This is a genomic window from Psychrobacter sp. 1176_08, from assembly GCF_052850615.1.
Window position 1 is genome coordinate 115,344 of the sequence record NZ_VXCU01000003.1, and the last position, 115,343, is coordinate 230,686.

General features: G+C 42.3%; 101 protein-coding genes, 3 tRNA genes and 1 other RNA gene (2 of these 105 cut by a window edge). 49 read left to right on the plus strand and 56 right to left on the minus strand.

The features are described 5' to 3' along the window. The 5 genes from FW759_RS04835 to adk all read left to right on the plus strand — a co-directional run. On the plus strand, nt 1-1,679 hold the 3' portion of the coding sequence (locus FW759_RS04835) for a heme lyase CcmF/NrfE family subunit (RefSeq protein ID WP_062845075.1). 352 nt of this gene lie to the left of the window's left edge; 1,679 of the gene's 2,031 nt are visible here — the last part of the coding sequence; its start codon lies off the left edge, out of view; it ends in the stop codon at nt 1,677-1,679. A gap of 1 nt (nt 1,680) precedes the next feature. Further along, the gene (locus FW759_RS04840; RefSeq protein ID WP_446442355.1) at nt 1,681-2,340 is read left to right on the plus strand and encodes a DsbE family thiol:disulfide interchange protein; all 660 of its coding nucleotides are present in this window, start codon (nt 1,681-1,683) and stop codon (nt 2,338-2,340) included. Further along, nucleotides 2,337-2,897 carry a cytochrome c-type biogenesis protein gene (locus FW759_RS04845; RefSeq protein ID WP_084387324.1) on the plus strand — a complete coding sequence of 187 codons (561 nt, stop codon included), beginning with the start codon at nt 2,337-2,339 and terminating at the stop codon, nt 2,895-2,897. The genes FW759_RS04840 and FW759_RS04845 overlap by 4 nt, the downstream gene beginning before the upstream one ends. Further along, on the plus strand, nt 2,894-4,174 hold the full coding sequence (ccmI, locus tag FW759_RS04850; RefSeq protein ID WP_062845073.1) for a c-type cytochrome biogenesis protein CcmI: 1,281 nt from the start codon (nt 2,894-2,896) through the stop codon (nt 4,172-4,174). Before FW759_RS04845 ends, ccmI begins: the two co-directional genes overlap by 4 nt. Nucleotides 4,175-4,386: 212 nt before the next feature. Then, nucleotides 4,387-5,043, plus strand: coding sequence for an adenylate kinase (gene adk, locus FW759_RS04855; protein ID WP_095570184.1), 657 nt, complete (start codon nt 4,387-4,389; stop codon nt 5,041-5,043). A 198-nt stretch (nt 5,044-5,241) separates the two neighbouring features. Here the strand turns inward: adk and secB are convergent, their stop codons facing one another. From secB to rsgA, 4 genes are all read right to left on the minus strand, one after another. Next, nucleotides 5,242-5,688, minus strand: coding sequence for a protein-export chaperone SecB (secB, locus tag FW759_RS04860; RefSeq protein WP_062845071.1), 447 nt, complete (start codon nt 5,686-5,688; stop codon nt 5,242-5,244). A gap of 167 nt (nt 5,689-5,855) precedes the next feature. Next, nucleotides 5,856-6,119 (minus strand): glutaredoxin 3, encoded by a 264-nt coding sequence (grxC, locus tag FW759_RS04865; RefSeq protein WP_062845070.1) that lies wholly within the window; start codon nt 6,117-6,119, stop codon nt 5,856-5,858. A gap of 324 nt (nt 6,120-6,443) precedes the next feature. Continuing rightward, complete coding sequence (locus FW759_RS04870; RefSeq protein WP_062845069.1) at nt 6,444-6,899, minus strand: rhodanese-like domain-containing protein; 456 nt, start codon at nt 6,897-6,899, stop codon at nt 6,444-6,446. Nucleotides 6,900-7,041: 142 nt separating this feature from the next. Continuing rightward, entirely contained in the window at nt 7,042-8,145 is a 1,104-nt protein-coding gene (rsgA, locus tag FW759_RS04875; RefSeq protein WP_446442356.1) for a ribosome small subunit-dependent GTPase A, read from the minus strand. Nucleotides 8,146-8,310: 165 nt separating this feature from the next. Between rsgA and orn the strand changes: the two genes are divergently transcribed. Beyond that, nucleotides 8,311-8,898, plus strand: a complete 588-nt coding sequence (orn, locus tag FW759_RS04880; RefSeq protein ID WP_446442357.1) for an oligoribonuclease — start codon at nt 8,311-8,313, stop codon at nt 8,896-8,898. A 280-nt stretch (nt 8,899-9,178) separates the two neighbouring features. On the opposite strand, the gene FW759_RS04885 is transcribed toward orn, so the two are convergent. Both FW759_RS04885 and FW759_RS04890 read right to left on the minus strand, forming a co-directional pair. Beyond that, nucleotides 9,179-10,036, minus strand: coding sequence for a UDP-2,3-diacylglucosamine diphosphatase (locus FW759_RS04885; protein WP_443571382.1), 858 nt, complete (start codon nt 10,034-10,036; stop codon nt 9,179-9,181). Between the two features lie 106 nt (nt 10,037-10,142). Next, nucleotides 10,143-10,658, minus strand: coding sequence for a peptidylprolyl isomerase (locus FW759_RS04890; protein ID WP_062845065.1), 516 nt, complete (start codon nt 10,656-10,658; stop codon nt 10,143-10,145). Nucleotides 10,659-10,998: 340 nt separating this feature from the next. Between FW759_RS04890 and FW759_RS04895 the strand changes: the two genes are divergently transcribed. From FW759_RS04895 to FW759_RS04915, 5 genes are all read left to right on the plus strand, one after another. After that, entirely contained in the window at nt 10,999-12,738 is a 1,740-nt protein-coding gene (locus FW759_RS04895) for a glutamine--tRNA ligase/YqeY domain fusion protein (protein ID WP_443571383.1), read from the plus strand. A gap of 141 nt (nt 12,739-12,879) precedes the next feature. Continuing rightward, a complete protein-coding gene (locus tag FW759_RS04900) occupies nt 12,880-13,632 on the plus strand; it encodes a phospholipase D family protein (RefSeq protein WP_443571384.1) in 753 nt (250 codons plus the stop codon). Nucleotides 13,633-13,859: 227 nt separating this feature from the next. Beyond that, nucleotides 13,860-14,498: a peroxiredoxin gene (locus tag FW759_RS04905; protein ID WP_443571385.1), complete on the plus strand. Its 639-nt coding sequence runs from the start codon at nt 13,860-13,862 to the stop codon at nt 14,496-14,498. 303 nt (nt 14,499-14,801) lie between these two features. Next, complete coding sequence (locus FW759_RS04910; protein ID WP_446442358.1) at nt 14,802-15,464, plus strand: glutathione S-transferase family protein; 663 nt, start codon at nt 14,802-14,804, stop codon at nt 15,462-15,464. A 278-nt stretch (nt 15,465-15,742) separates the two neighbouring features. Beyond that, the gene (locus FW759_RS04915; RefSeq protein ID WP_443571387.1) at nt 15,743-16,687 is read left to right on the plus strand and encodes an META domain-containing protein; all 945 of its coding nucleotides are present in this window, start codon (nt 15,743-15,745) and stop codon (nt 16,685-16,687) included. 91 nt (nt 16,688-16,778) lie between these two features. On the opposite strand, the gene ruvC is transcribed toward FW759_RS04915, so the two are convergent. Further along, nucleotides 16,779-17,363 carry a crossover junction endodeoxyribonuclease RuvC gene (gene ruvC / locus FW759_RS04920; protein WP_062845059.1) on the minus strand — a complete coding sequence of 195 codons (585 nt, stop codon included), beginning with the start codon at nt 17,361-17,363 and terminating at the stop codon, nt 16,779-16,781. Between the two features lie 153 nt (nt 17,364-17,516). Between ruvC and FW759_RS04925 the strand changes: the two genes are divergently transcribed. Beyond that, a complete protein-coding gene (locus tag FW759_RS04925) occupies nt 17,517-18,137 on the plus strand; it encodes an FxsA family protein (RefSeq protein ID WP_443567839.1) in 621 nt (206 codons plus the stop codon). A gap of 140 nt (nt 18,138-18,277) precedes the next feature. Here FW759_RS04925 and ssrS read toward each other — a convergent pair. Then, nucleotides 18,278-18,473: non-coding RNA, 6S RNA (gene ssrS / locus FW759_RS04930), on the minus strand. Between the two features lie 272 nt (nt 18,474-18,745). Between ssrS and gpmI the strand changes: the two genes are divergently transcribed. Both gpmI and FW759_RS04940 read left to right on the plus strand, forming a co-directional pair. Continuing rightward, nucleotides 18,746-20,404 (plus strand): 2,3-bisphosphoglycerate-independent phosphoglycerate mutase, encoded by a 1,659-nt coding sequence (gene gpmI, locus FW759_RS04935; protein ID WP_446442359.1) that lies wholly within the window; start codon nt 18,746-18,748, stop codon nt 20,402-20,404. 379 nt (nt 20,405-20,783) lie between these two features. Next, on the plus strand, nt 20,784-22,226 hold the full coding sequence (locus FW759_RS04940) for a S41 family peptidase (RefSeq protein WP_446442360.1): 1,443 nt from the start codon (nt 20,784-20,786) through the stop codon (nt 22,224-22,226). Between the two features lie 50 nt (nt 22,227-22,276). Here the strand turns inward: FW759_RS04940 and FW759_RS04945 are convergent, their stop codons facing one another. From FW759_RS04945 to FW759_RS04955, 3 genes are all read right to left on the minus strand, one after another. Then, nucleotides 22,277-23,983, minus strand: coding sequence for a sigma-54-dependent transcriptional regulator (locus tag FW759_RS04945; RefSeq protein WP_446442361.1), 1,707 nt, complete (start codon nt 23,981-23,983; stop codon nt 22,277-22,279). Nucleotides 23,984-24,108: 125 nt separating this feature from the next. After that, nucleotides 24,109-25,857 carry an ATP-binding protein gene (locus tag FW759_RS04950; RefSeq protein WP_131398111.1) on the minus strand — a complete coding sequence of 583 codons (1,749 nt, stop codon included), beginning with the start codon at nt 25,855-25,857 and terminating at the stop codon, nt 24,109-24,111. A 45-nt stretch (nt 25,858-25,902) separates the two neighbouring features. After that, a complete protein-coding gene (locus FW759_RS04955; RefSeq protein ID WP_062845054.1) occupies nt 25,903-26,538 on the minus strand; it encodes a response regulator in 636 nt (211 codons plus the stop codon). A 416-nt stretch (nt 26,539-26,954) separates the two neighbouring features. On the opposite strand from FW759_RS04955, the gene FW759_RS04960 reads away from it, so the two are divergent. Then, nucleotides 26,955-28,031 (plus strand): serine hydrolase, encoded by a 1,077-nt coding sequence (locus FW759_RS04960; protein ID WP_443505685.1) that lies wholly within the window; start codon nt 26,955-26,957, stop codon nt 28,029-28,031. Nucleotides 28,032-28,113: 82 nt separating this feature from the next. Next, nucleotides 28,114-28,782 (plus strand): thiamine phosphate synthase, encoded by a 669-nt coding sequence (locus tag FW759_RS04965; protein WP_446442362.1) that lies wholly within the window; start codon nt 28,114-28,116, stop codon nt 28,780-28,782. A gap of 10 nt (nt 28,783-28,792) precedes the next feature. On the opposite strand, the gene FW759_RS04970 is transcribed toward FW759_RS04965, so the two are convergent. Next, nucleotides 28,793-29,122, minus strand: a complete 330-nt coding sequence (locus FW759_RS04970) for a TraR/DksA family transcriptional regulator (RefSeq protein ID WP_353670131.1) — start codon at nt 29,120-29,122, stop codon at nt 28,793-28,795. 462 nt (nt 29,123-29,584) lie between these two features. On the opposite strand from FW759_RS04970, the gene FW759_RS04975 reads away from it, so the two are divergent. From FW759_RS04975 to ruvB, 5 genes are all read left to right on the plus strand, one after another. Next, the gene (locus FW759_RS04975) at nt 29,585-30,799 is read left to right on the plus strand and encodes a phosphoglycerate kinase (RefSeq protein WP_446442363.1); all 1,215 of its coding nucleotides are present in this window, start codon (nt 29,585-29,587) and stop codon (nt 30,797-30,799) included. A 259-nt stretch (nt 30,800-31,058) separates the two neighbouring features. Then, entirely contained in the window at nt 31,059-31,445 is a 387-nt protein-coding gene (locus tag FW759_RS04980; protein WP_446442364.1) for a hypothetical protein, read from the plus strand. A 442-nt stretch (nt 31,446-31,887) separates the two neighbouring features. Next, nucleotides 31,888-32,925, plus strand: coding sequence for a class II fructose-bisphosphate aldolase (fba, locus tag FW759_RS04985; protein WP_446442365.1), 1,038 nt, complete (start codon nt 31,888-31,890; stop codon nt 32,923-32,925). Nucleotides 32,926-32,998: 73 nt separating this feature from the next. Continuing rightward, the gene (gene ruvA / locus FW759_RS04990; RefSeq protein ID WP_446442366.1) at nt 32,999-33,619 is read left to right on the plus strand and encodes a Holliday junction branch migration protein RuvA; all 621 of its coding nucleotides are present in this window, start codon (nt 32,999-33,001) and stop codon (nt 33,617-33,619) included. Between the two features lie 178 nt (nt 33,620-33,797). Then, nucleotides 33,798-34,778 (plus strand): Holliday junction branch migration DNA helicase RuvB, encoded by a 981-nt coding sequence (gene ruvB, locus FW759_RS04995; RefSeq protein WP_062845046.1) that lies wholly within the window; start codon nt 33,798-33,800, stop codon nt 34,776-34,778. Between the two features lie 127 nt (nt 34,779-34,905). Here ruvB and FW759_RS05000 read toward each other — a convergent pair whose 3' ends face one another. The 5 genes from FW759_RS05000 to FW759_RS05020 all read right to left on the minus strand — a co-directional run bounded on the left by FW759_RS05000 (nt 34,906) and on the right by FW759_RS05020 (nt 41,081). Beyond that, the gene (locus FW759_RS05000; RefSeq protein ID WP_446442367.1) at nt 34,906-36,336 is read right to left on the minus strand and encodes an FAD-binding oxidoreductase; all 1,431 of its coding nucleotides are present in this window, start codon (nt 36,334-36,336) and stop codon (nt 34,906-34,908) included. A gap of 232 nt (nt 36,337-36,568) precedes the next feature. Beyond that, nucleotides 36,569-38,227 (minus strand): ABC1 kinase family protein, encoded by a 1,659-nt coding sequence (locus FW759_RS05005; protein ID WP_446442368.1) that lies wholly within the window; start codon nt 38,225-38,227, stop codon nt 36,569-36,571. An 81-nt stretch (nt 38,228-38,308) separates the two neighbouring features. After that, on the minus strand, nt 38,309-39,004 hold the full coding sequence (locus FW759_RS05010) for a ubiquinone biosynthesis accessory factor UbiJ (RefSeq protein WP_353670128.1): 696 nt from the start codon (nt 39,002-39,004) through the stop codon (nt 38,309-38,311). 110 nt (nt 39,005-39,114) lie between these two features. Continuing rightward, nucleotides 39,115-40,002 (minus strand): bifunctional demethylmenaquinone methyltransferase/2-methoxy-6-polyprenyl-1,4-benzoquinol methylase UbiE, encoded by an 888-nt coding sequence (gene ubiE / locus FW759_RS05015; protein WP_095570402.1) that lies wholly within the window; start codon nt 40,000-40,002, stop codon nt 39,115-39,117. 365 nt (nt 40,003-40,367) lie between these two features. Continuing rightward, entirely contained in the window at nt 40,368-41,081 is a 714-nt protein-coding gene (locus FW759_RS05020; protein ID WP_131398097.1) for an FFLEELY motif protein, read from the minus strand. Between the two features lie 229 nt (nt 41,082-41,310). Between FW759_RS05020 and FW759_RS05025 the strand changes: the two genes are divergently transcribed. The 3 genes from FW759_RS05025 (at nt 41,311) to FW759_RS05035 (ending at nt 45,152) form a co-directional block, all read left to right on the plus strand. Continuing rightward, a complete protein-coding gene (locus FW759_RS05025) occupies nt 41,311-42,981 on the plus strand; it encodes an ATPase (protein WP_443505692.1) in 1,671 nt (556 codons plus the stop codon). Nucleotides 42,982-43,183: 202 nt separating this feature from the next. Beyond that, a complete protein-coding gene (locus FW759_RS05030) occupies nt 43,184-43,312 on the plus strand; it encodes a hypothetical protein (RefSeq protein WP_446442369.1) in 129 nt (42 codons plus the stop codon). 232 nt (nt 43,313-43,544) lie between these two features. After that, entirely contained in the window at nt 43,545-45,152 is a 1,608-nt protein-coding gene (locus FW759_RS05035; RefSeq protein WP_062845040.1) for an inorganic phosphate transporter, read from the plus strand. 115 nt (nt 45,153-45,267) lie between these two features. Here the strand turns inward: FW759_RS05035 and FW759_RS05040 are convergent, their stop codons facing one another. Continuing rightward, on the minus strand, nt 45,268-46,917 hold the full coding sequence (locus tag FW759_RS05040; RefSeq protein ID WP_446442370.1) for an aminotransferase class I/II-fold pyridoxal phosphate-dependent enzyme: 1,650 nt from the start codon (nt 46,915-46,917) through the stop codon (nt 45,268-45,270). Nucleotides 46,918-47,370: 453 nt separating this feature from the next. On the opposite strand from FW759_RS05040, the gene msrB reads away from it, so the two are divergent. The 7 genes from msrB to copM all read left to right on the plus strand — a co-directional run bounded on the left by msrB (nt 47,371) and on the right by copM (nt 51,010). Further along, a complete protein-coding gene (msrB, locus tag FW759_RS05045; RefSeq protein WP_062845038.1) occupies nt 47,371-47,796 on the plus strand; it encodes a peptide-methionine (R)-S-oxide reductase MsrB in 426 nt (141 codons plus the stop codon). 171 nt (nt 47,797-47,967) lie between these two features. Further along, complete coding sequence (locus FW759_RS05050) at nt 47,968-48,453, plus strand: glutathione peroxidase (RefSeq protein WP_062845037.1); 486 nt, start codon at nt 47,968-47,970, stop codon at nt 48,451-48,453. Nucleotides 48,454-48,747: 294 nt separating this feature from the next. Next, nucleotides 48,748-48,823 (plus strand) — tRNA-Val (locus FW759_RS05055). 38 nt (nt 48,824-48,861) lie between these two features. Further along, nucleotides 48,862-48,938: transfer RNA gene (locus tag FW759_RS05060), tRNA-Asp, on the plus strand. Between the two features lie 348 nt (nt 48,939-49,286). Beyond that, nucleotides 49,287-49,568 carry a YrhK family protein gene (locus tag FW759_RS05065; protein ID WP_353670126.1) on the plus strand — a complete coding sequence of 94 codons (282 nt, stop codon included), beginning with the start codon at nt 49,287-49,289 and terminating at the stop codon, nt 49,566-49,568. Between the two features lie 104 nt (nt 49,569-49,672). Further along, nucleotides 49,673-50,140 carry a DUF305 domain-containing protein gene (locus FW759_RS05070; protein ID WP_353670125.1) on the plus strand — a complete coding sequence of 156 codons (468 nt, stop codon included), beginning with the start codon at nt 49,673-49,675 and terminating at the stop codon, nt 50,138-50,140. Nucleotides 50,141-50,275: 135 nt separating this feature from the next. Further along, nucleotides 50,276-51,010 (plus strand): CopM family metallochaperone, encoded by a 735-nt coding sequence (copM, locus tag FW759_RS05075; protein ID WP_353670124.1) that lies wholly within the window; start codon nt 50,276-50,278, stop codon nt 51,008-51,010. A gap of 224 nt (nt 51,011-51,234) precedes the next feature. Here the strand turns inward: copM and FW759_RS05080 are convergent. Beyond that, nucleotides 51,235-51,310 (minus strand) — tRNA-Asn (locus tag FW759_RS05080). Between the two features lie 258 nt (nt 51,311-51,568). Beyond that, entirely contained in the window at nt 51,569-52,771 is a 1,203-nt protein-coding gene (locus FW759_RS05085) for a pyridoxal phosphate-dependent aminotransferase (protein ID WP_446442371.1), read from the minus strand. A 464-nt stretch (nt 52,772-53,235) separates the two neighbouring features. Between FW759_RS05085 and FW759_RS05090 the strand changes: the two genes are divergently transcribed. The 7 genes from FW759_RS05090 to FW759_RS05120 all read left to right on the plus strand — a co-directional run bounded on the left by FW759_RS05090 (nt 53,236) and on the right by FW759_RS05120 (nt 60,808). Beyond that, nucleotides 53,236-53,973 (plus strand): SDR family NAD(P)-dependent oxidoreductase, encoded by a 738-nt coding sequence (locus tag FW759_RS05090; protein ID WP_353670123.1) that lies wholly within the window; start codon nt 53,236-53,238, stop codon nt 53,971-53,973. A 70-nt stretch (nt 53,974-54,043) separates the two neighbouring features. Beyond that, nucleotides 54,044-55,765: an NAD(P)/FAD-dependent oxidoreductase gene (locus FW759_RS05095; RefSeq protein ID WP_446442372.1), complete on the plus strand. Its 1,722-nt coding sequence runs from the start codon at nt 54,044-54,046 to the stop codon at nt 55,763-55,765. 60 nt (nt 55,766-55,825) lie between these two features. Beyond that, nucleotides 55,826-56,866, plus strand: coding sequence for a DUF1365 domain-containing protein (locus tag FW759_RS05100; protein ID WP_446442373.1), 1,041 nt, complete (start codon nt 55,826-55,828; stop codon nt 56,864-56,866). 99 nt (nt 56,867-56,965) lie between these two features. Then, nucleotides 56,966-58,360 carry a class I SAM-dependent methyltransferase gene (locus FW759_RS05105; protein ID WP_446442374.1) on the plus strand — a complete coding sequence of 465 codons (1,395 nt, stop codon included), beginning with the start codon at nt 56,966-56,968 and terminating at the stop codon, nt 58,358-58,360. Nucleotides 58,361-58,468: 108 nt separating this feature from the next. Continuing rightward, nucleotides 58,469-58,879, plus strand: a complete 411-nt coding sequence (locus tag FW759_RS05110) for a DUF2177 family protein (protein WP_062845029.1) — start codon at nt 58,469-58,471, stop codon at nt 58,877-58,879. Between the two features lie 135 nt (nt 58,880-59,014). Next, complete coding sequence (locus tag FW759_RS05115; protein ID WP_062845028.1) at nt 59,015-59,569, plus strand: acyl-CoA thioesterase; 555 nt, start codon at nt 59,015-59,017, stop codon at nt 59,567-59,569. Between the two features lie 174 nt (nt 59,570-59,743). After that, nucleotides 59,744-60,808, plus strand: coding sequence for a cation diffusion facilitator family transporter (locus tag FW759_RS05120; RefSeq protein ID WP_095570222.1), 1,065 nt, complete (start codon nt 59,744-59,746; stop codon nt 60,806-60,808). Between the two features lie 164 nt (nt 60,809-60,972). Here FW759_RS05120 and dps read toward each other — a convergent pair whose 3' ends face one another. Next, entirely contained in the window at nt 60,973-61,455 is a 483-nt protein-coding gene (gene dps / locus FW759_RS05125) for a DNA starvation/stationary phase protection protein Dps (protein WP_062845026.1), read from the minus strand. 392 nt (nt 61,456-61,847) lie between these two features. Here dps and uvrB point away from each other — a divergent pair, with 392 nt between their 5' ends. Further along, entirely contained in the window at nt 61,848-63,959 is a 2,112-nt protein-coding gene (uvrB, locus tag FW759_RS05130) for an excinuclease ABC subunit UvrB (protein WP_446442375.1), read from the plus strand. Between the two features lie 337 nt (nt 63,960-64,296). Beyond that, on the plus strand, nt 64,297-64,665 hold the full coding sequence (locus tag FW759_RS05135) for a hypothetical protein (protein WP_062845024.1): 369 nt from the start codon (nt 64,297-64,299) through the stop codon (nt 64,663-64,665). Nucleotides 64,666-64,787: 122 nt separating this feature from the next. Here FW759_RS05135 and FW759_RS05140 read toward each other — a convergent pair whose 3' ends face one another. Both FW759_RS05140 and FW759_RS05145 read right to left on the minus strand, forming a co-directional pair. Next, complete coding sequence (locus FW759_RS05140) at nt 64,788-65,177, minus strand: hypothetical protein (protein ID WP_443505702.1); 390 nt, start codon at nt 65,175-65,177, stop codon at nt 64,788-64,790. A gap of 246 nt (nt 65,178-65,423) precedes the next feature. Next, nucleotides 65,424-65,939, minus strand: a complete 516-nt coding sequence (locus FW759_RS05145) for a DUF697 domain-containing protein (protein WP_062845022.1) — start codon at nt 65,937-65,939, stop codon at nt 65,424-65,426. Nucleotides 65,940-66,243: 304 nt separating this feature from the next. Between FW759_RS05145 and recJ the strand changes: the two genes are divergently transcribed. Continuing rightward, nucleotides 66,244-68,079, plus strand: coding sequence for a single-stranded-DNA-specific exonuclease RecJ (gene recJ / locus FW759_RS05150; protein WP_446442376.1), 1,836 nt, complete (start codon nt 66,244-66,246; stop codon nt 68,077-68,079). A 29-nt stretch (nt 68,080-68,108) separates the two neighbouring features. Here the strand turns inward: recJ and FW759_RS05155 are convergent, their stop codons facing one another. The 6 genes from FW759_RS05155 to FW759_RS05180 all read right to left on the minus strand — a co-directional run bounded on the left by FW759_RS05155 (nt 68,109) and on the right by FW759_RS05180 (nt 73,834). Next, nucleotides 68,109-68,774 (minus strand): trimeric intracellular cation channel family protein, encoded by a 666-nt coding sequence (locus FW759_RS05155; RefSeq protein ID WP_062845020.1) that lies wholly within the window; start codon nt 68,772-68,774, stop codon nt 68,109-68,111. A gap of 129 nt (nt 68,775-68,903) precedes the next feature. Further along, entirely contained in the window at nt 68,904-69,539 is a 636-nt protein-coding gene (locus FW759_RS05160; protein ID WP_062845019.1) for a trimeric intracellular cation channel family protein, read from the minus strand. Between the two features lie 100 nt (nt 69,540-69,639). Next, complete coding sequence (locus FW759_RS05165; RefSeq protein ID WP_446442377.1) at nt 69,640-70,788, minus strand: multidrug resistance efflux transporter family protein; 1,149 nt, start codon at nt 70,786-70,788, stop codon at nt 69,640-69,642. 54 nt (nt 70,789-70,842) lie between these two features. Beyond that, on the minus strand, nt 70,843-71,568 hold the full coding sequence (gene queE, locus FW759_RS05170) for a 7-carboxy-7-deazaguanine synthase QueE (RefSeq protein WP_062845017.1): 726 nt from the start codon (nt 71,566-71,568) through the stop codon (nt 70,843-70,845). Between the two features lie 326 nt (nt 71,569-71,894). Next, nucleotides 71,895-72,716, minus strand: a complete 822-nt coding sequence (dapD, locus tag FW759_RS05175; protein ID WP_446442378.1) for a 2,3,4,5-tetrahydropyridine-2,6-dicarboxylate N-succinyltransferase — start codon at nt 72,714-72,716, stop codon at nt 71,895-71,897. Between the two features lie 161 nt (nt 72,717-72,877). Beyond that, nucleotides 72,878-73,834, minus strand: a complete 957-nt coding sequence (locus tag FW759_RS05180) for an alpha/beta fold hydrolase (protein ID WP_095570230.1) — start codon at nt 73,832-73,834, stop codon at nt 72,878-72,880. A gap of 690 nt (nt 73,835-74,524) precedes the next feature. Here FW759_RS05180 and FW759_RS05185 point away from each other — a divergent pair. The 3 genes from FW759_RS05185 to FW759_RS05195 are packed head-to-tail and all read left to right on the plus strand — an operon-like array spanning nt 74,525 to nt 78,090. Then, complete coding sequence (locus FW759_RS05185) at nt 74,525-75,538, plus strand: TAXI family TRAP transporter solute-binding subunit (protein ID WP_062845014.1); 1,014 nt, start codon at nt 74,525-74,527, stop codon at nt 75,536-75,538. Continuing rightward, on the plus strand, nt 75,516-76,061 hold the full coding sequence (locus FW759_RS05190; RefSeq protein WP_095570232.1) for a DUF1850 domain-containing protein: 546 nt from the start codon (nt 75,516-75,518) through the stop codon (nt 76,059-76,061). The genes FW759_RS05185 and FW759_RS05190 overlap by 23 nt, the downstream gene beginning before the upstream one ends. After that, complete coding sequence (locus FW759_RS05195) at nt 76,033-78,090, plus strand: TRAP transporter permease (protein WP_218830330.1); 2,058 nt, start codon at nt 76,033-76,035, stop codon at nt 78,088-78,090. The genes FW759_RS05190 and FW759_RS05195 overlap by 29 nt, the downstream gene beginning before the upstream one ends. A 108-nt stretch (nt 78,091-78,198) precedes the next feature. On the opposite strand, the gene lipA is transcribed toward FW759_RS05195, so the two are convergent. After that, nucleotides 78,199-79,242, minus strand: a complete 1,044-nt coding sequence (gene lipA, locus FW759_RS05200; RefSeq protein ID WP_057760861.1) for a lipoyl synthase — start codon at nt 79,240-79,242, stop codon at nt 78,199-78,201. Nucleotides 79,243-79,490: 248 nt separating this feature from the next. Continuing rightward, nucleotides 79,491-79,922 carry a carboxymuconolactone decarboxylase family protein gene (locus tag FW759_RS05205; protein ID WP_095570233.1) on the minus strand — a complete coding sequence of 144 codons (432 nt, stop codon included), beginning with the start codon at nt 79,920-79,922 and terminating at the stop codon, nt 79,491-79,493. Nucleotides 79,923-80,315: 393 nt separating this feature from the next. On the opposite strand from FW759_RS05205, the gene acnB reads away from it, so the two are divergent. Further along, nucleotides 80,316-82,919, plus strand: coding sequence for a bifunctional aconitate hydratase 2/2-methylisocitrate dehydratase (gene acnB, locus FW759_RS05210; RefSeq protein WP_446442379.1), 2,604 nt, complete (start codon nt 80,316-80,318; stop codon nt 82,917-82,919). A 243-nt stretch (nt 82,920-83,162) separates the two neighbouring features. Then, complete coding sequence (locus tag FW759_RS05215) at nt 83,163-83,606, plus strand: PACE efflux transporter (RefSeq protein ID WP_446442380.1); 444 nt, start codon at nt 83,163-83,165, stop codon at nt 83,604-83,606. A 93-nt stretch (nt 83,607-83,699) separates the two neighbouring features. On the opposite strand, the gene FW759_RS05220 is transcribed toward FW759_RS05215, so the two are convergent. The 6 genes from FW759_RS05220 to FW759_RS05245 all read right to left on the minus strand — a co-directional run bounded on the left by FW759_RS05220 (nt 83,700) and on the right by FW759_RS05245 (nt 90,771). Then, nucleotides 83,700-84,497, minus strand: a complete 798-nt coding sequence (locus FW759_RS05220; RefSeq protein ID WP_095570235.1) for an enoyl-CoA hydratase/isomerase family protein — start codon at nt 84,495-84,497, stop codon at nt 83,700-83,702. 393 nt (nt 84,498-84,890) lie between these two features. Then, on the minus strand, nt 84,891-85,967 hold the full coding sequence (locus tag FW759_RS05225; protein ID WP_095570236.1) for an HpcH/HpaI aldolase/citrate lyase family protein: 1,077 nt from the start codon (nt 85,965-85,967) through the stop codon (nt 84,891-84,893). Between the two features lie 99 nt (nt 85,968-86,066). Further along, the gene (locus FW759_RS05230; protein ID WP_446442381.1) at nt 86,067-87,248 is read right to left on the minus strand and encodes a cysteine protease StiP domain-containing protein; all 1,182 of its coding nucleotides are present in this window, start codon (nt 87,246-87,248) and stop codon (nt 86,067-86,069) included. A gap of 61 nt (nt 87,249-87,309) precedes the next feature. Beyond that, entirely contained in the window at nt 87,310-88,140 is an 831-nt protein-coding gene (locus FW759_RS05235; RefSeq protein WP_353670107.1) for an HAD hydrolase family protein, read from the minus strand. Between the two features lie 88 nt (nt 88,141-88,228). Beyond that, nucleotides 88,229-89,545 carry a phosphoribosyltransferase domain-containing protein gene (locus FW759_RS05240; RefSeq protein ID WP_446442382.1) on the minus strand — a complete coding sequence of 439 codons (1,317 nt, stop codon included), beginning with the start codon at nt 89,543-89,545 and terminating at the stop codon, nt 88,229-88,231. An 83-nt stretch (nt 89,546-89,628) separates the two neighbouring features. Then, nucleotides 89,629-90,771 carry an ATP-grasp domain-containing protein gene (locus FW759_RS05245; protein WP_446442383.1) on the minus strand — a complete coding sequence of 381 codons (1,143 nt, stop codon included), beginning with the start codon at nt 90,769-90,771 and terminating at the stop codon, nt 89,629-89,631. Between the two features lie 364 nt (nt 90,772-91,135). Here FW759_RS05245 and FW759_RS05250 point away from each other — a divergent pair, with 364 nt between their 5' ends. Further along, nucleotides 91,136-92,416, plus strand: a complete 1,281-nt coding sequence (locus FW759_RS05250) for a TerD family protein (RefSeq protein ID WP_446442384.1) — start codon at nt 91,136-91,138, stop codon at nt 92,414-92,416. Between the two features lie 93 nt (nt 92,417-92,509). Here the strand turns inward: FW759_RS05250 and FW759_RS05255 are convergent, their stop codons facing one another. The 12 genes from FW759_RS05255 to queC form a co-directional block, all read right to left on the minus strand. Then, nucleotides 92,510-93,118 carry a TerD family protein gene (locus FW759_RS05255; RefSeq protein ID WP_095570242.1) on the minus strand — a complete coding sequence of 203 codons (609 nt, stop codon included), beginning with the start codon at nt 93,116-93,118 and terminating at the stop codon, nt 92,510-92,512. A gap of 98 nt (nt 93,119-93,216) precedes the next feature. Next, nucleotides 93,217-93,969 carry a TIGR00266 family protein gene (locus tag FW759_RS05260; RefSeq protein WP_062845002.1) on the minus strand — a complete coding sequence of 251 codons (753 nt, stop codon included), beginning with the start codon at nt 93,967-93,969 and terminating at the stop codon, nt 93,217-93,219. 179 nt (nt 93,970-94,148) lie between these two features. Next, complete coding sequence (locus FW759_RS05265) at nt 94,149-94,724, minus strand: TerD family protein (RefSeq protein ID WP_062845001.1); 576 nt, start codon at nt 94,722-94,724, stop codon at nt 94,149-94,151. A 309-nt stretch (nt 94,725-95,033) separates the two neighbouring features. After that, complete coding sequence (locus FW759_RS05270; protein WP_062845000.1) at nt 95,034-95,954, minus strand: glutaminase; 921 nt, start codon at nt 95,952-95,954, stop codon at nt 95,034-95,036. A gap of 247 nt (nt 95,955-96,201) precedes the next feature. Continuing rightward, entirely contained in the window at nt 96,202-97,275 is a 1,074-nt protein-coding gene (locus FW759_RS05275; protein WP_095570243.1) for a DUF475 domain-containing protein, read from the minus strand. A gap of 191 nt (nt 97,276-97,466) precedes the next feature. Further along, nucleotides 97,467-98,042: a TerD family protein gene (locus FW759_RS05280; protein ID WP_062844998.1), complete on the minus strand. Its 576-nt coding sequence runs from the start codon at nt 98,040-98,042 to the stop codon at nt 97,467-97,469. 275 nt (nt 98,043-98,317) lie between these two features. After that, nucleotides 98,318-100,624: a bifunctional 23S rRNA (guanine(2069)-N(7))-methyltransferase RlmK/23S rRNA (guanine(2445)-N(2))-methyltransferase RlmL gene (rlmKL, locus tag FW759_RS05285; RefSeq protein WP_446442385.1), complete on the minus strand. Its 2,307-nt coding sequence runs from the start codon at nt 100,622-100,624 to the stop codon at nt 98,318-98,320. A 168-nt stretch (nt 100,625-100,792) separates the two neighbouring features. Beyond that, nucleotides 100,793-101,980, minus strand: coding sequence for a mechanosensitive ion channel family protein (locus tag FW759_RS05290; protein WP_062844996.1), 1,188 nt, complete (start codon nt 101,978-101,980; stop codon nt 100,793-100,795). A gap of 119 nt (nt 101,981-102,099) precedes the next feature. Beyond that, nucleotides 102,100-103,593 (minus strand): dihydrolipoyl dehydrogenase, encoded by a 1,494-nt coding sequence (locus tag FW759_RS05295; protein WP_446442386.1) that lies wholly within the window; start codon nt 103,591-103,593, stop codon nt 102,100-102,102. 113 nt (nt 103,594-103,706) lie between these two features. Further along, nucleotides 103,707-104,216, minus strand: a complete 510-nt coding sequence (locus FW759_RS05300; RefSeq protein ID WP_446442387.1) for a peroxiredoxin — start codon at nt 104,214-104,216, stop codon at nt 103,707-103,709. Between the two features lie 165 nt (nt 104,217-104,381). Then, nucleotides 104,382-104,711, minus strand: a complete 330-nt coding sequence (locus FW759_RS05305; protein WP_062844993.1) for a hypothetical protein — start codon at nt 104,709-104,711, stop codon at nt 104,382-104,384. Nucleotides 104,712-104,945: 234 nt separating this feature from the next. Next, nucleotides 104,946-105,725 (minus strand): 7-cyano-7-deazaguanine synthase QueC, encoded by a 780-nt coding sequence (gene queC, locus FW759_RS05310; RefSeq protein ID WP_446442388.1) that lies wholly within the window; start codon nt 105,723-105,725, stop codon nt 104,946-104,948. Nucleotides 105,726-106,109: 384 nt separating this feature from the next. On the opposite strand from queC, the gene ttcA reads away from it, so the two are divergent. Further along, nucleotides 106,110-107,264: a tRNA 2-thiocytidine(32) synthetase TtcA gene (ttcA, locus tag FW759_RS05315; protein WP_062844991.1), complete on the plus strand. Its 1,155-nt coding sequence runs from the start codon at nt 106,110-106,112 to the stop codon at nt 107,262-107,264. A 101-nt stretch (nt 107,265-107,365) separates the two neighbouring features. On the opposite strand, the gene FW759_RS05320 is transcribed toward ttcA, so the two are convergent. The 6 genes from FW759_RS05320 to ccoN all read right to left on the minus strand — a co-directional run bounded on the left by FW759_RS05320 (nt 107,366) and on the right by ccoN (nt 113,401). After that, on the minus strand, nt 107,366-107,947 hold the full coding sequence (locus FW759_RS05320) for a FixH family protein (protein WP_443505717.1): 582 nt from the start codon (nt 107,945-107,947) through the stop codon (nt 107,366-107,368). A gap of 129 nt (nt 107,948-108,076) precedes the next feature. Further along, nucleotides 108,077-109,486 (minus strand): cytochrome c oxidase accessory protein CcoG, encoded by a 1,410-nt coding sequence (gene ccoG, locus FW759_RS05325; protein ID WP_446442389.1) that lies wholly within the window; start codon nt 109,484-109,486, stop codon nt 108,077-108,079. A 434-nt stretch (nt 109,487-109,920) separates the two neighbouring features. Continuing rightward, nucleotides 109,921-111,090, minus strand: coding sequence for a cytochrome-c oxidase, cbb3-type subunit III (gene ccoP / locus FW759_RS05330; RefSeq protein WP_062844988.1), 1,170 nt, complete (start codon nt 111,088-111,090; stop codon nt 109,921-109,923). Beyond that, nucleotides 111,087-111,269 carry a CcoQ/FixQ family Cbb3-type cytochrome c oxidase assembly chaperone gene (locus FW759_RS05335; protein ID WP_062844987.1) on the minus strand — a complete coding sequence of 61 codons (183 nt, stop codon included), beginning with the start codon at nt 111,267-111,269 and terminating at the stop codon, nt 111,087-111,089. The genes ccoP and FW759_RS05335 overlap by 4 nt, the downstream gene beginning before the upstream one ends. Further along, nucleotides 111,269-111,907 carry a cytochrome-c oxidase, cbb3-type subunit II gene (gene ccoO, locus FW759_RS05340; protein ID WP_062844986.1) on the minus strand — a complete coding sequence of 213 codons (639 nt, stop codon included), beginning with the start codon at nt 111,905-111,907 and terminating at the stop codon, nt 111,269-111,271. The genes FW759_RS05335 and ccoO overlap by 1 nt, the downstream gene beginning before the upstream one ends. 9 nt (nt 111,908-111,916) lie before the next feature. Next, entirely contained in the window at nt 111,917-113,401 is a 1,485-nt protein-coding gene (gene ccoN, locus FW759_RS05345; protein ID WP_062844985.1) for a cytochrome-c oxidase, cbb3-type subunit I, read from the minus strand. An 841-nt stretch (nt 113,402-114,242) separates the two neighbouring features. Between ccoN and FW759_RS05350 the strand changes: the two genes are divergently transcribed. Beyond that, nucleotides 114,243-114,632, plus strand: coding sequence for an SCP2 sterol-binding domain-containing protein (locus tag FW759_RS05350; protein ID WP_062844984.1), 390 nt, complete (start codon nt 114,243-114,245; stop codon nt 114,630-114,632). Between the two features lie 102 nt (nt 114,633-114,734). Here the strand turns inward: FW759_RS05350 and FW759_RS05355 are convergent, their stop codons facing one another. After that, on the minus strand, nt 114,735-115,343 hold the 3' portion of the coding sequence (locus FW759_RS05355; protein ID WP_446442390.1) for a hypothetical protein. Its footprint extends 366 nt past the window's final position; only the last 609 of its 975 coding nucleotides appear in the window; its start codon lies beyond the right edge, outside the window; the stop codon is at nt 114,735-114,737.

Sequence of the window (115,343 nt, forward strand, 5' to 3'; positions counted from 1 at the left end):
TACCGTTATCCATGCGTGCACGAGTATTGGTTATTTTAGCTGGCGTGCAGGCAATGATGCTTGCGATGCTTATTTTTACGTCTTCGCCATTTGAGCGCACATTGCCCAATTTGCCTGTCGATGGCGCAGACTTAAACCCTGTATTGCAAGATTTCGGTTTAATCATTCATCCGCCCATGCTTTATATGGGTTATGTGGGCTTAGTTGTGCCATTTGCTTTTTGTATGGCGGCATTATGGGAAGGGCGTTTGGATGCAGTCTGGACTCGCTGGTCGCGTCCATGGGCATTGGCTGCTTGGGGCTTTTTGACCGTTGGTATCGCGCTTGGTTCGTGGTGGGCTTATTATGAGCTTGGCTGGGGCGGTTGGTGGTTCTGGGATCCAGTAGAAAATGCTTCTTTGATGCCATGGCTGGCAGGTACGGCGTTGCTACATTCGCTGGCAGTCACTGAAAAGCGTGGTGTATTTAAAGCATGGACAATCATGCTAGCGATTTTTGCTTTTGCACTGAGTTTGCTTGGTACTTTCTTAGTACGCTCAGGAGTCATTACCTCCGTACACTCATTCGCTGCTGACCCAACGCGTGGTCTTGTCATCTTAGTGATCCTTGGTGTGATCATCGGGGGCGGCCTATTGATGTTTGCCATACGTGGCTGGCGTTTGACGGTTGAAAGTCAATATCAGCTGATTTCACGTGAGTCATTTTTAGTCATTAATAATGTCATTCTTCTGATTGCGACCTTGGTTGTTTTACTTGGTACGCTATATCCCATTATCGCTGACTCTTTTAATTTGGGTCAGGTATCAGTTGGTCCTCCTTACTTTAATGCACTATTTGTGCCTCTTACTTGGTTGCTATTGATAGCGATGGGCATGGGGTCTAATATTCGCTGGAAAAAAGACAGTCGCCCGCTTTTGGGTGCTGGCATGATCATCGCAGTAAGCAGTCTAGTATTAGCAGCGATTATTGCCTATTTTGTCAGTCCATCAGAGATGCTCAATATTGGCGTGACCTTAGCGATCAGTTTTTGGGTACTGCTATGGATGGTCGTCGATCTTAAAGACAAGACCAAAAATGCATCCAGTCGTTTGACAGGTTTGCGTCAACTACGTCTGAGCTATTGGGGTCAACAGATAGCGCATATCGGTGTGATTATTGCTGTTATTGGTGTGGCCTTTACAACTACGTTGAGCATTGAGCGTGATGTGGCATTGGCACCAAATGATAGTGTCCATGTTCAGGGCTATGATTTTGTCGTAAAAGGTTTCCGTGAAGTCAAAGGCAGTAACTTTGATGCCACACAAGCGGAGGTGGCCATTAGCAAAGATGGTCAAGAGGTGACTACCTTATATCCTGAAAAACGTAACTTTATTATCAGTATGATGCCGATGACAGAAGCTGCGATTGACGCCACTCTTTTGCGTGATGTATATGTGGCGCTTGGTGAGCCTATCGCCGAAAACAGCAATGAATGGGCGTTCCGTATTTACGTCAAACCGCTGATTCGTTGGATATGGCTGGGTGCGCTGATTATGGCGTTCGGTGCCTTGCTAAGTATTATTGACAATCGTTATCGTATTAAGAAAACCAAGACACCGATGCAAATCATGCCTGAAAAGTCTGGCGCTCGTCCCGTCACTGAGTCTGAAATACCCGTGACAAAGATGGGAGGCAATTAAGATGAGCACGTCAAACAATTCTTCTGATCAAAAAGCTGGGCACCATGAGGTAAATAACCCTAAAACCATGAATAAAAAGCAGCTTAGATTGTGGTTTTTGATTCCATTGATCGTCTTCATTGGTTTGATTGTCATGTTATATATGCGGCTAGGACAACCGACTGATATTGTGACCAATACGGCGCTTGAGCGTCCAGTACCAGCGTTTGAGCTTCCTTTATTATCCGATACCAGCCGTATCATGACCAATGAGAACTTGCCTGACAAACCTTTCTTGATGAATATATGGGGCTCTTGGTGTCCCACTTGTGTGATTGAACATCCTTTTTTGATGCAGCTAGAAGAACGTGGTGTCAACCTGGTGGGCATCAACTATAAAGATGAGATTGGTGATGCCTTGGGATATCTAAACCGAGGTGGGGATCCGTTTTCAATGTCGATTCAGGATTTATCAGGGCAGTTTGCCTTAGATTTAGGCTTGACAGGTGCACCTGAAACGTTCGTTGTCGATGGTGAAGGGATTATTCGTCAACATATTATTGGTGAGATTAATGAGAGCAACTGGCAAAGTCGAATCGCGCCTTGCCTGATGATACTCAATGATGCCAATAATAATAACGTCAGCCCAGATACGAAGCAGATTGGGGAGGTGTGTAAGTGAAAGCCAATGTGAAGCCTATTATCTTACAGCTGGCAAGCTTAATTATAGCGTGCCTGCTGAGTGCCACAACTTATGCTGCAATTGATGTCTACGATTTTGACTCTGAACAACAAGAGGCTCAGTATCGTGGTCTTATCGAAGAGCTGCGCTGCCCAAAATGCCAAAATCAAAACCTTGCAGGTTCTGATGCACCAATTGCCCAAGACTTAAAGCAAAAGACCTACGATATGGTAAAAGATGGTCGTAGTGATGGTGAAATTCGTTCTTATATGCAGGAGCGTTATGGTGATTTTATCAGCTATAAGCCACCTGTACGCCCATCAACATGGGTCTTGTGGTTTTTCCCACCATTGTTGCTCATCGTTTTGTTGATAGGATGGTTTTGGCAAAGCAAACGGCGTCAGCTTGTTGCCAGTGGAGAGAACGGAGTAAAGGTAGAAAGTACCGCTGCTGCTCTGTCTGTTGCCGAAAGAGCTCAACTTGACCGCCTCTTATCACGTACTGATAGTGGTAAAGAAGATGATCACGATACCACAAGCCTTGAGGACAAAAAATGACCCTATTCTCTACTGTCGGCTTATTCATTGCTTTAAGCTTACTTATCGCTCTAGTATTTGCGGTAATTGCCATTATACCGTGGCTAAGAGCCTCACGTGCGCAACAAAATCCTGTGGACAATCAATTATTAGATATCAATGTTGCTGTGTTTCGCGAGCGTCTTGCAGAACTCAAAACAGATAAAGACAGTGGTGTCATTGATGACAACCACTATCAAAACCAAAAACTCGAGCTTGAGCGCCAGCTTTTGGACGCTCAGCGTGAAGTCACGCCCATGGTGGCACCTGGTATAAAAAGCCGGTTAATTATCATAGTTTGGGTGCCCGTATTGACAGCTATGGCCTATCTAATGGTCAGCGATCGTACGCCCGTATTTGAACTTTGGGCAAGCGAGGACAAAGTTGGTCAAGTTGCCGATGATTTATTGACGGGTAAAATTGATCAGCCACCAGCTTGGGCAATTGAAGATGGCACACAATTGATCAGTGCCATGCAGACCAATGTCTATCGCCATGCTGATGACCCCAATCGCTGGATGCGCTTGTCAGAGCTATTTCTGTCATTAGAAGCAACTGATTCAGCGATAGAGTCTTTATCGCGCGCGTATCGTTTATCGCCAGACAATGAAGAGATTGCCACTACTTATGCTCAGATCAGCTTCTTTGCCAATAAAGGCCAATTAGACGATAGTAGCCGCCGCGTGCTGCAAGATGTATTGGCTAAAAACCCAGACCATGAAGGGGCACAAATGCTAATGGCAATGGGAGAGGCACGTAGTAATAACTTTGAGCAAGCACAAGGCTGGATTAAGCGTCTGCGTGGTAATATTGCAGCCAAACCAGGCGACCATTCTCAAGCGCTACAAAGTTTAGATGAATTAAGCGCCAACGTGAGCGCGCAGCAACAGCAAGCCTCTGAAGGTGTTGAGGTGACAGTGAGAGTTAATGCAAGCTTGCTGCCACTGGTAAAAGGTGATGATGTATTGTTTGTTGCGATACGTGATGTAAAAGGTGGGCCACCATTTGCTGCTAAGCGTCTACCTATCAGTGTGATCAAACAAGGTGAAGCAGTTATTAGCTTAAGTGATCTTGATGCCATGATGCCAGAACGTACCTTGCAATCTGCCAGATCTGATAAAGTGCAGCTAGCCGTTATCGCTCGTATTAGTCATAGTGGTACAGCAAGCGCAGAATCAGGAGATCTATCGGGTAACCCGGTTGTGATTAGTGCTGATCAAGACCAAGTCAATGTGGAAATTAATCAGCAAATACCATAAGATGTCTGCTGTTAATGCACATTGCGAATGCCTTGTTGCACGTTAAACGAGCGTGCAACAACGTTATATGAACAGATAAGTCATAGCAACTTATCACAGCAATCGTGAAAATACTTGAGGTTTGTAGAGTCACAAGGTAAGGTGGTTCTGCAATCAACCAATCCCAAAGTTTTATCAATCCCAAAATCCTATCTATTAAGGAGAGTCGCATAATGATGCGTATTATTTTGCTAGGTCCACCAGGCGCTGGTAAAGGCACTCAAGCCCAGTTTATTTCTAAAGAATTTGATATCCCACAAATCTCAACTGGCGATATGCTGCGTGCAGCGATCAAAGAAGGCAGTGAGCTTGGCAAACAAGCCAAAGATATCATGAATGCTGGCGGTTTGGTTTCTGATGACCTTATTATTAACCTAGTGAAAGAACGTATCGCTAAGCCTGACTGTGTCAACGGTTGTATCTTTGATGGTTTCCCGCGTACTATTCCGCAAGCCCAAGCGCTTGCAGATGCAGATGTCGCGATTAACCATGTGGTTGAAATCAGTGTTCCTGATGATGAGATTGTGAACCGTTTGTCTGGTCGTCGCCAGCATCCAAATTCAGGTCGTGTTTATCATATTCATCACAATCCACCTAAGCAAGAAGGAATTGACGATGTGACTGGTGAAGCCTTGATTCAGCGTGAAGACGATAAAGAGTCGACGATTCGTGATCGCTTGGCTACTTATCATGAGCAAACGTCAGCCTTGGTTGGTTTTTATCAAGAAAAAGCTGAAGAGGGCGATGACGCGCCTAAATACAATAAGTTTGATGGTACACAAGGTATTGATGACGTTAAGCAGCAGATTTTGTCTGCATTAAAAGGCTAATATCCTACGATATACCAGCTGTCATAAAAATGAGACCTCGACTTTATACAGTCGGGGTTTTTTTATTGAAAGCTCATTGACAGTTTTTTTCAAATTTAATGTCAAAACATAACTAAAAAAAAGCCGCCTACCCAAATAGGTAGGCGGCTTTTTGTCAAATGTATCACTGCTACAGTCAATACATTCTCACATCAATAATTAAGCATTGCCTTCAGCATCTACTTGAGCTTGCTGTTGGCTTTGTGCGTATGCTTGATCGAAGTTTACTGGTGCAAGCAATAGTTGCGGGAAACTACCACGTGTCACGATATCACTGATGACTTCACGAGCATATGGGAATAAAACGTTAGGGCAGTATGCACCCAAAATTTGACCAATTTGATCTTCAGGAATATCTTTTAATAAGAAAATCCCTGCTTGATGGACTTCGGCAATAAATGCAGCTTCATCAGCATTTTTAGCCGTAACGCTTACTGTCAAAATGATTTGATAATGATCGTCATCAAGTTTTTCAGCATTGCTTGAAAGGTTGATATCAAGCTCTGGGTTCCACTCTTTGGTGAATACTTCAGCGCCTGGTACTTCAAGTGACATATCTTTTACGTAAATGCGTTCTAATGCCAATTGTGGTTGTGCGTCAGCCATGATAATTCCTCTAAAGTTAAATCAAATAATGGATCAAACGGTCGTTTTATAAAATAACATTGTAATATAAATCGAGAGTGTATCTCGACATTTTTTAGCATTGCCTTCTATTCATAATCTGTCCATCTTTACCTAGATGAAGACAGACAGTCAAGAAGAATGATCAATTAACCCGCTAGTAGTTCGTCAAGCTTGCCTTGCTGGTTCATTTGATTCAGCTCATCAAAGCCACCAACAAAAGTCTCACCAACAAAGATTTGAGGAACCGTACGATAGTTATTGGTTTTTTTCATCAAAGCTTGGCGCTCTTCACTGCTCATGTCGTGCATACCAATCTCTTCGTAGTTAACACCTTTAGATTGTAGCAATTGCTTAGCGTTTGAGCAGTATGGGCAGATAGGGGTCGTATAGACTTTAACAGATACAGTCATGATAAATCCTTATTTATAAGTTTATGAGGTAACCCTGTTGTTATAAACAATCATTGGATAAAAATTATTATAAGCCGTTACCGTCAGTTAGGTTTGTTGATACTCAGTATTAAAGTGGGGATAAGCCTTATAAATTCAAGTTAAGCGTATGTAAAAGGTTGAACAGTAGCATAAATGCCACATAAAAAAAGACACCTCTTAGTAAGGTGTCTTTTTTACGCGCCTATTAATTAACTCATTAACGATCAACTCTCAAATAGCCGCTAGACAAATAACTACCAGTTAATAAACCATCAAAAAGTACGTATTCGGTGCTTTGTCTAATCATTTATGCAAACTTGGTTTGGCTTTGCCTTTATTTTTAGACGATACATCCTTTGGACCAACCAATGGCATACCAGCACCTTGCCAGCCACCAACGCCACCGTCTAAGCGGTAAACATTTTCTTTACCAATCATCTGAATCGCAGCGCCTGCTTGCACACCCATATCACAAATAATAATCACAGGCTGCTCAATTGCGCGAATCTCACTGACACGATCTTTTAGCTCAGAAAAAGGTATGTTGCGACTGCCTTGAATATATCCTGTGGCAAACTTCTTTTTGTCGCGAATATCAATGATCTGCGCGTTTTGAGAGTTAACCATCATACCAAGAGTGTTGGGCGATATTTTTCTGCCGCTACGTTTGTTCTCAATGGCAAAAAACAGTATAGCAAGCACGGCTAATATACCAAATAAAAACGGGTGGTTGCCCACAAATTCCAGCGCACGATCCAAACCATACCTCCAAAAAAATAAGTGTTCTATTAAGCTGAGAAGACAGCCTAACGAATTGAACAAGGCGCTATTATACCGATAAGGTCGTCTATAGTAAACGTGTGATGACCACCCTTGCGTTTAACCCTTAATAAAGCAATGCTTAGTAAGGTTTGGTATCCGCTTCTTCTCTGAGCGTAACCAAGTTTTCAACGCGGCGTTGCAAGACTGTACCATCAGCCACTGCTTGCCAAAGGGCGCAGCCTTTACTGTTATGGGTATGGCGACAGTCACGGAATTGGCAATCGCCAGCCAGTGGCGCAAGCTCAACGAAGCCTGAAATGATGTCATCAGGGGTCAAATGCCAAATACCATATTCACGAATACCGGGCGTATCAACGATACCGCCTTGGGTTAAATCGTCTGGATTGAATGGTAGCAAGCGGCTAGTCGTCGTCGTATGTTGTCCAAGTTGAGAGTTTTCAGAGATGACATTGACGCTTTGACCTGAGTCAGGCAATAGCGCATTGATCAAACTGCTCTTACCAACGCCCGATTGGCCAGCAAAGATAACCAGCTTTTTGTCTATGTAGCGCTTTAATTCATCAAGGCCTTTTTGCTCATCACTATCCGCAATGTTTTCAGGGCAATCAACAGAGGTCAGCACATTTTCGTACCCGAGGGCGGCATATTGCGCCAGCAGCTTATTGGTATCGACGCCATTTTCTTGTGCCAATAGATCGGCTTTGTTTAAGACCAATAATGGCTTGACGCCCGCATGATGGCAAACAACCAAGTAGCGATCTATGAGCGTAGGAGCAGCAGCTGGCAGGGGCGCGAACACGATAGCAAGGATGTCAACATTGGCAGCAACCGGCTTGAGCTTATGATAACGATCTGGGCGCGAGACAAGAGAGGTGCGTGGCTTAACCGCTTCAATACGTCCAAAGCCCGTATTAGAATCCGCGCTCCAGCGCACATGATCGCCTGCCGCAAGCATAGGCAAGTTGGTGCGCACATGACAGCGCCAGATATCGCCCAATTCAAGAGTCTGCCAGAACGGCTCTGGATCATCAGGCGCAATCTCCGGCTGCACGGGTATCACGGCTGGCAAGCTGGTCACTTGGACTTCTAGCTGCTTGCCATAATGCGCCATGACTACACCATCCATCAAACTGTCATCGATGCTATCTTGACTTGCCAGCTGTTGCTTGTCAATACGACGAATCTGTTGCTTGGTGAGTTTGCGTTGCCGGATTAATGCCATGGGTTTTGACCTATTAAAAAAATATTGCTAAGTGTAGCGTGAAAATTTGCTAACATACAGCCTAAAGCGCCTATGACAGACAGTGGTTTTGTAATGTTTTACTTATTCTAAACCCACAGGCGCTCAGTAATTTTGTCTCAAACTTCATTGAACATAGGATATTTTATGACCACCGGCGACCATCCCAATAAGATTAAAATCAAAAATCAAGGCAAAAAAGGGTTGGTATGGATTGACCTAGAGATGACCGGACTCGATACCTTAAACGATGAGATTATCGAGATTGCTACCGTTGTTACTGATGAGGATTTGAATGTCCTTGCTGAAGGCCCTGTTTTTGCGATTAAGGTATCGGATCAAGTCTTAAATAAGATGGATGATTGGAATACCAAGCAGCATGGTCAGTCAGGATTGGTCGATCGTGTACGCCGTAGTACCGTGACGCTAGCAGAAGCAGAAACTGAAACGCTTAAGTTTTTAAACAAATGGGTCGATAGTGGTAAATCGCCCATGTGTGGTAACTCTATCTGTCAAGATCGCCGCTTTATGGCGCGTCAAATGCCAGAGCTTGAGAAGTTCTTTCACTATCGCAATCTTGATGTGTCTTCCATCAAAGAGCTTTGTTTCCGCTGGCGTCCTGATATTTTGAGAAGTTTTGAGAAAGGTGGCAGCCATTTGGCATTGGATGATATCCGTGACTCTATTCGTGAGCTAAAACACTACCGTCAGCATTTCTTTAAATTGATGCCTTAAGACTAATAAGAAAAAAACCATTTGCAGAGATAGTAACGTATGACTGGTACAAATTTTTTTTGCTTGCTGTGGCGTTGCTGACAGAGGCTGCAAAAAATTTATTCCAGTCACACTCTCAATCCCAATGTATCGCTTCTAAAATAAACTAGCTATCGGCCTATCGGCTAAAAAAATGGAAAGAAGCAGTCATCAAAAGAGGGTCTGTTGCATAAACGACAGACCCTCTTTATTTTAGAGTAAATTGTGTTAGAGCAAATCGTTTTGAAGTGAACGCACGCTACTAAAAGATTTTAAAATTAAATTCTATTAGATCAAATTGAGCGTCATCGTTTGAGTTTTGTGGCGAAGTAATGACCCCAATCACGGCACTGACTGTTGATTGACGTTTATCTTTATCGAACAGACGCCAATCACCAAGTACATACCGTTTTTTACCATTAGCGATTGGGTGAATAGCGGGTCTGTGGGTGTGCCCGTGTAGTAAGGCATCATTATTTGTCATGACGGTAGCGACTGCATCATCATTAACATCCATAATATAAGCCGCTTTATTGGCATTATTTTGCTGACTGTTTTTACGCATTTTATCCGCGATGGTCAAGCGTTTTTCTAAGGGTTTATTGAGCAAATACCACTGTGTCATACGATGACGCATGACTCGGCGAAACAGCTGATACTTTTTATCATCAGTGCACAAGGCATCGCCATGTTCTAAGCGATAGTTTTGCTGTCCGACTGTTAAGTTATAAGGCTCTTCAATCAACTCACCACCGAATAAATGACAAAACCCTCGACCCAATAGAAAATCACGATTGCCATGCATAACCAGTATCTCACAGCCCTGTATGCGCAATTGTTTTAACTTAATGATAAGGGGCGTCAACCAATGCCCTTGACGTGCCTCATCTGACCTTTTCTCTTTTAATAGGGACAGATACACATCATCACCCAGCCATACCTCAAACCAATCACCTAAAATGAATAAGCGTTTGAGCGCGGGTAGAGCAAGGCAGTCATCAAGCAGCGCCAAAAAAGCCTGCACTAAGGCAGGCTCATCTAACGATAAATGCAGGTCGCTAATCAAAACTTGCCGTACCTCATGAGGTCGGGTCGTGATTAAATGATTAAAACTTTGCATTTATCTGGGTCCTTATAACTTATCGAATAACGAGTATTACCCAACAAGCTTTATTGAGTAATACTCATGAATTCACAGTGGCTAAGCCGCTGCTACTAAATAACTATTACTGAGTAACGATAGTCGCTGAGTTAATAACGACTGGCTCTTTTGGCACATCAGCATGCATGCCAAAACGACCCGTTGGTACGCTTCTCATCTTTTCAATCACATCCATACCGCTTGTGACTTTACCAAATACAGTATAGCCCCAACCTTGCATATTTTTGCCAGAATGGTTTAGGAAGTCATTGTCTTTTACGTTGATAAAGAACTGGCTAGTGGCTGAATGCGGATCTTGCGTACGTGCCATTGCGATAGTGCCTTTATCGTTCTTTAGGCCATTGTCCGCTTCGTTTTCGATAGGCGCATTGGTTGGCTTTTCATTCATTTCAGCGTCCATTCCGCCGCCTTGAATCATGAAGCCATCAATGATGCGATGGAAAATCGTACCGTCATATTGACCTGATTTTACATAGTTTAAAAAGTTTTCTACCGTCTTTGGCGCTTTTTCTTCATTGAGTTCGATAACGATTGCACCCATATTGGTGTCAAGTTCTACTACTGGTGGCATGTCTACCATGAGATATTCCTTTTTTAATTGCAGTACCTTAAATGGCACTGTCAAGTGGTGGTTAAAAAGTTGGTTGATAAAAAGTCATGGGTAGTCTAACGGCTTTTTTATCCTGTGTCATGTATCAGGCTGTTAATGCCTTTGCAAAAGCTGATAGAATAACGCAACTTTATACATTTCCGACCATTTTTAATCATGCGAGCAAATAGTGTGGTTTTATAACCCACTGTTTTTATGGCTCAAATTTTCATTACCATTTTATTTTTTAGCCAAAAGTTTGATTCGACTTTTCCATGATGCGTGATGGCACGTGTCATGAATTGACAATTTGCGTTAGGAGCAATACCCCATGAGTGAGCACTCAAGTAACCCCGTACAAAAAGATGAACAAAAAAACGACTTTATTCGTAATATCATTCGTGACGATGTCAATGCGCAAAAATACCAGCAAATCGTGACCCGCTTTCCGCCTGAGCCAAATGGCTACTTGCATCTTGGTCATGTAAAATCTATCTGTCTGAACTTCGGCGTGGCAGAAGAGTTCGGCGGTGTATGTAATTTGCGTTTTGATGACACCAATCCAACCGCAGAAAAGCAAGATTATATTGATAACATTGAAAGTGATGTTAAGTGGTTGGGTTTTGACTGGGTGGGAGAAGCGTATCATGCGTCAAGCTATTTTGATCAGTTATATGCATGGGCTGTGCAGCTGATTGAGCAAGGCGATGCGTATGTAGACTTGCAATCACCTGAGCAGATTAAAGAGAACCGTGGCTCGTTTAGTGAAGCCGGAACGCCTTCGCCCCAACGTGATGCCAGTGTTGCAGACAATTTAACACTCTTTAACGACATGAAAGAAGGCAAATACGCGGAAGGCAAAGCAGTTTTGCGTGCCAAAATTGATATGGCAAGCCCAAACATGAACTTGCGTGACCCTGTTATCTACCGTGTCATGCATCAATCGCATCATCAAACGGGTGATAAGTGGTGCATCTACCCCATGTATGATTTTGCTCATCCGCTGTCTGATGCCATCGAAGGCATTACTCATTCATTGTGTACACTAGAGTTCGAAGATCATCGTCCTTTTTATGATTGGGTGATTGCAAAAATTGGCTTTGACGTGGCGCCGCATCAGTATGAGTTTAGCCGCTTAAATGTCGATCACACGATGACCAGTAAGCGCAAATTAAAACAACTGGTCGACGAAGGCATCGTCAGCGGCTGGGATGATCCACGTATGCCGACCATCGCTGGCATGCGCCGCCGAGGCTATACGGCAGAAGGTCTACGAGATTTTTGTGATCGCGTCGGTGTGACCAAATCCGACAGTGTCGTCGATTTCCGCTCGTTAGAATTTAGCGTTCGTCAGTCGCTAGAAACCACGACAGCACGCGGGATGGCGGTGTTAAAGCCATTAAAAGTGACGATTACTAACTTTGCAGAAGCCGTCAGTGAGTGGGAGTCGCAAAAAGCCGAGAGCGTCAATGCACGCTTCGATGATGCTGCGCAAACCCTTTGGTTGACACAGCCGAATCATCCTAACGTTGATATGGGCGAACGTGAAATTCCTTTCACCGAAACGCTATATATTGATCAAGGCGACTACGAGATTGAACCACCCGCAGGTTATAAGCGTTTATCACCAGAGAAACCAGAAATTCGTTTGCGTAATACCTATGTATTGGCAGTGACCGAACATATTACAGATGACAATGGCAATATCGTTGAGTTAAAAGCAATGATTGATCCTGCGACGTTGGGTAACAATCCTGAAGGTCGTAAAGTTAAAGGCGTCATTCATTGGGTATCAGCGAGCCAAGGTGTGCCTGCAACCGTACGTATGTACGAGCAACTATTTAGTGTGGAAGACCCAGGCAGTGTGAGCGATTTGCATCAAGCGCTCAATCCGAACTCAATGACTGAGCTACAAGCAGTGGTTGAACCATCATTGGCCAATGCTGACGCAGGTACGCGTTTTCAGTTTGAGCGTGAAGGATACTTTATTGCTGATAGCGAGGATCATACCAGTGATAAGCCCGTATTTAATCAAATCGTAAGCTTACGTGACACTTATAAGCCTGCTTAATGTAGCAGATGGCTCAGAGTATATTTTAAGAAAATACTGAACAATAGTAGTTTGCAAACCAGCCCGTTTCTAGTACGCTAGGAATGGGCTTTTTTGTGGACAATGATAAAATTATTGACAGTAATCTTTGAGGAAATAAGCATGGCAAAGTTTTTGAACAGCAGTGGGACGACTTACCATTTAGAAGAATTGATTAAAAATGCGTCTGACAGATTGATTATTATTAGTCCTTACCTTAAGCTGAATGAGCGTATCAAAGAGTTGCTTGAAGACCGCAATCGTTTGAAAATAGATATTCGCATCGTCTATGGCAAAAATGACTTACATCCTGAAGAAATAAACTGGCTAAAAAATCTAACGTTTATCCGTACCAGTTTTTGCAGAAACTTGCATGCTAAATGTTATTTGAATGAAAACGAATGCATCATCACAAGCTTGAATCTTTATGAATTCAGTCAGGTCAATAACAATGAAATGGGCGTACTGATTTATCGCAATGATGACGCCAAGCTCTATGCCGATACTTATGAAGAAGCCCAGCGGATTATTCGTATCAGTGATGAAGTCAGAATGTCGTTAGAAAAAGTGAGTGAGTCTGAAAGCAAGCCTGACTCTAACACTAAGACAGCAAGCACGACGTCTCAGTCGCCAGTGATGTCAACTGCGCCCACAATCGAAACCACGCCTAACTATTCAAAATTGACGACAGCCAAGCTCGCTAAAGAACTCGGCTTTAAGACGCAAGAATTGAATGATAAATTGCTTGCAGCTGGTTATCTAGAAGCGCAGGAGGGTGAGTTGGTGTTAACGGACGCTGGACGTGCCGCTGGTGGTACGAGCAAAAAGGGTAAGTTTGGTGAGTTTTGTTTATGGGATTCGGGTATGGTGGTTTAAGGCTTTTACAGATTGGAATTGAACTTTTAACAATGTTATTGCTTAGGTATAAAGGGAATAACGGCATTACAATCCGTCACAAGACATTCATAATGAGTTTGTTAAGATAAAGTCAGTTTTTACGGATGTGCTTTGCATTTTTATAGCTGAGCACATCAATGATAATAATAGAGCGCGAGGCCGAAGTGTCGATACAAGCGTTCATCAACACAGCTAAGGAATAAAGCATGGCACATTTACGTTTAGGCGATACCGCACCAAATTTTGATGCTGCGACTACAGAAGGTAACATCAATTTCCACGAGTGGGCAGGTGACAACTGGGTGGTATTCTTCTCACATCCAGCAGATTTTACTCCAGTATGTACCACTGAGCTTGGTCGTGCAGCTGCACTAAATGGCGAGTTCCAAAAGCGCAATGTTAAGCCGATTTGTATCTCTGTCGATAGCCTGGAAGATCATAAGGCATGGGCAAGTGACATCGGTGAGACTCAAGGTACTGAGATGAACTTCCCAATCATCGCTGATCCTAACAAAGAAGTGGCTGAATTGTACGACATGATGCACCCAAATGCGGATAGCACACATACAGTGCGTAGTGTCTTTATTATTGATCCAAACAAAAAGGTGCGTTTGACCCTAACGTATCCTGCCAGCTGTGGTCGTAACTTTGATGAAATCATTCGCGTTATTGATGCGCTACAATTGTCTGATGAGTACAATATTGCAACGCCAGTAGATTGGAAAAATGGTGACGACGTGATCATTCCACCAAGCGTAAAAAACGAAGACATCGCAGCCAAGTATCCGAAAGGCCATAAAGAGATTAAGCCTTATCTACGTACAACGCCTGCGCCTAATAAATAATTCAAGTATGTATGGATATTTACTGAAGATATAGAGCCCTATAACGTAATGTTATGGGGCTTTTTACTATTCATATAACAAGTGGTAGTAAGGTTTTGCTATGATGACGAGAGCAGTGGATTTTATTTAAACAGTAGCTCTTACTCACTTGATCATTTATCAGCTTGTCTATGAATGCATTGAGCGGTAAATGTGATACTTATAATATTAGGGTTCTAATCAGAAACTATCCATTCTCTCTATAAACTATAAAATTTAACCGTGCTAAGTTAGTTTTTTATTCCATTTTACAAGGAGTTTTCCATGAAAAAATTATACATCACCCGTACAGCACCTAATCCACGTAAAGCCCTTATTTTATTGGCATCAAAAGGAATTGATGTTGATGACATGGATGATATCGATGTAGTGGACATTGATTTTGCTAATAATGAGCAGATGTCAGAGGCGTTTACTAAGATAAATCCTATGCAGACAGTGCCAGTGTTGAAGTTGGACGATAATACGATACTCAATGATTCTCAGGCAGTTTGCGAATACCTTGACCGCGTCTATGGTGAGCGTTCCGTGATGGGCAATGATGTAGTACAGCGCGCGCAAGTGTGCTCAATGCGCCGCATTGCTGAATTTGAAGTCTTGTATAACTATATGCTCGCGTTTCAACACAGTCATCCTTCAAAAGCGCAGCGCGTTGAACAAGTGCCAGAGTTTGTTGTGCCCTCTATTGCACGTTCAAACAAAGCGTTGGCTTATTTTGAAACGGTTTTAGAAGGTCGTGAGTACTTAGTAGGGGAGCAACTAAGTTTTGCTGATATCGTTTTATACCTTGGGTTGGATTTTGGCAAACTACTTAAAGTGGATCCTAGTGCTCAAGGTAAAAATCTTGCGCGTTTTTATCAGAAAATGAACGACCGTTTTAGCATTGCAAACATGTCAAAAGCAAAATCCACAGATGAAAATAAATAAGACAAAATATTTACTTATTTGGAATTATTTATAAGTCACATCTTCACATAATGGTAATGACTCTTGATTTACTCAAGTTGACTGCACAGATAGTGGTGCCAATTAAAGTAAAGAGAATCATTACCATATGTTTATAAAATCAAACATTTTGTTACAATGACAAAAATCACTAACGATATAGTGAGTAGATTGTTTCGCCCCGAAAAGGTGTATATAACACTTTCTTGAACTATAAAGCGTTTAAATTGTAAAAAAGGCCATCGTAAGGCATGACTGTTATGACATTATCTTTTAGGACACTGTCTTTTAAATTGGGAATATTACCAAGTATGTTGGTAGCAAGTTTGGCGTTAGGCGCTTGTCAAAATTCTACGTCGACTAACGAAAAAGAAAAGATAGAACATGCTAAAGCGGTCGATAATGAGGTCATGGCGTCTGATGCAGATGAAACGACTGATGAGCCTATAACAGACAATAAAAGTGCTGAACAAGCAATGATCTCTACTCTATCAGATCATCGATGGACGCTTATATCTGTCATGGGCAATAAGTCCCAGCCACTGAATGAGCTGGCAGCGGTTAAAGATGAAGTAAGACTGTCTTTCAATCAGTATCAAGGTCAGAACACCTTAAACTATAGCGTCGGTTGTAATACGATCAGTGCCAATTATCAATTACAAGGATCGGTTTTAAGCGTTGATGACAGTATGAGTACTAAAATGCTATGTGCTGATCTGAATGCCGCTGAAAATAGCTTGATTGATCTGATGGAAGGCGATAGTCAAATAGTAGTGACAAAAAATGATGCTTCTCAAGAAGAACAGGCAGTATTGACTCAGCTCACGAATGAAGAAACCACATTGGTTTGGGAAGGTCAACTTACGGATCAAGCCAAATATAATAGTAAAGGTGAGACGGTATTTTGGGCCGTGAATGCCAAGAAAACGTCTTGTAATGACAGTACTTCTGAGATGTGTTTGCAAGTCAAACCCATTACCTATGATAATCAGGGAATTAAGAGTAGTGAAGGGCAGTGGGCGCCATTTGCTGGCGTTATTGATGGTTATCAGCCGGATGGTAAGCATGACGAAGTGCTACGCATACAGCGTTATGCTTTAGATGCGGACACAAATACTGCGGCAAATGATAACCGTCTAGAGGCACCAAGTGAGGCGTATGCTTATGTATTGGACGCTGTGATTGAAAGTGCAGTCGCTGAGTAAAAATATTTGGCCAGTCTATTCTCTACTACACTTATCATATTTAGAATTAAAAAACGCGCCTAGTAGCGCGTTTTTTTATGGTGACAGGCTTTTATCGCAGATTGCCGAGATCTTCTTCAGTCAAACGCCAGCGTCCTTTTTTCTTAGAAGCCCCGCGTCCACGCATCGCACTATTAAGTATCAACTTATTCATCGAATGACTGGAATGCGCATGACAGATTGCGCAGGCAAGTCCATCTGCGGCATCCGCTTGTGGCACTACGTCTAAAGACAGTATTCGACAAACCATCTCTTGTACCTGCTCTTTGGCGGCCGCGCCATAGCCACACACGGCTTGCTTGATTTGGCGCGCCGTATACTCTGAAACTTCTAAATCTAGGGCTACCATGGCTGCAATGGCAGCACCTCGTGCCTGACCAAGCTTAAGCGCAGAGTCAGGGTTCTCTGCCATAAATACTTGCTCAATAGCCGTATAAATTGGCTCATCCGCATATTTTAGATGATGCTGAGTAATACGCGTTAAACCATTAAAAATGCGCTTAAGGCGCTCGGGCATCTCTTTAGTGTCTGTGCGAATCGTACCTGCATCAATATAGGTTAGCTTATCGCCAGTTTGTTGAACGATGCCATAACCTGTCATACGTGAACCGGGATCAATACCGATAATAATTGCCATAGTCTTCCGTCTTACTTACATTTTGTTTTATGGCTTAAAAATAAGCTGTAAGTTTGATAGTATAGCAATCAATCCCCATATACATCATATGTTAGCCATTTTAATTTGTATGGCACTTAATTTATTGGTTTTTATTTTATAGGACGACACTTTATGGGTCAGATAGTTGGTATTGCCATCGTTTGGTTTATTATCGAAATGCTATTGTGGTATTTACTTGCACAATTTATAAGCGGCTGGTGGGTTTTCATATGGTTTATTATCGCTGCAGTCATCGGTATTTCACTCATTCGTAAAGGCATGGCATCCCTTAATCCAATGGCGCAGCAAATGAAAGCTGGCGGCATGATGAATCCTGCAATGCGTCCACAAGAATCTACCATGATGAAAAGTGTGGCCATGGCTGCGGCAGGTATTTTGTTACTGATTCCAGGTGTGCTTAGTGACCTTATTGCCTTATTGGTGGTCTTACCACCAGTACAAAAGAAACTAAAAGACGTGGCCAATAACTATGTGATGAACAATCAGCAAAAAATGATGGAGATGATGGCCAAGCAGATGGGGGGGCAGATGGGCGGCGGTCAAAATCCATTCGGTAATATGGGTGGCCAAAACCCATTTGGCGGTGCAAGTGGTATGAACAAACAAAGTCCATTTGGTCAGCAGCAGAATCCATTTGGTGATGTGTTTAAACAAAATACAACCGTCGACGGTACAGCGAAAAATATACCCAAAGATGTGAAAAAAATCACAAAGTCTGCCAATGATGAATAGTATAGTAGCGGTCTGATAAGTTTTAAATAAAAAATTGGCATAAAAAAACCCCTTTCGTTTATAGCGAAAGGGGTTTTTGATTGGTGGCTATTAATTTTCTACAAATATGCATTTATAAACAAATCAATGACGAACCGAATAGAACAACCGAAGTGCCGCCGTAAGATGGTGACCCATGAACCGTGAAGTTCAGGGCGGATGCGTCATCACCTCGGCAGGTTTCCTGATACACTGCAAGCAGTGCAGGCATACACAATGAGGCGATAGGTACCACATCCTGGTAAAGCATTATCGGCTCAGGGAATAAACATCTACTAGCCAACACTTCAGAATATAATTATCTTAACCAATGGCCTGAATGATTGCAAGCTTGATTTACAGATTGATACGTGGCTTCAGTAGAGAGTAGGGTTAACCGTAAGTTTTACTACATTTTGCAGCCAATAAGAATACAAGAAATAGGACTACTTATTGAGTGAACATAGGGGTTGATTTTTCAGCTATTTTGAGATGTGTGTTAAGATAGGAACTTTCAAATTTCCAATACAGCACTTTTCAATTCCCAATACAGTATTGTAAGCGTTCATTCACTTGAGGAGCGGTAGTCCATGACCAACAATCAGCAACAATCAGAGTTTATCGACGACAATCAAACCAAGCTTGTTAATGGGCAAGATGGCGAGCCACACAAAAAACTGCCACGCGTTTTAATGATACTAGATGGTTTTGGACATCGTGAAGATGATAAAGATAATGCGATTGCCGCTGCCAGTATGCCCAATTTGGATAAAATTTATCAAAAATATCCACATGGGTTAATATCCGCGTCAGGTGAAGACGTGGGATTGCCAGATGGTCAGTTTGGTAATTCAGAAGTGGGACATATGAATCTGGGCGCTGGTCGTGTCCTTTATCAAGACTCTACTCGCATATCAAGCGAGGTTGCCAATCGTGACTTTTACAAAAATGAAGCGCTGGTGAATGCGGTAAAGGCAGCCAATGAGCTTGGCGGTAATGTACATATTATGGGATTATTATCGGATGGTGGAGTGCATTCACATCAAGATCACATTGAGGCCATGTGTCATTCAGCCTTAGTACATGGCGCCAAAAACGTTTTTGTTCATTGCTTCTTAGATGGACGCGATACGCCACCAAAATCTGCTGATAAATATGTTGATCGTTTACGTGCGCATATTGATAAACTAAATGCACATTACGAAGGCGGACGAGTGCAAATTGCGACTATTATTGGACGCTATTACGCGATGGATCGTGACAATCGCTGGGATCGAGTACAAAAAGCGTATGAGCTGCTCACAGAAGGCAAGGCAGATCGTCTAGCAACTAGAGCGGATGGTGCGGTACAAGCTGCCTATAAAGCCCGTGAAACGGACGAGTTTATCAGTCCGACCACGGTAATAGGGCGCGATGAGGTGCCTTATACCATCGATGACAACGACGCACTTATCTTTATGAATTTCCGTGCTGATCGTGCACGTGAGCTTGCGCAAGCCTTTGTATTACCAGATCATGAATTTTCTGGTTTTGCCCGTCAAAAGCAGCCCAAGCTTGCAGCGTTTGTGATGTTGACTAAATACTCTGATGTGTTGGCTGACAATTCAAAAACGAGCATTGCTTATTATCCAACGTCTTTGAACAATACACTTGGCGAATATCTACAAGATCAGGGTAAAACTCAATTGCGTATCGCTGAAACTGAAAAGTACGCTCACGTAACTTTCTTTTTTAGTGGCGGTCGAGAAGAAGAGTACGAAGGCGAGACACGCATTTTGGTGCCTTCTCCAGATGTGGCAACATATGATCTACAGCCTGAGATGAGTGCACCTGAAGTGACGGATAAATTAGTCGCTGCTATTGAGTCGGGCAAATACGATGTACTGGTTGTGAACTATGCCAACGGTGATATGGTAGGACATACAGGGGTTTTTGATGCAGCGGTTCAGGCTGTAGAAGCATTAGATGTTTGTGTCGGTCGCGTGGCAGCAGCAGTGCAAGCTGCTGATGGCGATATGCTTATCACTGCTGATCATGGCAACTGTGAGCAAATGCAAGATTACGAAAGTGGACAAGTGCATACTCAGCATACTACTGAACATGTACCACTGATTTATGTAGGTGAACAAAAATTACAAGTACGTAGCGGTGGTAAATTAAGTGATATTGCACCAACTATTTTGGCATTAATGAACATGGGTACGCCAGCTGAAATGACCGGTGAAAGTCTGTTAGTGCCAATCTCATAAGTCAGTTCTATGTACTATAGTCAGCGTAAAAAAAGGAAAGGGTATGTATTATCCTTTCCTTTTTTCATAAACCTTGCTCGATTTTTAATATTTTTGATGTTAAAAATTATGAAGAAGGTGAGCACTGTCATAATAACCAGTAAACTTGGCAAGGTTAATATAGGTGACACTGGTTATTAGAATTGTGAGCACTTGCAATACTACTCTAGTTTAGAGCTGCCCTTGATGCTATCTTACAAGCAAATACTCACTGTTTTTACTCAATAGCAGTTCTCTACCTTATAACTGTTCTGTACATTTTACTATCTAAACGAGTTCTCTTATGCATCCTATCTATTTTATTCGCGCATCTAGGTCCAAGCGATTGAGTAAACTTGCGATGAAGACATCTATAGCGACTACTGCTGTTAAGCGGGCATTAACAGTAGGTGTATTTGGACTAGGGGCTACTGTATGCGCACAAGCGGCAACCGTGCCTGTTAATCAGCCTAGCGATAACCCTACGGCAAGTTTACAACTCATCAGTTTAAACGCTGATGAGATAGCAGTCGAAGACAATGGGGATGATTTATCAAGCATTGCTGATATGTTAGATGCTGCAGACGATTATGACGATTCAATAGACAGCGTGCCAGATGAGACGGCGTTAATGGATGACACAAATGACATTGATACGAATATTCCACCTGAGGTTGCCAAAGTCTCCTTAAATGCTATTTCTCCAGAGACACTCAAAACCTTTGTGGCTGTCGTAGATTTGGTACGCCGTGAGTATGTTGATGCGGTTAATGATGAAGAGCTATTCAACAACGCAATGAGTGGTATGCTTACAAAGCTTGACAGTCATGCTGAGTTTTTAGATGCTGAAGCTTACGAAAATCTTCGAGCATTTACAGAAGGTGATGTAGGTGATATTGGCATTAAGGTGGATTACCAGCAAGAAGTAGGGTACTGGGTCATCACAGAGGTGGTCGATGATTCACCCGCTGATAAGAAGGGGATTGCTGTTGGTGATTATCTGCATCAAGTCGGAGAGTTCAAGCTGGATGAAGATAAAGAGAGCAATGACGTTGAGCAGCTTTTAACTGGAATCGCTGGTACACAAGTTGATATTGTCACCTCAAAAGCTGGTCGCCGCAAGCATACTACTACATTGCAGCGTAACCATAGCCATCCTCAAATCATTGAAACAGAGCTTGTCGATGGTATTGCGATGATTAAATTACCTGCCTTTCAGAACAACAGTCGCGAGAAGTTATTGGAAGGTTTAATCAACCTAGATGCTCCTGTCACTGGTATTCTGCTCGATATGCGCGACAATCCAGGTGGCGTGTTGACCTCCGCGATAAATGTCGCCAGTTTATTTATGGAAGATACTGACGTGGTACAAGTACAAGCGCGTCAAGATGGCTCCCGTGTATTGTCTACTAAGGGCGATGCGATACTCAAGCGCTTACCAATGGTTGTGTTGCAGAATCGCTATTCAGCATCTGCAGCAGAAGTACTGGCTAGCAGCTTACAGGCACAAAAGCGCGCCACGATTGTGGGTGAGGTCAGCTATGGAAAAGGCTCCGTACAGTCAGTCGTACCGCTTAATGATGAGCAAGCTGTCAAGCTCACCGTCGCCAACTATATGACCGCAGCAGGTGGTAAAATTGATGGGATTGGTGTCAAACCAGATGTGACTTTATCAGGCAATGAAAGCACTTGGGAACAACAAGCGCTGGATTTGCTAAAAGCGCGTGTGCTTGAGACAGGCATCCGGTTTGTCCGAAAGCCTGCATCAGAAGTCACTGTGGCAGAAGAAAATATGACTAAGTAGAACATAGCAGCGTTATGGCTGCTATGTTCTTAAACTATTGTCATAGCATACTATTCATCAACTTCATCTTCGGCGATATCTAGTTTCTTCATGCGATAGCGTAAAGATCGGAAAGTCGTTCCTAGTAATTTGGCTGCCTGAGTTTTATTCCAGCCAGCTTGTTTTAAGGCGGTAATAATCAGCTGTTTTTCTTGTTCTTGTAGGTAGTGCTCTAACCCTTGAAAGGGCAGTTGAACGTCAGCCAGTTCGCTCAAGTTTGCCTTTTCACCTACATCCGGTTGATTTGATGCTTGAGTAATTGTCTCTACATCGTGACGGAGATTTGCATTGCTAAATGCTTCTGTTTGGCGACTGGCTTGACGCTGTACCATTGAAGGATAATGTTGCGTATTAGTACGGTACGGGTGCAGGTTGGTCGTCGTTTGCTCAGGGTTTATGGTCTTATCTGTGGATCGGATAGTGCCTTTGTTATCTTCTATTGGTTGAGTGGTAATAGGCGCATTGGCTGTTTGATCAAGGTGCGTATCACTATCAGTATGATTGTGACGAGCTTGAGAAGCGGTTGGTTGATAACCCATACCGTCTTCTAGATCAGGGAGGCCCAAATGACTGATATCAATCAAGGATGTTTCTGCTAGAGTCACTGCACGCTCTAGTACATTACGCAGTTCACGGACGTTTCCAGCAAAATTATGCTGTTGCAATCGCGCGCGCGCCTCAATTGTTAACGAGGGCGGTGTTTCCAATTGCCATTCATGAGCAATCATTCCTAAGAAATGCTCAGCCAAAACAGGTATGTCATCACGGCGAGTATTGAGTGTCGGCAACTTTAATTCAATCACGTTGATGCGATAATACAAATCCTGTCTAAACGCACCCTCTTGTACAAGTTGACTTAAATTTTTGTGAGTGGCAGAGAGTATGCGAATATCAACGGGTATCTCTTTTGTGTCACCAATGGCTCTCACAGTTTTTTCTTGAATAGCACGCAGCAACTTGACTTGCATTGCAAGTGGCAAATCCGCGACCTCATCTAAAAATAACGTGCCACCATTTGCCTGTTGAAATAAGCCTTGTTTGTCAGCCACGGCACCTGTAAAGCTGCCTTTTTTGTGACCGAAAAATTCTGACTCCATTAGCTCGGATGGTATCGCACCACAATTCACTGGCACAAAACTGCCATCTCTACGCGGACTGATATCATGAATCAGTCGAGCAACCACTTCTTTACCTGTACCTGACTCGCCTGATAAGAATACAGGGGCTTGTGAGCGTGCCAGCTTTAATATGGTATTTTTCAAAGGGGTCATTACGGCAGAATTACCGATCAGTCGAGCGTCTAACAGTTTTTGTTCAGGTGAAGATTCTGGTGTGGCATTTGCCTCATTGTCTTGATGGATAACCTTTAAAGCGCTTTCTACCAGTTGACGTAGACGCGGTAACTCAAGCGGTTTGTTAACAAAATCAAATGCCCCAAGCTTCAATGCCTCTATGGCAAGATCCATACTACCATGTGCAGTGATAACCGCAATGGGACTGTTAGAGCTGTTACTGATTTCTTTTACCAATTCTAGCCCCGATCCATCAGGTAGCTTCAAATCAGTCAAACAAAAATCGTAATTGTTTTCTTGCCAATATGCTCTTGCTTGCGCCAACGTATAAGCCACATCGCTTTTGATACCCATTTTGGTCAACGTTATCTGCATTAATCGGCACAAATCCACTTCATCATCAACGACTAGTGCGGTAGTTGTCATACATCATCTCATTGTATTCAATAGCTATTAAATGTTAAAAATCGACATACCATTCGGATAAAATATCTGATAGGAAGAGAATTTCTTACTCACAAAACACTTGTATTGATATTGCTTTTAACCATTTATACATAAGTATCAGAGTTGACAGCAGGCGCTATTAAGCGGAAGCAGGTTTTCTCGTGCTCAGGAACGTAAAGCAGACGGGCTTGGTTGGCCTCACAAAATGCTTGTGATAAATACAGCCCCAATCCAGTGCCTTTTTGATCCGTGGTAAAAAATGGATTGAACAGATGCTGCAACTCTTCGGCTTTCACGCCTGTGCCACCGTCCAATGCATCAATTATAACATCGTTATCGACACAATAAACCTCAATCTCTACATAAGCATGGGGGTGAGCATAGCTACTGTGACGCAGACCATTATTGATTAGATTGATTAAAACTTGCTCTAACTGATGGGTATCGAACGAGATAATAGGCTGTGTCTTTACGTGTAAGAAAACATCATGACCTTTGAAGTAGTTTTCCAAAAATACTGGAAGCCACTCAGCCAATACAATGGATTGCTGATTCGCCTTTTGTTGACGAGACAGTTTTAGGACATCTTCGATAATACGGTTCACACGTTTCGTTTGCGAAAATATCATTTTATAAAGCTCATGATTGCCCGCCATGTCAAGATAAGAGGAACTGCTCTCTTGATTATCACTTGCAGCATTTTTGGCATCGAGCTCAGCCATATCCTCCATTAGCAACTGACTGGCTTGCGATATAGCAGCCAACGGGTTTCTGATTTCATGAGCAATACTGGCAGTTAGCTGCCCCAAAGAGGCCAGTTTTAACTGTTGCGCGCTGGCGTGTTCTCGGCGCAAATCTTCTAAAATAACAAGTTTGCTGTCGTCTTTTAATGGCGTGATTTGCACACGTAGCTTGCCAAATACAGAAGCATTTGCTATGGCAGGCAAGTCATAGGTAAAGCTGCGTGATTGACCGCTTGCTACTGACAAGCACGCTTTGAGCAGCTGTGTATGTTGTTTACTAAGCTTTTGCTGAAAGTTATGGAGTAGAGCCTGCCGTTTATCATTTTGTGTATTATTGATAGCTGTAGAGAGGTCTTGGGCGGCTGGGTCATGCGCCATACTCAGCAATTGATGTGCAGCAAGATTTGCTAAGACAATACGTTGTTTGTCAATGACAATGACGCCGTTTACCATTTGTGTGATGACTTCTTGATTGATGACATTGAGTCGTTCAACTTCTCTGGCATGACTTGCTGCTACTTTTTCAAGCTGTACTAAGCGCTGTGAGAGAGACCAACTCAAAATACCAACTGCCAAAAAGCTGGCTGACATGAGTAGGGCGTCGCTTAGATTGGCCAAACTCATACTATTGGCAATGGCATAAAAAAACTGTTGATAAATAACAAAGATGATTGCCAGTAATGTGATGATTAACGCTTGTGAGCTATGTAGTAGCATAAAGCTGGCTGCTACAACAACCATGTATAACATGGTCAACTGTAAATCAGGTGCGCCAGCGGTATAAAGAAGTAAACTTAAAATGACGACGTCTAACACCAAACCAAAGGCTAGCTGACGCCGCATTTTTTTGGACACAACGTAAAACAAACCCAGCAAAATTAGGCTCAATAACACGTAAAAACTGAGTACCGTTTGCTGCAAGAAGCTTGGTAGCAATGAGCTATTATCAGTGCGCGCATTGATGTATACCATCAACATAAAAAACACGCTGACAATAAAGCGATAACTGCTATAGATCAGTCCCAATTTACGTAATTGCGGAAGAGGCAGCGTATCATCACGATGTAAGTACTGGATGACAGTCGAGACGATGTCAGTAACAGGTTTCATAATTGAACCGTTATAGAAAAGTTGCTAAGAGAATTATTGAGAAAGCTACGGTTGAATCAAACCATGGCGAATGGCCAAATGCGTCAACTTAACATCACTATCAACGCCAACTTTTTCATAAATACGATAACGATAAGTGTTGATGGTTTTTACACTGACAAACAGCTGATCGGCGATTTGCTGAGGGCTTTGACAATTAACCACCATCATTGCGACCTGCTTTTCACGATCACTGAGCAAATCAAAAGGTGAGTTTGCATTATCTGATAATAAAACATCTGCCAATTGTTCAGCGACATCCTGACTAAAGTAGCGTCCGCCTTTATAAACTTTTTTGACGGCTCTGATCATCTCATCTAGCGGTGTGCCTTTAGTGATGTAACCATTGACACCGGCTTTAATGAGCATAGAAGGGTAAGGCTGAGATGCCATACTACTCACTGCCAATATTTTAAGTCCTAAATCAAGTTGAATTAAACGTTTGGTTGCTTCAAGACCACCAATATTAGGCATATTGACATCCAGTAAAATCACGTCAGGAAGCAATTGTTTGGCAAGCTTGATGGCCATATCACCACTATCTGCTTCGCCCACAACCTCGATATCGGCACTATCTGACAACATACGGCTAATACCCATTCGTACCAAATCATGATCATCTACTACCAATACTTTAATCATAACTGTGCCTTTTATTATTTGTCAGAGTGAGAGTTATTACACATACTGAATGATAGATAAATTTATGTCATCTAAATGATTGTTTCAATTTTTGAAAACGTGAAGTAATGTTAAAGAATTATAAAGATATCATTCTTTAACATGACAGAACGTGAATGATTATAGCGGTTAAAATGAGCATATATTGCTGAAATATAAACCAATGTTTCTAAAATATAAATTATTTGTAGCAAAGTTTGAATTAGTTCAAAATAAATTACTAAATTGGCTTTGAAGATTAGACTTCAATTCAAACCATGATACACTAAAAATACCAAAACTCTATACGAGTACTTACAAACACATCCATAAACGCTACGTACGTTCTAGGCGTCAGAAAGCATGTCACTGACGTGATAACGGAAGCAGGAGGCATAATGAAGCAACTACCATTAACCAAACAGCAGCTAATCGCCGCTATGATTTCATTGAGTTTGGGCAGTGTTGCACAAGCCGCACTTACTATTAATGGTAGCACTGATACTGGCTCTAGTGCTCGCATGAGTTGGGGTGGGGCGGATAGCTTATCAGAAGCACGCAACATCATGTACAAATCCAACGGTTCTGCCATTAAAAAAGTCGATAATGGCTATGGCACGACCAACCTCACTAATGCTAATAGCAATAACTTTGCTAGCAACAGTAACCGCTATAACACCACGTACCGCGGTGCATTCGGAAGTAGTGACATGATTCCGATCAGTACTGATTCGCGTAGTGTGGCTGTAATCGATGCTGAGACTGGTGAGTCGATTTATGAAAAAGATGCTGACATTGCGCGTCCTATGGCTAGTATCAGTAAATTGATGACCGCTATGGTGGTGCTGGATGCTGGTCTTGATATGCGTGAAGAGATCACGCTTGATCCTGAAGATTTCGTAGGTCCAAAACGCGCGAGCTCGAATCTTAAATCAGGTGATCGTCTAAACCGTGCCGAAATGCTATTGATGGCATTGATGAAATCAGAAAATCCTGCGGCAAAAAGTTTGGCGCGTAATTACCCAGGTGGCTATAGTGCCTTTATACGTGCAATGAACCGTAAAGCTCAAGATTTAGGGATGACCACGGCTTTCTTTGGTGATCCGACTGGTCTTGATAAGCGTAATGTTGCCTCATCAAATGACCTGGTCAAAATGGTACGTGCAGCTGGTAATTATGATGTGATTCGTCGTTTCTCTACGACCAAAAGCTATGATTTCTTTGTGTCCAACTACTCAAATGGCAACCGTACCTATAAAGCCAATAATACTAGCATGCTGGTTCGTGCTGGCGATTATCCGATTGGTATCTCAAAAACAGGCTTTATCAACGAAGCCGGTCGTTGCGTCGTTATGGAAACACGTGTGAATAATCGTCCAGCGATTATCGTTATTTTAGGGGCTAACAGCTCAGCTACGCGTTGGGGCGATGCCAAAAATATCCTAAACAGTTTAGCGACTCGCCGCACCGTATAAGTTCACAGACTTAACGTTAATTAATAAGGCTGTTATATCATATAACGGCCTTTTTATTGCGCTGAGATTAAGGATGCATTATATGACCCAATCAATCATTTCTACTATACCAAAGCTGTATCTACTGACCAACGACGATGAATTTGAGCTTCTCTATCAGAAGTTAGAAGCAGCGCTGGCAACAGGCCTTATCGGATTATTACAGGTTCGGCGCAAACAGGTATTGCAATTGCCAAATGGCAAGTTGAGGCTCTATGAAGAAGCTTCTAAGGTTGTTGATTTGGCTCGCGCCCATAACGTACCAGTCGTGATCAATGATGACATTGAATTAGCGGCAGCGCTTGGCGTTGGGGTACATCTTGGTCAGCAAGATGGCAATATCGATGATGCCAAACGGCGATTAGCTCCAAACCAAGTCATTGGTCGTACTTGCCACGGTGATGTAGCTCTTGTTAAGGAAGCGCAAAACGATGGCGCAACTTATGCAGCAATGGGCGCAATATTCACTTCTACAACCAAACCAAACGCCAATATTATTTCTCGTCAGCATCTAACTGATGGCTGTCAAGAGGATATAAAGATATGCGTAATAGGCGGTCTAACGGCAGAAAATGTGTCAGAGCTAACAGGTCTGCCAATCACTTATGTAGCGGTCGTGGGAGATGTGATGGATTTGTCTGTGGCGCAAATTGCTAATCGTTGTCAGCAATGGCAGCAAGCATTTTCGAATTGGAAAACGCCTGCAGTATGATAGTTTGAGCTTAAGCGGCATGCTCCATGCATAGAGTCGCGTAAGGTAAGGCTTCCAAACGTTGTGCTTCGATTGGCTCTCCGCATACTTCACATTCACCATAAGTGCCGTTTTCAATACGGCTTAATGCATTTTCGACATAGATTAGACTTTGGCGTGCCTCGCTCTTAAGGTTTTGACGCATATCGTTTTGGCGATAAGAGATTGCCTGATCTTCCCAATGTTCATTGAGATCATCTTGTGGGTTTTGAATGTGATCTTCAATTTTATCAATTCGAGTCTCATACTCTTCTTTTAAGGTTAATAAACTTTCTTTAGCACGGTTTAAGTCAATACTCATAGTAATTTCCTAATAGGTTGTTTTTATTATTTACACGCCTAGCATAAAGGGCTTTATCGGCAACTACCACCACGAAATGTTACGGATGATTAAAGAGACGTTTAAACTTTTATGACTTTTTTGTCTACATAACTTGCATACAGGGCTAGTACAAAAACTAATGAGGTTTCAGTTTACTGCACGTTTTTTTATGGCTCTTGACAGAAAACTGGTAGAATACATCGCCGTCAATTCTTGCTGGTTTAGCCCCTTTAATAAAGGGATAAAATAAGCATAGATATGAGCGATAAAAAGTTTAAAAACGAATTGATAGAATCTACAGAATTTGCGAAATCAGCGGGTAATATGAATGTAAGAAGTAAGCGCTGATAAGCACCTTTCACAAAAACACTTTAGTAATGATAGTCACCTTAGTTTTTCAATAGACAGATTAATCGATAGATTGATGTATAGGAGCAGGTAATGAATTTTTTGCGCATGAGTGAGCTGAGCTTAACGGATAAAGTAGTGTTGATTCGAGAAGACCTAAATGTACCTATTAAAGATGGTAAAGTCACGAGTGATGCACGCCTGCAAGCAAGTTTGCCTACCATCAAATTGGCATTAGAAAAAGGCGCTGCTGTTATTGTTTGCTCACACTTAGGGCGTCCCACCGAAGGCACGCCTGAAATGATCTACTCATTGGCACCCGTGGCAGATTATTTGACAGACAAACTTGGATCAAAGTTATCGACGCCCGTTAGTCTCAATCGCGATTATCTAACGCAAGGCGTGTCTATTAAAGCTGGCGAAGTCGTACTACTCGAAAACGTGCGCTTTAATGCAGGTGAAAAGAAGAACGATGCCACTTTGGCCAAAAAATACGCCGACTTATGCGATGTGTTCGTAATGGATGCTTTTGGCACAGCGCACCGTGCGCAAGCATCAACTGAAGGTGTCACCCAAGCCATGCGCCAAGCCGACAAAACCGTGTGTGCAGGCCCACTATTGGCAGCTGAACTTGATGCATTGAGCTTAGCACTTGAAACGCCCGCGCAACCAATGTTGGCTATTGTTGGTGGATCAAAAGTATCTACAAAGCTAGAGGTTTTGCACAGTTTGGCAGAAGTTTGCTCACAAATCATCGTCGGTGGTGGCATTGCCAATACTTTCTTAGCCGCTCAAGGTCATAGTGTTGGCGCTTCTCTCTACGAAGCGGATTTGGTTGATACTGCTCGTGAGATCATGACTAAAACTGACATTTTATTGCCAGAGTATGTGGTCGTCGCCGATAAAAATGAGATTGATTTCGATGATTTCACTGGCTCATTACAAAAGGCAACCGCCACTATTAAGTCGGTCGATATGATTGGCGATAACGATATGATATTGGATATCGCACCAGAAAGCGCCACTCAGCTTGCTGAAGCAGTTATCAATGCGAAAACCATTTTATGGAACGGGCCGGTAGGTGTTTTCGAAGTAGATGCTTTTGGCAATGGTACGCGAATTCTAGCCTCAGCGGTAAAAGACAGTGCCGCTTTCTCAATTGCAGGCGGCGGTGATACCTTAGCAGCCATTGATAAATATCAGGTAGCCGATGGGGTAAGTTATATGTCTACAGGTGGTGGTGCTTTTCTAGAATTTGTAGAAGGCAAAGTACTCCCAGCCGTAGCAGCGTTGCAAATCGCAGTATAATCCTTTAACGGATTTCTTGATTTATTAACATTAGATGTACAGTTGGTGGTAAGTATCTAAGTTAGGCTATAAAAATAATGTGGTGACAAGCTGGTTTTAAAATTTATTAGTAAGCGTTTTGGAAGTGGCCGGTCATTAATTATTATTAAGTAGTAATTATTTGTTTCTATAATGAAAATTGTGATTGCATGTCTCATTTGTGCTCTATAAAATAGCGCAACCATGTATTTTGACATGCTTTATTGATGAGAGGTTTATTATGTTAAAACGTCATTTATTACTTGCTAGCATATTGGCTGGTACTTTCGCAGTTACTGCTTGTAGCCAACAAACAGAAGACAATGCCGAAGCTGCTGTTGAGTCTGCTGGTGATGATACCGCTGCAAACGCTGACGCTGCTGCTGCTGAAACTCAGGAAACAGCTGCTGAAGCTGAAGTTGCTGCACAAGATGCAGGTGCTGAAGTTGCTGAAAGCGCTGAAACTGCTGGTGCTGATGCTACCGATGCACTAGCAAATACTGGTGAAGCGGTTGTGGTAGGTGCAAATGAAGCCGTTGCCAATACTGCTGAAGTGGTTGCCGATGGCGCATCTGCTGTTGAGAATAAAGCCAGTGAAAATGCAGTAGAAGCAGAGCAGCAGTACTAAGCATTTGATGAATGACCAAGCAAGTCGCAGATCTATGATTCGCTAAAGCACAATAAAGGTCGTTCATTTCCTTATAAGCCCTCAAAATACTAGAAAAGCCTTGGTAATTACCAAGGCTTTTTGCATTGCCAATTTTTAATTCCATTTATTGTCGTTAAGTGCAAGGCTTGTGCACAACAAAGGCTAAATCTGCAAATAGATAGATAAACAAATAGTGTGGCAACGGCTACGAAGACCGCGCATTTTTTGCTATAATTGTCGCGTACTAATGACCCTGTATTGCTTATTCCAAAGACGAAGGATAACTGTGCGTGACTTATCACGCGTTAATCGTTATCACGTCAAAGGTTTCGGGTTAGTGATTCTCACGTTTTATTCCAAAAGCGGTTGTTTGAAAAGTTGTTTTTAATTCATTATTCAAAATTTAATCAGAGAGCGTTTTATGGCTTTAATATCCTTGCGTCAACTTCTAGATCATGCTGCTGAACATAACTATGGTGTGCCTGCCTTTAATGTCAATAATTTAGAGCAGATGCGTGCAATCATGATGGCTGCGGATGCTTGTGACTCACCTGTCATTGTCCAAGCCAGTGCTGGTGCCCGTAACTATGCAGGATCCGCATTTTTGCGTCATCTGATTATCGCAGCTATCGAAGAATGGCCACATATACCAGTGGTCATGCATCAGGATCACGGTATGTCTCCTGCTATTTGCCAACGCTCAATTCAACTTGGTTTTTCATCCGTGATGATGGATGGCTCGCTTGGTGAAGACGGTAAAACGCCAATGGATTATGATTATAATGCCAGTGTTACCCGTGAAGTAGTTAAGATGGCACAGGCTTGTGGCGTTTCCGTAGAAGGCGAGATTGGCTGTTTGGGAAGTCTTGAAACAGGTATGGCAGGCGAAGAAGACGGCTCTGGCGCAGAAGGCGTATTGGAGCACGATCAGCTATTGACCAGTGCTGACGAAGCTGAACAATTTGTTAAAGATACCAATGTCGACGCACTGGCCATTGCTATTGGTACCAGTCATGGCGCTTACAAGTTCACGCGCCCACCAACAGGCGATATTTTATCTATTGAGCGCGTAAAAGAAATCCATGCCCGTATTCCGAATACTCACCTTGTGATGCATGGCTCATCGTCAGTGCCACAAGAGTGGCTAAAAGTGATCAATGAAAATGGCGGTGATATCGGCGAAACTTATGGCGTACCTGTTGAACAAATTGTAGAAGCGATTAAGCATGGCGTACGTAAAGTGAATATCGACACCGATTTGCGTTTGGCGTCAACTGGTGCTATTCGTAAATTCCTTGCAGAAAATCCAAGTGAGTTTGATCCACGCAAATACTTCAAAGCCTCTATGGTAGCCATGTCTGATATCTGTACCAATCGTTTTGAAGCATTTGGTTCAGCAGGTCAAGCCCATAAGATTCGCCCGACCAGCCTTGAAGGTATGGTTAATTTTTATCAGTAATTCAGACCAAGAAAAGCTGGTTATTGACGATAATATGGCATGCTCATGGCAGCCCCTATAAGAGGTAGTAGTGATGATTGGATTGATTACCGGACAGGTGCAGTATCTGATGGCACCCATGGTTTGTATCATGACGACCTCTGGTGTGGGTTATGATATCGAGCTGCCATTACCGTCATTCTGTCAATTGCATCTCAATGAGCAGGCCAGTATTTGGACGCATTTTCATGTGCGTGAAGATGCGCAACTGCTTTACGGTTTTATTGATCGTAAAGAGCGCGATGTCTTTCGTCAGTTGATTAAAATCAATGGCGTAGGAGCAAAAATGGCGTTAGCCATGCTGTCTGCGATGTCAGCTGCTGAACTGAAGATGCATGTGGAACAAGAGTCAGAGACAGCCTTGACTCGTATTCCAGGTATTGGTAAAAAAACAGCACAACGCCTACTGATCGAGCTTAAAGACAAGCTTAAAAACATCGACGTTGATAATTCATCCCTCGAGTTCACACATCAGCCTATCGCTGTGTCTCACGAAGGCAGTATTGTCGCTGAGGTAGAAGGGGCATTGATCAGTTTGGGTTATAAGGAAAGAGAAGCTCAGCAAGCCATCAAAGCGGCAAAAAGTAATGGCGATGTGTTCGCCGATACGCAAGGACTTCTAAAGGCCACGTTAAAACAGCTCTCCGGCTTTTGATGTTCCCAGATTTGATTTGACAAAAGTCATCATTAATAAGTATCAAAACAATAAGCGACATTAGATGTCGCTTATTTTCGTTCTGGCAAGGGTTTTCTGAGGTTTTGCATGACTTATGCGTAGCGTTTGGTTATGCTATTTGGTACTCAATTTTTTTAATATAATGATAGAACTTATGATGCAAGATCGTTTAATTAATCCGCTAGAAGGAGCCAGTGATGCGCCAGACGCCAATATTCGCCCAGCATTACTGGCAGAATACATTGGTCAGCCGGTTGTACGTGAGCAAATGGAGGTTTTTATTGGCGCTGCACGAGGCCGTGATGAGGCGCTGGATCATACGTTGATCTTTGGTCCACCAGGTTTGGGTAAAACGACGCTTGCCAATATCATCGCTCGTGAAATGGGTGGTAATCTGCGGTCAACCTCAGGCCCTGTCCTTGAGCGACCAGGCGATTTGGCAGCGATGTTGACCAATTTAGAAGCAGGTGATGTGCTATTTATCGATGAGATTCACCGCTTAAGTTCGGTGATTGAAGAGATACTTTATCCAGCCATGGAAGATTTTCAACTTGATATTATGATTGGTGAAGGGCCTGCTGCACGCTCTATTAAGCTTGATTTACCTCCTTTTACATTGGTTGCAGCGACGACAAGAGCGGGGTTATTGACATCGCCTTTACGTGATCGCTTTGGCATTGTTCAGCGTCTTGAGTTTTATAATATTGCTGATCTGACAACGATTGTCAGCCGAGCAGCTCGTCTCATGCGTGTACCAATGAGTGAAGACGGTGCGATTGAGATTGCTCGTCGTGCTCGTGGTACTCCTAGGATTGCCAATCGCCTGTTACGCCGTGTGCGTGATTATGCCGAAGTTAAAGGTGATGGTAGCATCAACGGGGCAATAGCGGGTAGTGCGCTGGATATGCTAGCGGTTGATAGACGTGGTCTTGATCATTTAGACAGACGTTATATTGAAATACTGCACGAGCGTTTTGATGGGGGACCTGCGGGCGTAGAAGCCGTCGCAGCAGCCATGGCGGAAGACCGCGGTACGCTTGAAGATGTGATTGAACCCTATCTCATTCAACAAGGATATGTACTGCGTACCGCTCGTGGACGTGTATTGACTCAAATGGCCATTGACCAGATGTTATAGTACTGCACTGTAAAAAATGACAGATGATGTGTTTATATACTGCAGTGGCAATAAGGTTAAAGGGTTGGTAAAAAATGCTCGTGCTTCCATTAATAGCACACGCATTTTTTATTGGGATAAGAGTTATTTAGGCAGAAGCAGGTATAGGGTGGGGCCAAATCTTACCTGGATTTAAGATATTGTTGGGATCAAGGGCAGCCTTAATTGCTTGCATTAGCACCAAAGCGTTTCCATGCTCTTGCTGCATATATTTTTGTTTGCCTTGACCAATGCCATGCTCACCTGTACAGGTGCCATCCATCTCAATAGCACGCTTGGCGAGTCGTCCTATAATATCTTCAGCTGTTGCTATTTCTGTAGGGTTATCCGTATCGACCAGTAACAGAACATGGAAATTACCATCACCGACGTGACCAACAATAGGCCCAATCATACCAGACGCTTCGATATCCTTTGCCGTTTCACTGACGCACTCAGCTAGACGTGAGATAGGCACGCAAGCATCGGTAGATAAGGCACTGGCTTTAGGTCTCAGAGCAGAACTGGCATGATAAGCATTGTGCCGCGCTTGCCAAAGACGTTTGCGCTCAGCTTCATTGGTGTCCCAAGAAAAATCCTTACCACCAAACTCTTCGATGATCTCCGTAAATATTTGCGCTTGCTCTTGAACACTTGCTTCCGTGCCATGAAACTCTACAAATAACGTTGGAGTTTCGGTCAGACTCAGATTATCGTACTGATTACAGGCTTTGATTTGCAAGGCATCAAGCAGCTCAATACGAGCAATAGGCAAGCACATTTGAATGGTCAGCATCACGGCTTGACAGGCGTCTTCAATGGTTGGAAAATGACAAATGCCGCTGCCAATACACTCACTGATGCCAAATAGTTTGAGCGTAATCTCTGTGACAATACCAAGCGTTCCTTCTGAACCTATCATCAATCGCGTTAAGTCATAACCGGCCGCTGATTTTTTGGCGCGTGTCCCTGTTCGCACAATGTCGCCATTTGCCGTGACCACCTCTAAAGCAAGTACCACGTCTTTCATGGTGCCATAACGTACAGCATTGGTACCTGACGCGCGAGTGGCAACCATGCCGCCAATACTGGCATTAGCACCAGGGTCTATCGGAAAAAATAATCCAGTATCACGTAAGTAATGATTCAATTGTTCACGCGTCACGCCCGGCTGTACAGTAACAGTCAAATCCTCGTTGTTGACCTGCAAAATAGCATCCATGGCATGCATATCGATGCAAAGTCCACCAAAAGGTGCATTTAATTGACCTTCTAAAGAAGAGCCAATACCAAAGGCAATCACTGGCATATGGTGTTGATTGCAAATCTCTACCGCAGCAGCGACGTCGTGTTTATCCTGTACAGTCAATACGGCATCGGGCGGCTGATTGGCGAGCCATGTCATGGTATGACCGTGTTGCTCACATACTGCTGTATTGGTACTGAGCTGTTGACCGAAGCGGATTCTTAAATCAGCAATCGCAGTACCATAATCTGGTTTTATACTGTCGTTCATAATAGAGTCTGGCAGAGAAGACATGACTGGCTCCTACATGTAAAAGGTATTTTCAGCCAAGCAAACAAAATATAAAGCTGAGTGATCACTTACTTTATATTTTGTTTGAAAGACAAGCAAACGAAGAGGTAGAAACCACACTCAAACGGAAGGAGCGTTTATTATAAAATATCGTGAAGTCATAACAATTCACGAACACTATTGTCATAAAGTACTATCGTCGTAAAATATTGTCGCCGTGAATAGTATCAATAAATTAAGCTAGAATACGCCAAACCACCATTAAGAGTGCCAACAAATAAAAGAGTGGTGCGAACCATCCAACTTGTGTTGCAATCGCAATAAACACCGCAAATCCTGCCAGTGTTATCCAGTCACGGCGGCGATCATTGAGCATATCAGCCCGTATTTGCTGTATTTCTCGCAGTTGACTGTCTTGACGTGAGCCTTGTGAGGCCAGACTTTGTAATCCTTGATCGAGTAATTTAGGAATATCAGTGGTAGATAACAAAAGCTCTGGTAACTGTGCTCTTAGCTGTTGCAAGTTACGCATAGGGTCTAGTTGTTCTTTAATCCAGCTGCTTAAAATAGGTTTGGCAAGTGACCAAATATCAAGATCGGGATAGAGATCTCGCCCAAGTCCTTCCACATGGACTAAGGTTTTAAGGAGCAGCATTAACTGTGGTGGAATACTCATATGATGGCGACGCGCAATGTCCAAAATCTGCATCAATACACCCGCAAAATCGATGTCATTAATGGATTTTTGTAGCATTGGACCGACTGTGCGTTTCATATCGCGCATCAATGCATGCTTATCGGTATTGGGCGGTATCCAGCCAGCACGGCTGACAATATCGACCATTGCCGTAAAGTTGTTATTCATGACTGCCAATAACATACGCGCTACGATCAGTTGATCGTCTTTTGACAAGGTGCCCATAATGGCGCAATCGAGTCCGATATAGCGCGGATCATGACCTAAGTCTACTGCTGACATATCAGTACTGAGTGTTTTTACAGGGGGTGTTTCTACAAAAACATTGCCCGGATGCATATCGGCATGAAAGAAATTGTCACGAAAGACTTGAGTAAAAAATATGGTTAAGCCTTTTTCTGCCAGTGCGGCACGGTCATAACCAAGCTTATCAAAGACTTCTACTTGTGAGATAGGAACACCTTGAATACGTTCCATTACTATCACATTTTTGGCAGCATCGTAGACTTCAGGCACATACATCAATGCCGAGCCTAAGAAGTTGTTACGCATTTGCGTGGTATTGTCTGCTTCAAGCGTCAAATCTAGCTCGTTGAGCATGACTTGACGGTAATCTTCGACAATATCGATGATATGTATCGCCCGTGCTGCTTCAATACGCGCGGATGCCCAATTGGCAAGCTCACGTAATAGCTCAAAGTCATCAACGATGGTGGTACGAATATCGGGACGCACCACCTTGATAACTACTTCACGCCCATCATGCAAAGCAGCGGTGTGCACCTGAGCGATTGAGGCGGCCGCTAAAGGTTTGACGTCGAAACGGGCAAACAACGTCCCGATACTTTGGCCAAGACCATGTTTGGGATCTTGTATTTGCGCAATGGCGACATTGGAGTCAAATGGTTTGACCTTGTCTTGTAGTTGTACCAGCTGCGCAATGATTTCAGGCGGTACCAGATCACGACGGGTAGAGAGCAGTTGTCCCAGTTTTAAAAACAGGGTACCCATGTCTTCAAGCGCAAACTTAATGGCATTGGGTTGATGTTTTTTACCCCAAGCGGCTGGGTGCAAGCGAATTAACCGTGCAACAGGTTGCAGCTGCGGCGCTTCTTCTACAGAGAGGTGCGTGTCAATACGGTAAGTTGCGGCAATACGCCAAAGCTCTAGTAAGCGTGCGCGATGAGATAATAGCATGTGATATAGGTACTCTAAAGAAAGTCGAAAACAGAACGGGGCTGTACTTATTTATAGAAAATGCTTAGTCAGTAGTAATAATCATCGATTATTCATCCATTGAGCCTGCTCATTTTTGATAGCAGCCAATCTGGCTTCTTCACGCTCAATATCAGAACGCAGCTTTAGCAGTTGCTGCTTGAGGTCATTCACTTCTGCCACCTCAGTGGGATCGGCTGCACGGTTACCTGCGACGTCATTGGCCCAATCACTCACATCATCAAAAGCGCGTTTGGCACTATGGCGCCAGCTGCCTTTGAGCTGCGATATCAGCAGATGCAACTGACTTGCCATCGGTCTACCAATAAAAGGCTCTAGTTGAGCTGCGACATCTGGATCAAAGCCTGCCACCAATTGCTTGAGTTGCATCAAGACCTTATAGTCACCAGCAATTGGTAAATTGCCTTCAGCACCGCGCATTAGATTCAGTAATTGCGCTGGGTTATCAACGCTGATGACACAGTCAGGACGGCTATGACCCATCCGCGCGCGCTCCATACTGGCTTTTTGGCGTTCATCCATCTGACCACTTGGTTCAAATACGCTCTCTGTCGTCACAGGCTCGAACCGCAGCCGATCATGAGTGAATAAGATATCTAAGTCAATTTCAGGCACAGCCATGTTTAGTCGTAGCACTTTTCCTGCGAGCGGTGCCAATCCAGCTTTGGTAATCTCGTCACTTGCAATCGCAAAGTTAATTAGCTTTTCGGCACCTGCCAAAAGTAGGACAGTTAGCATAAGGCTCTCGCATCTTTGGTTGAGCGCCTGTAAAAGACGCATCGTTTATAAAATCAGTGGTTACGACCAGTTGAGATTGTCAGTTTTATTCTCTTATTGATTTTTTATCATTACGCTTTAAAACCACGATGCACAGCGACAATACCAGCGGTTAGATTATGATAATCACAGTTCTCAAATCCAGCCTGTTGCATCATTTGTTTCAACGTCTGCTGATCAGGATGCATACGGATTGATTCAGCCAAATATTGATAACTCTCAGAGTCATTAGCAATAATTTTACCCATCATTGGTAATGCGGTAAATGAGTACAAATCATATGCTTTCGACAGTGGCTCAAACACAGGTTTTGAGAATTCTAAGATTAGTAATCGACCGCCTGGTTTGAGTACACGATACATGGCTTTTAGAGCCGCATCTTTGTCGGTGACGTTGCGTAGACCAAAGCTGATGGTGACCAAATCAAAACTCTCATCATCAAAAGGCGCTAAGGTTTCAGCGTTTGCTAGGACAAAATCTACGTTGTTGCAGCCAGCATTGATTAAGCGCTCACGACCTACTTCTAGCATGGCGGCATTGATATCTGATAATACAACGTGCCCGTTTCTACCCACCTCACGGCTAAAGACTTTGGCTAAGTCACCCGTACCGCCAGCGATATCAAGTACATGCTGACCAGAACGCACGCCTGATAAGCTGATCGCGTAGCGTTTCCATAGGCGATGAATACCAAAAGACATCAAGTCATTCATGATGTCGTATTTTTTGGCAACAGAGGTAAATACATCAGCCACACGTGCTTGTTTTTCTGCCTTGTTGACTGTTTTATAGCCGAAATGCGTTTCCTCATTGCCATCAGTATCAGGCGTATGCGGGTTATTGATGTCATCACGCTGATTAAACAGTGTTTGCTTAGGAATTTGAGTGTTGGCGCTACTGCTGACGGTATTATTTATAGGTTTATTCAAACTATCATTATTTGTATTATTGTTTGGCATAGTGGTTTGTTGGCCTTGTGGCGCTCCAGTTGGTAGATCTTGTACTTTGGTAAAATCATTGGTATCGAATGGGTGAGAACTGTCTTTTTTCACCGTCTCAGAGGCCTTGGTAGGTAGAGGAGATTGTCGTGCTTGGGCTTGCGCACTGATGCTTTGATTATGAGCAATGCTGTCTTTGACCAGTTTGTCTTGGAGGTGACCATTGGTAGACGTCGTCTGGTCATGAGGTACGTTATTGTTATTGGTAGTATCGGTCATAGCATTGTCCTTTATTCAGTATTGTGACTGTATTTTATGCAGGTTGTTTTTATGCAGATTTTTTATAAAAGGTATAAAGTAATCGTCAAGTCAGCGAGTTATAAACTCTATGATACACCAAACGCTAATGGCTTACCGCCATTATCCGTATCATGCACTTGGTCAATGATTTCAAGCTCGCGCTCACAAAACGGTTCAATGAATCCGCCAACACTGTCTAGTGGACGCATCGCGACAAACCCAGCGTTAATAAAATCATATAAAGGATGATAGTTATAACGGTAGGCAGTACCTTTGGCTAGAGCAAAAGCTTTTTGCAGCATAAAGGAATTAATATACTTATCTGTGCGATAGCAAACTTCCTTTAAATGTCCAATTTGCACACGTCGAGCGTCTGCTTCATCGACAGCACGATAAGCGGCCAACATATTGTCTTCATTGACGGCTAAATCTTGACTCAAGAGCCACTCCGCTAAATGCAAATCCAATTCTATCGCTAAAATAGCGGCCTGTATCGCCATACTGCCTGTTTCTAAAGCAGCTGCTGGTGCAAAACGCTCCAATTTTTGAGCTTTAGGGACAATACGTTCTAGCTGCTTGGCCAATAATTTAAACTCATCGCCGCCATACAGTTGGGTTAAAAAATAATCTGCCATCAGTTGGTTCTGCGGCTGCTCAAACAGTGCTTGATGAGTGTGCTGAATACGAGCACGTTGCCAAGCTTGTACCTCATCAAGTTTGGTATTTAATGCCACGTCTTGATGATAAGGTAATGCCCAAAAACGGGCCAAATGCTGTTGTAAATCGGCTAAAGCTGCCATGACAAGTAAACCTACGTAAAATTAAAGAGAAATAAAAAATGGCAATCATATGATGGTTATTCTTATGCTTATCGTTGTCTATTAAAGCACGCATCTAAGATTGTGTTCACCTTAAAAGAAAACAATGCAGAATACAAATGCCAAACTGTTACATAGCATCGTTATTTACTGAATGAGTCGAGTGCTATGATTAAGCTGACATGCTTTCAATTATAAAGGGATTGTAGTTATGAGCCAAAAGAATAATAAGACTGAAGCTGCGATACCGCAAGCGGTCAGTGCTCAGTTTAGCGAAGACGTTATTGAGCAGCGTTTAATACCAAACCCTTTGAGCCAGTTTTCTATGGACAAAGATACTCTTAGATTGGCTTTGGTTACTGCTCAATATGCTCTGCGAGCAACGCGGCAACGAGCCCCAGTCACCACCAATAAGCCAACAGGGATATTGGTACTGGTTAATGGGATGGAGCAGGCGGGCAAGGGGACAGCCGTCAAGCAACTTCGAGAGTGGGTAGATCCAAGGTTACTAAAGGTGGAGGCGACCGTTGGTGGCTGTCCTCTAGCGTATCAACCGATTTGGCAGGCACACACCAAGATGATGCCGCGTCATGGTGATGTGATGGTATATTTTGGTAACTGGTATGCAGATTTACTCTATAACACCATGCGTATGGCCATAGCAGAAAGTAAAGATACGGATGAAAGCTCAGAAGATAACGAGTATAAAAAGGCAGGTTGGCAAGCCTATTTTCAGCAGCAACTTGTCAAACTGCAAACGTTTGAAAAAGACTTAGTGGCCAATCAAACCAAACTACTTAAGTGTTGGTTTCACGTCGACGTTGAAACACTACAAGCTCGCCTGAACGATACAGAAGCAGACCCACAGTTTTTGTATCAAATTGATTGGCACAATGAAAAAGTGATTGAAACCTTTAACGAGGTAGCCGTAACGCTGCTACGACAGCAAGATGATTGGATTATCATAGATGGCAAAGATAAATCTCAAGCGGCCAATCATTTTTGTCATGAAGTACTACAAGCAATGCAAAATGCGCTAACGAGTAGTCAGCCAAGTACGACAAAAAGTCAGGTAAAGCAATCACTGTCCAATAAATCAACGCTTCATAAGTCAAAATCTGATAAAACACTTGAGTCAGCGTTTGAACCAGTCAAAATACCTGCGTATTTAAAAGATATCGAAAATTCAAAAATAGAGAAAGCTGACTATCAGAAAGCGTTAACAGCAAAGCAAGCACGTCTTGCCGAACTGCTTCGCGCTCGTAATGGTCATCACGTGATTTTTGCATTTGAAGGCATGGATGCGGCGGGTAAGGGTGGCGCCATCAAAAGATTGGTTGCGCCTCTGGATCCTCGTGAGTATCAAATTTATAATATTGGCGCGCCAATGCTATATGAAGCAGAGCATCCTTATCTATGGCGTTTTTGGACAAAACTGCCAAATCAGCAAACAGATCGCATCAGTCGTATTGCCATTTTTGATCGTACTTGGTACGGGCGCGTATTGGTTGAACGTGTCGAGGGGTTCGCCGCTGATAAGGAGTGGCAGCGCGCTTATGATGAAATCAATCGTTTTGAGGCAGATCTTGCAGCAGTGGGCACAGTTGTTATCAAATATTGGCTTGCCATTGATAAAAAAGAGCAGCTAAAACGTTTTGAAGCCCGCGAAGAGACACCGCACAAACAATTTAAATTAACAGAGGATGATTGGCGCAATCGTGATAAATGGTCAGACTATGTTCAATCTGCCGCTGATATGCTAGCACGTACTGACACAGCCGATGCTCCATGGTGCGTGGTAGCAACCAATAACAAACGTCAAGCGCGTTTAGAGGTTCTAGATCATGCGATTAAGCAGCTATCAGTAGCCTACGGCCTATGATAGCTACTTAATGTCTATTCTATAACTGAGATTTTATCGCTACGTATACGTGACAGTCAGGCTTTTCATCTCGAAACAGCCCACGCAAAAAGGGTATAATTGAGTATTGAACGAAGAAATTATCCATACAACGCATGGATAGTTACAAATCTCGCAATATCATCATGCATTGTGCGCTTATATTTAATATAATAGGCGCGTTATGACTTCTGTTAGACATGAAACAATCTTATTGAACAGAATGTTCTTATCGCTGGATATGGTTGACCTAACTGTGTTGGTCAATATTGCAACAGACGCAATTACCGTATCATTAGCACCATTACAATAGTATCACTACGAAATATCTAAGCCGCAAGATGCTGTAATCAGATGATTTGGCAACGCTACTTGCGGCTTTGTGACATATTGGGTGATGTGTTTTTTGCTTTATCTCGTCTTTTTGATTTAAGTAAGAGAAATAAGTAGATCGAATGTTAAAAGTAAACAAAATCGCTGGATATACAGCGTAATATCATCAACCGCATATAATTTCAATCAGCTTACGCAGGACGTATCAACGTATGGGTATTAGCAACAGTTCTACAGAACCAGCAAAATCAGTTGGCTCTATGAGAATAAATCTATTTTTTGCCATTTTACTGATTGCGATGACCGCCTACTTTTTGTGGTGGGGTCTAGATTACACAATGCGTCAACAGATGACGCTTTTTATTGTTGCGACCGCTTTTGGTGTCTTTATGGCATTCAATATTGGTGGTAATGATGTCGCTAACTCCTTTGGTACCTCTGTTGGTGCAGGAACACTGACGATTCCGCAAGCCTTAGGTATAGCAGCGATATTTGAGGTCTCTGGTGCAGTACTGGCAGGTGGTGAAGTGACCGACACCATTCGAAGTGGAATTGTCGATTTAGACGGGTTGTCAGTGTCACCCAACCAGTTTATTTACGTCATGTTATCAGCACTTATCGCTGCCGCATTTTGGTTGTTGTTTGCAACCAAAAAAGGATTACCTGTTTCAACCACTCACGCCATTATCGGCGGTGTCATTGGTAGCTCAATCGTATTAGGTATCACGTTAGGTGGTACTGATATGGCTCTATCTACAGTAGATTGGGGCACTGTTGGGACAATTGCTATTTCTTGGGTATTGTCTCCTTTATTAGGTGGCGTTTTTTCTTACCTTTTATACGGACAAATCAAGAAAAATATCATTGAATACAATGATAGAACAGAGGCACACATTGCAGTGCTCAAAGGGGACAAAAAGACCTTAAAGCAAAACCATAAAGAGTTTTTGGACGGCCTCACTGAGTCAGAGCAACTGGCTTATACGTCAGCGATGCTGCGCGATCAAGAAATCTATAAAGATGATGATTGCGTTGTTGAAGATTTGGAAACCGACTATTATAAGCAGCTATATGAAATCGAAAACGAGCGTGGCAGCCTTGATACGCTAAAAGCACTCAAGCAATGGGTGCCTATCATTGCAGCGGCTGGCGGGGCAGTGATGACGTCTTTGGTCGTGTTCAAAGGTCTTAAAAACGTCAATAGTGGTATGACGACGCTGCAAGGTTTTTTAATCATGGGCATGATTGCGGCGCTCGTATGGTTAGCAACCTTTATTTATACCAAGAGTATTCGCGGTAAGCATAAAGAAGATTTGACCAAAGCGACGTTTATTATGTTTAGCTGGATGCAGGTCTTTACTGCTTCTGCTTTTGCCTTTAGTCATGGCTCTAACGATATCGCTAATGCCGTGGGTCCCTTTGCTGCCATCATGGATGTCATTCGTACCAATAGTATTTCTACAGAAGCCGCTGTACCACCTGCTGTGATGTTGACATTTGGTGTGGCGCTTATCGTGGGTCTTTGGTTCATCGGTAAAGAAGTCATTCAAACGGTGGGTACAAACTTGGCAAAAATGCATCCTGCTTCTGGGTTCTCTGCTGAGCTGGCGGCAGCGGCTGTTGTTATGGGCGCCTCTACCATGGGTCTACCTGTATCGAGCACGCATACGCTAGTTGGGGCTGTACTTGGTATTGGTATTGTCAATAAAGATACTAACTGGGCGCTTATGAAGCCAATTGGCTTGGCGTGGATTATTACGCTACCTGCTGCAGCTATCATGTCTGCCATCAGTTATCTGGTATTGAGAAGCATTTTCTAAAGCAGCGCTCAACAACGTAAGTCTCATGAATGTCAGCGATTAATAGCTGATTACTTACCAAAAAAAACGCCTAGCGCTATCTTATCGCTAGGCGTTTTTTATATCCGCTTAATGGTTAAGCTGTGCCAAACTGCTGGCGTTTTTTGGCAAAAAAGCGATCTAAGCGATCCATCGCATTTTCTAAATCATTCAAATTTGGCAAGAATACCAAGCGAAAATGATCAGGCTTGTCCCAATTGAATCCCGTACCTTGTACCATTAATACGTTTTCTTCGATAAGTAAATCCATCATAAATGCCATATCATCTTCGATAGGATAAACCTTAGGATCAATCTTTGGGAAACAATAAAATGCGCCTTGCGGCATGGTACAAGAAATACCTTTAATTGCATTGAGTCGCGATACCGCAAGCTCACGCTGTTTGTATAAGCGACCAGTTTTTGAAGTCAAATCTTTCATGCTTTGATAGCCGCCCATCGCTGTTTGGATGGCATATTGCCCTTGGACATTAGAGCACAAACGCATAGATGCCAGCATATCCAAACCTTCGATGAAGTCAGCAGCATGTTGCTTGCGACCGGATACCATCATCCAGCCTGCACGAAACCCTGCAATACGGTGTGATTTTGACAAGCCGTTATATGACAGAACAAGTACATCGTCAGTCAAGGTGCTCATCGGTGTGTGTACGGTATCGTCATAGAGAATACGATCGTAAATCTCATCAGCCATGATGATCAAGTCATACGCTTTGGCGACTTCGATGATTTGCTTGAGTAAGTCGTCGCTATACAGCGCACCTGTTGGATTATTAGGGTTAATCACCACAATGCCTTTTGTTTTACTGGTGATTTTAGATTTTATGTCTTCGATGTCAGGTTGCCAGTTGTCTTCTTCATTGCAACGATAATGCACCGCTGTACCGCCAGATAGATTGGCCGCTGCAGTCCATAGAGGATAATCAGGCATTGGAATTAATACTTCGTCACCATCGTTCATCAAAGCCTGCATGGTCATGACAATCAACTCAGAGACGCCATTGCCAAGATAAACATCACGAACATCGACTGCTGATAACAACCCTTTTGATTGGTAATATTGCAGTACCGCTTTACGTGCTGAAAAAATACCTTGTGAATCTGAGTATCCTGTTGCTTCAGACAAATTCATAGCCACATCTTGCAAAATTTCATGAGGCGCTTGTAGGCCAAAAGGTGCAGGGTTGCCGACGTTAAGCTTTAAAATGCGTTTGCCTTCAGCTTCCATTCTATTAGCAGTTTGCAATAGGGGACCACGAATGTCATAGCAAACGTTTTGTAATTTATCAGATTTTTTTATTGTGTTCATAGAGTGACCATTCATTGCATTGTTTGGTGAATATTGACGAGTATCAGAAAGTGATGCTGATGTATTTATTAAAATTTTATTCTTATTATCGGTTGGCAAACTTGCTGACATAACGCTATTCAGATTTGCATGCTGTTGTGACTGATCATCGGTAGATGCTGCACTATTGGCAGCATCATTCTGATGTTCCCCGCGTAATAGGTAGCCTTCGCTGCACCCCAAAATACGTGCAAGGGTTGGTAATTTGGATGAGACAATACCGTTTGTTCCACGCTCCCAATTAGAGATGGCACCACGGCTGACTTTGGCACCTGCGGCTGTCATTGCTTGTGCCAATTGTTCAGCAGTAAAACCTTTATCGCGGCGCAACTGTACTAGACGCGCAGCCTGTGTACTATTGCTTTTGTCATCGATCATAATTACCTCAGTGCTTTTAATCCATTGATTTGTAATAAAGAACTGGTTACAAAAATAGAAAGTGTTAGTTTTAGCGTCATATCAATGCAAGATATTATTGCATAAATTATGATAACGCAAGCCTACATGCAAGTTATTTTAAAAATCATATTAATTGCAAGAATAACTTGCATTGTATACTTAAATATCTCATCTAAAGTCCTAAAATTTTTCAAAATGGTTTTTATTAAAGTTATATATCGAGATAGTTGTCCACCCTTTGGTACTTAATCTAGATTTGCTTCTTTCATAAGCCCTATTATTCGTTGTTATCAGTATCATTCTTGTACAGCACGACTTGAATATTGGATAGATAACCAAAAGATAGAGGTTATCGTTTAATAGAACGGTGATGCTTTGATAGCAGGTTAAACGTAGTAGAGCAGATAATAAATATTTAAATAAGGACACATTATGCAAGACAATCAATTAAGCAAAGAAGAAATCAGCCAACTGACCGATGCTGACTGGAAAGAGCGTTTAAGTGCTGATGAGTATCACGTCATGCGTGAAAAAGGCACAGAGCGTCCATTCACAGGTGTTTATAATGATGCGACTGATGATGGCGTCTACCGCTGTAAAGGTTGCGGTGCCAGTTTGTTTGATTCAAGCAGTAAGTTTGATGCGGGTTGTGGTTGGCCAAGTTTCGACCAAGGCGTCGATAACAGTGCTATAGATGAACATGTCGATAACTCATTGGGTATGACTCGTACAGAAGTGACTTGCAGCAACTGCGGCGCACATTTGGGTCATGTGTTCCCTGATGGACCACGTGAGACGACTGGTATGCGCTATTGCATTAACTCAGTGGCTATCGATTTGGACAAATCTGAAAAATAGTTTTGAGACCAACTATGATTTGATAGTAGCTTTGAGATGACGCCTTAAAAGAGCAAATAAAGGAAGCACGTGTTGCTTCCTTTTTAATTATTGGCGCTGTATATTAATATTATTAAAGAATAGCGTTACCAATCAAACAGTATTACCTATCAATCAATTTAAGGATAAATGATGAGCACAATTTATGATTTCACCGCCGAGAATATGGATGGAACGTCGCAAGCATTTTCGGATTATAAGGGTAAGGTATTGCTAATTGTTAATACTGCAAGTAAGTGTGGCTTTACGCCGCAATTTGAAGGATTAGAGGCACTGTACCAACAATACAAAGAGCAGGGATTGGTAGTCGTGGGCTTTCCTTGTAACCAGTTCGGTAGCCAAGATCCAGGTAGTAATGAAGAAATTGGTGCTTTTTGTCAAAAGAATTATGGGGTCAGCTTTCCAATGATGGCAAAGGTCGATGTCAATGGGGCAGATGCGCATCCAATCTTTAAATGGCTCAAAGACCAAAAGGGTGGCTTGTTAACTGATGGCATTAAATGGAACTTTACTAAGTTTTTAGTGGACAGTAATGGTCAAGTCGTCGATCGTTATGCGCCAACCACCAAGCCTGATGCAATCAAAGCCGATATCGAACAAGTATTAACTGGCAAATAACATCATAAGATAAAAATAGTTGGTTTTGTATGAAAATATAAAACCAATAAAAACAGATGCTTGCTATAAATACTGATAAAAATATGCAAAATATTTAAAAAAGTAGGAAATAGCGTTTGACAGCCATGCGTAAATCTATATAATACACACCCACAGCAAGGGGACTTAAACAACCCTAGCTGATTAAGTTAACTTAAGTGTGACAACTTATATTAACGAAGCAATACAGAAATTCTTTTTAAAGAGTTTCTCTTGCAGAGCTAAAAAAGCAGTGCTTTTTTTATACGCTCTTCAGGGTGATTAGCTCAGTTGGTAGAGCGTCTGCCTTACACGCAGAATGTCGGCGGTTCGAATCCGTCATCACCCACCACTTATTAGCAAGTGGTTAAAGAAGCTAAAACGACCTAAGCAGCGGTAGTTCAGTTGGTTAGAATACCGGCCTGTCACGCCGGGGGTCGCGGGTTCGAGTCCCGTCCGCTGCGCCATATTTAAAACGAATTTAAACTGTAAAGTTTAAGCAAGTTTCGCCTCAAACATAACTTTGTTTGGGGTTTTTTGTGTCTGTAGTTTTTATCTCTTGTCTGAATAGCAAAAATTTCAGACATATCTCTTTAGTATTTTTCAATATCTTGTCTATATCAAGAAAACATTCCCAAAGTTTTCTACGGCTTTCAATTCTTCTTCTTGGTTTTAGTCATCAATATTACCTTTTATACCATAACTTATACGACTTTTTCTCAAGTCGGTTTTCTGTAACGTGACGTTGACAAGCATACTGCCTAGTTGATATATCTGTGCGACTCATAAAGTGATATATGGCTAAGGGACAAGTTGTGAGTAAAAATAGGAAGTGGGGGATGGATATCGGTCAACGACACATTATCATACAGCGCCGATATGAGGCTCTAGGTGCACTCAATGATTTATTAATCGCTATTTGGTTTCTAATTGGAAGCTTTTTCTTTTTAAATGAATCACTGACTCAAGATGGTACTTGGTTGTTTATCGTAGGAAGTGCGCAGCTGATCATTAAACCACTTATCAAGTTGACGAGTCTGGTACATGTCAAAAAGGCATTTAATAAGTTAAATCAGCACAATGATTATGATCAGTAGCGTTGTTTTAGCAAATGATATTAAATGGGTGCTTTCTCTATATTTCTTAAATCAAGACAGGCATCACCTTGTAGCAAAATGATCAGATGAATGGAGATAAAGTGATGAATCGTAATAACCAAAAACAGATGAATCCTTATGTGAAGTTTACCTTGATGATTCTGACATCAACCGTGGTGATGTATATCATGATGTACTTCAACACCTATGAATGGAATCATATTTATTTTAGTGAGACTAGAGCCTATATGGCGCTATATATGGGTGCAGGAATGGCAGTTATTATGCTGGCATTTATGGCTAATATGTATAAAAAGACCAAGCTTAATTTGATGATTTATGGTCTGAGCGTGATAATGTTTGCTGTGGGTATATGGGGCGTTAGATCTCAAGCCACTGTTAATCAAGTCGATTGGATGAAAGCTATGATACCGCATCATTCTATCGCCATCTTGACTAGCACGAGAGCAGATATAGAAGATCCGCGTGTACGACAACTCGCTGATGATATTATCGAAGCGCAAAAACGTGAAATTAAAGAGATGCAAGCACTAGTCGAAAAATTAGAATAAACTATTTGAAACAAGTCATTTTTATAAGTGATACTTACTACTTTTTCAAACTGTTAAATCTCAATGGTTTGCTGATTTTTATAGGCATTACGATAATCAAATTGTAGTGATTACTATAGTGATTAAGGATACAACATGAAAAACATTATACATTCACGCCTTCCTGTTCTTATGGTAACCATCAGCACTGCATTGCTGTTCAGTGCTTGCCAGCCTGCTAATGAAAATACAAATGTGGCTGAGAAAGAAGCAGTCGCGTCTGACCAGAATACGGTAGCAGATACTCCTTCAATGGATGCTCATGCTGGACATGACATGTCAGATGATACGATGACAGATATGCACCAAGCATACAACGAGTCCATGACTCATATGCATGATGAGATGATGGCTGGTATGAAATACAATGATCCAGATGCTGCATTTGCCCAGGGAATGCTTGGTCACCACATTGGCGCAGTTGACATGGCAGAGATTCAGCTCAAATATGGTGCCGATGAAGAAATGCTACAATTGGCACAAAACGTCATTGATACTCAAAAAGTAGAAATTGAGCAAATGCAGAGTTGGCTAGCTAGTAATCCTGATGCTACTGAACCAATGACTGACACGAAAGCTGTGCAAAAAGCATACGCTGATGGCATGGACGCGATGCATAGTGAAATGATGGCTGCTATCGCTGATACCAATCCTGATAGAGCTTTTGCTCGTGGTATGTTGTCACATCATGTTGGGGCAGTTAATATGGCAACTGTAGAGCTTAAATATGGTAAAAATGAAGAGATGCGCAAACTGGCGCAAGCGATAATCGATGCTCAGCAGCCTGAAATTGAGCAAATGCAAGACTGGTTAGCCAAGAATAAAGAGTAGAAGGTTAACATCTCTTTTGAAGAGTATTTTAAGCAAATTTTTTTTGAAGTGCGTTAGCTATAGTGACTATTCTAAAATCATAGTTAATTATTAAGTGCTGATATATAGATGGTTTTCTTCCATTGATTAATAAAATCCATAAAAAAACCCTCAACAAAGTGATGAGGGTCTTGGCAAATGCCATAATCGAATCAAAGATGATTCAAAAATTTACTACTAGAATGTGGCTCTCCAACCTGGGCTCGAACCAGGGACACACGGATTAACAGTCCGTTGCTCTACCAACTGAGCTATTGGAGAATAGGCTATAGACATTTAATGTCTTACAACGAGCCTTAGAAGTCTCTAACGAGTTCTTGCTAAGTGGGGCGTATTCTAGCAAAGATAAAAAATACGTCAAGCGTTTTTTTGCATAATTGATTAAAATTATCATTTTAATGACGTAATATTAAATTTTTATCCAAAAATCTTAAAATGCGTATAAAAAAGACGCCACATAGAGAGCATATGGCGTCTTTACTTATCAAAATATTCTTGAGATCAGTGACTGTCTAAGATTTATTCAGCAACGTCTAAATCGGCAACCGCTTTTTCGATACGAGATAAAGCATCCTTCAACGTTGCCTCATCGGTTGCATAAGAAATACGCATGTAGCCGCCAAGACCAAAAGCATCACCAGGTACGACTGCTACACCCACTTTCTCCAATAACCATGCTGAAAACTCAGTACATGACGATAGACCAGCAGCTTTTATCAGAGGTTTGATTTCTGGATAGACGTAGAATGCGCCGTCAGGACGTAGGCAAGTAATACCTTTGATATTATTTAAACCATCCACCACCAAATCACAACGCTTTTCAAACGCTGCAACCATTGGCTCTAATACACTCTGATCACCACTGATCGCAGCTTCTGCAGCCACTTGGCTGATAGATGTTGGGCATGAGGTTGACTGTGATTGTACTTTTTTCATTGCACCAATCAGCTTGGCAGGGCCACCAGCATAACCAATACGCCAGCCTGTCATTGCATATGCTTTCGAAACACCATTTAAGATAATGGCGCGGTCTTTAAGCTCAGGGGCTGCATTCAAGATGTTGTAAAACTTATCACCCGTCCAGCGAATGTGCTCATACATATCATCTGACGCCACATAAACGTGTGGATGTTTTTTCAATACTTCAGCGATGGCTTTTAGCTCATCTAGCGTATAAATCATACCAGTCGGATTAGATGGGCTATTTAGTACCAGCATTTTGGTTTTGTCAGTGATAGCGTCTTCTAATTGCTCAGCGGTAATTTTGAAGTCTTGTTCAGCAGGACATTTAACAATGACAGGCACGCCTTCTGCGATGATAACCATGTCAGGATAGCTGACCCAGTACGGTGCTGGGATGATAACTTCATCGCCTGGATTGATGAAAGCTTGTGCAAGGTTAAAAAATGATTGCTTACCACCAACTGACACAAGAATTTCGTTAGGTTCGTAGCTGATGTCATTGTCGCGCTTGAACTTCTCAATGATGGCTTTTTTGAGCTCTGGCGTTCCATCGACAGCAGTGTATTTGGTAAAACCATCGTTGATTGCATCAATTGCTGCTTTTTTGATATGTTCTGGTGTATCAAAATCTGGTTCACCAGCGCCTAAACCAATAATATCTTTACCAGCCGCTTTTAGTTCTTTGGCTTTATTTGTAATCGCTAGAGTCGGTGATGGTTTGATGCTATTAACGCGGTCAGACAGTTGTAACTCGCTCATGAGAGATCCTTTTTATATTGGAGTAGGTAAATCTATTACTAGGGATAGCGCTTTTTAAATTATTGTGCAGGTACTACGTGTTTAGTGACCATCGACAACGATAGGCGCTTTGAGTGTAGCAGTGGAGATTGTAGCATGCTGTTATTGCACTGTCTTATATTGGCGGTAACAGAAGATGACGACTATATGAGCGCAAACATATAAGTTAGAGGAATACTATGATGATAGATAGCGTACATAAGATTTGACATGACTATACGACACGATTTCGAAACCACAACAATAAATACGTCTCCTTACGCTATCATTATTTAGATATATTAAATAAGATGAATAAAACCTTAAAAATATTTGACCAATATCTTGAATATTGCAATCAATCATAAGTAGGTGAAAAATAACTACTCAACGATTGAGAGAATGACAAATATCTGACTAAAATTATAATTAAAAGGACGCTTACTATGACAGCATCTACTGAAAAACAGTACATTCTCATCACCGGAGCAACCTCTGGTATCGGTAATCAACTGGCTAAAGATTATTTATCAGAAAACCATCATGTTTATGCGGTTGGTCGTGATGATAATGCACTGGCTGAGCTTAAGTCATTGGGCGCCGAAACCATTGAGTTGGATTTGATGAATCAAGAAGAGGTGATTGAAGCTTTTAGTAAAATTGGCAGGGTTGATTTGGCAGTTTGCGGGGCAGGCATGTGCGAATATCTGGATATGCCAAACTTTGATAGTGCTAAGTTTATGAAAGTCATGTCAGTAAACCTAGGTACGTTATCGCATGCCATTGAAGGCGTCTTACCCAAGCTGATTGAGTCAAAAGGTCGCTTGGTTGGTATTGGTTCAGCCTCAGCCTATGTACCTTTTGCTCGTGCAGAAGCCTATGGAAGCTCAAAGGCAGCTGTTCATTATTTAATGAAAACTTTACAAATCAGTCTGGCACCGCATGATGTTGCGGTTAGCCTTGTGGTGCCAGGGTTTGTTGAAACCCCAATGACCAAACAAAACGATTTCCCAATGCCATTTATTCAAACCACGAAGCAGGCGAGTCAAGCCATTCGTGATGGTATTGATAGCGGTCATGAAGTGATCGAATTTCCCAAAAAGCTGACGTTACCACTAAAAGCGCTAGGAACATTACCAGATTTGGTCTGGCAGCAAGTCAGTGAAAAGATCAATAAAAAATAACGCATGATGACTGCCAAATAGGTAGTTTAATAAGTAAAAATAAGTCAACCATACGGATAGGAACGCCTCTATGTTGTTTCATCGCTTAAAGCAAGCACGTAACTTAAAGACAGCGAAGCAAAATACTAAAACGATAAAAAGCGATGATCAGCCTCAATCTAGAAAACGTATAGCCATCATTGGCTCAGGCGTGTCGGGACTGACCTGTGCGCATTATTTGATCAGCGAACACGATGTGACTGTGTTTGAAGCCAATGACTACATCGGTGGGCATGTAAATACCATTGATGTGGCGTTACAAGATGGTAAAAAGTCAAAAACCAGTAACACAGAAAGTAGTGCAATAGACACAGGGTTTATTGTCTTTAATGAGCGTACCTATCCGAATTTTTTTCGTCTGTTGTATGATTTAAAAGTGCCCTTTCAAGCGACGGATATGAGCTTTTCAGTAAAAAATACAGCGCGTCATTTTGAGTACAATGGCCATACGCTAAATACCTTATTGTCGCAGCGTAAGAATGTATTGAATCCAAAGTTTTGGCAGTTTATCAAAGATGTTTTACAGTTCAATAAGCACATCAAACAGCTTCGTCAAGACTATGAAGCAGCGCGTGTACAAGGACAAGACGTTAGTACCTTTACCGAGCAAACGCTTGGCGGTTATCTTGCTCAAAAACGCTACGGTAAGCTGTTTTTAGATAACTATCTATTGCCGATGGTTTCTGCCATTTGGTCAACCAGTCTGGATGAAGTGCAAGATTTTCCATTAGTGTTCTTTGCACAGTTCTTTGATAATCATGGTTTGCTAGATGTGGTCAATCGTCCGCAATGGTTTACGATCAAGGGTGGCTCAAAGCAATACATCAATAAACTGATACCACGTTTTATCAAAGCAGGCGGGAAGGTGCGAGTAAACAGCCCAGTACAGTCTGTGTTACGTGAGCATGATCAAGTAATATTGACAGTCCAGACCACGAATAACTCAAAGAACCGCAGCGAAAATCTGGTATTCGATGAAGTCATCTTCGCTTGTCATGCTGATACTGCGCTCAAAATTCTCAAAGATGCCAGCATGGATGAAACGGACGTTCTGAGTCATTTTCGTTTTACTGGCAATACGGCAGTACTTCATACTGATACCAGCGTCTTACCTAAAAAACCGTTAGCTTGGGCAAGTTGGAATTACCTGATAGACGAGAACGACTTGAGTACAGGAGTAAGTGACAACGCTAACCAAAATACGAGCGACAGTAAAATACCAGTCAAACCTGTGCTCACGTACCACATGAATATTTTGCAGCGTCTTACCAAAAAGCATAATTATTTTGTGACTCTCAATTATGATATCGATGACAAGCAAGTGATTAAGCGTATCGACTACAGTCACCCTGTATTTGATAAAGCAGCTATTGCTGCTCAAAACAAATGGTCAAGTATCTCTGGCAATGGCTTGCATACGCATTTTTGCGGGGCTTATTGGTTCAATGGATTTCACGAAGATGGCGTACGCAGTGGTTTACAAGTGTGCCAATCACTTGGCTATGATATCGACATAAGAGAGGAAGTTGATCCGACGCACCTGCCTGATGCAGATAGTGCAAATACACCATTTCGTTATAAAGACTTACCGATAAAAGCGGATACAAGATTGCGTAAATTAAATAAGCGAGAAGTCGCTACGGCAACGACCAATCAAGAATTGGTTGAATATATAGATCATTTACAGAACTCAACTACTGATACCCATGCAACTAAGAAACGATGGTTATTTGGGCGCCGTAAATTTAAATGATGACAAAAACGACTGATAAGAAGCACTCGTAAAAATTGTCTGTGACAAAAGAGAATGTATATGACCATACCCTTTCAGTATTCTGATGTTCCAAAAAGCCACAAAGCTTTTGAGGGTGCTACGGCCCTGTCACATCAGTTGTTTGAAGGGACGACTTGGCACAGTCGACTATTGCCAAGTGCGCATAAGTTTGCCTATCCTTATCGCTATTGGGGTGTGAATATTAGTGCATTGGTTAGAGGAGAGGAGTTGCCTGAGATAGGTGTGCCCGTTTTTAACCAGAGTCAAGCTTTAAGAAAACAGCGGCCATCGGGTAAACTCTCTTTGAAGCAGCCACTGCTAAAGAATTTGCTATCAAAAAAGCTGCCATTGTTCTCAGCGCGCAAAAAAGCATTGCAGCATTTTTATCCTAACGACTACTTAAAAGGGTTCAATAGCCTAAGCAATAATAGTGCTAATGATGATTTGAATCACGTACAAGCATTATATCAGCGTCTAAGCCACGCATTTACTATTCATGCTGGTAGCGCGCCAGTAGGTGATATGCTTGGACTTGTAGTTTGCCGTAATGCTGGTTTTTACTTTAGTCCCGTCAATTTTTATTTTGGTTTTGATGAGCAGCAAACGCCTACTCACTTATTGGCTGAGGTCTCTAATACACCATGGGACAAACGCCATTGTTATGGATTTTTATTGGAAGGTGAAGATACTGAGTTTTGTCATGATAAAGACTTTCACGTGTCACCTTTTAACCCTATCGATCAGCTATATCGCTGGCAGGTTACGGTTAAGCAAATTAAAAACGAGCGGGCACATTTACAATCGGATTTAGGTTTGCAGGTTCGCATTGCTATTGATATCAGTGACGAGCGCGGTGAGGTACTAAAAACGGGCATCAAAGTATCAGGTGTACCAATGACAGATGACACTGTCCGCACAAGCTTAAAAAAAAATCCGCTGATGAATATCACGTCTTTAATGCGTATTTACTGGCATGCGTTCAAACTTTATGCAATCAAAAAAGTGCCCTATATCAACTATGATGAAAAATTGGCAGATAGTAAACAAAGTAAGGCAAATGCTAAAAAACCGCACTCTTAATGAGTGATATTAAAAAAACTAACAACTGTCTGAATATTTAGAAAATATTTTAAACATAAGACTCATACATAAAATACCTTAAATAAGGATCCGCATACGATGCCAGCACGACCGACCGACCGCGCACCTATCTCAGCAGTAGAAAAGTTATCTGAACGGTTGAATAAAGTAGTAAAACAAAGTGTTATCTTGCAACCCGTCAATGATGGGGTCAATCAATTGGCAAGAAAGCTTATATTTCGAGCATTAACACATATTCAGTTCGGTAGTCTGACTTTAATCGAAGCCTTTGGTAAGAAAGCCCCTACCAAAAGTAGCTTTGGTAACGTAGCAACCAGTTTAGCAAGCAGTTCGGATGTCGGCCGTCATTCACTACACGTCACGCTAACGATTCACGACAGTGCTGTCTATCGTCAATTATTATTCGGTGGTTCTATCGCACTAGCAGATAGCTATATCAACGCTGAGTGGGATACGGATGATTTGACCGGTCTGATTCGATTAGCGGCTCGCAACTTAGCAGTGCTAAATAAGCTAGAAAATCGCTTTGCTGGTGTGAGTAAGGCATTTGAAAAAGCCAAGCATCAGCTACGCAGCAACGATAAATCTGGTGCTAAATCAAACATTCTTGCACATTATGACTTAGGCAACGATATGTATCAGCGTTTTTTAGATGAAACGATGATGTATTCATCGGCTGTATATCGTACGCCTGACGTATCACTTGCTGATGCTCAGCAGCATAAATTGGCACTTATCTGCCAACGATTACAACTGACCGCTGATGATCATGTGATAGAAATTGGCACAGGGTGGGGTGGTTTCGCCATTTATGCAGCCAAACATTACGGCTGTCAAATCACAACCACTACTATTTCTGATGCACAGTATGATGAGGCGCAGCGTCGAGTAAAAGCGGCAGGACTATCAGATAAAATCACCTTACTTAAGCAAGATTATCGTGAGTTGACAGGGCAGTACGACAAGTTGGTTAGTATTGAGATGATCGAAGCCGTTGGACATGAGTACCTGCCAACTTTTTTTGCCAAGTGCAACAGTTTGCTTAAGCCGACAGGATTGATGGTATTGCAAGCGATTACTTTTAATGACCAAAATTACCAAGAGTATCTAGAGTCAGTGGATTTTATACAGACTCATATTTTCCCAGGGGGGTGTTTACTCTCAAACCAAGAGCTCAACAATCAGTTTGCTGAGCAGACGGACATGGTCATCAAACAGCTGCACGACTACGGATTTGATTATGCATATACGCTACGCGATTGGCGCGCTGCTTTTATGGCTCAGCGTAAAGAAATCGAAGCACTGGGTTATGATGATGCCTTTATACGCTTGTGGAATTTTTATTTCTGTTATTGCGAAGGCGGGTTTTTAGAGCGCACAATTGGCGTGGTACAATTGACAGCAGTCAAGCCGAATAACATCGATACGATGCACTTTGTTGATTTGCCCGTCCTTGATAGCTCTAATAGTTAATAAGGTAGTTGTCATTATGGCCAATGATAATAACGACGGTGCATTTAAATAAGACGCTGGTTGCCTTGTGAGCAGCGATTAACATACTCTAAATAAAAGGACGTTGATATGGCTTATGTATTTATCTATCTTGCCGCTGTCGTCATATTCTTGGGCGTTGATGCAGTTTGGTTGACGACCATGAAAGGGGCTTTTTATGAGTCACGTATTGGTCATTTATTGGCTGATGAACCAAATATGATCGCCGCTGGCGTGTTTTATATGTTCTACATACTGGCACTTTGTATATTGATTTTATACCCACAAATCAAGGCAGGTGCTTCGATTGGTCATATTTTCTTACTTGGTGGATTGATTGGTCTTATGGCCTATGGGACATATGATTTCACCAATCTGGCACTGTATAAAGGTTTTACATTAGATACGGCAGTGGTTGATTTTATCTGGGGTGGTTTTTTGACAGGTTCGGTCAGTGCGATCGTTGCTTGGCTTGCCTACCGCTTTCACTGGTTAAGCTAATTGAAATTATTATAAAAATATGTGTTTATGTAGTTCAGACCTTTGGCCGATAGGTACCTATTTGCGCTAAGCTGTTTGCTACAGTACAAGTAATGTTTGAAATAAAATAAGTCTTAGACAATCGCAAGGAAAGTTATGCCGCAATATAATACCAGCTCGACTGCTAAAAAAGCGCCATTGAACCATGAACTATATATGTCAATACTTATGACACCTGATATGGCAAATTTTATTGGAAACGTACATGGTGGTGATTTGCTCAAAATGCTTGATCAAGTCGCCTATGCGTGTGCCAGCCGTTATAGTGGTAGTTACGTCGTGACATTGTCTGTTGACCAAGTCATGTTCCGTGAGCCTATCTATGTGGGTGAGCTTGTGACTTTTGCTGCCAGTGTCAATCATGTGGGCAATACCTCAATGGAGATTGGTATCCGTGTCGAAGCGGAAGATGTGCGCGCTCGTACGGTGCGCCATACGAATAGCTGCTATTTTACGATGGTTGCGATCGACGATAAAGGTAAGCCTACGACTGTACCTCCGCTTATTATTAAAGATAAGATGCAGCAGTGTCGCGCTGATGCAGCATTGGAGCGTAAAAGTTTGCGTATGGAAAGCTCGCATCGTCCAAGCTGTGACTTAGAGAATATGATAGGAGAGTTAACTTACGATAATGAGGAGCACTCAAAGTAACGCGTTAGCTCATCGTTTTTCATACAAGTTTAATCATGAGCCACCAACACTAAAAAACCACTGATACTATATGTGGGAATAGGTTATCCTCAACTTGGATTTTTCTAGGCATTACTAAAATAAAGATATTGTACAAAACCATGGTAAGCCATTGGTTACCTTATTGAGACTGCTATGAGTGTAAGATCATCAAAAAACAATTCACGCCGTTCTGCGTCCGTTCAACCAATATCGCGCGGTGTACGCGGTCCTAATAAAATTAGCAACCACTCTAGTGACAATGAAGACACGCAACATTCTAGCTCGTTGATTACTGTATTAATTGCCGTCGGGGCAAACGTTATTATTGCGATTGCAAAAACAATAGCCGCATTTATGACAGGTTCTGCTTCTATGATTGCAGAATCTGCGCATTCTTGGGCAGATGCAGGCAATGGTACATTATTGATTGTTGCCGAAAAAAAGGCAGTAAAACCTGCTGATGTGAGTCATCCCTTGGGTTATGGTAAGGAGTCATATGTCTGGTCGATGATTGCAGCTTTCGGTGTATTTATGGCAGGCTCTATCGTCTCCATTTATACGGGTATCACCGAGTGGAACGCAGCGGAGAGTGAGACTAACTATACTATCGGATTTATTGTATTGGCGGTCGCCTTTCTACTGGAAGGGTTTTCGCTTGTCCAAGCGTACCTACAAAGCAAGAAACATGGTCAAGCTATGAATATTAGCGCTATTGGTTACGTAGTTAGTACTTCAAACCCAACATTGCGTGGGGTGTTTTTTGAGGATTTGGCCGCAGTGACAGGTTTGGTCATTGCAGCAGCAGCAATGGGTATGCATGCTTATACAGGTGAGCCATTTTGGGATGCATTAGGCTCTATCATCGTCGGACTACTATTGGGTGCAGTGGCTATCTTTTTAATCAGCCGCAATAGAGATTTTTTGGTTGGGTATAAAGTGTCTAAAAAAATACATGATTATGCCTTGAATGAGTTACTTACTCATCCAGACATAGACAGTGTGTCGTATCTACATTTAGAATGGGTAGGGCCTAAAAAAATATTTATGGTGGCAGCAGTAGATATCGCTGGTAATCAAAAAGAAAAAGAGCTTGCACAAAAATTTGAAGACATAGAAAACCAGTTTCGTGCTAACCCCCTGTTTCAAGAGGCGATCTTAACGCTATCAGTGCCCAATGCAGACGTACTGGTTCTAGAAGAAGATCTGGTGACTCAATAGCTTATGGTTATTGATAGCTCAGTAGTAGCCATAAGAAGTGATGTTAAACAAGTTATATCTGTACTCTATAGTTATTATAAAAGTTCAATATAAAAAAAGGGTTGCTATAGTAAGCGACCCTTTCTTTTCTAGTTATATTGGTCATCAACCAACATTACCAAGTATTATTTCTTTGGAGCATTCGCACCAATGAACCATGCGTCTTTATCAATAATACGACTGGCTTCTGTTAATAGATCAGCGGTATCTTCGTCACCTGCATCGCCTGCAGTGTCGATAGCTTTACGTAGAGTCTCAGCTACTTTTTTATAGCGGCTAGTGATTTCACGAACATGCTGATCCACTTCAGTGATATCAGTTGGATAATCGTCTAAGATAGAATCTTTGGCTACTCGACTGGCTAGACCGTTTGGCTGGCCGCCCAAGATAACAATACGCTCAGCAATCATGTCCGATACTTCACGAATACGATCTGCTGTGTCGTCTAACAATTGATGCACACCGATAAATCCAGTGCCCTGTAGGTTCCAATGACATTGCTTACCATCTAAGGTTAAATCAATAACATTGGCTAAGTTTGCATTCAATAGATCAATCATTTTTTTGGCGGTATCGTCTGAAATTCCACTTGCGAAACGTTCTCTCATAATTTTCTCCGTTCTCTTAGTTTTATTAAATTTAAATTTTCTAATTAATATTTTGTTATTAATATAGTACTTAACGACTGCTTGTTAATTCATTGTCGATAATAGCAGCTTCTACAAAAGATAAAACCCTCAAGCGTTATGCTTTGTTAGGTGGTCGTGTAATGGGTTTGTTAATCGTGAAATTCTTTGTAAATTTAGCCCATGCTATGTGCGTTTTTTACAACGGTGAAAGGTTTATTTCTCAATAAATAGTATCTTTATACACTTATATTTCGAGTGGGGAAAGAAGCGTATGCTTATAAGATAAGACTCATGACTATCCTCTACAAAGCCTTTAAAAACCGCTTCTCAGACCCCATATTGTTATAAACTTTAATAAGAAGAAAGCTATTATGAGAATGCCTGAACCGCGCTCATCGCGTCAGTTAAATCAATTGGCCACTCAGCTACAAGGCGAAGCTGAAATTAGTGGTGTCAATGCGTCAGGGACGCAAATATCAAGTCGTGCCTTTGAGATGGTGACAGATTTTGAGCCAGCAGGCGATCAGCCACAAGCGATTGAGAAGCTTGTGAATGGTATCAATTCTGGCATGGATGAGCAGTTGCTGCTTGGTGTGACTGGCTCTGGTAAAACCTATACGATGGCCAAGGTCATCTCTGAATGTCAGCGTCCAACCATTATCATGGCACACAACAAAACCCTTGCGGCGCAGTTGTATGGCGAGTTTAAATCGTTCTTTCCTAACAATGCAGTTGAGTATTTCGTCAGTTATTATGACTATTATCAACCTGAAGCGTATGTTGCGGCCAGTGATACTTTTATCGAAAAAGACAGTGCCATCAACGATCATATTGATCAGATGCGTCTGTCTGCCACGCGTGCGTTATTAGAGCGTCGTGATGCGATTATTGTGGCTTCGGTGTCGTGTATCTATGGTTTGGGTGATCCAGAGAGCTATTTAAAAATGCTATTGCACGTTGTGGTTGGCGATCAGATAGATCGTACCGCGACGATTAAGCGTCTGGTTGAGATGCAATATACACGTAACGAGCTGGATTTTGGTCGTGGTACGTATCGTTTGCGCGGTGAGCTGCTTGATATCTATCCGGCTGAGTCGGAGCAGCTGGCGGTGCGTGTGCATTTATTTGACAATGAAGTCGAGAAAATCACTTGGTTTGATCCTTTAACAGGCAAGACGGTACGCAGTGTACCGCGTATTACGATTTATCCCAAATCGCATTATGTGACGCCGCGCAATAAACTAGAAGCTGCTAGCCATACAATTCGTGAGGAATTAGAGCCACGATTAGAATATTTCCGTGATAACAATAAACTGATTGAAGCGCAGCGTCTCAAAGAACGTACACAATATGATCTTGAGATGATTCAGCAGCTTGGTTACTGTAACGGTATCGAAAACTACTCGCAGCACCTCTCTGGTCGTCCATCAGGAGAAGCGCCGCCCACCTTGTTTGACTATATTCCCGAAGATGCCTTATTGTTCCTTGATGAATCGCATGTCACTGTCTCACAGATTGGTGCGATGTATAAAGGGGATAGATCGCGTAAAGAGAACTTGGTCAATTATGGCTTTCGTTTGCCAAGTGCGATGAACAACCGCCCGATGAAGTTTGAAGAGTGGGAGCGTATCAAGCCCAAAACCATCTATGTGAGTGCGACACCAGCATTGTATGAGCTAGAACATAGCGAACAGGTGGTCGAGCAGGTAGTACGTCCAACCGGTTTGATTGACCCTGAGATTGAAATTCGTCCTGTTTTGACGCAAGTGGATGATGTACTGTCAGAGATTACCAAGCGCCGCGAAAAAGATGAGCGTGTATTGATTACGACACTCACCAAGCGTATGTCAGAGGATTTGACCAGTTATCTTAAAGAATATGATGTCAAAGTGGCTTATTTGCATTCGGACATTGATACGGTTGAGCGTATGCAGATTATCCACGAGCTACGTACGGGTGTGCACGATGTCTTGGTTGGTATCAACCTTTTACGTGAAGGTTTGGATATGCCTGAAGTGTCACTGGTTGCTATATTTGATGCTGATAAAGAAGGCTTTTTGCGCTCTGAGCGCTCACTTATTCAGACGATTGGTCGTGCAGCGCGTCACTTGAATGGTAAAGCCATTTTGTACGCCGATCGCATTACTCCAAGTATGCAAAAGGCGATAGACGAAACCGATCGTCGCCGTGATAAGCAGATTGCTTTCAACCTTGAGCATAACATCACGCCAAAAGGCGCACGCCGTAGTATTACGGATAAGATTGATACGGGCGAGAGCTTGGATGCCAATGATAATCATGCCATTCCGGTTAAGAGTAATTTACCTGATGTGGATATCAGTATTTTACGTAGCCCAGATTTGCTTGCCAAAGAGATTAAACGTTTAGAGAAGCAAATGCAGCAAATGTCTCGTGACTTGAAGTTTGAGGAAGCGGCAAAAACTCGTGATAGAGTGCTTGAGCTTAAAGCGCATTTGATTTAACGGCTTAGTTTGGTTTGAGTACTATTAAGTTTTAAAAGTGAGTTGCATAGTCTGTGGCTCACTTTTTTATCAATCAAACAATGAAAGAGCTATCATTGTACTTGAGCGAGATGTATTTAAGCCAGATTTTGGTAAGTCTAAATACTGGTAATATGAATATTTTATTTTTACTAACATCAAACGCAGTTTTACATACCGCACCTTAAAATATATTCATATATCTTATATGATGTGTAGATAAGGCATGACCTAAAAAGCAGATGGATAAATGCTGGACGACGATAAAAAAGTCAGGCGTGCTCACGTATTCTATAAATTTTAAGTGAAGGAAAGCTCTATGTTTGATATCAAATCATTTTTTAAAAGAGAAGTAGAAAAGAAGCTCATTGATGTAGATGATTATATTTTTATGCCTGAGCGTATACAGATGGAATTGTCAGATGGTTTGTTAAATTGTGTCCTCAACAGCGATGGTCGAGTGGATATTTTTTATACCAAACATGGGATTACTGAGGTAGGTTCAGCATCACGTAAGCACCCGTTTACTGCCTTTGAAACCGAGCTATATCACGGTGTTTATGATGATGTGATTGCAGATTTAATAAAAGAAGTAGACAAAGTGATTGAGGGTTCTTCTAAATACTTCCGTCGCAATAAAGTACTGCCTTCCCCTGCATCTCTGCCGTCTAAGCCTTCTAACATTTAAGACTTTCAATATAAGCTCGTTTATTTTAAATACAAAATGTTGTCTGTATGACAGACTTGGAAATAAAAAGGAGCCTCTATATTAGGCTCCTTTTTATGGACTTATATATTTATTCGATACGCTTATTTGGTGAAACTTGCATAACAGCTTTGTAGAGATTTTGCGACGACTTTTGCCACCAGTTGTGTGCGATATTGTGAATCTATGGCAGCGTTGCCGAGTTCAACCAGTGTGACTTGCTGCGGTGCCTGTTCGCTCACGCAGCCACAAACATTGCTTTTCACTGCTTCTTGTTGCGTATCAGTCATAGCAACGCTGGCAATACGCCAAGCGCTTTGTTTTTCAATTTGGATACGGCATTGATTATCAATTGCTGATTTAAAAACGTTCATACCAATGTCGTTTGCTGTACCGATAGCATTGCCTGCACTGTTATTGGTGCCATCTGTCGTCGTACATCCAGCTAAAGCGAGGGTAGCAAGCAAAATGGTTGAAGCAAAGCGTTTTTTCATGGATAAATCCTCTAAAGTTTTGATTGATATGACAGCGAAAATACGTATGTCTAACTATAAATAGCTGGGCTTAGCTTATAATTATTGCATATTTTTAAAATGGTTATTCAAAACTTATAAGATAAGAGATCTTACTGTCTGTAAATTTGCGTTTAACACCTGACATGACTATTGATCAGAATCTAAAAAACCAGCTAAGACAACACATCTTAGCTGGTTAAATTTTATTCGAACAAACGCTATATTTCAGACATTTTTGCTATGTTGTTTTTGTTGAATGTCTTTGGCCAGTTTATAGCACTCATTGATATGATCGTTTGCGATTTTCTTGAAGATAGTATAGCCCATTGTTGCTGCAACTAACTGTCCACCAAGAGGAACAAATTTGGTAACTTGCTTGGCTGCGATACGACCACCAAAGCCTTGAATGGTTTTCTTAACAATACCGCGAGTTGCCATAAGTCCAGCAAAATCTACCGTGCGGTCTTTTAATGCACTCCAATGTACAGCTCTAGATTGCAAATCGATTGCTGATTGGCGGCCTTCAATCAAACCAAAACGCTCACTGATTTCAGGCACCAACTGCGTAAGCATACCAGCATCAACTGCAACGTCAAAAAACGGAACAGGGACGATAGCTACACCAGCAGATATCTTAGCGCGCTTCTTTACCAGCTTCTGACATTCTTTTTTTACTTGTTCAAGATCTAAGTTTGGGTCAATAGTATCTGGTAGTTTTTCAGCAAGTGGTGTGGTTTTCATGGGATATCCTTATAAATATAAAATTAAAAAATGAATAACAAGTTGTGCAGATGGCTACCATTCTATGGATTTATAAACCGTATACAATCATTGCTTTGTAGCAAAATGCAGAAAAATACAGCAACTATGCACCGTTTTTGTAAATAGTTAGATTTTTAAGTAGGATAATAATGAGTTTTTTGACATATTCACCGAAATAAGCGCTTTATCATAGCTCTTATCTTTGTATTTTGAGGTAAAAAAATAAACAAGTATGACAAAAATTGTGATTGTGAGCCTCTGCTAAAGTCAGTAGAATAGGCAAATGCTAAATTTAACCCCTCGTTATACCCATACTCGCATCGACAAGTTACCGCTCGCACTGCAACCCCTTGCTGCTCAATCATCAACGCTTGCTCGCTTATATGCAGGTCGCGGTATCACCGATCCTTTAGAACTTGATACTGGACTATCCGGATTGTTACCTGCTGAGAAGTTGCACGGTGTCATAGAAGCAGTCCGCCTATTAGATGAAGCAATTGATGAAGGTAAACGCATCTTAATCGTTGGTGATTTTGATTGTGATGGCGCAACCAGTACAGCGCTTATGATGCGTGCACTCACCAAAATGGGTGCTGTGGTTGATTTTTTAGTGCCTGATCGTTTCAAGTATGGTTATGGTCTAACGCCAGAAATTGTTGAGCTGGGTATCAAGACTTATCAGCCAGATATGATAGTGACGGTAGATAACGGTATCTCCAGCCATGAAGGTGTAGCGCGCGCACAAGCGGATGGCATCACCGTTATTATTACTGATCATCATCTAACTACTAAAGAGACACCGCCAGCACAAGCTGTGGTCAATCCTAATCAGCTTGACTGTGGTTTTGCCAGTAAAGCGCTCGTAGGGGTGGGCGTGGCTTTTTATGTACTTGGGCGTCTCGCCAAGTTGCGCCGGGCAGAGGGTAAATCTACTGTACAAGTTAGCCAGTATCTAGACTTAGTGGCGCTCGGCACGATCGCGGATGTTGGCGTGCTCGATAAAAACAACCGTATCTTAGTGCATCACGGTCTGGCTGCTATTCGCCAAGGTCGCTGCTGCTTAGGTATCTTGGCTTTATTAGAGCAAGCAGGGCGTGACCCTAAGAAATTACAGGCACAAGATTTTGGCTTTGTCTTAGGTCCACGTATTAACGCTGCTGGACGTATGGACAATATGCGTATCGGGATCGAATGCTTATTGACCGAAGATTGGCCTACCGCGCAGCGTTTGGCTCAGGAGCTTGAGCAGTTAAATCGTACTCGTCGTCAGGTAGAAGGAGAGATGCGAGCACAAGCAGATAGTATTGTGCAGGCATTAACTGAAATTGATAGTAATGATGTTAGTGACGACGCTGCTATTGAAAATAACGAAAGCGATGATGTAATTGTGCAGTGTGCGCCCAAAACAGAAACTATCAACACGCACAAACGCAGTATTATTTTATATCAGGACGACTGGCACCAAGGCGTGATTGGCATTGTGGCTGGACGCTTAAAAGAAAGTCATTATTTGCCTAGTATTGTCTTTGCTCCAGCGGATACGCAGCGGACGGGCGAAGATCATGCCATCAAAGGCTCAGCACGTTCTATCGCTGGTGTACATATTCGTGATGCGATTGAGCAGGTCGCTGAGCGTCATCCTGATCTTATCAGTCACTTCGGTGGACATGCAATGGCCGCAGGATTGACGCTTAAACGTCGTAACTTCGAAGCATTTGAGACAGCTTTTAATGATGTTATGGCACAGATAGATGATGAGATTTTTGCAGAACAGAAATTCAGTGATGGGCCGTTGCAGGCAACTGATTTTAGCCTATGGTTTGCTGAGCATTTGGCCGATGCCAGCATTTGGGGTCATGGTTTTGCGCCACCAATATTTGACGGCGTTTTTGAGGTATTGAGTTTTAAGATATTAAAAGATAAGCATCTTAAATTATCACTGCGATATCCTGATGTACAGTATCCGATTGAAGCTATCTATTTTAATTTTGATAGTAGCATTTGGGATTATCGTACCGAACGTGTCCATTTGTTGTTTCAATTGGACATCAATGAATGGAACGGCAAACAAAGCTTACAATTGATGGTCAAAGACTTGGCAGTAGTAAAAACGACTTAAGAGACTAATTGTCTGAGAGGTAAAATATTTTAATATTTCCATTCAAGTGTTGGAAACTGCCAGTCATAGCGTATCGCCAGCATACGTAAAGTAAAAATCGTACTCATTGTGGCGATATCTGTGACCCAATCTCTTACACCAAGATTATGCAGGGCAAAGTAGAGAATACCGCCAGTTAATGCTGCAGTGATATAAATCTCTTGCTGAAGCACGAGTGGAATCTCATTACAGATCATGTCACGAATGATGCCACCCACGATGATAGTAATCACACCCAGCAGCAAGGCGACAGGCACATTTGTTCCCATGCTGTCAGCGACCTTGATACCAATGAGTGTAAAAGCAGATAACCCGATGGTATCTGATAATCTAAGGAATTTATTGACACGTTTGGAATTGGGATGAAAAAATATTTGCATGACCAATGAAGAAATAGTGATGACCGTCAGATAACTCATGTCTACCATCCAAAATAATGGATGACGGTTTAAAATGACATCGCGGACAGTCCCACCACCGATAGCAGTCACAATGGAGACAAGTAGACAGCCAAATACATCGAATTTCTTATGCTTGGCCAATATTGTGCCTGAAATACTACAAGCCACAATGCCTATCATGTCAAAGAGATATATCAAAGAACCGGGGTCAAAAGTGGTGATTAGCGTTGCAGGATTCAATGCGATAGCCAGCATAAACAAGTCTCATTAAATTTAGAGGATAATCAATCGATACTGGATATGCTAAACCAAAACTAAGGTGCCAATACTACTATATTTGCATCAAATCACTCACATTAAAGATTTATACTAAGCACTAAGTACCTAGGCAACGAGGCGAATAGACGGTAAATGCCAATCGAACTTCAGTGCCAACATACGTATAGCAAAGATAACAAACAGCATAATAAATTCATTGATACCAGAGTCGATACCTAAACGTTGTAAAAGTAAATACGTCACAGAACCAGCAATACTGGCAGTAATGTAGATTTCACGCTGTAGCACGAGTGGAATCTCGTTACAGATGATATCACGTAGTAATCCACCAATAATGGCTGTCCAAACACCCATCATAATAGCAATGAGAGGAGCCATATCCTGCGTCAAAGCGATCTTAAAACCAATCACACTGAAGGCAGCCAGCCCAATCGCATCAAAAAGCTTAAGCGCGTTATCAATCTTATGATACAGATGAAAGAACATTTGTAAAATAAGAGAGGTCGCGGTAATTACAATCACATAATTGAGATCTGTCATCCAAAATAAGGGGTGACGGTCCAGCGCCATATCACGTAGCGTACCGCCGCCAATGGCATTGACCATTGATACCAATACACAGCCAGAAATGTCTAAGCCTTTATGCTGTGCCAGCAATGTCCCTGCGATGGCGCAAGCGATCACACCAACCATATCTAGTAAATATAATAAAATATCTGGAAAAATTAAAGCATTGCCCATGGTTGTAGTACCAAGTAGTGACCATAAAAATAGCTTAAGAACAGTTGCCTTAAGCCGAATTTAAACCAAAATTTTAAAAATGTTTTGTATTAGATGGCCATTAACCATCTTTGGCAAACAGGATTAGTCCAACGATAATCAATCCAATACCCAGTAAACCCATTGCTGGTGGTATAGAATTATTCAGCAACAACATCCCGCCAATCAAAGCAAATATGACTTCACTGGCTTGTGTCGCATCCACGCCAGCTACCTCACTAGACGTTTCTGCTTTTTCACGTGCATACAAGAAGATACTAGTAGCGCCAACGCCTGCTAACAAAGCGACAAGCAACGTATTGAATAACTGCGAAGTGTCTGGCATATCAGGACGAATGATAAGACCTAAGAGTAGCCAAAATGGCAGACTGCCTAATGTCATTAGCCATACTTTGTTAAAAGCATTCTGTAGTAAGTTGGTTTCGATAGCAGGTATGCGGGCAATAAGGGTTTGCAAAAATGAAGCAGAAGCGGGCGGGCTGGTATGATTGGCGTTTAAACTATCGTCTGCCGTATAATTCGTATCCATTGATAAGACAGGCGCTTCTGTAATCAAAGCGTTTGTGTCCTCATGCATGTCATTTTGTGAAGTATGACCGTCTTGGCTCGATAACAAGTCAGCACGCTGCTTACGATTGTTATAAGACACCTGCCAAACCAGCTGATTACCAATAGGGTAACTAAAGGCGGCAATCAGCGCCGGTAAGGCACCATAAAGAAGCATATCTTTCATAGATGCGGCATTCGCATCTAAAGCAGAAGCAGCATGCATGCCTTCACTAACATTGACCATGGCCACACCAAAGAATACCAATAGCGCATACGCAATAAACTTTTTATCAAAGCGCTGTCCAAATGCTACTAATACTAGCAAACTCGTTACGACAGTAAACATAAAGGTAGCGGCAACGACCCACCCTGCAACATGATCGGCTGCATAGCAAATACCTGTATAAAAGACCCCAAAGCCAATACTGCCCGTAATGCACCAAAATACCCAGTGCTGGCAAAAAATAGTCATGAGTTCTTTGATACGGTCAAAACCGTGCTGCATAGCAATGATGGCAGTGACAATCAGCAACATAAACACATAGCGCATACTGGCTGACCAAAACCAATGCCCACCAGCCGCGCTCATTAGCTCGTTTAAAATAAATGTCGAGCTAAAAAATGCGCCCGCTAATAAGCCCAATAAAATTAGTTTGACCATGCCGATACCTTCATCCTTGACGTACTATGTACTAAGATCGTTTATATAGATTATTTATTTGCCCTTGGCGTCTGCCCAAATGATTTTGTGTAGTTGCAACTGAAAGCGTACGGGCAGAGCGTCAACCAATATCCATTCTGCTAGTTCGCGTGCCAATACGGGTACATCAGGACCGATGTCCTCATCAACATCCTCTCCAACATTGAACATGGGCGAAAACCAAACCGTACCAACCCGTTCATTGAGTTTATGTTCAGCCAGTTTTGCTTTTGCCCACTCATAGTCTTCGCGGTTCATAATGACGAATTTAATTTGGTCATGCTGAGTCAAATAGTCGAGATTTGACCATAAGTTTTTATCAACTTCACCTGAGCTTGGCGTTTTGAGATCCATCACTTTACTGACAGCGGGTGGAACATTTTCTACTGTCAGAGCGCCGGCCGTTTCAAGCGATATCTCATAGTCTTCGCTCAGCAAACGCTTCATCAACTCAATCGCGTTTGGTTGAGCGAGAGGTTCACCGCCAGTCAAGCAGATGCGTTTACATGGATGGCTTTTTATCATCGATATAATCGTATCCAATGATTGACGTTCACCGCCAGTAAAGGCGTATTCGGTATCACAATAGACACAGCGTAATGGACAGCCAGTCAGGCGCACAAATATCGTTGGTAAGCCTGAGGTCAGCGCTTCACCTTGTAAGGAGTAAAATATTTCTGTCAAACGTAGACCCGCTTCAGGATCTGTGACAGGGATGGTGGCATTACGTAAGATTGACATAGAGAGGCACAGTATAGGAGTAAGAATTAAAAAATTAAGGATGAAAAAATGAGGTTAGAGTCATCACTTTTGTCGCTGGTATTATACGCTGATATTGAGCAGTAAACCGTTGTTTGCGAAGAGTAACATATTTTGAATAGAGAATTCACAAATGTCTTAATTGGTATTGTGATACATCAAACAGTTTGGATTAGCATGCCTTACTAAGAGAATGTTTCTCTCATATAAAACGGTATTTTTCACTGGGTTACTGACAGTATAAAGGTGCTTAGAAAGCTCTAAGCACCTTTGATAAAAATCATCATGAAATGAATCGGTTATTAAGATTAGTCTAAACGCAATAACTCATTTACAGCGGTTTTTGCACGCGTTTGTGCATCAACTTTTTTCACGATAATCGCAGCATATAAGCTGTGTGTGCCATCTTCTGATGGCAAGCTACCTGGTACGACAACAGAACCAGCTGGTACACGACCACGATGAATTTCGCCAGTTTCGCGATCATAAATACGCGTAGATTGACCGATATACACACCCATAGAGATGACAGCGCCTTCCTCTACGATCACGCCTTCAACGATTTCAGAGCGAGCACCGATAAAGCAGTTGTCTTCGATAATAGTCGGATTGGCTTGTAATGGCTCTAATACACCACCGATACCAACGCCACCTGATAAATGAACATTTTTACCGATTTGAGCACATGAACCCACAGTCGCCCAAGTATCTACCATAGCGCCTTGATCGACGTAAGCGCCAATATTGACATACGATGGCATAAGTACAGCACCAGCTGCAATATATGAGCCTTTGCGTGCAACGGCTGGTGGTACAACACGTACGCCAGCTTCTTTAAACTGAGCTTCGGTCCAATCTGCAAACTTAGTCGGTACTTTGTCATAAAACTGTACATGTTCGCCAGCGGCTTGAACATAGTTGTCATTGAGACGGAAAGACAATAAAACGGCCTTTTTCGCCCACTGGTTTACGACCCAGTTGCCATCCTTTTTTTCTGCAACGCGTAATGTACCGTTGTCGAGTTGCTCAAGTACTTGCTCGACCGCGGCGCGAACGTCTTGTGGCATGGTGCTTGGGCTGTATTCGTTGCGATTTTCAAAAGCTTGTTCGATGGTTTGTTGTAGTGACATATAGGTTCCTAATGTTGATGAAAGAGTAGTACAAGTGACTATTATTAAGTAACTATTATAATGAAATGAAGCTTGTGACTTGGACGAAAATTTGCTTGCCATATTGTCTCTAATTTAGCGACTTTTAGCAAACTCGTTGAGTGTAAACTTGCATATCTGCTCTAGCGATTAGGAATATTGCTCTCTAACCACTCCAAAATATCTTCATAGACACTCTGATTGTCTGTTTCATGCAATGGCTCATGACGCATGTTGGCATAGAGCTGAATATCTACGGTGCTAAAATTTTGCTTGTTTAAGCGCGTGACAATTTTACGAATGCCTTTACCCATATCACCGATTGGATCTTCTTCACCACTAATAAATAGCATTGGGAAATTTTTGGCAATCGTGGTAGACCAGCGTTTGTTTAAACCTGTCTCCATGAGTGAAAACAACGTCATAAAGCCATTATTAGTAAAGTCAAAACCGCTCATTGGATCGGCTTCATAAGCGGCAACATTGGCTGGGTTCTCGCTCAACCAAGCAAATGGCGAGGAAGACGTGTGATTATCGAGTCTGAAATTCAGCACCTTATTCATGACTGTCCCCAATACTTTATTTGGTTGTCTAGGAGCAACTCGTGCCAGTAATCGATTAATAGGTAGCAACACTTTGGTCAATGGGTTGGTATCAGCTGTTCCCATCAGAATGGCACCCGAAAAATTGTGTGCATGATGTTTGAGTACGTTGCGTACAATGAACGAGCCCATAGAATGACCCATCACAAAATGCGGTACGTTAGGGTGGCGAGACTTTAGGCTATCTGCCATAACAACGACGTCTTTTAACAACGACTGTACTGGGTGTTCTTCACCAAAAAAACCTAAGTCTTCTTCTGTTTTAACGGTCTGACCATGACCAAGCTGATCGTAAGTTGCTACAGCGATACCGTTATTTGCCAAAAACTGTGCAAAACCTGTATAGCGACCACTGTGTTCTGCCATGCCATGTACAATCAACAATGTGGCCTTTATCGCCATGTCTTGATTGCTTGGTTCAAAAAAACTGTGATGTAAGTAGTGGATGTTGTCAGAGGAAAGAATGTGATCGTTACTTGTATCAGGGTGGCTAATCATATCGAGCTCCTTAAATGATGTTACTGTTTTTTAATTTTAATCAAACGGTTTTGGATTTTATTCAATCACATAGAGAGTAATCTTAAAAAAGTGTGTCAAAAATATCGGCCTATTATACGTCGCATCTTCAATGATTGTACGTAACACTGATAATCATCTGACATTTTTTATTCTTTTTTATCACTTTAGCTGCTTTTAGCTGATGTATTCAAAATCTATGCTTATGTTACCAGATTGGTGGATGTTACCAGATTGGTAGACCACAAAACTTGATAGTGTCATTGTGTTGATAAGTTGACGGACTGATGCGCACGATTGAGCGTTATGTTTTGAGCATTGTGTTTATAGTCATTAAACTTACTGAAGAGCTTTTAAATAGGGGCCTACCTCTTTTTAAACAAGGATAAAGGTTTACAATGTTTCTTAATTTTGCTTAAATAGTTTAACAAATGAAACTTTGTTTCGCTTAGCAGAACGAATATTCATAGAGTGCTGTATAGAATATTTGGATAGATTTGTTAGGTGTCTTTGTTTTAGCGACATCAATAGCAATGATTGAGAGTAGCTGAGCATAGGGCACACGGTTTATTTATCAGAAGGATTACTATACTATTACAGCTCTGTAATGCGTTAATTGCAGTAGCAATGCAATTAGATTTATTAAACTGATTATTTTCAAGGATGAATTCAATGCTCAATTCTCTAAAATCCCCATTACTTTTATCAGCAATGCTAAGTGCCATTTTAGGTCTGACAGCGTGCTCATCTCCAAGCTCAGAGAACAGTGAAAGCGCAGCGGCAGATAGTAGTGCTACGGACGAAAATAAGCTTGATACTAAGTTTCTTACCATCGCGACAGGCGGTGCATCAGGCCCTTACAACATCATCGGTACTTCATTATCAGAAGTCTATGTAAAGACTTTTGGAGTCAACTCAAAAACGCAAACCACCGGTGCCTCAGTTGAAAACGTCAATCTATTGACTCAAGGTAAAGTTGATATGGTGCTGGCGCTCAGCGACGTGGTTACAGACGCGGTCGAAGGCAAAAACAACTTTGATAAGCCAATCACCAATATTCAACAGCTGGCTGTCTTGTATCCTAACGTGGTGCAAATTGTCACCACCAAAAAATCGGGTATCAAAAATATTGAAGACCTAAAAGGCAAGCGCATTGCAGTAGGAGATCAAGGCTCTGGGACAGAAGTCAATGCGCGAACGTTATTAGAAGGGTTCGGGATTACTTATGATGATGTGACGGTTGATTATCTTGGCTTCTCTGAAGCAGCCGATGGTATGAAAGCAGGTAAAATCGAAGCAGCGTTCTTTAGTAGTGGTCTTCCAAACTCATCGTTGATGGAATTAGAGCAGGGCTTAGACTTGCAATTGGTTACTATCGATCAAAACAAACTCAAAGAAATCATTCAGTCAAAACCTTACTTTAAAACCTTTGAGATTCCTGCTGGTACTTATGGCAATGACGCGGCCATTCCAACCGCCGCCATTATGAATGCCTTATTGGTTAGCTCTGATCTGTCAGAAGCAGATGGCTATAAGTTGACCAAAGCATTATTTGATAATTTGGATGGTCTAAAAACAGCGCACCAAGCCGCTAACGATATCAGTCTAGAAACGGCTAGTGAAGGTATGGTCGCTCCAATTCATCCTGGCGCTAAAAAGTACTATGACGAACAAGCAGCCAAATAAATTATTATGGTTAGTCAGTGGCGCAGCAGGCATTGCGGCACTGATATTTTTTACTCTATGGGTGGGCTTCGCTCAACAATCTGTTGTTGAAGTACGAGTCGCAGGACTAGGGGGTGATGACGACAAGGTTTGTTATTTTACCGACCCTGATTTTGAGCTGCGCTGGATACATTCTGTAGAAAAGCAATGGTGGGAAGAGCAATACCAACGCATGGACGATGAATTGCTACTGACCACCACTTATTTTGAGGCTTTCGGGGCAGGCACGCCCTCTACCGAAAAACTCGCTCCCGTACAAAAACCTGGCTATCTGGGTTATCAAATCGATGAAAAGCTGCCTAACCTCAATTGGGTAGTATCTAGACTGACCAAAGGTGAGATTAATTACGGTGGTCATCGTTTTTTGATTCATCAATGGGTGCCAGACTATTCTGAAGTGGTGATCATGCCTAAGACGTATGGTTTAATTGATAGATTTGAAAAGGACTTGTGTCATGAACTCCCAAGTGACGGATCACAATAATGATTTGCCCATACATTCCAACACCGACTCTAAGACTAATGTCGACGCTGAACTTGAGGTGCAAGCCCACAATAAAGCCATATTAGAAAAATACGATCGAGAGTCAATCACGCGTCATATCACTCAAGGACCAGTAAAGTATTTCATCGCTGGTATTTGTATACTCTATTCACTTTTTCATTTGTATATCACCTTTAACCCGATGCCCGCATTGTTACAGCGTTCTGTGCATGTAGGCGTCGGTTTTGCGCTTATCTTCTTAATTTTTCCAGCCAGTAAAAAAAGCAGCCGCAAGCGAGTGGCTTGGTATGACTGGATTTGGTTCGCTCTTTCCTTATCGGGGATGGCTTATTTGATCTATGAATATCAAGACATTGTCACCTCACGTGGGGGCATGGCGAATATGACAGATGTCATATTTTCTTTGATTACCGTCATCTGCGTATTAGAGGGAAGTCGCCGTATCACAGGTTGGATTTTACCGATACTGGCTGCTATATTTTTGGCGTATCCGTTTGTAAGTCATTTGAATTTTATGCCAGACAGACTGCTGACTCGTCCTTATGACATGGGCGATATTTTTGGTCAATTATTTCTAAAAACTGAAGGCTTATATTCTGTTGCAATTGGTGCATCGGTTACTTTTATCTTCTTATTCATTCTCTTTGGTGCTTTCTTAGCACGCTCAGGGATGGGACAGCTTTTCAATGATCTAGCATTGGCTATTGCTGGCCATAAAAAAGGTGGCCCTGCAAAAGTAGCAGTTATTTCCAGTGGTTTTATGGGAAGTATTAATGGGTCGGCGCTGTCGAACGTGGTGAGTACAGGCGCTTTTACCATCCCTTTGATGAAAAAAGTTGGTTATCACAAAGATTTTGCTGGCGCGGTTGAGGCGAGTGCGTCTGTCGGCGGGCAGATATTGCCACCAATTATGGGTGCCAGTGCATTCATTATGGCAGAGACTACAGGCCTGCCTTATAGTACGATCGCCTTGGCAGCATTATTGCCTGCGATATTGTATTATTTGGGCGTAATTGCACAGGTGCATTTTCGGGCGGGGCGTCGTGATTTAAAAGGCATTGCAAAAGAGAGCTTGCCAGCAGTAAAAGAGGTGTTAAAAGCACGCGGTCATATGTTATTGCCAATCGTGTTCTTGATTTTCTTATTAATCAGAAATGTGCCAGTGGGTTATGCGGCCGCTTATACCATTGGGTTTACTATCTTAGTGAGTATGCTACGTGCTGAGACTCGTATGAGCTTTGCAGACATTTTGGGCGCACTAGAAGATGGTGCGCGCCAGTCGCTCGCGGTAATGGCTGCTTGTGCGGTCGTTGGTATTATCATTGGGGTGGTGAGTCTGACCAGCTTTGGTACAGTGATGACATCTTCTATCGTCACGCTTGGTGCAGGATCGCTGTTCTTCACACTTATTTTAACGATGCTAGCATCTATGGTCTTGGGGATGGGGCTACCGTCTATTCCTGCCTATATTATCACCGCGACAATGGCTGCTCCAGCCTTGGCTGGTTTTGATATTCCGATCTTATCAGCGCACATGTTTGTATTTTACTTCGGTATCTTTGCTAATATTACACCGCCTGTGTGTTTGGCAGCTTTTGCTGGTGCTGGCATCTCGGGTGGTGATCCGATGAAAACCGGGTTCTTGTCGCTCAAGCTGGCGCTGGCAGGGTTTATTGTGCCCTTCATGTTTATCTATAACCCAACGATGTTGATGATAGATCCGACAGGTCTAGCGGTAACGGCCAAGGATTTCCCGCTACCACCGATTGTAGATATCATTACGGTTGTTGTGACGTCGGTCATGGGTGTCATCGCTTTAAGCTCAGCATTGGAAGGCTATTTTAAAGGAGACATGAATCCGGTGACTCGTGTTATCTTAGCCATTGGTGCTCTATTACTGATTTATCCTGAAATTACCACAGGTATTGCAGGTGGCGTGATCGTTCTTGGTATTGCTGCATGGAATATGAAGACAAGTAAAGCACCGACACCAACGGTAAGTGTGTAGTAGCTAATATTCATAGATTTTTAAACCAAAAAAAGGGTGAATAGCAGATATCTGCTATTCACCCTTTTTTCGTTTGTCTATAGTTTGGTATAAATCACTAAAGCATGATTAACAGCCAAGTTTGCCTTCAGCTTCTAACGCTTTTTTGCTGCGAATAGGGGCTGGGCAATCTTCACCATAGTACTGACGATCAGCGAAATAACTTGAGCGTACCATCGGGCCTGCCCAAATGCTAAAGAAGCCAATCTTTTTGCCGTAGTCCATATAACGCTGAAATTCATCTGGATGAACGTAACGATCGACTGGTGCATGGTTTTTGCTTGGTTGTAAGTATTGACCAATCGTAATCATATCAACATCATGCGCTTTTAAATCGTCAAGCAACGCATAAATTTCTTCTTCAGTCTCACCAAGACCCACCATAAAGCCGCATTTGGTTGCGATATCAGGACGACGCTCTTTATAAATCTTGAGCAAGTCAAGCGAATGCTGATAGTCAGAACCTGGACGGAAGGCTTTGTATAGACGTGGTACCGTTTCGATATTGTGGTTAAACACATCTGGTGCGGTCTCTGTCAATAAGTCTAGAGCGATATCCATGCGGCCACGGAAATCTGGCACTAGGATTTCAATCAAACAGTTGGGGCTAAGCGCTCTTGATTCGTTTAATACTTCTACAAAATGTCCTGCACCACCATCTTTTAGATCGTCACGATCGACAGAGGTAATGACGGCATATTTAAGCTGTAGACCTTGAATGGTTTCGGCAGTATGACGTGGCTCATCCTTATCTAGCTCATTAGGGCGACCATGACCGACATCACAGAATGGACAGCGACGCGTACAGATATCACCCATGATCATAAAGGTTGCCGTACCGTCGGCAAAACACTGCGGCAGGTTAGGGCAGGCCGCTTCTTCACAAACGGTATAAAGCTTCTGCTCACGAAGAGTGGCTTTGATGCGCGCCACTTCAGCAGGCGACGACATTTTTACTCGAATCCAGTCAGGCTTCTTCTTTGCCTCAACCGTTGGGATTACTTTAATTGGGATACGCGCAACTTTATCATAGCCACGCAATTTTTCGCCTTGGATCGCCTTTTTGGGTTTGGCCTTGGCGGCAGGGACATGGGTTTGTACGGCAGTTGTCATAATAAGTTTATCTCTTAACCCTTTATAGAATAAGGGTTTATGGAATTATTAGCATGGTTTCTGAGTTGGGCCATTATAACAGAAATTTAAAGACTGATTTTTAATCAATGCGATTAAGATTATTCTATATTTCAAACTACTGTGTTTTCGAAACAACTATATTTTCAAAACTACTGGTCATTAAAGTTATTGGCTATAAGAACCATTATGCGACTAAGAGTACTAGAGCGCTATTGTTAAGCATAGTTTTAAATATCAATATCGATATTCAACTCATTCAGTGCTTCTATGGCAGCGCGAAAGGCTTCTTGAGTAGTAGGTGCACCGCAGTATGGCAAGCTATGCATTAGGATTTCTCGAATCTCAGCGACACTTGCACCATTATTAATCGCGCCTTTGATGTGTCCTTTTAATTCATTTGGACTTTTTTGCGCAATCAAAAAGGCAATCGTGATTAATGAGCGATATTTGCGCGGTAATACCGAATCATCTTGCCACGTACTACCCCAAGCATGTTCAATGATCCAATCTTGTAAAGGCTGAGTAAAACCAGTAGCAGTCTCTAATGACCGCTTTACATGATCTTCACCCATCACCTCGGTACGAACCTTTAAACCATTTTTGTAATGAGCAGTAATGCTTATACTCGTATCTTGATCGGTTTCCCTATTATCGTTCATATGGCATCCTTGCGGCTAATAAAATTGTTATGGCCGCGCTATTTTACCAAAATCATATTTTTATCAAAGCATTATGTTATAAAAAACGATACCTATCATATGGTATTCACTTTGGTATAAATCAAGCAATCGGTTATAAAAACTATCTGTCCAAAATTGAACCTCAAATATCAATTTTAGAAAGGCAGTCAATCATATTTTTGATACTACTATTTTTCTACTAAATGTCCAATATGGCCCCATTATGCGCCTTTTCAAAGCTCAGCCATTAACATTTAGAGCATTTTAAGCTATGATTGCACGACTTATTATTCCATATGGTGCATGGTCGCAGGCTGTCATGTTGACTACCCACGTCATGTACTAAATCCCCAACTGACGAGGACGATTATTGTGTTAGAAGCTTATCGTAAACATGTCGAAGAACGTGCTGAGCTAGGAACCGTACCACTACCATTGAATGAAAAACAAGTAGCAGAGTTGGTCGAACTATTAAAAAATCCTCCAGCAGGCGAAGATGCTTTTTTATTGAACTTATTAGAAAACCGTATTCCTGCTGGTGTTGACCAAGCAGCTTACGTTAAAGCAGCATTTTTAGCCGCTATCCTAAAAGGTGAAACATCTTCACCATTGATCAGCAAGCAAAAAGCAGTCCAAATCTTAGGTACAATGCAAGGTGGCTATAACGTGCAGCCATTGGTTGCGGCATTAGATGATAGCGAAGTCGCACAAGATGCTGCTGAAGCATTGAAAAAGACATTGCTCGTCTTTGATGCATTCAATGATGTCACTGAAAAAGCAGAAGCGGGCAACGATATTGCAAAAAGCGTTGTTCAGTCTTGGGCCGATGCTGAATGGTTCTTGAACCGTGACGCAGTACCAGAAAAAACCACATACACCACGTTCAAAGTGACTGGCGAAACCAATACGGATGACTTGTCACCTGCGCAAGACGCATGGAGCCGTCCTGACATTCCACTGCATTCATTAGCCATGCACAAAAACTCACGCGATGGCATCGATGCGGATCAAGAGGGCGTTGTTGGCCCAATGAAGCAGATCGAAGCGCTTAAAGAAAAAGGCCATCCGCTAGCCTACGTGGGTGATGTTGTTGGTACTGGTTCTAGCCGTAAGTCTGCTACCAACTCAGTACTGTGGCTCATGGGTGAAGACATTCCTAACGTGCCAAACAAACGCGGTGGCGGTCTTGTACTTGGTAACAATATCGCTCCTATCTTCTTTAATACCATGGAAGATTCAGGCGCATTGCCAATCGAAAAAGTCGCGGTTGATAACCTAAACATGGGTGATGTGTTTGATATCTATCCATACGAAGGCAAAATCACGAAGCATGACTCTGACGAAGTACTTTCTACTTTCAACTTGAGTTCGCCAACATTGCTTGACGAAGTACGTGCTGGTGGCCGTATTCCATTGATCGTTGGTCGTGGTTTGACTAACCGTGCTCGTGAATATATGGGTCTTGGTCATTCAGACGTATTTGCTAAGCCAGAAGAACCAGCTGATACTGGTAAAGGCTTCACCCTTGCACAAAAAATGGTTGGTAAAGCTTGTGGTCTAAAAGGCGTACGTCCTGGTATGTACTGTGAACCAAAAATGACCACCGTCGGTTCTCAAGATACAACAGGCCCAATGACGCGTGATGAGCTAAAAGATTTGGCATGTTTGGGCTTCCAAGCGGATCTCGTGATGCAGTCATTCTGTCACACAGCCGCTTATCCAAAGCCAGTTGACGTTGAGACTCAGCATACACTACCTGACTTTATCATGAACCGTGGCGGTGTCAGCTTGCGCCCAGGTGACGGTATCATCCACTCATGGTTGAACCGTATGCTACTTCCAGATACCGTTGGTACTGGTGGTGACTCGCACACTCGTTTCCCAATGGGTATTTCGTTCCCAGCCGGTTCTGGCTTGGTAGCATTTGCTGCAGCAACTGGTGTGATGCCACTTGATATGCCTGAATCTGTCCGTGTTCGTTTCGTGGGTGAGCGTCAGCCTGGTATCACGCTACGTGACCTAGTACATGCGATTCCTTATCAAGCGATCAAAGAAGGTTACTTAACCGTTGACAAGAAAGGTAAAATCAACGAGTTCAACGGCCGCATCCTTGAGATTGAAGGCCTAGAGGATTTGACCGCTGAGCAGGCGTTTGAGCTATCTGATGCCTCAGCTGAGCGTAGTGCTGCTGGTTGTACCATCACTTTGTCTGAAGCGTCAGTGACTGAGTACCTAAACTCAAACATCACGCTACTTAAGTGGATGATCTCTGAAGGCTATGGCGATGCGCGTACCATCAGTCGCCGTGTTGAGCAAATGCAAGAGTGGTTGGCTAATCCAAGCCTCATGCGTGCTGATGACGACGCGGAATACGCCATTGACATCACCATCGATATGTCTGACATCAAAGAACCAATCCTTTGCTGCCCGAATGATCCAGATGATGCCAAAACCTTGGCTGACGTGGCTGGTGATACCATTGACGAAGTATTCATTGGCTCATGTATGACCAATATCGGTCACTTCCGTGCCGCTGGTAAACTGCTACAAGACGTACCAGCAGGAAGCCTAAAAACTCGTCTATGGATTGCACCGCCGACCAAGATGGATGCACGCCAGTTGATGGAAGAAGGGTACTACAACATCTATGCTCAAGCTGGCGCTCGTACTGAGATGCCTGGTTGTTCACTATGTATGGGTAACCAAGCACGTATCGCACCGAAGTCTACTGCAGTATCGACGTCTACGCGTAACTTCCCTAACCGTTTGGGTCAAGGCGCTAACGTATATCTGGCTTCTGCAGAGCTTGCAGCAGTTGCCGCCGTACTTGGTAAATTACCAACGAATGAAGAATATCAGCAGTATGCTGGCATGCTAAACAGCATGGGCGATGAAGTCTATCAATACATGAACTTCGATCGTATGGAAGACTATACGGAAGAAGCTGATAAGATTAACGTTGCTCAGTTGACCTAATCTTTAAGATTAAGTAAAACGTTTTAAATTCTACCTTTCTTATTTAAATAAAAACCCCGTATCGTAATGATGCGGGGTTTTTGCATTGTAAATACATAGGCTGATTTTTTATGCCATCTTATGTATAATATAAGTGCAGGCGGAAACCGTGGCTCTGCACGTTATTTATCTTTTCTAACTCGGGACGGACCGATACTTTGATATGCACTTCTTTGTTTAAGTACAGGTGCTTTGGAGTCTTGGTTGATTACTTTATCCCCACTCAAACGTCGCTTCATTTATGTGACATCTTTCGAAATCATCGCGATTATTTTATCTACTCTTATATTGATGAAGCTTAGTCATAGCGATGCAGCAGAATCCTTGCCTATCGCAGTAATGATGTCGATGGCAGCCGTTATTTGGAACTTTATATACAATACCGTTTTTGAAGCGTGGGAACGTCGCAGGCAAATTGTACGTCGTACGTTATGGATACGTAGTGCCCATGCTTTTGGTTTTGAAGGCGGTCTAGTATTGATCTGCTTACCACTCTATATGATTTGGTACGATGTTGGTCTAGTAAAAGCCTTTATGATGGAGGTAGCGCTGTTGCTATTCTTCTTAGTCTATACTTTTACGTTTACTTTAATTTTTGACAAGATATTCTCATTACCTTATCAACATGAGTCAGCTTCCGTATCATAACGACTATACTGTTAAGCAGTGACAATGACATTGCGTACAAGAAAGGCTGCTAATGAGCAGCCTTTTTAACGATATCACAAAATCGTCGATCAGTTATTTACCTTGATAAACGGGTTTGCGCTTCTCCATGAAAGCAGTAATCCCTTCTTTGAAGTCCTCTGTCACGGCCATCATGTTTTGTTGTTCAACTTCCATATCTAGGGCTTCATTCAACCCGCCAAATGCATGTACATTGATCATATGTTTCATAGATGCCAATGCTTTGCCAGGTAGATTGCTCAAGCGCGTGGCTAGTGCTTGAACGCTTGCATCTATCTCATCAGCGCTGACGACAGTATTTACTACATTTAATCGTGCCATATCATCGGCTTTGAGCTTATCACCAAGCATAACCAGTTCAGTCGTCTTGGCCGCTCCAATCAATTGATTCAATAAGTAGATACCGCCTGCATCTGGAATGAGGCCAATATTGACAAACGCTTGAACAAACTTCGCATTTTCGCTGGCGATACGAAAATCACAAGTCAGTGCTAAGTTCATACCAGCACCTGCCACTGCGCCTTCTAGTTTTGCGATAATTGGTTTGTGGATATTGCGCAGCTTCAGGCTAATCTCTGCCACTTCTCTCAGCATAAAATCAAGCTTAGCAACTAGAGCTTCAGATTCCATACCATTTTCAAGCATCTCACCAATGTGACCACCACTAGAGAAGTTATTGTTTGCGCCTTGTAGTACGATGACGCGTATCTCTGCGTCCTCATCAGCCCTATTGAGTGCTTCCATCATCGCGTTTTTTAATGGGGTGCTAAACGCATTTAGGGTTTTAGGGTCGTTCATGGTGATCGTCGCGATATGATTTTCGCTTTGATACTCAACGAGAGAATGTGGCATCTGATATTTCCTTATTTTTAATGACTGTTTACAATAATTATTTGAAGTTGATATACAAAAATTGACGACAACAAGACGCTCAATACTCATTACTATAGCAGCTCGCTATGATTATAAAAGTCGGTTTTGTGGGCGCTTAAGACACATTCAAGTCTCAGTCAAGCGCTATAAATGAGCGCAGGTATTTTGTACGAAAGGCTCAGTACGCATTGTTATTAAAAATATTAGTCATACGATGATGTTGAAAGGATCGAGCAAATCGATTGGATGGTAAAGCACTTTTATAGAAGATATTTAAGAGGATGAGTATTTGATATTTTATCAATAAAAAAGACCAGTATCATCAGGTGATAGTGGTCTTTTTATGTCATTAGATGGGTCAATATTTGATGTTTAGAGGCCTGAGATGTAGTCGATACTACCATCATCCACTTTGCCAAACACTTCAGCGCGATTCACGATCTCAGTGGCCCAAGCGCGATGAGTGGCAGGTTCGAGCATAGTGTTATTGTATTTAAACACTGCCTTAGCTTCGCTATGAAGTATCGCTTGCGCCTCATCTAAAACGCTTGACGGTACGCGATAGGCTTGTTGTACCAAAGCAATTTGGCTTGGATGAATAACGGTCTTACCGACCAATCCCAAACTGACATCATGAGTCAGCTCTTGCATAAACAACGTTGGCTGATCTAAATACTCAAACACGGGCGCTGTCAAATAAAAACCATGAGGCACAAAGCAGCCAAGTAACTGATAGGCAAGGGTGCCAATAGGAGTATCATAAACGATGCTATTTTTTGGTCGTCGTAAGCGCAGCGTGGCAAATAAATCATTGCCACCGATGCGCAGTGCAAAAACTGGTTGGTTGAATGCTTCTTTGAACGCAATGGCCAGTTCTTGGTTATGATGCGGATTAAAAAGTGCGGCGGTTTCAAGGGTTGGCATGAGCAATTGATCGGCGCTCAGATTCTGACAAGCCATGCGCCAATTGGATAAACTGCACATATCGACTTTTGGCATGACAAAGCCGTCAATCAAGTCAATATTGGCGTAGTCAGCCAGCTGTTGTAGCATTGCCGGATTACGCGGACGAATAAATACCAGTGGGCGAGTCGGATGTTGTGCTTGTTGCTTTGTTCGGAGATCATTCTGTTTTGATGGATTGTTAATACTGTCTATATGCGTGGCCCATGTCTGGAGCAATACTTGCAAGCGTTCGAGTGCCAATTCGACATCGTTATGACTGACCGCATCTTCTAAGCAAATAATAATGCTATTGATCGTTGGCAGTTTTTCACGCGTGATGACCTGCCAGATATCTTGACGCGTTGCAGGCATATAAAGACTGGCACCAAGCTGATAAGGATGATGGGTATGCGGTCTAACCATTGCATGACGCTCAGTCACCAAATGCGCATAAGACTGGGTATAGCTATAAGTGTGTGACTCATTGTTTAACGTATTTGGCATAATCGGCATCGTAAGTAGTAAATGGTTATAGAGATAGTATATAAGCTGACGGTCTAGCTCTGACTATCGGTTGTTTCATACACAGTTGTATAGCAGTCATTAATGATCTTTGCTACGCTGCTTAATAAGGGTGATGGCTTGATAAGGCAGTATTTTATCACCTAATACACTGACAATGATATTTCGTTGCTTGCATAAATGTCGCAGCAATGTGGTATCAGGGTGTTCGGCAGTTGCCAGTAATATACGCTCGGGGTCACGGCGCAATATCGCTCGTGTCGCCTCTGCGATCGTTGGCTTGATACGGTTGCGATTGGTAATACCATAATCAGCGGCCAGTTTATCAATTAAATTGGCCGTCTGGTAGCGTGGCTGCTTGAACGTTGGTAAATACTGCGGTGCCATAGATAAGTTGTGGCGTGCGACGTTGATACGATCAATAAAAGCTAAGCTATGATCTGCTTCAACCAAATTGTCATAAAAAACACTGCGGTGAAGCCCTGATTGAGGCTCAGTGTATAAACTGCGCGATATAAGTCCCGATACAGTACTGTTTAACAGCCCTGAGGGGATCAACCAGTCTTCCTCACTGGCACTCAACCAAGCAACGCCAGCAGGGTCAGCCAAGGTCAATAAAGGAATCACCTCAGCACCTTGATGGAAAATATTGGTAAAGTTAGGGTGACTAGAGTCGCTAAAGGTCTCAAGGCTGCGAATGAGTTCTTGATAAATCGCTCCTTTACCTGTCCAGCCATCCACAAATACGATAGGAGAGTCTGGATAAGCGTCCAATAGCATTTGTAGAGCAAGTGGATCAAGACCACGGTCACGTATGATACTAATGCCATAATGTACACTTGGTAATGCGTAGTTACTCTGCGTATCGGCAAGGGCTTTTTGCAATAGCACCCCAATCGGCAAACCCGCTCGTACTAAACTGACCAAAACCAATGGCTGCTCATCGCTGACGGTTGGCTGAAAAATACGATGTAAGGTATAAGCCAAATTCGCAATATCAGTCGCGGTTCTCGCAGTTCCTTGTTCTAGCGCCTGGATGTAGAGCTGCTCATGCATGGCACTTGGTGCGTCCTCCAGCGTCAGCATATCTGAGTAGTGCCGTTGCCCATTTTGGATAAGAGCTTCTTTTTGGCTGACGGGCACATCGGCAACGGCATCTTTAGCGACAATATCAAGCAGTACCGTCACATCGCTGGCAAGATAACTACCTGAGCCATAGTTTGCTAAATCGGCTCTTTTTGTGTTTTTATTATTTGAAATCATAAGAAGAATATTTACACTCGTGGTGATGACAATGAGGTTGCGCGGTTATGATTAAACACAACTACTGAGTAAGGCGTTGCTCATGTAGCTGACCATGATTGGGCATGCCGTACCAGTCAAGCAATTGTAGAAATGGCAAATCCGCTAGGCTGTCACCGAAGCCGAAGCTGGGACGATTTTTGTCTAAATGGTTATCTAATAGAAACTTTACGGCATGATGCTTATGAACCGCATGCGGCAATATCGCCAAATTGTTCGCATTCACATGTACATAAAAATGGGCGTCAAAATCTGGTATCAGCGCAGGCAGCTGCTGAGCCAACTCTGCTAGTACTTGATGGTCTTTTTGCGCATGTTTAATAGCCAAATAGACAGTCAAATTCGTATCATTATTGCTGTTAGAATCATGACTGAAGCTGTCAGTGTGCGGTGTCAATACTAAGCCATCAAAGAGAGTATTAGAAGGATGGTCAAGCAACTCAGTAAGCTGGTGCAGCTTGTCTTGTATGGGGGCAAGTGCTTTATACATCTGCTGCTGCCAATCGTTAAGCAATGCTCCATCAGAGGTTAAGATAATTGCGCCATGGGTCAATACTTGCCAGCTGTTAAAAGGCAGTTTTACACGCTTGATTTCGCTGCGGTCACGTGCCGTTACTACGATTAAATCAGTGCTCGCAAACAGCCAATTTACAAACGCAGCTTGGCGCTGACTCATGAAACTTAGCGGTTCGCCTTTTTTATTGACTGTCGCACACACCAAATGTTCAGGTTCAGCAGTAGGCACATTCCATGCGTCAATTTTACGCTGAGTTTGGAATAAAGTATCGTCCAAATCCATGAGAGCATAAGGCTTAGTAATGTTTGGATTGGCTTGAAAAAATGGGGTAGTCATGGATTATTTGTGCCTTGATTGTTTTTAAATAATTTGCTTTGATATAAAAAACTATCGATAACATCTTGCGTTCTGCGTTGCTGAAAACTCAGTCATGCCCACTATCGGCACCTACCACAAGCACGTTATCTAAGCCTTTCCACATGTCATCAACGCTATCTACTGAGGTCTCAACGCATAAGACAATCAAGTCCCAATCATTTGGCTCAACGTTATAGACAAAGTTGGTCATGCCAAGCCCATAATTATCGCTAAAGCTCAACATAGTGGTAATGGTACCGCCAAGCGCGATCGGTGAGCGTGTCAACGCACTAAAGTTAACCGTAGACTCGGTGTTAGCCTCTTGCCTTTGAGTGTGCATTTCAAGCCATTCTGCCAATAAAAAAGGCAACCAAACAAATTCATTACTTCCCAGCACCAAGATTTTTTTGGGCAATTGAGCAACTGCAAAATTGTCTTGATCGCTGAATTTGGTAAAAGAAGCCTGAAATTTCGACAGATAGTTATCAAAGCCGTCCGTGCTGTCTATCGTTGGAAAACGGCCCCAACCACCCGTATGACCTAATGCTTGACTGCCAGCCTCAGTTGTATCGACTGATGGCATAATAATTGGCTCAGGATTAGGTGCATCTGTCCACTGCCAAGCCCCAGAGAGCAAATGATGACGATGAAAATCAACACCTGCCAAGCGTGCCGCCATTTGCTCAGGTATCGCGCTATCGCCTGTCTCGTCTGTTTTGTTCTGATCCAATGACCAATCAACCAATGTGGTGAGATGTACTTGTTCTAACTGCGTGAGTCCTGCACTACGTAAAGCCGTGACGACATTGACACACGTATTACCTGTTGAGGCTTCATCATCAACCATGATAAGGGTTTTGCTGGTGAGCAACTGATCTTGAGTGACTTTATCAGCACTTTGATAGATCAAGTGTTGGCTGGCATGGCTGTGGTCTTCACTAAATGTCGTTAGCAGAGACTCAGTACAGTCAGCAGTGTGCTGCGCATGACGGGTAGAATTTAACAGTAAAGCATTTGGATAACGCGTTTGTAGCGCTTGATGCACGCCAGCTGACAAACCAACGGCTGTTTCTGCCATGCCAATGACCAATATAGGTTCAGGCAGCTGGCTAGGAACTAGATTTGCAAGCTCGGTAAAAGCATAACGCATGGTGCTGGGAGCAACTGGAATATGACGACCCAATACTTTTGAGACAAACAAAAACGCCCGTTTTGGATTGATGCGCTGGGCAAAACCAAGCAAATCTTCTAACTGGTAATGATCAAAATTGTCCGAACCTTGCTTATTTGAGCTGTGGCTACTTGTTGCAGAATTAATCTGATAAGTTAAGTCAAGCGTGCCTCGCGGCAAAGTAATAGTCGTACTGTGTTGCTTATTTGACATTCATGTTCCTTGATACTTTTAATTTTATACAGCGACAAGCTTTTTAACTTTGACGCTTTGCCAGTTGTAGCGTAGCCAGTTATTTACTCAGTAGTGCTTTCTTCAATTTTTACACCTGTCATGACCGCGCGCACTTGGCAGGGTATTATTTGTTGTGCTATATCTGCAAGCTTTGGCTTTTCGGTCAAACCTAACCAATAGGCAAAACCAATTTGTGTCAAATCTACACCGCTATGTGTGGTATAACCAATACCACCAGACGGGCGGCTATTGATTTCAAGCACACGATGCTGACCATTCTCATCAGCTTTGGTTTGCACACTGACAATACCGTCACAGCCGAAAGCCTGGATCAATGGAATGACAACATCCATGACCGATTGCTCGTAACCGATGTGCTGAATTTTTCCTGTTTTATAACGCGTGACCGCAGCCAAGACTTCGCCATATTCGCACACTACATCGATTGAGTACTCTTGCCCTGGCAGATACGGCATCAGTAACATAGGAATAGGACGCTCTTCTAACATTAGACTGTGTGTGTAAGCATTGATAAACTGAGCCGTGCTGATCCTTTTTTCTTCAGTAAAATACAAGTGCTCAAAGCTATCATATTGCTTGCCTGTCTCTTGTCCTGAATCTAACTGCCAAAATCCTTGTGCAAAGATTCCAGTGACGGGTTTGATGCATAGTGGCTGATGATCATGTTCGGCAAGTAAGTCTTTAAGCTCTGCGATATTGTCAAAGCGCCAAGCGTGTGCGACAGGAATATCATGCTGATGACACTGTTGCATAAAGGCGAACTTATCATCGATTGTTTTTAAGGCATCGACGCTGGTCGCGCCCGTCAATAGACGGATACCCGCTGCGTCAAATTCTTCACGGTGTTCTTCATATGCGATATTATTGCGCCCAGTAAGCAATACTTTGGTATGGTTTTGACACGCATGTTCTAAGACAAATTTCCAACGCGGTATGACTGGTTCGGCATCAGATTTTTTGTCAGTATTGGCAGTGGTGTCAAACGGCTCATAATACACTTTATCAGCAAATTCAAAAATCTCAGGTCTGTTGTGACGGTGTGAGGCAATGATAGAAAATGGCGTAGTAGACTGATCTTTCAATGCTTGTAGGCTATCTAACATATCGCGCTGGCTAGATTGACCTTCAGCTAACCAAGCAGCTGTTGATGGGATATGGTGGCTATCGTGAATAGGGTTATCCATAATTCTCTCTTGTCATAAGTGTTAACTGTCATTGGATAACTCAGTGTCGTCATCGCAACACTACCAGCAATGTAAGTCAAACCAATCAGGGTTTGGTAACGTTATTTAAGTCACTTTGTCTAATGAGCCTGAAATGGGATAGGTGCCATACTGCCGATAGCAGCGTATATTATATACAAATGCTAGGCGTTATAAATACTCCTGACACGATAGTAGCGAGTATTTTTTAATAGCAATTTTTTGAGTATTTTTAATATGTTATGAAATGGGGTTACTGATCAAAACAAGGATATATCCATACTACTAAAGTCGGATAGCTGGCATAATAACCACAATGCATAATAAATTATTTAAAGGACACATAATGAGCCAAATTCACTCTCAAACACTGGTTGCAGGTGCCAATGCGCCTCTGCCAACTGAAAACATTAGTATTCGTATATTAAGTCAAAATGCGATTGATTGTGCTGCGTATCGCCTCACGAGTAGTGGTAAAGTGCGCGGTGATGGCGACATGATATTTTATGGACAGAAGCGTAGCGATGATGGCAGTGTTAGCTTTCGCGGTCATGACAGTGATGGATTTTTTGATATTAATTTGCCTGCTCAACCTGCAAGCATCGAAAAAATAGCCCTTGCATTCTCTAGTGAGCAAACCTTGTCCCAAGTCGGGGACGTAGACATTCAAGTGTTGCAAGGCAATCAAGTGCTAATGACTTGCCAATTAAGCGCGGCTGGGCGTAACGAAAAAGCCATTATTTTGGCTGAATGTTATCGTAGGCAGGGCAGTTGGAAGTTTCGGTTTATTGCTCAAGGGTTTGAAGGTGGTCTAAAGCCTTTGTCTGAGCATTTTGGCGTTGAGATTGCGGATGAAGCACCAGTCCAATCCCAGAACCAGTCTCAAAACCAGAACCAGTCTCAACCTATCAATACACAACGTCCAATTAATACACAAAAAGCAAGTAGTGCTTCTCAAGCAAGCACACCACCACCGATTCCATCCAATCCTTCAATCAATCTAAGCAAGATCACACTAACTAAAAACCAATCCAGCATTAATCTTAAAAAACGCGATGACTTTGGCAAAATTTCTGTCAATCTAAACTGGAACCAACGTCCAAACACTGATAAACAAGCACCCAAAAAAGGGTTGTTGGGCGATCTTTTCAAACAGCATAAGGCTGGCGGTATCGATCTTGATGTTGGTGCAATGATTCACCTAAAGAGCGGTGAGAAAACACTGATTCAAGCGTTAGGCAATCGCTTTGGTAGTTTGCAATCAGCGCCTTACGTTTGTCTGCGTGCCGATGATAGAACAGGTCAAATCAGTGGTGGAGAGTGGCTTGATATTAATGGCCAGCAATGGTCGCAAATTGAAGAAGTATTTATCTTTGCCTTTATTTACGAAGGCGCACCCAACTGGGAAAAAACCGATGGGGTAGTAACCATACATGTACCTGAACAGTCGCCGATCGAAACACGTTTAACAGAAGGTGCTGGTAATCTGCCGATGTGTGCCATTGCACGTTTGGTCAATCAGCAAGGCAGTATCAATGTTGAACGTATCAATCAGTACTTTAAAGGCCATCAAGAAATGGATAAAGCCTTTAATTGGGGATTTAGCTGGAAGCGTGGCAGTAAATAAAACAGCATAGTAAAACATAAAAAATCAGCCCCTTTATTACAAATAGAGGGGCTGATGACTTTTAGCATTATAAGATGTGTTCAGGATAAACAGTTAAGCGTGCGGTGTGATGGCAGGCATGAGGTCATGGAAGGTGCGACCAGAAGCGGTCTCGCCAATTGCATGCATTTTCCACTCATTGTTATGACGATACACTTTTGCCATTATCATTGCCGTATGGCTGCCTTGCGCCGATAGATTATAACGGGCAACCTCGACATTGTTGTTGGCATTGACAATACGGCAAAATGCATTCGATACTGTCTCAAAGGTCTGACCAGTAAAGCTATTAACAGTAAAAACAAGCGACACAACATTGGCAGGGATTTTTGATAGGTCAACATTGATGACTTCATCATCGCCTTCACCGTCACCCGTACGATTATCGCCAGTATGCACGATACTGCCGTCTTTTGAGGTCAGCTGACTGAACCAAATCGCATCAACGGCTTGTTTGTTCGCATCAAACATGATGCAAGAGGCGTCTAAGTCAATAGAATCACCACCGCTGCCGCCACCAAATAATTTTCCCAAAAACCCACTTTTTTTATCTTGTGGGCCTTGGGCGACATCCCAACCCAAACCCAACTTTACCTGTGTAAGGTCGCCGCCAGCTTCTTTGCTGAGAGAGATTTTTTGACCTTTTTGTAAACTAATCGCCATGAGATAATCCTTATAATAATTATGAATGAATCGTTAAATGACATCTGTTTTTAAGCAGTTTCGTCTTAGAGAGCGTTATTGTTCTATAGGATACATCGCTATAAGATATTGTTTAAAAACCCGCTATTACCACCGCGTCCACCCGAGCTTGTGCCCAAGATGCTTTGTAGCCAGCCTTGATAACTGTCTCGATTGCGCGAGCAGATAATGACTTTACCCGTACCAGAGAAGTTCAATACCATGCCTTCGCCGCTGGTGACAGAATTGATAATATTGCTCATGATGCCTTTTTTCTTACTAGTGGACACAGACAGCTTATAATCCAGGTTTGAGTCCCAACACACCACGTGTCCATTATCGATAATGACGTCTTTATCTGGTGTCACATCAATCTCAAACAACGAACCAAAACCCGATACGACCACTTGGCCTTGACCCTGTGTTTGCATGACCATAAAGCCGCCAGTATCACCAAACACGGCACCACCCAAGTTACGCTGAATATTGGCTCTGATATCAACGCCTGTCTGGGCGGCAACAAAAGCACCATCACTCAAGGTATACTGCTGCGCACCGACATCAATAATCTGCATGTCGCCGTCGAGCGTTGGCGCAAGTAAACAATCCCCTTCGCCATTAACCGCTTCGATCTGCTGCTGAAATAAGGACTCATCGTTTGCAAACCGGCGCATCAATGATTGCATAAACCCGCCTTGCAACTTACCTTTAAGCTCAAGATTTGATTCCATCATTACCATTGCATTGGCTTCACAATAGATCGAGTCGCCTTTTTTGAGATTGCAATGCAAAAAAGGTTCAATGGTTCCAATTAAGCTGAATGTTGCGGCCATGATTTACAAGTCCTTATTCTAATACTTTGAAAATGTATGCTTATGACACATGGTTTTATATGTCGATATTCTAAAAAAGCCATCAAATGTATAAACGATTACACTTGATGGCCTATGTTTGATCCAATCAAAATTTGATTGTACCAATTAAATGAGCAAATAATGATGCTGGTAAAACGTTACACGTTCACACCGTAAGAAGCCGCTAATGGGCCAAGACCACCGCTAAAGCCTTGACCAACGGCACGGAACTTCCAATCGCCGTTATGACGATATAATTCACCAAATATCATCGCAGTTTCAGTGCTACCATCTTCTGACAAGTCGTAACGGGCAATTTCAGCATTGCCATTGTCATTTAAGACACGGATATAGGCATCGCCAACTTGACCAAAGTTCTGGTTACGGCCTTGACCTTCATAGATGATGGCACAGATTGCAACTTTGCTGACATCAGATGGGATACTAGCAAGATTGATTTTGATTTTTTCGTCATCACCATCACCTTCACCAGTACGGTTGTCGCCAGTATGCTCAACAGCGCCATTATCTGATTTTAGGTTATTAAAGAAAATGAAATCTTGGTCGTTACGTACTTTGCCTGCTTCATTAACCAAAAAACCAATCGCATCTAAGTCAAATTCTTGCCCGTCAGTGGCACGTGGATCCCATCCAAGACCGACTGTGATATTGGTTAAACCTGGCGCTTCTTTTGATAAATTTACGTTGCCGCCTTTTGTTAAACTGATAGCCATACAAAGATCCTTTAGATTAATAATTAAGTGGATTAAGTGATAGAAAAAGTAAACTAAAAATGATGTGTTTATGAGCAAAAGTGGCAAATACATCTAGCTGTATGCCATGCTCTACATATCACTACGCTTTACTATACTAAGCGTTTGCTGACTAAGCAAGGCGTATTTTGTGCGCTTACTATATGTTTACCAAGAGACATAATTGATGTTTACTAAGAGAAATAATTGCTGGTTATCTCTGATACTTTTTAACACTCTCTTTATATTAGTTAAGGTTAAACGATCAAAAAATACTTGGCCCAAGCATGTTTAATCGGAAAAAACCGACCAGCCCGTTTTTTCTACGAACAGCTCTAATGCTTTTAATCCAAGCTTGGAGTTTCCGATATGATCAAGCCCTGGCGACCAGACAGCGATAGAGCCTTTACCGGGGGCTATGGTCAAAATACCGCCACCAACGCCACTTTTACCGGGTAAACCGACGCGATAGGCAAATTCACCAGAGCCATCATAATGCCCGCACAGCATCATTAGCGAGTTAATCCTTCTTGCCCGGTGCTCGTTGATCACGCGTACCCCTGAGTGCTTATCAACCCCGTTAGAGACTAAATAGAGACCGGCGCTGGCTAATTGCTGGCAATTCATCGCAATCGAACATTGATGAAAGTAAGTACCCAACACCTTATCCACATCGTGCTTGAGACGACCAAAGGATTTCATAAAGTGTGCAAGCGATGCGTTACGGTCTTTATGCTCCATCTCGGACGCTGCCACTTTGTGGTCAAAACGGATGGACTCATCGTCCGTAATAAAGTGCACAAACTGCAGAATCTCACCCAATACTTCTCTAGGTTCGTGACCCATCATGATCGCATCCACCACCGCAATCGCACCGGCATTAATAAATGGATTGCGCGGTCGACCAGTTTCATGTTCCAGCATGACGATTGAATTAAAGGGATCACCTGATGGTTCACGACCAACGTGTGTCCAAAGTCCATCGCCCAACTTGCCAAGACCAATGGTTAGGGTGAATATTTTAGAGATACTTTGGATCGAAAACAGAGTGCTTGCATCACCTGCTGTATACATTTGTCCGTCAGGTGTCGCTACTGCAATACCAAATTGATTTGGATCTATGTGGGCCAGTTGCGGAATATAATCTGCTACTTTTCCACGATCAGTCTCAAGCGCCATCTGTGCGGCAATATCATCAAGAATTTGTTGCATATAAGTTGTATAGCCGTATTTCTGTTGGTGAAGGTTGTGTTATAAAGGATTGTACTGATAAAGCAGCGATTTTAACCGAATATAGAGTCACAAGGACGAAAAATTTGCATTTTGAGCAAAAATGGCTTTATGACATCGGTATCTTAAATATCAGCTCCATGAAGGAAGTAGAGTCATGCAAAAAAAAGCAGACCATATCTGATGATATAATCTGCTTATATAAGACGTATCGTATTAATAATACGTTTTAATTCAAATGGGCTTCTTTAGCTTTTTCGAGCTTGCGGTGCTTTAGTGATGCCCATAGTGCAAAACCAATAAAGGCGATACCGATAAGACCAGTAATCAGCTCAGGTACGTGGAATTTTACAGAAAGCAACATGATAACGGCAAGTGCACCGATGGCGTAATGCGCACCATGCTCAAGATAGATAAATTCATCAAGTGTGCCTTTATCTACTAAGAAAATAGTCATTGAACGCACAAACATTGCACCAATTGCAAGACCAAGCATAATCACGATGACGTCGTTAGTAATAGCAAATGCACCGATCACACCATCAAAACTGAACGAAGCATCAAGGACTTCTAAATATAAGAAACCGATAATACCACCCTTCATGATAGCGCTAGTGGCAGCACCAGTACTATTGCCTTGAGCGTCTAGTTCTTCTTCAAGATCGCCCTCAAGCATACCAGAAATTACTTGCACCCCCAGATATACTAGGATACCCCAAACGCCTGCAATTAATACCGCACCAGCTTGCTCAGCAGTCGCCCAAGATACTGAAATCATCAGGACAATAAGGGCTACGAATACGCTCATGGCATCGACTTTACCCAGTTTTGCTAAGCGACTTTCAAGCCAATCGAACCAATGTACTTCTTTGTCATCAAAGATAAAGTTTAAGAATACCAAGAGTAAGAAAATACCACCAAAGGCTGAAATTTCAGCGTGATGTGCCATCAATCTGGCTGAATATTCTTCAGGGTTATTCAGTGCCAAATCAATCACTTGCATCATGCCAAGATCGGCAGTCACTGCGACGATGACAATAGGGAATACTAAGCGCATACCGAATACGGCGATCAAAATACCAACGGTTAAAAATATCTTTTTCCAAAATTCGTCCCAGCCCTTAAGGACTGAGGCATTGACCACCGCATTATCAAACGATAATGAAATCTCCATAACGGCCAAAATAGCGGTAATGGATAGGGTAGTTATCAGGCCACCCATACCGCCATGTGAATATCCCCACCACGCTGCTATTGCTAGAGCGATGGCTGTGAAGATAAAATCTAAATAAAAATGTCTCATGACACATCCTGTCTGGTTGCGTAAAGCTAAGGTCAGTCTAGTATAAACACGCCATAAAAAAGTGGTTATCACTAACCACTTTTTATGTATAAATTCAGATGAAACATAAAGTATTATTGACCATTTGGCTATCAATAATTGTGACTATTTTGCAACTAGACATGTTTTATATTTCAAGGCGAAACCCTTGTTTAGATATCAACACCATACTGCTGACACATGGCTTGCAAACCGCCTGAATATCCTTGACCGACGGCACGGAATTTCCACTCACCATTGTGACGATATACTTCACCAAATACCATGGCTGTCTCGACAGAGTAATCTTCTGCTAAGTCAAAACGTACGACTTCAGTGCCCGTTTCTTCATTAACCACACGGATAAAAGCATTGGCGACTTGCCCAAAGTTCTGATTACGAGTAGCGGCGTCATGGATGGTTACCGTCACTACAATTTTATCGATATCAGCAGGTACTTGAGTAAGGTTTACCTTGATGACTTCATCATCACCATCGCCTTCGCCAGTACGATTATCACCTGTATGCTCAACGGAGCCATTATCGGATTTTAACTGGTTATAAAAGATAAAGTCATGGTCGCCACGTACTTTGCCTGCATTATTTAGCAAAAAGACACTCGCATCGAGATCGAACTCAGCGCCAGAAGTTGCACGCTCATCCCAGCCAAGACCGATCAGCAGCTTGGTCAAATTTGGGTCAGTTTTTGTTAGCGATAAATTACCGCCTTTATTAAGTGATAAAGCCATGAAATTGTCCTTATTATTAGAGTCAGTGAAAAGTTCAAATACATTTATAATCATGAAAAAAGCAATGTTTGGCAAAAAATGACACAAGACCATTACTTGATGACGCTCTATCATAACAACAAAAAATGACCCAATCAAAGCTGATTGGGTCATTGTTATGTTTTATCTGAATTGAACACAAAAACAAAGTGTTAGGTACTGTTTATACTTTAAAGACAATTTTAATGGTCACTATGCTTTGATTATTAAGTAATTACTTAAAGCTAAGTGGTCGCTTACAGGCTTTGGCGATGACGAATCTCAAAACTCTGATGGATGGGTTTTTTGATATTGAAATCAAACCCGATCGTTTTTTGTGTGATATCGATAATATCGTAGCGCTGGGTCAACTGCTCATCTAACTCAAACCGAGTAAAGTTATTAGAGAAATACAAGACACCATCAGATGTTAGACGATTCATCGCACGGTTGATAAGGGCCGCATGATCACGCTGTACGTCAAAGGTACCTTGGAACTTTTTAGAGTTCGAAAAAGTGGGTGGATCAATAAAGATAATGTCAAATTGCTCAGTATTGTCTTTGATCCATTCAAAGATATCAGCGGCAACGAACTGGTACTTATTGCGACTGACATCCAGACCATTGAGTACAAAGTTTTGTTTGCCCCAGTCTAGGTAGTTTTGTGACAGATCAACACTGGTCACTTTTTTGGCGCCCGCCAAAGCAGCATGCACACTCGCTGTACACGTATAAGCAAATAGATTTAATACGGATTTGCCGCGACTGTTATCTTTGATACGTGCACGCATATTACGATGGTCAATGAACAAACCCGTATCGAGATAATCGGTAAAATTAACGTAAAGATAAGCGCCGTCTTCACGCGCAACATAAAATTTACCACGCTTCTCAGTATTGCCCTGTTTGCTATACTGATCATTACCAGATTGGCGCGCCCGTGTTTTGATAAAGATTTGTTCACGGTTGATGCCAAACACTTCACGAATACCCATCAATGCCAAATTAAAGCGTTTTTTAGCAGTTTCTGGTGGAATCGTTTTGGGCGGCGCATACTCTTGTACGTGAGCGTAATCACCGTATAAATCGATGGCCACTTTGAAATCAGGCAAATCAGCATCGTAGACGCGAATATTGCTGACGTTGTCTTTTTTGGCAAGTTTTTTAAGTTTGGTCAGGTTTTTTTGCAACCGATTGACGAAGTCTTGTCCATCTTCCACGTCAATCTCATGTTTCTCAAAGCGGCTCACAAGGTTGCCTGTTTGCCCAGCGATTAAAGTACCGTAACGGAAGTAAACCGTGATAGCACCATTGTGACAGCGCAAGGTTTTCGGTTCCTTAATTGGCAATATATCAACTTGTTCGACATTGGACGCCAATATGCCAACCATTGGATTGATATCACTCGCCGCAAAACTGTCTTGCAAAATCAGACCCAATGCGTGATACAACGGCTTGATCATCTCTTCGTCACCCAAACGCTCTCCATAAGGAGGATTGGTAATGACGAGTGGATTACTCATTCTACCATCATCAACCAAGGGTTTTAGGACACCACTAAGCTGATCCAATGCACGCGTTTCAATATCGAGTAGGGGTAATAAGTCTTGCAAGCCTGCGGCGATGAGGTTTTTTTCAGTTGCCACAATCGCGCCGCTATCTGCATCAAATCCCAAGATTAAAGGTAGGGTATCTGGTTGCTCATTAGCAATTTCTAATGCTTCACGAAAACGCATCTGCGCATCATCAATCATCTCTTGCCATAACGCATCATCATGATGCTGCCATTGATAAAAACCAAATTGATTGGAAGCTTTATCAATACCCACTGCATAATCACAATGCATGAGTAGGGCTTCGATAATAAAGGTGCCAGAACCACACATCGGATCAACAAGCGCATCGTAAAAAGGCGCGTTGCCTGCTTCGTTTTTCTGATGCCAGCCTGCGCTATAGAGTAGAGCCGCTGCCAGGTTTTCCTTCAAAGGCGCTTCAGTCATTGCCACACGGTAGCCACGGCGATGCAAACTGGTTCCTGACAAATCCAAATACAGCTCGGCTTGTTTGTCATTTACCGTTGCAAAAATGGAAAAGTCTGGATTTTTACTGTCTACATTAGGACGACTGTCATAAACTTCGTTAAACGTATCTGCAACGGCATCTTTGATACGCAGCATCGCAAACTGCTGGCTGACAGCCACGCGTTTATCAACAGACAGACGAATCGCAAAAGTTTGTTCTAAGTTAAATTGCTCAGTCCAATTGACTGATTTTGCCAAACCATAGATCTGTTCAGCCACATCATATTCGGCATTTATGTTTCTACGTTTGATGAGCATCAATACCCGAGACGCGACGCGCGACCAGAGACAAATAGTATATAGATCACGTAAGGTGCCAGTGACCGCCAGACGCCCCGTGCTTTTAATATCGCTTACAATACCAAAACTTGTCAGCTCAGTCTGTAGCGGCGCCTCAAGCCCATCGGCACAGGTGATGATAAGATCAAGCGACAACTCTGATGGAGAAGCAGCTGAAGTGGCGGTTGCGGTTGTTACGGTCATACGAATACCTGTGAGCTAAATTGACAAAAAATGCGAATAATGAAATGGGCGATTTAACCAGTAATTTTACCATAGTTCAGGGTAGGATGGTCTAAAGTGCTTATGTTTAAAAAGACGTTTCAATACGAGAATGATTGACTGTCAAAAATTTAAGATGAGTTTATAACATTAATGATCGTTTTTCGTCAGTGGTACACCGTCTGAAACCATTGATGTTGCAGCCGTAAAAGATTTGGTGGCGATAGGATGATCGGTCTCACTTGGCATCAGCAAACGCATATGGGGGTAGGGGGTAGAAACACCTGCATTATCAAAGGCACGTTTGATGTCTTCTCTTAAGTTCTCTTTAATAATGGGCATGCGAGCAACAGCAGCAGGTTTTACCCAAAAACGTACGATAAAGAACACGCCATATTCGCCAATTTCTGCCACGGTGGCTGAATGTTCAGGTCGACTGAGTATCACCTCAGTATCAGTGAGTACTTGTAAAATCTCTTTACGTGCTGTGGCGATATCATCTTCAAAAGCAATGCGGACACGAATGTCAAAACGTATAAAGTTTTTTGAGGTCAGATTAATGACTTCAGATGAAGCAACATTAGAATTTGGGATAATGACGGTGATGTTGTCGCGAGTCAAAATGTGGGTCGTGCGCAAAGCAATCAGTACCACGCGGCCTTCATTTTCATTGATATGGATCCAATCGCCAACCTGAAAGGATTGCTCAAGCAAAATAGTGATACCAGCAATAAAGTTGGCAAGCGTTGATTGCGCTGCAAAACCTACTGCCAATCCGACAATACCCAAACCTGCAACCAATGAGACGATATCAAAGCCAAACTGCGCCATGACGCTGGCAAGCCCAAGTACCAGTAGTAACACAGACAAAATATTTTTGAGCAGCTGCTCTATAGAAGCGTTGAGTCCATAATGCTGCAATACTCTATGAATAACTTGTCCTGACGTGGCCCAAAGCACGTAATAAATACCGGCCCAAGTGCTTGCTTTTGCTGTGGCTTCAATCGTTTCTGGTTTAAAATTCATTTGACTCATAATCGCGATAAAACTGGCGACGATCCAAATATAGCGCAGCACTGAGCGCACAATTTTGGTACGTCGCTCATTTAGCCGAATTTTTGTTCTACTTTGCTTAACCATATAAACCGTGAGCCAATAAAAAAATCCCAATATGGCAAGCAGTATTAGGATTTTTATACCAGTACTGGTCAGCTCAACCGCTTGGGATTTCCAATCAAACGTTTCCTCTTCTATAGAGCCGCCAAGTCCAAGATAAAGGCTAGTATGGAGATCATTAACAATCTCTTCAAAAAAATCCTTAATACTAGCAATTTGCATTGTTCAGTCCATGCGGTATGTGAATGGCATTAGGTTGTTAAGCAGGTAACCTGAGTGACGATTACTATTGAATACATCTAATACTAAATGTATCGTTTCTCTTATGGCTAACCTTATTATTAAAAGTTATTTTCTTGGGTATCATGAAACTGATAGGGAATTTCCATTTTATGCTGGACATCTTGTAATGCGGTTCTTAGACCTTCTAGTATCGTAGGATGGTAAAAAGGCGTATTTAACAGGTCTTTGACACTCAAATCATTGGTAATCGCTGTTGCTAAAATATGTCCAATGTACTCGGCATCAGGCCCAACCATGCTCGCCCCTAATACTCTGTCGGTTTTTTTACAGCCGTAAATATGCAATAGACCACAGTTGACGCCCATGACACGACTGCGACCTTGATTATCAAAACTGACGCTACCCACGACGTATTCTAGGTCTGGATCTTGTTGGATTTCTGGAAGCGATTTGCCAATGTTAACAATTTGTGGAGAGCAAAAAACGATAGAGAAAGGTATCGCAGGGGGGCGAATATAAGCGTCTTCATTATTTTTACAGACCATACTGCCCGCACTATAGCCTTCATCACTAGCAACATGTAGCAATGGGATATGAGCGTTGGCATCACCAACGATATAGACATTCAGATCACCAATCTGACCTGTTTTTTTGCTCAGATCTTTAGGACGGTTTTTGTCATCAAGCTCAACGCCCAGATGTTCAATGCCTAGCTGTTTTATGTTGTTGCGACGGCCCGTTGCGACCAGTACATATTCACCTTGCCATTGCTGTAACTCACCAGCACTGTCTTCATAATCAATAAATGCAGCAGTCTCTTTATGTTCAGTAGCTTTATGACCAACCTCGTTAATTTTACTGCCCAAATGCATGGTCAATTGACCACTTAAACAATCAATGGCTTTGTTATTGATGTCATCATCTTTAAGACCAGCAACGCGTTTTTCTCGATTGAATAAAGTAACGTCTACGCCCAAACGTTCGAATGCTTGTGCGAGTTCAAGTCCTATGGAGCCTGCGCCGATTACTGCCAGTGATTTTGGCAAATCTACCAGCTCAAACACAGTATTAGAAGTTAGAAGTGTATCGCCAAGCTTATCAGCCCAACCCTCTGGAATAAAAGGCGAGCTGCCAGTCGCAACGATAATTTGACTGGCCTCAATCAATTCGTCGTTAACTTCAATCAAACCCTGCTCGTTGATATGAGCATGGCCGGCAATTTTTTTATCATCCGGCCAACTGTCTACTTGTTTTTTGATATAACTAGCAAAATGACTGCGCTCATCACGCACGCGCTGCATGACTTGTTTGCCATCTATCTGAGTGGTGGTATGAATACCAAATTCTGTAGAATGGTTGGCATCATGCGCACGATCAGCGGCTGCAATCAGTAGCTTACTAGGCATACAGCCGACAGCGATACAGGTGGTTGTCCAAAATCCTTCATTGATAATGACGACATCATCGAACATTTTACTGGCTTGGCGAAAGGCATTTTGACCAGCTGTACCAGCGCCAATAATAGCCACAGAGACCTTACGAGTGACTTTGGATGAGGCATTATCAGCAGAAACGCTAGATGGTTTATTCATATTATTCTCAAGTAATGTTTTATTAGTAAGGAATGTCTTTATTATTTGGTCCTAGATTTTTATCATAACGTCTGTTCACAGCCATTTCATAATTTTTTTTATCAGGTATGGTTTTAGTTTTGTGATGAAGTGGTCAATGTTTCAAGCAAACGCTCGGTGTAGCCTTTAGCACGTAGGTTTCGTTGAGCATGAGTGAGCTTACCTTCGGTATTAAAAACAAAGGCCGAACGTACCAGCCCTAATGTGATATTGCCATACATGTTTTTCTCTTTGATCACATCAAAGTATTGGCATAACTTTTCATCAGTATCGCTGATAAGCGCGATTTGTAAATCTTGCTTGGCAATAAATGTTTCGTGTGATTCTACGCTGTCACGTGATACGCCAATAACATCGTAGCCTAAATCATCAAACTCGTTCAGCTGAGCTGTGAATTCTGTCGCTTGCGTGGTACAGCCTGGCGTATTGTCTTTGGGATAAAAATAAAGGATAAGGCCTTTATTGGTGTTGGCGACCATTTCTTTTAAACTAATCTCATCATGAATAAAATGTCCATCCAATTCTCTTACCATGGTGACAGGAAAGGTTGGTAACGTGATGTCTTCTGTGGTTGGCTTTGCCATTGTAGATTCCTTATTGATTTTGTTTATATGTGATTGGTATATTTATAGATATCTTATTATAGGCAGATTTGCAGCAATTAATGATGAGTTTTACACTTTGTTTCTGTATTGGCAACAAAAAAGACTGGCAATAGCCAGTCTTTTGTATATCAACCTCATGATGGGTTAAGCAGGTTTTTGTGGCTCTTTTAAATCCAAGCCTACTGTGCACTGCTGCAAGTCTTTTTGCATTTTTTTCACATAAGGTAAGTTTGAAGGGTCTTTTTTGTCTTGCGCGTAGCTTTCGATTTCCCACATTTGACCAATAGTCATATTGCTTCGAACGCCGATAGTACAGCTACACAGTTTGGTCGCATTGCCTTTATCAGCGACTTTGTATTTGACCGCACCATTAACGCAAGTATTGATATTGTTTTGTTTAATATCAGCAGCGTTTGCTTGTGGAATCACAAACATCGCTGCTAGGGCTAGGGGTAACATCGGCAAAAACTTCATAAACGTCCTCTTAAAGGTGGTGTCAATTTCTTAAATCTTGTACTCAAATGAAAGTCAGGTCACTCGTATGCGAATGCTTCATTGCATGAGAAGTAAATATTGATATATGCAAGCGCTCATACCATAGCAAGTATAGCGATTAAAATACAACGGCAGCTTGCTGTGTTAATGCAAGTAAATGTTTCGCTAATGTTTACTATCATTATTTAATCATAATCGCTATTTTAATGATTATTAAGCTTGATAGTGAGTGGGATCGGCAACGCCTGCTTGGGCGAATCCCTGACGGCGTAATGCACAACTGTCACAGACACCGCACGCAAGACCGTTGGCATCTGCGCGGTAACAAGAAATCGTTTGACCATAATCAACACCTAACGACAAACCAAGCTCAATAGTTTGAGCTTTTGACAACTGCTGTAGAGGAGTTTGAATAGACAAGTGGTGACCAGTGACCCCAGCTTTGGTGGCAAGATTTGCCATGTGCTCGAAGGCTGCAATGTATTCTGGGCGGCAGTCAGGATATCCAGAGTAGTCGACTGAACTGACCCCGATAATAATGTGATTTGCATCCGTCACTTCGGCAACTGCCAATGCATAAGACAAAAAGATGGTATTACGCGCTGGCACATAAGTGTTGGGTATGGCGTCGTTATCAATCTCATCGTGCTTTTTATTAGGGAACTTATCGGCATCGCCATCAGGTACGATCATGCTGTGATCGGTCAATGAAGAGCCACCCAGCTGAGCAATATCAATATCGATTATTCTATGATTGACCTCAGCTGCTTCTGCGATGGCTTTTGCTGCTACAAGCTCGCTATTGTGACGCTGACCGTAATTGAAGCTGACCGCAGTGACAGAGGCATAACGCGCCTTAGCCCAATACAAACAAGTGACTGAATCAAGTCCGCCTGACAGTAGGACAACAGCGTTCTGACGCTTATGAAGGTCAGATACGTTGGCATCAGAAATTGGATTGATAGAAGTGTCCTGCGTAGTAGCGTTTGTCATAGTGGTATCTATTATTGGTTTACGAAAACGGGTATTTTAGCAAAAATACCCTCATTACAGAACCATGAGGCTATGATAAAAACAGTATCAAATATAAAGCGCGTGGATTGTCTTGACCGTGTCAACTCTCTCAAAAGAAAACATAAAGCAATAAAACACTATATAGGCATAAAAATTTTGTATATAAAAAGGTCAAACGACCAAGGCAGTTTGGTATTTAACTTCATAATTTAATGTCATATTTTCAAACTATTAACAATATTTGTTATAATCGCTGCTTTCAAAACCTCCATGCTAATCCCTTTTTGCTAATGGCACTATGACACCGCTTTTTAGCAAATGGTCTAACAGCAAAACCATCATTGTAAAGATATTGAGTAATTTATGACCGCAGCGACCTTGTTTACGCCACAGATCACGCCTGAGCTTGATGATACCGGCTTAGATAATCATGCCACAATAATTGAGAATGAGGGCGTGGACTATGATGATGCCGCTGATGATATGAGTGAAGAAGCGCTTATAGAAGGGCAGACAACCTCTCCTGAATCTGCTCAGTTTCGTAAGTTACAGAAAAAGCTACGTAGACAAGTCTCTTGGGCAATTCGTGACTTCAATATGATTGAAGATGGCGATGTGGTGATGGTCTGTGTCTCAGGTGGAAAAGACAGTTATACGTTGCTCGATATTTTATTGTTGTTGAAGCGTATTGCACCAATAAGCTTTGATATCGTCGCTGTCAATCTTGACCAAAAACAACCTGGATATCCTGAAGATATCTTGCCTGCGTATTTAAATGAGCAAGGTATTGCCCACTATATCTTAGAAAAAGACACTTATAGCATCGTAAAAAGCGTGGTACCAGAAGGCAAAACTTATTGCTCAGCATGTTCGCGTCTGCGTCGCGGCTCTTTGTATGGTTTTGCCAAACAAATCGGTGCCACCAAAATTGCACTGGGTCATCACCGAGACGATATGCTAGCCACCTTCTTTTTGAATTTGTTTCATGGTGGAGCGCTCAAGTCGATGCCGCCTAAGCTACTCAGTGATGATAAGCAAAATCTGCTTATCCGTCCGTTGGCGTATGTTGAAGAAAAAGACATCATTGAGTATGCGCGTTTAAAAGCGTTTCCTATCATCCCTTGCAACCTCTGTGGTAGCCAGACCAATCTACAACGTGCCATCATCAATGACATGTTGAGAGAGTGGGACAATGCCCACCCACAGCGTTTGGCCTCTATTTTTAAAGCCATGCAAAACGTAGCACCGTCTCAGCTCGCGGACCGTGAGTTATTTGACTTCGAGCGATTAAGTCTTGAGCGTGATGACAACGAGCGCGTCTTTGAAGGTGATAACATTCAAGCAGGGCAGACCGATAGTTTGGCCGAGATTGGCTTGCCAGTGTCGCCAAAAACACAAACTTTTAACCCAAAGTTCGCGAGTGACAACAGTAACGACCAGCTTTCGACAGGTACAGAAAAAGTAGCAGAGCACAATCGTACTATGCAAAAAATACCTACAATCAATCCTGTTCTATAAGATTGCACTCTCATTGTAATAAAAGGTTCAAGAACAAAAAAACCAGCCATTGATAAGCAATGGCTGGTTTTTTATGATGCTATTGGGCATGACAAATAAAATTAGCTTTCTGCAAAAACAGGTAGTGGGCTGAAGCTAACCTCCGAGCGAGGCAGTTTGGCCACATCTTGCATACGCCAGTCTTCCTTACCATCATGACTGACTTGTAAGTAGTATTTGGCTTTGACAGGATCGATATCTACTTGTGCACTGTATTTATTACCATCCTCATGCTGTAACACCACATCGCGATCTTTTTTGATGTCAGTGGCATGTGAGATAGACAACGCCAGCTTTTTTGGATACACGAGCGGTGTCCCATCTAACAATTTACCTGATTGTAAGCTTTGCTTAGGGTAGTCCAAATAAAAAACCACATTCCCATTGTCTGAAAACTGCATTTTACCATGCAGATCTAAATCGTACGTAAGCTTATCACGTGATACATCCTGATAAAGAGTCTTTCCATCCATATACCAATCGTCACGTACTACACTGTCACGAATCTGGTAAGAGTAATAAACAAACCAAATGCAAGCGACCACCACAAATGCAGGCATGCCAATGACAAAGATGACAACCATGTAGTTTTTATACCATGGCTGAGAATCTTGATGTTTAAAGTTCGATATTGGAGTAGACATAAAATACCTATTAACTGTATCAACGGATAATCTGACGGCAGTATGCTGCCAGTTAATGATAAATCAGTCCTCCACTCATTTTAGATTAATGGAGGACATATAAGAACCTAAATAGCTAATATCTTAAAATTACTGGCCTTGAGTGGTGAAAACGTTTTGTTTGCTGACTTTGTACTGACCATCTTCGCTGGTCACATTTAGAGTAATAGGTGTTTGACCAAATTCAATAACATCAGGATCGCCATAAATACTGACAGGCATATCAAAGCTTTCGCCTGCTTCTAATGGTACATCATTAAACCGTAACTCTAAACTCAAACCCTCTTGTGGGGCAAGCGTAATTTTATAACTATGAGCATCCTGCGTCTTATTAGTCAGTTTAACGATATAGCTATTTTCGATCATGCCTTGCGTGTTTACAGAAGACAGCTGATTGCGGTCACGACGAATATCAATCTCTAATGGAACACGATCGGTTAGCGCATAGATAATGCCACCACACAATATCCCCAATAGTGCCAGATAGGCAAACAATCGCGGACGCAACACTCGGCTGGGTTCTTTTTCCGCCAATTGACGCTCTGTAGTATAGCGAATCAGTCCACGGGGATAGCCAACTTTATCCATAATTTCATTACAGGCATCAATACAGGCTGCACATTGGATACACCCAACTTGTAGACCATCTCGAATATCAATACCTGTTGGACAGACCTGGACACACATCTGACATTCGATACAGTCGCCTAAATCTTCAGGATTTGTGCCTTTTTTGCGAGCACCTCGAGGCTCACCGCGCTCATAGTCATAAGATACAACTAAGGTGTCTTTATCGAACATCACACTTTGGAAGCGCCCATAAGGACAGATCTGAATACACATTTGCTCACGCATGTAGCCAGCGTTGGCATAGGTTGCAAACGTAAAGATAAACATCGAGACCCAAATCCATGTCGGCCAATCTGGGATTGGCACCACACCAATCGTTTGCCAGCTCTGATACAGATAATCTGTTCCAGCAACGTAGCTGACAAAGGTTGCTGCTGTAACCACTGAAAACAGAAACCAGATAAAATATACCAAAGAGCGCTTAAAAACTTTTGTCGCACTCATTGGTGCTTTATCAAACTTAATTCTCTTATTGCGATCGCCAATCACCCACTTTTCAACATATTGATACAGATGTGTCCAAATCGTTTGCGGACACGCATAGCCACACCAAACACGGCCTGCATAAACGGTCACCACGAATAAAGTAAAGGCTGCAATAATTGCAAATATAGCGATGAAATAAAAGTCTTGAGTCAAAAAGGTCATGCCAAAGATATAGTAATGCTGTGAAGGCACATCAAACCATATTGCTTGCCGATCATTGTAACGTAGCCATGGCAAAAGCAAAAAAGCAGCCAAAAGCGCATACATGGTAATAACCCGAATATTCTGATAAAAACCTTTAACAAACCTAGGGTGAACACGATGCTTGGTTGCATCAAGATCTACTTGTTGCACAGGAATTTTATTAGAGTGTTGTGCTGACATAAACGTGCCTCTTTTAAAAAAGAATCAGTTTGCTGGCATGATGAACAAACACCTGTACTAATCAGATGTATGAATGTGTGATGTTATCCATGTCAGTAAGCGGCGGATAAAACAGAAATACAGTCCAAATCCACTACTAAAAATCAATTGCGAATGAATGGCTTAATAAAAATCAATAATGACGATGAAGATCAGTAACTTATAGGACAATTTAAAATACCGTTATTTTAACATTATCCCTACTTTAAATGGGGTAATGATCTTAAAAAGCAATCAATATGTAAGAATAACTGCCTATTGGACAGTCATTTTACGACTTCAATTTATAGAGAATAAATCTTCTAGTATAAAAAGATAAAAAAGGGAGAACTGTTATGACAGTTCTCCCTTTACTAAAGCTTGTCCATTTTAATTAAAAAGCTAACTCAGAAATATCAATTAGCAGTTGCTGTTTCAGTTGCTGCAGGTTGAGCGGCAGTATTAGCAACGGCTGATTGAGTAGCAGAAGTAGCAGTACTAGCAACAGCTGGTTGAGCGGTCTTATCTGATAAAGAATAGACATAGGCCGCAAGAAGCATAATACGCTCATTACCTAACTTAGTTTGCCACTCAGGCATGACACCCGCACGACCATAACGTAAGGTCTCACGAATAGTCTCACGGTCGCCACCATATAACCAAATTTTATCCGTTAAGTTTGGCGCGCCAGTTGAAATCATACCTTTGGCATCATTACCGTGACAAAGTACACAATTGGTAGGCTGATTAAATATTGCCTTACCTTGAGCAACCATTGTTTGATCTAGCTCATAATCTTGTTGATTACCAGAAATAGATAAAACATATTCAGCTGCCGCACGTACGCCATCTTCACCGATTTGATCACGCCACGCTGCCATACCACCGACGCGACCATTATGTAGTGTCGTCAAGATATTTTCAGGTGCGCCACCATACAACCAGTCGTTATCCGTCAAATTAGGATAGCCAACTGCGCCTTTAGCATTTGAGCCATGGCATACTGAGCAGTTCTGTAAGAACAAACGACTACCCACTTTTAAAGCATTTGGATTTTCAGACAATTTCTCAACGTAAGGAGCAAGTTCTGCTACTTTTCCATCAATCTTAGTCTGTAAGTCTGCAGGTGGATTTTCACTATGACTTCTTGCTGACTGTAGCTTAGCAAGTTCGGTCAAAGTAGACGTCGCACCGCTGGCATCCGCTTGCGCTAAAATGTTCTTTTCAAAGTTATCAGTAAATACTTTATTGTTACTTTCAAGGTCACTATATAGCTCGTTCTTAGAGGTCCATGGCACAGTTTCGCCATCAACTTCTACGGTGGCAAGGCCTTCCCATTTTCCTGGAACCATTGCTGGGAAAAATACCCAATATACAACTCCCCAAGCGATAGACCCAAAAAATATTACTAACCACCATTTGGGTAAGGGTTTGTCATATTCTTTAATGCCATCATAAGCATGACCTGTTGTACCGTCGTCTTCTAGCTTTGGCTTGTATTTCAATACCATTAGTAAGATGCCGAGGATAAATGCCCAACACGCGAAACTTAGTAAGGTAATCCAAGAACTCCAAAAAAATGTCATCGTTCATCCTTATTGCGCTGCTCTTCAGACAAAGCTTTTACATCTTTGTCATCAAGCGCAAGTTGTGCATCTTCTTCGAAACGTTTTTTGTTTTTTGGCGAATACGCCCACCATGCAATACCTACGAAAGCAATAAAGGCAGAAACGGTCGCAATTGTTTGTAATTCACCAATACCCATTAGCGCTGTCCTTCCATCGCGGTACCTAACTGCTGTAGATAGGCAACCAAAGCATCAAGCTCAGTGGCGCCAAGAACAGCATCAGGAGCCCCTTCGATATCTTCTTCAGTATAAGGCACACCAAAGCGATCGCGGAATAGACGCATTTTAGTTTGAACGTTCGCACCATTTACTTCGTTAGTAGCAAGCCATGGGAAGCCTGGCATGACTGATTCAGGTACTAGCGAACGTGGATCAATCAAATGCTGTTTTTGCCAATCTTCTGAGTAGCGGCCACCAACACGTGCTAGATCAGGTCCAGTACGTTTTGAACCCCATAAGAACGGGTGGTCCCATGTTGATTCAGCAGCACGCGAGTAGGGTCCATAACGTTCAACTTCAGCACGCAGTGGACGAACCATCTGTGTATGGCAAACGTGACAGCCTTCACGAATATAGATATCACGGCCTTCAAATTCTAATGCAGTCCAAGGCTCCATAGAGGGAAGGGGAGCGTTCACACCACCTTCTTCAGGACCTTTATAGTCATAGATCAACGGCACGATTTCAACTAGCGTTGCAAAGCTAATAGCAATAACGATACCGATGACCAACAAGCCTGTATTTTTTTCAATAATTTCATGCGGTGTACCAGCCATGATCGCTCCTTATACGTTAGCAGCTGTCGAGGTTTCATCGACACTAGGTTCATGATCAGTTGGATCTGCAATGTCCACAGGTTTACCTTCTGGCATCTTGAGCGTTTTATAGCAGTTATATGCCATAACGAACATACCCGATACATATAAGAAGCCACCAAAAGCACGACCCATATATGGAAAATGTGAGAACTCAACGGTATCAACGAAACTGTATACCAAAGTACCATCAGGATTCGTTGCAAGCCACATCATGCCTTGACCAATACCTGAAATCCACATAGATACGATATAGAAGATAGTACCTGCAGTTGCCAACCAAAAATGCGTGGTAATTAAGCTAATAGAGTACATCTTTGGTTTATTATAAATACGTGGTAACAAGACGTATAATGAACCAATAGTAATCATACCAACCCAGCCAAGCGCACCTGAGTGAACATGACCAATCGTCCAATCCGTGTTATGTGATAACGCATTGACCGTTTTAATTGACATCATTGGGCCTTCAAACGTCGACATCGCGTAAAACGATAATGCCACGATCATAAAGCGAATGATGGGATCGGTACGCAGCTTATCCCAGCTACCTGAGAGGGTTAATACACCATTAATCATACCGCCCCAAGAAGGTGCGAATAGGATAATAGAAAACACCATTGCTAGTGATTGTGTCCAATCTGGCAAGGCTGAATAATGTAAATGATGACCACCTGCCCACATGTACGAAGCAATCAATGCCCAAAAGTGAACAATAGACAAACGATAAGAGTAGATAGGACGACCAATCTGTACTGGGACAAAATAATACATCATTCCAAGGAAGGCAGCCGTTAAATAAAAGCCGACCGCATTATGTCCGTACCACCACTGTACCATTGCATCGGTCGCACCACTAAATAACGAATAAGACTTAAACGCACTAACAGGAATTGCCATGCTGTTCACGATATGCAGCAGTGCAATCGTAATAATAAAAGCGGCAAAAAACCAGTTAGCCACATAAATGTGTGAGGTTTTACGTTTGATGAGAGTCCCGAAAAAGACAATGGCATAAGATATCCATACCAAGGCAATCAAAATATCGATTGGCCACTCAAGCTCTGCATATTCTTTAGACGAAGTCAGACCTAAAGGAAGCGTAATAACGGCTGATACAATAACCGCTTGCCAGCCCCAAAAGGTAAACCAAGCCAGATAAGGAGCAAATAATCTTGTCTTACAAGTACGCTGAACAATATAGTAAGACGTTGCGAACAGGGCAGAACCACCGAACGCAAAAATGACCGCATTAGTATGTAGCGGTCTTAGACGACTAAAGGTCAGCCATGGAATATCAAAGTTAAGTGCTGGCCATACTAACTGCGAAGCAATGAACACCCCAATACTCATGCCGACGATGCCCCAAATCACGGCCATTGTCGTAAAAAATCTTATGACAGTAATTTCGTACTCACGGTCCACTGGGGCGACTGCTGTGTTTTGTAAACTCATTGGATGATTCCTTTACAGCCCGAATTATCAACAGAATTAACTAATGCACCGCATCATCTGCATTATAAAAATTTATAAGCAGATAATGATTGCGGGATATACTGCTTTTTGATTCACTTATTACCGTAACGCTATTAACTATCGCTTTAAGCGTTCTCTTGTATTAGCCAGTACTAATAAATCAGAAGAGAAAACTGAAACACTCAGTGCTCATAGCTAGTCGATAGTAGGATTGTTAATAGGTTAAATAAGAAGATGCGCCGTTTCTTAACATCAAACCTCTGATGAGGTTAAGTATTTATCTTCATTATTATCAAAAAATTTGCACCAATAAAGACAGATACTAATATTCATAGAAAACACATGGCAATAGACTTGTGCTAGCGGCGGCTGACAAAAAAACAGGTTTATGTAATATTTAGTTAAAACTCCCGACTCTGTTTAAGGGTATTGTAACGCAATCTTAATGAAATATCATTAGGACTATGCGCCAAAATACAAACTCTTTAGTAAAAATATTAGCGATCAACTTGTTACCACTGGGTTGTCTCTTCATTTTATACCCAAACATATCACTATTCTAGGGATATGTTTGTGCTAAAAAATAGACAAAGTGCTTCAGTGAGTGCAAAAATACGAGCAATATTTTTGTAACAATTGCAGTCTAAGCGATATAAATAGGTTTTACTTATCATTAAGTCGCCCCTTATAATGAGGCAGAAAAAGAGTGATGCTAGCGCCTGTCTATGTCGATACTATCTGCTCTATTTTATAATTCAATATTTAATCGGACGAGAGCGAAACGACTCAGTCCTACATAATACCAATTAAGGAAAATAACATGGCTGTATTTTTGACAAATGAATGGTTTGAGCAAGTAGAGCAAATGGGGAATGAAGCAGGTGAGCTTAACTTGCCGCCAGCACTTGCCAACATGATCGTTAATCTAAAGGTGTCTGACGCTGAGCAAGATATTGAAGCCAACTTTACGAATGGCTTATTACATCGCGGTTTGAATGATTCAGCAACAACGACCTTATTGCTTGATCGCGATATTCTACAATCTATTATCACTGATTTTGATACCAATCAAATTATGGGTGCATTCATGAGTGGCAAGATTCGTGTCGAAGGCGATATGTCACAATTGATGGCAGTACAGACAGCGCGTCCAAGCGCGGAGCAAAAAGAGTTATATAGTCGTATTAAGTCAGCGACGACAATGGCTTAGTGTTTTTTAGACTTGTCTAAAAATTATAACAAGAAAGCCCCTAATAGATATTAGGGGCTTTTTTATTGACTCAGCATATACTCAAATATTTTTCTTACTCAATCAACTGGCTTTTGATTGCTGGGTAGCATTTTGTTGATTTTCTTTATAGATAGCCGCTTGTAACCAGACGTTTGCTTGTACATAGTCATTAACTTCAATAGCCGCAGTTTCTGATGTATTCAGTGCGCCAATCCGCATCACAAATGGATCTGCATCTTGTTCACGCAATACTACCACGTCAAATAAAATGATGGATTTGCCATTAAATACCGTGTTTTGCTTGCCCAGTACTTGACCTTGACACCATGCTTCGTCTTCTTGTCCTAGGGTGTCGCCAAATAGATAAGCGCACATATGACCCAAGTTGATTTCTACGGGTGCCATTTGTGCTTCGGTCTCAGGTTTCCATTCGCTGATCTGTGCTTGCAGATCGTCCGGAATTTGACCATCGTTGGCCGCCACGATGTCATTAAACGCACGGTGATAACGGATCGATTCTTGATCTTCTACCATAATCACCTCATTTTGTTCGCTTGGTTTGATTTCGTGTGCCCAAGCACTCAAGTTCACAAAATAAGACGTATCACGCTGATAAAGATGGCGATTGGTTGTATAAAGCTGGTCAAAGGCATAAATGATACTGCCATCAGCCGTACGTAAACGTAAAAC

Coding starts and splice junctions, on each gene's coding strand:
- FW759_RS05140 (WP_443505702.1), bottom strand. CDS start 65,177: ATGAAAAAACGCTTTGCTTCAACCATTTTGCTTGCTACCCTCGCTTTA.
- FW759_RS05090 (WP_353670123.1), top strand. CDS start 53,236: ATGACAGCATCTACTGAAAAACAGTACATTCTCATCACCGGAGCAACC.
- ruvC (WP_062845059.1), bottom strand. CDS start 17,363: ATGGCAATTATTATCGGTATTGATCCCGGTTCACGTATGACAGGTTAT.
- FW759_RS04940 (WP_446442360.1), top strand. CDS start 20,784: ATGAAGACATCTATAGCGACTACTGCTGTTAAGCGGGCATTAACAGTA.
- FW759_RS05085 (WP_446442371.1), bottom strand. CDS start 52,771: ATGAGCGAGTTACAACTGTCTGACCGCGTTAATAGCATCAAACCATCA.
- FW759_RS05095 (WP_446442372.1), top strand. CDS start 54,044: ATGTTGTTTCATCGCTTAAAGCAAGCACGTAACTTAAAGACAGCGAAG.
- FW759_RS05260 (WP_062845002.1), bottom strand. CDS start 93,969: ATGGCCGCAACATTCAGCTTAATTGGAACCATTGAACCTTTTTTGCAT.
- gpmI (WP_446442359.1), top strand. CDS start 18,746: ATGACCAACAATCAGCAACAATCAGAGTTTATCGACGACAATCAAACC.
- FW759_RS05195 (WP_218830330.1), top strand. CDS start 76,033: ATGAACTCCCAAGTGACGGATCACAATAATGATTTGCCCATACATTCC.
- FW759_RS05265 (WP_062845001.1), bottom strand. CDS start 94,724: ATGGCTATCAGTTTAACAAAAGGCGGCAACGTAAATTTATCAAAAGAA.
- FW759_RS05225 (WP_095570236.1), bottom strand. CDS start 85,967: ATGCCAAATACGTTAAACAATGAGTCACACACTTATAGCTATACCCAG.
- FW759_RS04910 (WP_446442358.1), top strand. CDS start 14,802: ATGAAAAAATTATACATCACCCGTACAGCACCTAATCCACGTAAAGCC.
- FW759_RS04915 (WP_443571387.1), top strand. CDS start 15,743: ATGACATTATCTTTTAGGACACTGTCTTTTAAATTGGGAATATTACCA.
- FW759_RS05180 (WP_095570230.1), bottom strand. CDS start 73,834: ATGATTAGCCACCCTGATACAAGTAACGATCACATTCTTTCCTCTGAC.
- FW759_RS05235 (WP_353670107.1), bottom strand. CDS start 88,140: ATGACTACCCCATTTTTTCAAGCCAATCCAAACATTACTAAGCCTTAT.
- msrB (WP_062845038.1), top strand. CDS start 47,371: ATGCAAGACAATCAATTAAGCAAAGAAGAAATCAGCCAACTGACCGAT.
- rlmKL (WP_446442385.1), bottom strand. CDS start 100,624: ATGACCGTAACAACCGCAACCGCCACTTCAGCTGCTTCTCCATCAGAG.
- FW759_RS05240 (WP_446442382.1), bottom strand. CDS start 89,545: ATGTCAAATAAGCAACACAGTACGACTATTACTTTGCCGCGAGGCACG.
- FW759_RS05220 (WP_095570235.1), bottom strand. CDS start 84,497: ATGCCACATTCTCTCGTTGAGTATCAAAGCGAAAATCATATCGCGACG.
- fba (WP_446442365.1), top strand. CDS start 31,888: ATGGCTTTAATATCCTTGCGTCAACTTCTAGATCATGCTGCTGAACAT.
- FW759_RS05040 (WP_446442370.1), bottom strand. CDS start 46,917: ATGATCGATGACAAAAGCAATAGTACACAGGCTGCGCGTCTAGTACAG.
- FW759_RS05295 (WP_446442386.1), bottom strand. CDS start 103,593: ATGAATAAACCATCTAGCGTTTCTGCTGATAATGCCTCATCCAAAGTC.
- ccoO (WP_062844986.1), bottom strand. CDS start 111,907: ATGGCTGGTACACCGCATGAAATTATTGAAAAAAATACAGGCTTGTTG.
- FW759_RS05185 (WP_062845014.1), top strand. CDS start 74,525: ATGCTCAATTCTCTAAAATCCCCATTACTTTTATCAGCAATGCTAAGT.
- FW759_RS04975 (WP_446442363.1), top strand. CDS start 29,585: ATGAATTTTTTGCGCATGAGTGAGCTGAGCTTAACGGATAAAGTAGTG.
- FW759_RS05190 (WP_095570232.1), top strand. CDS start 75,516: ATGACGAACAAGCAGCCAAATAAATTATTATGGTTAGTCAGTGGCGCA.
- adk (WP_095570184.1), top strand. CDS start 4,387: ATGATGCGTATTATTTTGCTAGGTCCACCAGGCGCTGGTAAAGGCACT.
- FW759_RS05105 (WP_446442374.1), top strand. CDS start 56,966: ATGCCAGCACGACCGACCGACCGCGCACCTATCTCAGCAGTAGAAAAG.
- FW759_RS05025 (WP_443505692.1), top strand. CDS start 41,311: ATGAGCCAAAAGAATAATAAGACTGAAGCTGCGATACCGCAAGCGGTC.
- FW759_RS04885 (WP_443571382.1), bottom strand. CDS start 10,036: ATGCAAAGTTTTAATCATTTAATCACGACCCGACCTCATGAGGTACGG.
- FW759_RS05250 (WP_446442384.1), top strand. CDS start 91,136: ATGAGCCAAATTCACTCTCAAACACTGGTTGCAGGTGCCAATGCGCCT.
- FW759_RS05300 (WP_446442387.1), bottom strand. CDS start 104,216: ATGGCAAAGCCAACCACAGAAGACATCACGTTACCAACCTTTCCTGTC.
- ccoG (WP_446442389.1), bottom strand. CDS start 109,486: ATGTCAGCACAACACTCTAATAAAATTCCTGTGCAACAAGTAGATCTT.
- FW759_RS04970 (WP_353670131.1), bottom strand. CDS start 29,122: ATGAGTATTGACTTAAACCGTGCTAAAGAAAGTTTATTAACCTTAAAA.
- queE (WP_062845017.1), bottom strand. CDS start 71,568: ATGTCAATCTTACGTAATGCCACCATCCCTGTCACAGATCCTGAAGCG.
- FW759_RS05020 (WP_131398097.1), bottom strand. CDS start 41,081: ATGGCAGCTTTAGCCGATTTACAACAGCATTTGGCCCGTTTTTGGGCA.
- FW759_RS05290 (WP_062844996.1), bottom strand. CDS start 101,980: ATGCAAATTGCTAGTATTAAGGATTTTTTTGAAGAGATTGTTAATGAT.
- FW759_RS05010 (WP_353670128.1), bottom strand. CDS start 39,004: ATGCTAACTGTCCTACTTTTGGCAGGTGCCGAAAAGCTAATTAACTTT.
- ruvB (WP_062845046.1), top strand. CDS start 33,798: ATGCAAGATCGTTTAATTAATCCGCTAGAAGGAGCCAGTGATGCGCCA.
- FW759_RS04900 (WP_443571384.1), top strand. CDS start 12,880: ATGGCAAAGTTTTTGAACAGCAGTGGGACGACTTACCATTTAGAAGAA.
- dps (WP_062845026.1), bottom strand. CDS start 61,455: ATGAGAGAACGTTTCGCAAGTGGAATTTCAGACGATACCGCCAAAAAA.
- ccoP (WP_062844988.1), bottom strand. CDS start 111,090: ATGACATTTTTTTGGAGTTCTTGGATTACCTTACTAAGTTTCGCGTGT.
- ttcA (WP_062844991.1), top strand. CDS start 106,110: ATGACCGCAGCGACCTTGTTTACGCCACAGATCACGCCTGAGCTTGAT.
- queC (WP_446442388.1), bottom strand. CDS start 105,725: ATGACAAACGCTACTACGCAGGACACTTCTATCAATCCAATTTCTGAT.
- ubiE (WP_095570402.1), bottom strand. CDS start 40,002: ATGCCAAACAATAATACAAATAATGATAGTTTGAATAAACCTATAAAT.
- FW759_RS04950 (WP_131398111.1), bottom strand. CDS start 25,857: ATGAAACCTGTTACTGACATCGTCTCGACTGTCATCCAGTACTTACAT.
- FW759_RS05270 (WP_062845000.1), bottom strand. CDS start 95,954: ATGCAACAAATTCTTGATGATATTGCCGCACAGATGGCGCTTGAGACT.
- dapD (WP_446442378.1), bottom strand. CDS start 72,716: ATGTCACTACAACAAACCATCGAACAAGCTTTTGAAAATCGCAACGAA.
- FW759_RS05100 (WP_446442373.1), top strand. CDS start 55,826: ATGACCATACCCTTTCAGTATTCTGATGTTCCAAAAAGCCACAAAGCT.
- FW759_RS05255 (WP_095570242.1), bottom strand. CDS start 93,118: ATGGCGATTAGTTTACAAAAAGGTCAAAAAATCTCTCTCAGCAAAGAA.
- FW759_RS05230 (WP_446442381.1), bottom strand. CDS start 87,248: ATGATTTCAAATAATAAAAACACAAAAAGAGCCGATTTAGCAAACTAT.
- FW759_RS04840 (WP_446442355.1), top strand. CDS start 1,681: ATGAGCACGTCAAACAATTCTTCTGATCAAAAAGCTGGGCACCATGAG.
- FW759_RS05320 (WP_443505717.1), bottom strand. CDS start 107,947: ATGTCTACTCCAATATCGAACTTTAAACATCAAGATTCTCAGCCATGG.
- FW759_RS05030 (WP_446442369.1), top strand. CDS start 43,184: ATGACTTCTGTTAGACATGAAACAATCTTATTGAACAGAATGTTCTTA.
- FW759_RS05035 (WP_062845040.1), top strand. CDS start 43,545: ATGGGTATTAGCAACAGTTCTACAGAACCAGCAAAATCAGTTGGCTCT.
- FW759_RS05005 (WP_446442368.1), bottom strand. CDS start 38,227: ATGCTATTATCTCATCGCGCACGCTTACTAGAGCTTTGGCGTATTGCC.
- secB (WP_062845071.1), bottom strand. CDS start 5,688: ATGGCTGACGCACAACCACAATTGGCATTAGAACGCATTTACGTAAAA.
- recJ (WP_446442376.1), top strand. CDS start 66,244: ATGCTAAATTTAACCCCTCGTTATACCCATACTCGCATCGACAAGTTA.
- copM (WP_353670124.1), top strand. CDS start 50,276: ATGAAAAACATTATACATTCACGCCTTCCTGTTCTTATGGTAACCATC.
- FW759_RS05000 (WP_446442367.1), bottom strand. CDS start 36,336: ATGTCTTCTCTGCCAGACTCTATTATGAACGACAGTATAAAACCAGAT.
- FW759_RS05050 (WP_062845037.1), top strand. CDS start 47,968: ATGAGCACAATTTATGATTTCACCGCCGAGAATATGGATGGAACGTCG.
- FW759_RS05160 (WP_062845019.1), bottom strand. CDS start 69,539: ATGGGCAATGCTTTAATTTTTCCAGATATTTTATTATATTTACTAGAT.
- lipA (WP_057760861.1), bottom strand. CDS start 79,242: ATGACAACTGCCGTACAAACCCATGTCCCTGCCGCCAAGGCCAAACCC.
- uvrB (WP_446442375.1), top strand. CDS start 61,848: ATGAGAATGCCTGAACCGCGCTCATCGCGTCAGTTAAATCAATTGGCC.
- rsgA (WP_446442356.1), bottom strand. CDS start 8,145: ATGGCATTAATCCGGCAACGCAAACTCACCAAGCAACAGATTCGTCGT.
- FW759_RS04905 (WP_443571385.1), top strand. CDS start 13,860: ATGGCACATTTACGTTTAGGCGATACCGCACCAAATTTTGATGCTGCG.
- ccoN (WP_062844985.1), bottom strand. CDS start 113,401: ATGAGTTTACAAAACACAGCAGTCGCCCCAGTGGACCGTGAGTACGAA.
- FW759_RS05155 (WP_062845020.1), bottom strand. CDS start 68,774: ATGCTGGCTATCGCATTGAATCCTGCAACGCTAATCACCACTTTTGAC.
- FW759_RS05135 (WP_062845024.1), top strand. CDS start 64,297: ATGTTTGATATCAAATCATTTTTTAAAAGAGAAGTAGAAAAGAAGCTC.
- FW759_RS04890 (WP_062845065.1), bottom strand. CDS start 10,658: ATGGTAGACATGCCACCAGTAGTAGAACTTGACACCAATATGGGTGCA.
- FW759_RS05110 (WP_062845029.1), top strand. CDS start 58,469: ATGGCTTATGTATTTATCTATCTTGCCGCTGTCGTCATATTCTTGGGC.
- FW759_RS05165 (WP_446442377.1), bottom strand. CDS start 70,788: ATGGTCAAACTAATTTTATTGGGCTTATTAGCGGGCGCATTTTTTAGC.
- FW759_RS05335 (WP_062844987.1), bottom strand. CDS start 111,269: ATGGGTATTGGTGAATTACAAACAATTGCGACCGTTTCTGCCTTTATT.
- FW759_RS05205 (WP_095570233.1), bottom strand. CDS start 79,922: ATGAACGATAATAGGGAAACCGATCAAGATACGAGTATAAGCATTACT.
- FW759_RS05280 (WP_062844998.1), bottom strand. CDS start 98,042: ATGGCTTTATCACTTAATAAAGGCGGTAATTTATCGCTAACAAAAACT.
- orn (WP_446442357.1), top strand. CDS start 8,311: ATGACCACCGGCGACCATCCCAATAAGATTAAAATCAAAAATCAAGGC.
- FW759_RS04925 (WP_443567839.1), top strand. CDS start 17,517: ATGGGTCAGATAGTTGGTATTGCCATCGTTTGGTTTATTATCGAAATG.
- FW759_RS05115 (WP_062845028.1), top strand. CDS start 59,015: ATGCCGCAATATAATACCAGCTCGACTGCTAAAAAAGCGCCATTGAAC.
- FW759_RS05275 (WP_095570243.1), bottom strand. CDS start 97,275: ATGAGACATTTTTATTTAGATTTTATCTTCACAGCCATCGCTCTAGCA.
- FW759_RS05145 (WP_062845022.1), bottom strand. CDS start 65,939: ATGAAAACCACACCACTTGCTGAAAAACTACCAGATACTATTGACCCA.
- FW759_RS05350 (WP_062844984.1), top strand. CDS start 114,243: ATGGCTGTATTTTTGACAAATGAATGGTTTGAGCAAGTAGAGCAAATG.
- FW759_RS05305 (WP_062844993.1), bottom strand. CDS start 104,711: ATGAAGTTTTTGCCGATGTTACCCCTAGCCCTAGCAGCGATGTTTGTG.
- FW759_RS05245 (WP_446442383.1), bottom strand. CDS start 90,771: ATGGATAACCCTATTCACGATAGCCACCATATCCCATCAACAGCTGCT.
- grxC (WP_062845070.1), bottom strand. CDS start 6,119: ATGACTGTATCTGTTAAAGTCTATACGACCCCTATCTGCCCATACTGC.
- FW759_RS04960 (WP_443505685.1), top strand. CDS start 26,955: ATGAAGCAACTACCATTAACCAAACAGCAGCTAATCGCCGCTATGATT.
- FW759_RS04955 (WP_062845054.1), bottom strand. CDS start 26,538: ATGATTAAAGTATTGGTAGTAGATGATCATGATTTGGTACGAATGGGT.
- ccmI (WP_062845073.1), top strand. CDS start 2,894: ATGACCCTATTCTCTACTGTCGGCTTATTCATTGCTTTAAGCTTACTT.
- FW759_RS05120 (WP_095570222.1), top strand. CDS start 59,744: ATGAGTGTAAGATCATCAAAAAACAATTCACGCCGTTCTGCGTCCGTT.
- FW759_RS04945 (WP_446442361.1), bottom strand. CDS start 23,983: ATGACAACTACCGCACTAGTCGTTGATGATGAAGTGGATTTGTGCCGA.
- FW759_RS05070 (WP_353670125.1), top strand. CDS start 49,673: ATGAATCGTAATAACCAAAAACAGATGAATCCTTATGTGAAGTTTACC.
- FW759_RS04965 (WP_446442362.1), top strand. CDS start 28,114: ATGACCCAATCAATCATTTCTACTATACCAAAGCTGTATCTACTGACC.
- FW759_RS04895 (WP_443571383.1), top strand. CDS start 10,999: ATGAGTGAGCACTCAAGTAACCCCGTACAAAAAGATGAACAAAAAAAC.
- ruvA (WP_446442366.1), top strand. CDS start 32,999: ATGATTGGATTGATTACCGGACAGGTGCAGTATCTGATGGCACCCATG.
- FW759_RS04980 (WP_446442364.1), top strand. CDS start 31,059: ATGTTAAAACGTCATTTATTACTTGCTAGCATATTGGCTGGTACTTTC.